This is a genomic window from Geomonas oryzae, assembly GCF_004117875.1.
Lineage (GTDB): Bacteria > Desulfobacterota > Desulfuromonadia > Geobacterales > Geobacteraceae > Geomonas > Geomonas oryzae.
The window spans coordinates 1-115343 of sequence record NZ_RAHW01000010.1; the positions used below are offsets into that span (position 1 = coordinate 1).

At 62.2% G+C, this 115343-nt stretch carries 102 protein-coding genes and 5 tRNA genes (1 of these 107 running past the window's edge); 17 read left to right on the plus strand and 90 right to left on the minus strand.

From position 1 onward, the window contains the following. The 19 genes from tuf (D6Z24_RS19755) to D6Z24_RS19845 form a co-directional block, all read right to left on the minus strand. The coding region (gene tuf / locus D6Z24_RS19755; RefSeq protein ID WP_129128340.1) for an elongation factor Tu at window positions 1-1133 on the minus strand (1133 nt) is incomplete at its 3' end. Window positions 1134-1168: 35 nt separating this feature from the next. Beyond that, the gene (gene fusA, locus D6Z24_RS19760; protein WP_129128341.1) at window positions 1169-3247 is read right to left on the minus strand and encodes an elongation factor G; all 2079 of its coding nucleotides are present in this window, start codon (window positions 3245-3247) and stop codon (window positions 1169-1171) included. Window positions 3248-3297: 50 nt separating this feature from the next. Further along, window positions 3298-3768 carry a 30S ribosomal protein S7 gene (gene rpsG, locus D6Z24_RS19765; RefSeq protein WP_129128342.1) on the minus strand — a complete coding sequence of 157 codons (471 nt, stop codon included), beginning with the start codon at window positions 3766-3768 and terminating at the stop codon, window positions 3298-3300. Between the two features lie 52 nt (window positions 3769-3820). After that, on the minus strand, window positions 3821-4192 hold the full coding sequence (gene rpsL / locus D6Z24_RS19770; RefSeq protein WP_015719175.1) for a 30S ribosomal protein S12: 372 nt from the start codon (window positions 4190-4192) through the stop codon (window positions 3821-3823). 158 nt (window positions 4193-4350) lie between these two features. Then, window positions 4351-8496 (minus strand): DNA-directed RNA polymerase subunit beta', encoded by a 4146-nt coding sequence (rpoC, locus tag D6Z24_RS19775; protein ID WP_129128343.1) that lies wholly within the window; start codon window positions 8494-8496, stop codon window positions 4351-4353. Window positions 8497-8606: 110 nt separating this feature from the next. Then, a complete protein-coding gene (gene rpoB / locus D6Z24_RS19780) occupies window positions 8607-12722 on the minus strand; it encodes a DNA-directed RNA polymerase subunit beta (protein WP_129128344.1) in 4116 nt (1371 codons plus the stop codon). Window positions 12723-12884: 162 nt separating this feature from the next. Then, a complete protein-coding gene (gene rplL / locus D6Z24_RS19785) occupies window positions 12885-13265 on the minus strand; it encodes a 50S ribosomal protein L7/L12 (protein WP_129128345.1) in 381 nt (126 codons plus the stop codon). A gap of 60 nt (window positions 13266-13325) precedes the next feature. Then, the gene (gene rplJ, locus D6Z24_RS19790; RefSeq protein ID WP_129128346.1) at window positions 13326-13847 is read right to left on the minus strand and encodes a 50S ribosomal protein L10; all 522 of its coding nucleotides are present in this window, start codon (window positions 13845-13847) and stop codon (window positions 13326-13328) included. A gap of 182 nt (window positions 13848-14029) precedes the next feature. Beyond that, window positions 14030-14731 carry a 50S ribosomal protein L1 gene (gene rplA / locus D6Z24_RS19795; RefSeq protein WP_129128347.1) on the minus strand — a complete coding sequence of 234 codons (702 nt, stop codon included), beginning with the start codon at window positions 14729-14731 and terminating at the stop codon, window positions 14030-14032. Window positions 14732-14753: 22 nt separating this feature from the next. Continuing rightward, window positions 14754-15176: a 50S ribosomal protein L11 gene (gene rplK / locus D6Z24_RS19800; RefSeq protein ID WP_129128348.1), complete on the minus strand. Its 423-nt coding sequence runs from the start codon at window positions 15174-15176 to the stop codon at window positions 14754-14756. A 64-nt stretch (window positions 15177-15240) separates the two neighbouring features. Next, the gene (gene nusG / locus D6Z24_RS19805; protein WP_129128349.1) at window positions 15241-15768 is read right to left on the minus strand and encodes a transcription termination/antitermination protein NusG; all 528 of its coding nucleotides are present in this window, start codon (window positions 15766-15768) and stop codon (window positions 15241-15243) included. 10 nt (window positions 15769-15778) lie between these two features. After that, window positions 15779-15964: a preprotein translocase subunit SecE gene (gene secE, locus D6Z24_RS19810; RefSeq protein ID WP_129128350.1), complete on the minus strand. Its 186-nt coding sequence runs from the start codon at window positions 15962-15964 to the stop codon at window positions 15779-15781. Between the two features lie 32 nt (window positions 15965-15996). Next, window positions 15997-16073: transfer RNA gene (locus D6Z24_RS19815), tRNA-Trp, on the minus strand. 42 nt (window positions 16074-16115) lie between these two features. Next, window positions 16116-16268 carry a 50S ribosomal protein L33 gene (gene rpmG, locus D6Z24_RS19820; protein WP_012529352.1) on the minus strand — a complete coding sequence of 51 codons (153 nt, stop codon included), beginning with the start codon at window positions 16266-16268 and terminating at the stop codon, window positions 16116-16118. 64 nt (window positions 16269-16332) lie between these two features. Continuing rightward, on the minus strand, window positions 16333-17523 hold the full coding sequence (gene tuf / locus D6Z24_RS19825; RefSeq protein ID WP_129128351.1) for an elongation factor Tu: 1191 nt from the start codon (window positions 17521-17523) through the stop codon (window positions 16333-16335). Between the two features lie 71 nt (window positions 17524-17594). Continuing rightward, window positions 17595-17670, minus strand: a tRNA-Thr gene (locus D6Z24_RS19830). Between the two features lie 11 nt (window positions 17671-17681). Beyond that, window positions 17682-17758, minus strand: a tRNA-Gly gene (locus D6Z24_RS19835). 112 nt (window positions 17759-17870) lie between these two features. Beyond that, a tRNA-Tyr gene (locus tag D6Z24_RS19840) sits at window positions 17871-17955 on the minus strand. A 31-nt stretch (window positions 17956-17986) separates the two neighbouring features. Further along, window positions 17987-18062 (minus strand) — tRNA-Thr (locus D6Z24_RS19845). A gap of 565 nt (window positions 18063-18627) precedes the next feature. Here D6Z24_RS19845 and D6Z24_RS22115 point away from each other — a divergent pair. Further along, entirely contained in the window at window positions 18628-18981 is a 354-nt protein-coding gene (locus D6Z24_RS22115; RefSeq protein WP_129128352.1) for a DUF2917 domain-containing protein, read from the plus strand. Here D6Z24_RS22115 and D6Z24_RS19855 read toward each other — a convergent pair. The 9 genes from D6Z24_RS19855 to leuB all read right to left on the minus strand — a co-directional run bounded on the left by D6Z24_RS19855 (window position 18888) and on the right by leuB (window position 27672). Further along, a complete protein-coding gene (locus tag D6Z24_RS19855) occupies window positions 18888-19190 on the minus strand; it encodes a YciI-like protein (protein WP_129128353.1) in 303 nt (100 codons plus the stop codon). The two genes, D6Z24_RS22115 and D6Z24_RS19855, sit on opposite strands and share 94 nt — an antisense overlap. 2 nt (window positions 19191-19192) lie before the next feature. Beyond that, complete coding sequence (locus D6Z24_RS19860; RefSeq protein ID WP_129128354.1) at window positions 19193-21028, minus strand: YgiQ family radical SAM protein; 1836 nt, start codon at window positions 21026-21028, stop codon at window positions 19193-19195. A 126-nt stretch (window positions 21029-21154) separates the two neighbouring features. After that, on the minus strand, window positions 21155-22195 hold the full coding sequence (gene argC / locus D6Z24_RS19865) for an N-acetyl-gamma-glutamyl-phosphate reductase (RefSeq protein WP_129128355.1): 1041 nt from the start codon (window positions 22193-22195) through the stop codon (window positions 21155-21157). 306 nt (window positions 22196-22501) lie between these two features. Beyond that, a complete protein-coding gene (gene rpsI, locus D6Z24_RS19870) occupies window positions 22502-22891 on the minus strand; it encodes a 30S ribosomal protein S9 (protein WP_129128356.1) in 390 nt (129 codons plus the stop codon). A 22-nt stretch (window positions 22892-22913) separates the two neighbouring features. Then, the gene (gene rplM, locus D6Z24_RS19875; RefSeq protein ID WP_129128357.1) at window positions 22914-23342 is read right to left on the minus strand and encodes a 50S ribosomal protein L13; all 429 of its coding nucleotides are present in this window, start codon (window positions 23340-23342) and stop codon (window positions 22914-22916) included. 123 nt (window positions 23343-23465) lie between these two features. Then, window positions 23466-24218: a tRNA pseudouridine(38-40) synthase TruA gene (gene truA / locus D6Z24_RS19880; RefSeq protein ID WP_129128358.1), complete on the minus strand. Its 753-nt coding sequence runs from the start codon at window positions 24216-24218 to the stop codon at window positions 23466-23468. A 60-nt stretch (window positions 24219-24278) separates the two neighbouring features. Continuing rightward, window positions 24279-25298, minus strand: a complete 1020-nt coding sequence (locus D6Z24_RS19885; RefSeq protein ID WP_129128359.1) for an aspartate-semialdehyde dehydrogenase — start codon at window positions 25296-25298, stop codon at window positions 24279-24281. A gap of 122 nt (window positions 25299-25420) precedes the next feature. Further along, a complete protein-coding gene (gene asd, locus D6Z24_RS19890) occupies window positions 25421-26518 on the minus strand; it encodes an aspartate-semialdehyde dehydrogenase (protein WP_129128360.1) in 1098 nt (365 codons plus the stop codon). A gap of 65 nt (window positions 26519-26583) precedes the next feature. Next, window positions 26584-27672 (minus strand): 3-isopropylmalate dehydrogenase, encoded by a 1089-nt coding sequence (leuB, locus tag D6Z24_RS19895; RefSeq protein ID WP_129128361.1) that lies wholly within the window; start codon window positions 27670-27672, stop codon window positions 26584-26586. A 422-nt stretch (window positions 27673-28094) separates the two neighbouring features. Between leuB and D6Z24_RS19900 the strand changes: the two genes are divergently transcribed. The 3 genes from D6Z24_RS19900 to D6Z24_RS19910 all read left to right on the plus strand — a co-directional run bounded on the left by D6Z24_RS19900 (window position 28095) and on the right by D6Z24_RS19910 (window position 32831). Continuing rightward, window positions 28095-29351, plus strand: coding sequence for a ChaN family lipoprotein (locus D6Z24_RS19900; RefSeq protein ID WP_129128362.1), 1257 nt, complete (start codon window positions 28095-28097; stop codon window positions 29349-29351). A 39-nt stretch (window positions 29352-29390) separates the two neighbouring features. After that, complete coding sequence (glgC, locus tag D6Z24_RS19905; protein ID WP_129128363.1) at window positions 29391-30626, plus strand: glucose-1-phosphate adenylyltransferase; 1236 nt, start codon at window positions 29391-29393, stop codon at window positions 30624-30626. A gap of 66 nt (window positions 30627-30692) precedes the next feature. Then, complete coding sequence (locus tag D6Z24_RS19910) at window positions 30693-32831, plus strand: hybrid sensor histidine kinase/response regulator (RefSeq protein ID WP_129128364.1); 2139 nt, start codon at window positions 30693-30695, stop codon at window positions 32829-32831. Between the two features lie 15 nt (window positions 32832-32846). Here D6Z24_RS19910 and msrA read toward each other — a convergent pair whose 3' ends face one another. Together msrA and D6Z24_RS19920 are read right to left on the minus strand one after the other, a co-directional pair. Then, entirely contained in the window at window positions 32847-33401 is a 555-nt protein-coding gene (gene msrA / locus D6Z24_RS19915) for a peptide-methionine (S)-S-oxide reductase MsrA (RefSeq protein ID WP_129128365.1), read from the minus strand. A gap of 66 nt (window positions 33402-33467) precedes the next feature. Next, window positions 33468-35255, minus strand: coding sequence for a GspE/PulE family protein (locus tag D6Z24_RS19920; protein ID WP_129128366.1), 1788 nt, complete (start codon window positions 35253-35255; stop codon window positions 33468-33470). Window positions 35256-35409: 154 nt separating this feature from the next. Here D6Z24_RS19920 and D6Z24_RS19925 point away from each other — a divergent pair, with 154 nt between their 5' ends. The 6 genes from D6Z24_RS19925 (at window position 35410) to D6Z24_RS19950 (ending at window position 44714) form a co-directional block, all read left to right on the plus strand. After that, window positions 35410-35742 (plus strand): phasin family protein, encoded by a 333-nt coding sequence (locus tag D6Z24_RS19925; protein WP_129128367.1) that lies wholly within the window; start codon window positions 35410-35412, stop codon window positions 35740-35742. Continuing rightward, window positions 35730-37415: an ABC1 kinase family protein gene (locus D6Z24_RS19930; RefSeq protein ID WP_129128368.1), complete on the plus strand. Its 1686-nt coding sequence runs from the start codon at window positions 35730-35732 to the stop codon at window positions 37413-37415. Before D6Z24_RS19925 ends, D6Z24_RS19930 begins: the two co-directional genes overlap by 13 nt. A gap of 192 nt (window positions 37416-37607) precedes the next feature. Beyond that, the gene (lpxC, locus tag D6Z24_RS19935; protein WP_129128369.1) at window positions 37608-38525 is read left to right on the plus strand and encodes a UDP-3-O-acyl-N-acetylglucosamine deacetylase; all 918 of its coding nucleotides are present in this window, start codon (window positions 37608-37610) and stop codon (window positions 38523-38525) included. Window positions 38526-38654: 129 nt separating this feature from the next. Then, window positions 38655-40916: a sensor histidine kinase gene (locus D6Z24_RS19940; RefSeq protein WP_129128370.1), complete on the plus strand. Its 2262-nt coding sequence runs from the start codon at window positions 38655-38657 to the stop codon at window positions 40914-40916. An 85-nt stretch (window positions 40917-41001) separates the two neighbouring features. Continuing rightward, window positions 41002-44184 carry a DUF3971 domain-containing protein gene (locus tag D6Z24_RS19945; RefSeq protein ID WP_129128371.1) on the plus strand — a complete coding sequence of 1061 codons (3183 nt, stop codon included), beginning with the start codon at window positions 41002-41004 and terminating at the stop codon, window positions 44182-44184. Window positions 44185-44297: 113 nt separating this feature from the next. After that, window positions 44298-44714, plus strand: coding sequence for a hypothetical protein (locus tag D6Z24_RS19950; RefSeq protein WP_129128372.1), 417 nt, complete (start codon window positions 44298-44300; stop codon window positions 44712-44714). A gap of 51 nt (window positions 44715-44765) precedes the next feature. Here D6Z24_RS19950 and D6Z24_RS19955 read toward each other — a convergent pair whose 3' ends face one another. From D6Z24_RS19955 to cdaA, 3 genes are all read right to left on the minus strand, one after another. Continuing rightward, a complete protein-coding gene (locus tag D6Z24_RS19955) occupies window positions 44766-46463 on the minus strand; it encodes a B12-binding domain-containing radical SAM protein (RefSeq protein WP_129128373.1) in 1698 nt (565 codons plus the stop codon). Window positions 46464-46526: 63 nt separating this feature from the next. Then, window positions 46527-47546, minus strand: coding sequence for a C40 family peptidase (locus tag D6Z24_RS19960; RefSeq protein WP_129128374.1), 1020 nt, complete (start codon window positions 47544-47546; stop codon window positions 46527-46529). 128 nt (window positions 47547-47674) lie between these two features. Next, window positions 47675-48844, minus strand: coding sequence for a diadenylate cyclase CdaA (cdaA, locus tag D6Z24_RS19965; RefSeq protein ID WP_129128375.1), 1170 nt, complete (start codon window positions 48842-48844; stop codon window positions 47675-47677). Between the two features lie 188 nt (window positions 48845-49032). Here cdaA and ubiE point away from each other — a divergent pair, with 188 nt between their 5' ends. Continuing rightward, window positions 49033-49740 (plus strand): bifunctional demethylmenaquinone methyltransferase/2-methoxy-6-polyprenyl-1,4-benzoquinol methylase UbiE, encoded by a 708-nt coding sequence (gene ubiE / locus D6Z24_RS19970; RefSeq protein ID WP_129128376.1) that lies wholly within the window; start codon window positions 49033-49035, stop codon window positions 49738-49740. 162 nt (window positions 49741-49902) lie between these two features. Here the strand turns inward: ubiE and D6Z24_RS19975 are convergent, their stop codons facing one another. Further along, window positions 49903-50508 carry a class I SAM-dependent methyltransferase gene (locus D6Z24_RS19975; RefSeq protein ID WP_129128377.1) on the minus strand — a complete coding sequence of 202 codons (606 nt, stop codon included), beginning with the start codon at window positions 50506-50508 and terminating at the stop codon, window positions 49903-49905. Between the two features lie 168 nt (window positions 50509-50676). Between D6Z24_RS19975 and D6Z24_RS19980 the strand changes: the two genes are divergently transcribed. The 3 genes from D6Z24_RS19980 (at window position 50677) to D6Z24_RS19990 (ending at window position 53374) form a co-directional block, all read left to right on the plus strand. Further along, window positions 50677-50940: a hypothetical protein gene (locus D6Z24_RS19980; protein ID WP_129128378.1), complete on the plus strand. Its 264-nt coding sequence runs from the start codon at window positions 50677-50679 to the stop codon at window positions 50938-50940. Between the two features lie 73 nt (window positions 50941-51013). Next, window positions 51014-51526 carry a hypothetical protein gene (locus D6Z24_RS19985; RefSeq protein ID WP_129128379.1) on the plus strand — a complete coding sequence of 171 codons (513 nt, stop codon included), beginning with the start codon at window positions 51014-51016 and terminating at the stop codon, window positions 51524-51526. 222 nt (window positions 51527-51748) lie between these two features. Continuing rightward, window positions 51749-53374, plus strand: a complete 1626-nt coding sequence (locus tag D6Z24_RS19990; RefSeq protein ID WP_129128380.1) for a fumarate hydratase — start codon at window positions 51749-51751, stop codon at window positions 53372-53374. A 96-nt stretch (window positions 53375-53470) separates the two neighbouring features. Here D6Z24_RS19990 and D6Z24_RS19995 read toward each other — a convergent pair whose 3' ends face one another. Then, window positions 53471-53974: a chemotaxis protein CheX gene (locus D6Z24_RS19995; protein WP_246014742.1), complete on the minus strand. Its 504-nt coding sequence runs from the start codon at window positions 53972-53974 to the stop codon at window positions 53471-53473. 200 nt (window positions 53975-54174) lie between these two features. Further along, window positions 54175-54357, minus strand: a complete 183-nt coding sequence (locus tag D6Z24_RS20000; protein ID WP_129128381.1) for a helix-turn-helix domain-containing protein — start codon at window positions 54355-54357, stop codon at window positions 54175-54177. Between the two features lie 247 nt (window positions 54358-54604). Here D6Z24_RS20000 and D6Z24_RS20005 point away from each other — a divergent pair, with 247 nt between their 5' ends. After that, entirely contained in the window at window positions 54605-55582 is a 978-nt protein-coding gene (locus tag D6Z24_RS20005; RefSeq protein WP_129128382.1) for an HD domain-containing phosphohydrolase, read from the plus strand. A gap of 585 nt (window positions 55583-56167) precedes the next feature. Here D6Z24_RS20005 and D6Z24_RS20010 read toward each other — a convergent pair. Both D6Z24_RS20010 and D6Z24_RS20015 read right to left on the minus strand, forming a co-directional pair. Then, window positions 56168-56539, minus strand: coding sequence for a glutaredoxin domain-containing protein (locus D6Z24_RS20010; RefSeq protein WP_129128383.1), 372 nt, complete (start codon window positions 56537-56539; stop codon window positions 56168-56170). Window positions 56540-56544: 5 nt separating this feature from the next. Further along, window positions 56545-56922, minus strand: a complete 378-nt coding sequence (locus tag D6Z24_RS20015) for a S41 family peptidase (protein ID WP_129128384.1) — start codon at window positions 56920-56922, stop codon at window positions 56545-56547. A 109-nt stretch (window positions 56923-57031) separates the two neighbouring features. On the opposite strand from D6Z24_RS20015, the gene asnS reads away from it, so the two are divergent. Beyond that, the gene (gene asnS, locus D6Z24_RS20020) at window positions 57032-58417 is read left to right on the plus strand and encodes an asparagine--tRNA ligase (protein ID WP_129128385.1); all 1386 of its coding nucleotides are present in this window, start codon (window positions 57032-57034) and stop codon (window positions 58415-58417) included. Window positions 58418-58503: 86 nt separating this feature from the next. Here asnS and D6Z24_RS20025 read toward each other — a convergent pair whose 3' ends face one another. The 4 genes from D6Z24_RS20025 to hpnJ all read right to left on the minus strand — a co-directional run bounded on the left by D6Z24_RS20025 (window position 58504) and on the right by hpnJ (window position 62161). Beyond that, complete coding sequence (locus tag D6Z24_RS20025) at window positions 58504-59259, minus strand: DUF3108 domain-containing protein (protein WP_129128386.1); 756 nt, start codon at window positions 59257-59259, stop codon at window positions 58504-58506. Between the two features lie 129 nt (window positions 59260-59388). Next, on the minus strand, window positions 59389-59769 hold the full coding sequence (locus D6Z24_RS20030) for an EamA family transporter (RefSeq protein ID WP_129128387.1): 381 nt from the start codon (window positions 59767-59769) through the stop codon (window positions 59389-59391). Further along, a complete protein-coding gene (hpnK, locus tag D6Z24_RS20035) occupies window positions 59762-60628 on the minus strand; it encodes a hopanoid biosynthesis-associated protein HpnK (protein WP_129128388.1) in 867 nt (288 codons plus the stop codon). Before hpnK ends, D6Z24_RS20030 begins: the two co-directional genes overlap by 8 nt. A gap of 111 nt (window positions 60629-60739) precedes the next feature. Continuing rightward, a complete protein-coding gene (gene hpnJ / locus D6Z24_RS20040) occupies window positions 60740-62161 on the minus strand; it encodes a hopanoid biosynthesis associated radical SAM protein HpnJ (protein ID WP_129128389.1) in 1422 nt (473 codons plus the stop codon). Between the two features lie 152 nt (window positions 62162-62313). On the opposite strand from hpnJ, the gene D6Z24_RS20045 reads away from it, so the two are divergent. Next, the gene (locus tag D6Z24_RS20045; RefSeq protein WP_129128390.1) at window positions 62314-63087 is read left to right on the plus strand and encodes a phosphorylase family protein; all 774 of its coding nucleotides are present in this window, start codon (window positions 62314-62316) and stop codon (window positions 63085-63087) included. Between the two features lie 7 nt (window positions 63088-63094). Here the strand turns inward: D6Z24_RS20045 and ptsP are convergent, their stop codons facing one another. From ptsP to D6Z24_RS20285, 48 genes are all read right to left on the minus strand, one after another. Continuing rightward, entirely contained in the window at window positions 63095-64855 is a 1761-nt protein-coding gene (ptsP, locus tag D6Z24_RS20050; RefSeq protein WP_129128391.1) for a phosphoenolpyruvate--protein phosphotransferase, read from the minus strand. Continuing rightward, window positions 64836-65102 carry an HPr family phosphocarrier protein gene (locus D6Z24_RS20055; RefSeq protein ID WP_129128392.1) on the minus strand — a complete coding sequence of 89 codons (267 nt, stop codon included), beginning with the start codon at window positions 65100-65102 and terminating at the stop codon, window positions 64836-64838. Before D6Z24_RS20055 ends, ptsP begins: the two co-directional genes overlap by 20 nt. A gap of 107 nt (window positions 65103-65209) precedes the next feature. Continuing rightward, window positions 65210-65605 (minus strand): PTS sugar transporter subunit IIA, encoded by a 396-nt coding sequence (locus D6Z24_RS20060; protein WP_129128393.1) that lies wholly within the window; start codon window positions 65603-65605, stop codon window positions 65210-65212. Further along, the gene (rapZ, locus tag D6Z24_RS20065) at window positions 65602-66465 is read right to left on the minus strand and encodes an RNase adapter RapZ (RefSeq protein WP_129128394.1); all 864 of its coding nucleotides are present in this window, start codon (window positions 66463-66465) and stop codon (window positions 65602-65604) included. Before rapZ ends, D6Z24_RS20060 begins: the two co-directional genes overlap by 4 nt. After that, entirely contained in the window at window positions 66466-67416 is a 951-nt protein-coding gene (gene hprK / locus D6Z24_RS20070; protein WP_162605201.1) for an HPr(Ser) kinase/phosphatase, read from the minus strand. 148 nt (window positions 67417-67564) lie between these two features. Continuing rightward, on the minus strand, window positions 67565-68113 hold the full coding sequence (hpf, locus tag D6Z24_RS20075; protein ID WP_129128396.1) for a ribosome hibernation-promoting factor, HPF/YfiA family: 549 nt from the start codon (window positions 68111-68113) through the stop codon (window positions 67565-67567). A gap of 66 nt (window positions 68114-68179) precedes the next feature. Next, window positions 68180-69727, minus strand: a complete 1548-nt coding sequence (gene rpoN / locus D6Z24_RS20080; RefSeq protein WP_129128397.1) for an RNA polymerase factor sigma-54 — start codon at window positions 69725-69727, stop codon at window positions 68180-68182. A 219-nt stretch (window positions 69728-69946) separates the two neighbouring features. Then, window positions 69947-70684: an LPS export ABC transporter ATP-binding protein gene (gene lptB / locus D6Z24_RS20085; RefSeq protein ID WP_129128398.1), complete on the minus strand. Its 738-nt coding sequence runs from the start codon at window positions 70682-70684 to the stop codon at window positions 69947-69949. Beyond that, window positions 70665-71165, minus strand: a complete 501-nt coding sequence (gene lptA / locus D6Z24_RS20090) for a lipopolysaccharide transport periplasmic protein LptA (RefSeq protein ID WP_129128399.1) — start codon at window positions 71163-71165, stop codon at window positions 70665-70667. Before lptA ends, lptB begins: the two co-directional genes overlap by 20 nt. Next, entirely contained in the window at window positions 71162-71734 is a 573-nt protein-coding gene (gene lptC, locus D6Z24_RS20095) for an LPS export ABC transporter periplasmic protein LptC (protein ID WP_246014743.1), read from the minus strand. The genes lptA and lptC overlap by 4 nt, the downstream gene beginning before the upstream one ends. Window positions 71735-71939: 205 nt before the next feature. Beyond that, on the minus strand, window positions 71940-72869 hold the full coding sequence (gene fcl / locus D6Z24_RS20100; protein WP_129128401.1) for a GDP-L-fucose synthase: 930 nt from the start codon (window positions 72867-72869) through the stop codon (window positions 71940-71942). Continuing rightward, entirely contained in the window at window positions 72859-73911 is a 1053-nt protein-coding gene (gmd, locus tag D6Z24_RS20105; RefSeq protein ID WP_129128402.1) for a GDP-mannose 4,6-dehydratase, read from the minus strand. Before gmd ends, fcl begins: the two co-directional genes overlap by 11 nt. A gap of 75 nt (window positions 73912-73986) precedes the next feature. Next, on the minus strand, window positions 73987-75450 hold the full coding sequence (gene hldE, locus D6Z24_RS20110; protein ID WP_129128403.1) for a bifunctional D-glycero-beta-D-manno-heptose-7-phosphate kinase/D-glycero-beta-D-manno-heptose 1-phosphate adenylyltransferase HldE: 1464 nt from the start codon (window positions 75448-75450) through the stop codon (window positions 73987-73989). 65 nt (window positions 75451-75515) lie between these two features. Continuing rightward, window positions 75516-75881 carry a four helix bundle protein gene (locus D6Z24_RS20115; RefSeq protein ID WP_129128404.1) on the minus strand — a complete coding sequence of 122 codons (366 nt, stop codon included), beginning with the start codon at window positions 75879-75881 and terminating at the stop codon, window positions 75516-75518. 67 nt (window positions 75882-75948) lie between these two features. Further along, complete coding sequence (locus D6Z24_RS20120) at window positions 75949-76896, minus strand: hypothetical protein (RefSeq protein WP_129128405.1); 948 nt, start codon at window positions 76894-76896, stop codon at window positions 75949-75951. Window positions 76897-76948: 52 nt separating this feature from the next. Then, entirely contained in the window at window positions 76949-78001 is a 1053-nt protein-coding gene (locus D6Z24_RS20125) for an NAD-dependent epimerase/dehydratase family protein (protein ID WP_129128406.1), read from the minus strand. Between the two features lies 1 nt (window position 78002). Further along, entirely contained in the window at window positions 78003-79016 is a 1014-nt protein-coding gene (dmpG, locus tag D6Z24_RS20130) for a 4-hydroxy-2-oxovalerate aldolase (RefSeq protein WP_129128407.1), read from the minus strand. Beyond that, window positions 79013-79894, minus strand: a complete 882-nt coding sequence (locus tag D6Z24_RS20135) for an acetaldehyde dehydrogenase (acetylating) (RefSeq protein ID WP_129128408.1) — start codon at window positions 79892-79894, stop codon at window positions 79013-79015. Before D6Z24_RS20135 ends, dmpG begins: the two co-directional genes overlap by 4 nt. Window positions 79895-79912: 18 nt before the next feature. Further along, entirely contained in the window at window positions 79913-81718 is a 1806-nt protein-coding gene (locus tag D6Z24_RS20140) for a thiamine pyrophosphate-binding protein (protein WP_129128409.1), read from the minus strand. 44 nt (window positions 81719-81762) lie between these two features. After that, on the minus strand, window positions 81763-82542 hold the full coding sequence (locus D6Z24_RS20145) for an HpcH/HpaI aldolase family protein (protein WP_129128410.1): 780 nt from the start codon (window positions 82540-82542) through the stop codon (window positions 81763-81765). Window positions 82543-82594: 52 nt separating this feature from the next. Next, window positions 82595-83941 carry a lipopolysaccharide biosynthesis protein RfbH gene (gene rfbH / locus D6Z24_RS20150; RefSeq protein WP_246014744.1) on the minus strand — a complete coding sequence of 449 codons (1347 nt, stop codon included), beginning with the start codon at window positions 83939-83941 and terminating at the stop codon, window positions 82595-82597. A gap of 139 nt (window positions 83942-84080) precedes the next feature. Then, window positions 84081-85040: an NAD-dependent epimerase/dehydratase family protein gene (locus D6Z24_RS20155; protein WP_129128412.1), complete on the minus strand. Its 960-nt coding sequence runs from the start codon at window positions 85038-85040 to the stop codon at window positions 84081-84083. After that, window positions 85037-86146, minus strand: coding sequence for a CDP-glucose 4,6-dehydratase (gene rfbG / locus D6Z24_RS20160; RefSeq protein ID WP_129128413.1), 1110 nt, complete (start codon window positions 86144-86146; stop codon window positions 85037-85039). Before rfbG ends, D6Z24_RS20155 begins: the two co-directional genes overlap by 4 nt. A 43-nt stretch (window positions 86147-86189) precedes the next feature. Then, on the minus strand, window positions 86190-86963 hold the full coding sequence (rfbF, locus tag D6Z24_RS20165) for a glucose-1-phosphate cytidylyltransferase (protein WP_129128414.1): 774 nt from the start codon (window positions 86961-86963) through the stop codon (window positions 86190-86192). A gap of 108 nt (window positions 86964-87071) precedes the next feature. After that, complete coding sequence (locus D6Z24_RS20170) at window positions 87072-88082, minus strand: NAD-dependent epimerase (RefSeq protein ID WP_129128415.1); 1011 nt, start codon at window positions 88080-88082, stop codon at window positions 87072-87074. 118 nt (window positions 88083-88200) lie between these two features. Then, a complete protein-coding gene (locus D6Z24_RS20175; protein ID WP_129128416.1) occupies window positions 88201-89355 on the minus strand; it encodes a glycosyltransferase family 4 protein in 1155 nt (384 codons plus the stop codon). After that, window positions 89352-90335, minus strand: a complete 984-nt coding sequence (locus tag D6Z24_RS20180; protein ID WP_162605202.1) for a glycosyltransferase family 2 protein — start codon at window positions 90333-90335, stop codon at window positions 89352-89354. Before D6Z24_RS20180 ends, D6Z24_RS20175 begins: the two co-directional genes overlap by 4 nt. Window positions 90336-90351: 16 nt before the next feature. After that, the gene (locus D6Z24_RS20185; protein ID WP_162605203.1) at window positions 90352-92214 is read right to left on the minus strand and encodes a DUF3413 domain-containing protein; all 1863 of its coding nucleotides are present in this window, start codon (window positions 92212-92214) and stop codon (window positions 90352-90354) included. 85 nt (window positions 92215-92299) lie between these two features. Then, a complete protein-coding gene (locus D6Z24_RS20190; protein WP_129128419.1) occupies window positions 92300-93433 on the minus strand; it encodes a glycosyltransferase in 1134 nt (377 codons plus the stop codon). A gap of 73 nt (window positions 93434-93506) precedes the next feature. Then, a complete protein-coding gene (locus tag D6Z24_RS20195; protein WP_129128420.1) occupies window positions 93507-94268 on the minus strand; it encodes a glycosyltransferase family 2 protein in 762 nt (253 codons plus the stop codon). Further along, window positions 94265-95314 (minus strand): lipopolysaccharide heptosyltransferase I, encoded by a 1050-nt coding sequence (waaC, locus tag D6Z24_RS20200; RefSeq protein WP_129128421.1) that lies wholly within the window; start codon window positions 95312-95314, stop codon window positions 94265-94267. The genes D6Z24_RS20195 and waaC overlap by 4 nt, the downstream gene beginning before the upstream one ends. 21 nt (window positions 95315-95335) lie before the next feature. Then, on the minus strand, window positions 95336-96412 hold the full coding sequence (gene lpxK / locus D6Z24_RS20205) for a tetraacyldisaccharide 4'-kinase (RefSeq protein WP_129128422.1): 1077 nt from the start codon (window positions 96410-96412) through the stop codon (window positions 95336-95338). Next, a complete protein-coding gene (waaF, locus tag D6Z24_RS20210; protein WP_129128423.1) occupies window positions 96409-97476 on the minus strand; it encodes a lipopolysaccharide heptosyltransferase II in 1068 nt (355 codons plus the stop codon). The genes lpxK and waaF overlap by 4 nt, the downstream gene beginning before the upstream one ends. Before the next feature lie 154 nt (window positions 97477-97630). Beyond that, window positions 97631-98929 carry a 3-deoxy-D-manno-octulosonic acid transferase gene (locus D6Z24_RS20215; protein ID WP_129128424.1) on the minus strand — a complete coding sequence of 433 codons (1299 nt, stop codon included), beginning with the start codon at window positions 98927-98929 and terminating at the stop codon, window positions 97631-97633. An 85-nt stretch (window positions 98930-99014) separates the two neighbouring features. After that, window positions 99015-100061 (minus strand): glycosyltransferase family 9 protein, encoded by a 1047-nt coding sequence (locus D6Z24_RS20220; protein WP_129128425.1) that lies wholly within the window; start codon window positions 100059-100061, stop codon window positions 99015-99017. Then, the gene (locus tag D6Z24_RS20225; protein WP_129128426.1) at window positions 100061-100831 is read right to left on the minus strand and encodes a lipopolysaccharide kinase InaA family protein; all 771 of its coding nucleotides are present in this window, start codon (window positions 100829-100831) and stop codon (window positions 100061-100063) included. The genes D6Z24_RS20220 and D6Z24_RS20225 overlap by 1 nt, the downstream gene beginning before the upstream one ends. A gap of 95 nt (window positions 100832-100926) precedes the next feature. After that, entirely contained in the window at window positions 100927-101874 is a 948-nt protein-coding gene (locus D6Z24_RS20230) for a lysophospholipid acyltransferase family protein (protein ID WP_246014745.1), read from the minus strand. Then, on the minus strand, window positions 101859-103622 hold the full coding sequence (gene msbA, locus D6Z24_RS20235) for a lipid A export permease/ATP-binding protein MsbA (RefSeq protein WP_407925428.1): 1764 nt from the start codon (window positions 103620-103622) through the stop codon (window positions 101859-101861). The genes D6Z24_RS20230 and msbA overlap by 16 nt, the downstream gene beginning before the upstream one ends. Further along, on the minus strand, window positions 103619-104737 hold the full coding sequence (gene lpxB, locus D6Z24_RS20240; RefSeq protein WP_162605204.1) for a lipid-A-disaccharide synthase: 1119 nt from the start codon (window positions 104735-104737) through the stop codon (window positions 103619-103621). The genes msbA and lpxB overlap by 4 nt, the downstream gene beginning before the upstream one ends. Window positions 104738-104841: 104 nt before the next feature. Next, entirely contained in the window at window positions 104842-105618 is a 777-nt protein-coding gene (gene lpxA / locus D6Z24_RS20245; RefSeq protein ID WP_129128428.1) for an acyl-ACP--UDP-N-acetylglucosamine O-acyltransferase, read from the minus strand. A 15-nt stretch (window positions 105619-105633) separates the two neighbouring features. Then, window positions 105634-106068, minus strand: coding sequence for a 3-hydroxyacyl-ACP dehydratase FabZ (fabZ, locus tag D6Z24_RS20250; protein WP_129128429.1), 435 nt, complete (start codon window positions 106066-106068; stop codon window positions 105634-105636). 223 nt (window positions 106069-106291) lie between these two features. Further along, window positions 106292-107332, minus strand: coding sequence for a UDP-3-O-(3-hydroxymyristoyl)glucosamine N-acyltransferase (lpxD, locus tag D6Z24_RS20255; protein WP_129128430.1), 1041 nt, complete (start codon window positions 107330-107332; stop codon window positions 106292-106294). A 232-nt stretch (window positions 107333-107564) separates the two neighbouring features. Continuing rightward, window positions 107565-108080 carry an OmpH family outer membrane protein gene (locus D6Z24_RS20260; RefSeq protein ID WP_129128431.1) on the minus strand — a complete coding sequence of 172 codons (516 nt, stop codon included), beginning with the start codon at window positions 108078-108080 and terminating at the stop codon, window positions 107565-107567. A gap of 26 nt (window positions 108081-108106) precedes the next feature. Continuing rightward, window positions 108107-110512, minus strand: a complete 2406-nt coding sequence (bamA, locus tag D6Z24_RS20265) for an outer membrane protein assembly factor BamA (RefSeq protein WP_129128432.1) — start codon at window positions 110510-110512, stop codon at window positions 108107-108109. 64 nt (window positions 110513-110576) lie between these two features. Next, window positions 110577-111257 (minus strand): ABC transporter ATP-binding protein, encoded by a 681-nt coding sequence (locus D6Z24_RS20270; protein WP_129128433.1) that lies wholly within the window; start codon window positions 111255-111257, stop codon window positions 110577-110579. Continuing rightward, a complete protein-coding gene (locus D6Z24_RS20275; protein ID WP_129128434.1) occupies window positions 111250-112500 on the minus strand; it encodes a lipoprotein-releasing ABC transporter permease subunit in 1251 nt (416 codons plus the stop codon). The genes D6Z24_RS20270 and D6Z24_RS20275 overlap by 8 nt, the downstream gene beginning before the upstream one ends. Continuing rightward, window positions 112500-113978, minus strand: a complete 1479-nt coding sequence (gene lysS, locus D6Z24_RS20280) for a lysine--tRNA ligase (protein WP_129128435.1) — start codon at window positions 113976-113978, stop codon at window positions 112500-112502. The genes D6Z24_RS20275 and lysS overlap by 1 nt, the downstream gene beginning before the upstream one ends. Before the next feature lie 111 nt (window positions 113979-114089). Continuing rightward, on the minus strand, window positions 114090-115343 hold the 3' portion of the coding sequence (locus D6Z24_RS20285) for an RCC1 domain-containing protein (protein WP_129128436.1). Its footprint extends 48 nt past the window's final position; 1254 of the gene's 1302 nt are visible here — the last part of the coding sequence; its start codon lies off the right edge, out of view; it ends in the stop codon at window positions 114090-114092.

Sequence of the window (115343 nt, forward strand, 5' to 3'; positions counted from 1 at the left end):
GCGAAGCGCAGACCTTCGTCCATTGCGATCGGGGTGATCAGGTTGACGGTAACCGAGACGTTGTCGCCCGGCATAACCATCTCGACGCCGGCTTCGAGGTCAACCACGCCGGTAACGTCGGTGGTCCTGAAGTAGAACTGCGGACGGTAGCCGTTGAAGAACGGGGTGTGACGGCCGCCCTCTTCCTTGGAGAGGATGTACGCCTCTGCCTTGAACTTGGTGTGCGGGGTGATGGAGCCCGGCTTGGCGAGAACCTGGCCACGCTCGATCTCCTCACGCTTGACACCGCGGAGCAGTGCGCCGATGTTGTCGCCTGCACGACCTTCGTCGAGCAGCTTGCGGAACATCTCAACACCGGTAACGGTGGTCTTGGCGGTTGCCTTGATGCCGACGATCTCGACTTCCTCGCCGACCTTCACGATGCCGCGCTCGACACGACCGGTTGCAACGGTACCACGACCGGAGATGGAGAACACGTCCTCGACCGGCATGAGGAACGGCTTGTCGATGGCGCGCTGCGGCTCCGGGATGTAGGCGTCGACTGCGTCCATCAGCTTCATGATGGCCTGCTCGCCGAGTTCGCCCGGGTCACCCTCGAGCCCTTTCAGAGCGGAACCCTTGATGATGGGGATATCGTCGCCCGGGAAGTCGTAGGAGGAGAGGAGTTCGCGAACTTCCAGCTCGACGAGCTCGAGGAGCTCCTCGTCGTCCACCATGTCGGCCTTGTTCAGGAACACGACGATGTAGGGGACGCCGACCTGACGTGCGAGCAGGATGTGCTCACGGGTCTGCGGCATCGGGCCGTCAGCTGCGGAAACAACCAGGATCGCGCCGTCCATCTGCGCAGCACCGGTGATCATGTTCTTTACGTAGTCGGCGTGGCCCGGGCAGTCGACGTGAGCGTAGTGACGCTTCTCGGTCTCGTACTCGACGTGGGCGGTAGCGATGGTGATACCACGCTCACGCTCTTCCGGAGCGTTGTCGATCTGGTCGAACGCCTTGAACTCGGCCTGGCCCTTGCCTGCGAGCACCTTGGTGATCGCTGCGGTCAGGGTGGTCTTGCCGTGGTCGACGTGGCCGATGGTGCCGATGTTTACGTGCGGCTTAGTTCTTTCAAATTTAGCTTTTGCCATTTCGGAATCCTCCTCAGTAGGGAAATTGAATTATCTTAGCCTTTGGCCTTCGCAACTATCTCCTCGGCAACCGACTTCGGTACCGGCTCGTAATGATCGAAGGTCATGGAGTAGGTCGCACGACCCTGGGTCGCGGAGCGCAGGTCGGTGGAGTAACCGAACATCTGTGCCAGCGGCACCATCGAGTTGACCACCTGAGCGCCTGCGCGCCCTTCCATGCCCATGATGCGGCCACGGCGGGAGTTCAGGTCGCCGATGACGTCGCCCATGTACTCTTCCGGAACCACGACCTCTACCGACATGATCGGCTCGAGGATGATCGGGGCGGCCTTGGCGCAGCCCTCTTTGAAGCCCATGGAGCCGGCGATCTTGAACGCCATCTCCGAGGAGTCGACCTCGTGGTAGGAACCGTCGACCAGGGTGACCTTGACGTCGACCACCGGGAAGCCGGCCATGACGCCGTTGTCCAGCGACTCCTTGATGCCTTTGTCGACCGCCGGGATGTACTCGCGGGGAACGACGCCGCCCTTGATGGCGTCGACGAACTCGTAACCCTTGCCCGCCTCCTGCGGCTCGATCTCGAGCCAGACGTGACCGAACTGACCGCGACCGCCGGACTGGCGTACGAACTTCCCTTCCGCCTTGACCTTCTTGGTGATGGTCTCGCGGTAGGCGACCTGCGGCTTGCCGACGTTCGCCTCAACCTTGAACTCGCGGAAGAGACGGTCCACGATGATCTCGAGGTGCAGCTCGCCCATGCCGGAGATGATGGTCTGGCCGGTTTCCTCGTCGGTCTTGACGCGGAAGGACGGGTCCTCGGAAGCGAGCTTGCCAAGCGACAGGCCCAGCTTCTCCTGGTCGGCCTTGGTCTTCGGCTCGATGGCGATGGAGATGACCGGCTCGGGGAACTCGATCGACTCGAGGATGACGGCCGCGTTCTCGTCGCAGAGGGTGTCGCCGGTGGTGGTGTATTTAAGGCCTACCGCTGCGGCGATGTCGCCCGCGTAGACTTCTTTGATCTCTTCACGCTTGTTGGCGTGCATCTTCAGGATACGGCCGATCCTTTCGCGCTTGCCCTTGGTGGCGTTGTACACGTAGGAACCGGACTGGATCACGCCGGAGTAGACGCGGAAGAAGCAGAGCTGCCCAACGAACGGGTCGGTCATGATCTTGAAGCCCAAGGCCGCGAACGGCTCGGCGTCGGACGCATGACGCTCGATGGGAGCCTCAGTGTTGGCATCGACACCCTGGATCGCCGGGATGTCGGTCGGAGCCGGCATGTAGTCGAGGACCGCGTCGAGCAGGTGCTGCACGCCCTTGTTCTTGAAGGCGGAACCGCAGATGACCGGGCAGATCTTGATGTCGAGGGTGGCCTGACGGATCGCGGCCTTCAGCTCGGGGATGGAGATCTCCTCGCCGCCCAGGTATTTCTCCATGAGGGCATCGTCGTGGGAAGCAACTTCCTCGATGAGCGCCTCGCGGTATTCCTGGGCCTGGTCCATCAGGTCGGCCGGGATATCGACGACATCGTACACCGCACCCATGGTCTCGTCGTTGAAGACGATCCCTTTCATCTCGATCAGGTCGACGAGGCCTTTGTAGTTCTCCTCGCTGCCGATCGGGATCTGCAGGGCGACCGGGTTCGCCTTGAGGCGATCCTTGATCATGGCGATGCCGCGGAAGAAGTCAGCACCGATGCGGTCCATCTTGTTGATGAACGCGATACGCGGTACGCGGTACTTGTCCGCCTGACGCCATACGGTCTCGGACTGCGGCTCAACGCCACCGACCGAGCAGAATACGGCGACTGCGCCGTCGAGAACACGCAGGGAGCGCTCTACCTCGATGGTGAAGTCGACGTGACCCGGGGTGTCGATGATGTTGATACGATGGTCCTTCCAGTTGCAGGTGGTTGCTGCGGAGGTGATGGTGATGCCACGCTCCTGCTCCTGCTCCATCCAGTCCATAGTAGCGGCGCCGTCATGGACCTCGCCGATCTTGTGGGAAACACCGGTGTAGTAGAGAATACGCTCCGTGGTGGTGGTCTTCCCTGCATCTATGTGAGCCATGATCCCGATATTACGGGTCATTTCCAACGAAACCTGACGTGCCACTTACTATTCCTCCGAGTTGCTTTCTAAGCCTTAATGGGTGCCGCCGAAGACTACCAGCGGTAATGGGCGAAGGCGCGGTTCGCCTCTGCCATCTTGTGGGTATCCTCGCGCTTCTTCACCGCGGAGCCGCGGTTGTTGTAAGCGTCGAGAATCTCGCCGGCAAGCTTGTCGGTAACGGTCTTCTCGCTGCGGGCGTTGGAGTACTTCACCAGCCAGCGCATGGCCAGAGACATGCGGCGCTCCGGACGAACCTCGACCGGAACCTGGTAGGTGGAACCACCGACCCTGCGGGACTTGACTTCCAGCATCGGCTTGATGTTGTCGAGGCACTTCTTGAGGACCTTGACCGGCTCGTCGCCGGCCTTGCCGGCAGCGATTTCAAGGGCACCGTAGAGGGCTTTCTCGGCGGTGGACTTCTTGCCGTCCAGCATGATTATATTGATCAGCTTGGCAACCACCCTGTCACCGTATTTCGGGTCCGGGAGGATCACCCGCTTTGCTACTTCTCTTCTTCTTGGCATGTCTTAACCTCTCACTTAAAATCGGTTACTTGGGTCTCTTTGAACCGTACGGTTACTTGGGCCTTTTCGCACCGTACTTGGAACGGCTCTTCATGCGACCCTTGACGCCGACAGAGTCGAGCGTACCGCGGACGATGTGGTAACGAACACCCGGAAGGTCCTTCACCCTGCCGCCCCTGATGAGGACAACGGAGTGTTCCTGGAGGTTGTGACCAACACCCGGAATGTAGGAGGTCACCTCGACGCCGTTGGTAAGCCTTACCCTTGCGACTTTACGAAGCGCGGAGTTCGGTTTCTTCGGGGTTGTGGTGTAAACCCTGGTGCAAACGCCCCTCTTCTGCGGGCAGCTCCTGAGTGCCGGAGCAGTGGATTTTTCACCCTTTGACTCCCGACCATGACGAATAAGCTGATTAATAGTTGGCATACATTCCTCTCACGCGATTCTTATCCACGCGCAGACGCACCCCGCGCGCGGAAGCGACGAAAATAGCAACAACGAACGTGCTTGTCAAGTTTTATTTGAAAAAAGTGAGACGCCGGCCAGTGAAGCAGGGAACCCGCTCTCACTGGCCGGATACTGGACTAGGCTTCTTCTTCGTAGATCTCTTCATCTTCCGGTTCAACTGGCTCCGGAATGATTACTGGCTCCTCAGCAACCATGCGCAGGTTGCGGTAAAGAGCCAATCCCGTACCCGCCGGGATCAAGCGGCCCATGATCACGTTCTCTTTCAGACCACGCAGACTGTCGACTTTACCTTCAATGGATGCCTGTGTCAAGACTTTTGTTGTCTCCTGGAAGGAAGCAGCAGAAATAAATGACTCAGTCGAGAGCGATGCCTTGGTTATGCCAAGGAGCAGAGACTCTGCCGTGGCAGGACGCCCGCCCTTATCCATTGCCTTTTCGTTCTCTTCCCCGAAGACCCAACGCTCGATCTGATCGTCGATCAAGAGGTTCGTGTCGCCCACGTCCTTCACCCTGACGCGACGCAGCATCTGACGTACGATGGTCTCGATGTGCTTGTCGTTGATCTTGACGCCCTGGAGACGGTAGACCTCCTGCACCTCGTCGACCAGGTACTTGGCCAGTTCCTTCTGGCCGAGGACGCGGAGGATGTCGTGCGGGTTGGAGGAGCCGTCCATGAGCGCCTCGCCGGCGCGGACATGATCCCCTTCGTGGACGCTGATGTGCTTCCCTTTGGGGATGAGGTATTCCTTCGGCTCGCCGACCTCGGGGGTGACGATGACCTTGCGCTTGCCTTTGGCGTCCTTGCCGAAGGCGACCACGCCGTCGATCTCGGTGATGACCGCGAAGTCTTTGGGCTTCCTCGCCTCGAAGAGCTCGGCGACACGCGGCAGACCACCGGTGATGTCCTTGGTCTTGGTGGTTTCGCGCGGGATCTTGGCGATCACGTCACCCGCGTTCACCACGGTGTCCTCGAGGACGTTGATGTTGGAGCCGACCGGCAGGTAGTAGCGTGCCATGCTCTCGCCGACCTTGGCGGTCTTGCCGGACTCGTCCTTGATGGTGATGCGCGGACGCTTGTCGGAGTCGCGGGTCTCGATGATGACCTTCCTGGAGAGGCCGGTGACTTCGTCGACCTGCTCCTCCATGGTGACGCCCTCGATGACATCCCCGAACTTGATGCGGCCGGAGATCTCGGTGAGGATCGGCATGGTGTACGGGTCCCACTCGGCCAGCGACTGCCCCTGGGTGACCTTCTCTTCCGGGCTCACCTTGATCTTCGCACCGTAGACGATGCCGTACTTCTCGCGCTCACGCCCGGTCTCGTCCACGATGGCCAGCTCACCGTTACGGTTCATAACGATGTGGTGCCCTTCGGAGTTGGTTACGTAATGCAGGTTGATGAACTTGGCGTAGCCCTCGTTCCTCGCATCCATGGAGGTCTGCTCGGCGCGACGGGATGCGGTACCACCGATGTGGAAGGTACGCATGGTCAGCTGGGTGCCCGGCTCGCCGATGGACTGGGCGGCGATGACGCCGACCGCTTCGCCGCGGTTCACCAGGTGGCCGCGTGCCAGGTCGCGGCCGTAGCACTTGGCGCAGATGCCGCGACGGCTCTCGCAGGTGAGCACGGAACGGATCTTGACCTTCTCGAGACCTGCCGCCTCGATCTTCGAGACCAGGGTCTCGTCGATCTCCTGGTTCGCCGCCACCAGCACGTCGCCGGTGACCGGGTCGAGGATGTCGTCCAGGGCCACGCGGCCGAGGATACGGTCGCCGATGTGCTCGATGACCTCGCCACCCTCGGTGAGGGAGGAGACGGTCAGGCCGTCGATGGTGCCGCAATCCTCCTCGGTGATGATGGCGTCCTGGGCGACGTCGACCAGACGACGGGTGAGGTAACCGGAGTTCGCCGTCTTGAGCGCGGTATCGGCCAGACCTTTACGTGCACCGTGGGTCGAGATGAAGTACTGGAGCACGGTGAGGCCTTCGCGGAAGTTCGCGGTGATCGGGGTCTCGATGATCTCGCCCGACGGCTTCGCCATGAGTCCCCTCATCCCCGCCAGCTGGCGGATCTGCTGGGCGCTACCCCTCGCGCCGGAGTCGGCCATCATGTGGATCGCGTTGAAGGACGGCACCTTCACCTCGTTCCCCTGCGGGTCGGTGATGGTGTCGCGGGAGAGGTTGTCCAGCATCTCTTTCGCGATGTCCTCGGTCGATTTCGCCCAGATGTCGATGACCTTGTTGTAACGCTCGCCGTCGGTGATGAGACCCTCGGTGTACTGGTTCTGGATCTCCTGCACCTCTTCGGTGGCGCGGTTGATGATGGCGGACTTCCCTTCCGGGATGACCATGTCGTTGATCGAGATCGAGATACCCGCCTTCGCCGCGTAGCGGAAGCCGATGGACTTCAGCTTGTCGGCGAGGATGACGGTTTCCTTGTTGCCGGCCAGACGGTAGCAGGTGTCGACGAGGTTGGAGAGTTCCTTCTTCGTCATGACCTTGTTGATCGCCGAGAACGGCACCAGGTCCGGAAGGATCTCGCGCAAGAGCACGCGCCCGACCGTTGTCTCTATGATGGACGGCTTCTCGTCGGTGACGAGGTTTTTCATCCTGACCTTGATGCGGGCCTGGAGGTGCACCTCGGCCGCATCCCAGGCGATGGAGACCTCGTCCGGGGAGGCGAATGTTTTGCCGTCGCCGAGCGCGAAGTGCTTCTCGCGGGTCATGTAGTAGATACCGAGAACCATGTCCTGGCTCGGCACGATGATCGGCTTGCCGTGCGCCGGGGACAGGATGTTGTTGGTCGACATCATGAGGACGCGCGCCTCCACCTGGCTCTCAACCGAGAGGGGGAGGTGAACCGCCATCTGGTCGCCGTCGAAGTCCGCGTTGAAGGCGGTGCAGACGAGCGGATGGAGCTGGATCGCCTTGCCCTCGATGAGGACCGGTTCGAAGGCCTGGATGCCGAGACGGTGCAGGGTCGGTGCGCGGTTCAAGAGGACCGGATGCTCCTTGATGACCTCTTCGAGAACGTCCCAGACCTCCGGTTTCTCCTTCTCCACCATCTTCTTGGCGCTCTTGATGGTGGTGACGAAACCGCGCTCCTCGAGCTTGTTGTAGATGAACGGCTTGAAGAGCTCGAGAGCCATCTTCTTCGGCAGACCGCACTGGTGCAGGCGAAGCTCGGGACCGACGACGATAACGGAACGGCCGGAGTAGTCGACACGCTTACCGAGCAGGTTCTGACGGAAGCGGCCCGACTTGCCCTTCAGCATGTCGGAGAGCGACTTGAGGGGGCGCTTGTTGGGGCCTGCGATGGCGCGGCCGCGGCGGCCGTTGTCGAACAGCGCGTCGACCGCCTCCTGCAGCATGCGCTTCTCGTTCCTGATGATGACCTCGGGGGCCTGCAGCTCCATCAGGCGCTTCAAGCGGTTGTTGCGGTTGATGACGCGGCGGTACAGGTCGTTCAGGTCGCTTGTTGCGAAGCGGCCGCCGTCCAGGGGGACGAGCGGACGAAGCTCCGGCGGCAGGACCGGGATGCACTCGAGGATCATCCACTCCGGCTTGTTGCCCGAGTTTTTGAAGGCCTCGATGACCTTAAGACGCTTGGCGGTCTTCTTGCGCTTCGCCTCGCTGGTCGCCTCCTGCATTTCGATCCTGAGCTGCTCGGAGAGCTGGTCGAGGTCCATGGAGGTGAGGCAGGTGCGGATCGCCGCGGCGCCCATGCCGGCCTCGAAGCCGTAGTTGTACTCCTCGAGCGCCTTCTGGTACTGGTCCTCGGAGAGCACGGTGCCGAACGGCATGCCGGTCTCTTTCGGGTCGGTCACCACGTAGGCCTCGAAGTAGAGCACCTTCTCGAGGTCCTTCAGGGTGATGTCCATCAGGTTGCCGATCCTGGACGGCAGGGACTTCAGGAACCAGATGTGCGCCACCGGGGTGGCGAGGTCGATGTGCCCCAGGCGCTCGCGGCGCACCTTGGACGGGATGACCTCGACGCCGCACTTCTCGCAGACGATGCCGCGGTGCTTCATGCGCTTGTACTTGCCGCAGTTGCACTCGTAGTCCTTGGTCGGTCCGAAGATCTTGGCGCAGAAGAGGCCGTCGCGCTCCGGCTTGAAGGTGCGGTAGTTGATGGTCTCCGGCTTCTTCACTTCCCCGAAGGAACGCTCGCGGATCTTGTCCGGCGACGAGATCGAGATCTTGATCGACGAGAAGTGGAGCGGATCTTTCGGCTTATCGAAAAAATTGAAAATATCTTCCAAAGTATTTTCCTCCTTAGCGGTAGGAGTTACGTTATCTGTTCCAAGCAGCTTGTCGGACTGTCTGACGTCTGACCGGTCGGACTAATCGGACCGGTCAGACAAACAGTGTCCTAGTCCTCGTCGCTTTCCAAGAGTTCCACGTCGAGCCCCAAGGACTGGAGTTCCTTGATGAGGACGTTGAACGACTCCGGCAGACCCGGCTCAAGGGTGTGCTTCCCTTTGACGATCGCCTCGTACATCCTGGTGCGGCCCGCCACGTCGTCGGACTTGACGGTGAGGAACTCCTGCAGCGCGTATGCGGCGCCGTAGGCCTCCATCGCCCAGACCTCCATCTCCCCGAGTCGCTGACCACCGAACTGCGCCTTGCCCCCCAGCGGTTGCTGGGTGACCAGGGAGTAGGGACCGATGCTCCTCGCGTGGATCTTGTCGTCGACCAGGTGGTGCAGCTTCAGGAAGTACATGATCCCGACGGTGACCTGGTGCATGAACTTGTCGCCGCTCTTGCCGTCGTAGAGGGTGACCTGACCGGTGGTGCTGAAGCCTGCGTGGGTCAGCATCGACTGGATCGACTCCTCGCTCGCCCCCTCGAAGACCGGCGACGACATCGGGATGCCGCGCTTCAGGCGCCTTGCCACGTTGAGGAGTTCCTCACCCTCGAGGGTGTCTAAGAAGCGGTCCATTTCCGGGTTGCCGTAGACACCCTTCAGGAACTTCTTGATCTCGTCGTGCGGGGTGTTCTTCTCGAGGAATTCCTCGATCTTCCACCCAAGGCCCTTGGCGCCCCAGCCTAAGTGCATCTCGAGGATCTGCCCCACGTTCATACGGGACGGAACGCCCAGCGGGTTCAGCACGATCTCGACCGGACGGCCGTCTTCCATGTACGGCATGTCTTCTTCCGGAAGGATCCTGGAGACGACACCCTTGTTACCGTGACGGCCTGCCATCTTGTCGCCCACCTGGAGCTTACGCTTGATGGCGATGTAGACCTTGACCATCTTGATGACGCCCGGCGGCAGGTCGTCGCCGCGACGCAGCTTCTGCACCTTGTCGTCGAAGACGTACTTGATGATGTCGATCTGCTGGTTCAGCGTGGAAAGGGTCTGCGCCACTTTCTCGTCGATGGTGTCGTCGTCGGCGATGGAGATCTCGTCCCAGCGGTCCATGGTGAAGGAGTTCAGCATCTCCTCGGTGATGGCCGACCCTTTCGGGATGAGCACCTTGCCGTCGATCCCTTCGATCTTGACCGCCGCGGTCTTGCCGATGAGAAGCTTCTTCAGCTTCCCGCGGGCGGAGTCGCGGATGATGCGGATCTCGTCCTGCTCGTCCTTGCGCAGGCGCTGCTCCTCGGCCTTTTCGATGATCTCGGTACGGGCGTCCTTGTCGGCACCCTTCCTGGAGAAGATCTTGGCGCCGATGACGGTTCCTTCGACCCCCGGCGGAACCCTGAGCGAGGTGTCGCGCACGTCGCCCGCCTTCTCGCCGAAGATCGCCCTTAAGAGCTTCTCTTCCGGGGAGAGCTGGGTCTCGCCTTTCGGGGTGATCTTGCCGACCAGGATGTCGCCCGGACGAACCTCGGCGCCGATCCTGATGATGCCCGACTCGTCGAGATCCTTGAGGGTCTCTTCGCCTAGGTTCGGGATGTCGGAGGTGATCTCTTCCTTGCCGAGCTTCGTGTCGCGGGCCACGGCCTCGAACTCCTCGATGTGGATCGAGGTGTAGCGGTCGTCCTTGACGAGACGCTCGGAGATGAGGATGGAGTCCTCGTAGTTGTAACCGCCCCACGGCATGAACGCGATGAGCACGTTCTGGCCGAGAGCCAGCTCGCCCATGTCGGTGGAAGGACCGTCGGCGATGATGTCGCCCGCCTTCACGTGGTCGCCCACCTTCACCACCGGCCTCTGGTTGATGCAGGTGTTCTGGTTGGAACGGGCGAACTTGATCAGGTTGTAGATGTCGACACCGGTGCCGGTTGCATCGTACTGGTCCTCGTCGATCTTCACGACGATGCGGGAAGCGTCGACGCTCTCTACGACGCCGTTGTGGCGGGCGACCGAGGAAACCCCGGAGTCCCTGGCCACGACGCGCTCCATGCCGGTACCGACGAGCGGTGAGTCGGCACGCAGAAGCGGCACGGCCTGGCGCTGCATGTTCGAACCCATGAGTGCGCGGTTCGCGTCGTCGTTCTCGAGGAACGGGATGAGCGAAGCAGCGACGGAAACGAGCTGCATCGGCGCCACGTCCATGAGCTCGAGCTCGTCGCGACCGACCAGCACGAATTCGCCGGACTTCCTGGCGGAGATGTAGTCGGCGACGAAGCGGCCGGTCTCGTCGACGTCGGCGTTGGCCTGGGCGATGGCGTGACCTTCCTCCTCCAGTGCTGAGAAGAAGCGGACCTCGTCGGTCACCTTACCCTCTTTGACCACGCGGTACGGCGTCTCGACGAAGCCGTGCTCGTTGATGCGCGCGTAGGTGGAGAGCGACGCGATGAGACCGATGTTCGGACCCTCAGGAGTCTCGATCGGGCAGACGCGGCCGTAGTGGGTCGGGTGTACGTCGCGGACCTCGAAGCCCGCGCGCTCGCGGGTAAGACCGCCCGGTCCGAGAGCCGAGAGACGACGCTTGTGCGTGACCTCGGAGAGCGGGTTCGTCTGGTCCATGAACTGGGAGAGCTGCGAGGAACCGAAGAACTCCTTCACTACCGCGGAAACCGGCTTGGAGTTGATCAGGTCGTGCGGCATCAGGTTCTCGACTTCCTGGAGGCTCATGCGCTCCTTGATGGCGCGCTCCATCCTCACCAGGCCGATACGGTACTGGTTTTCGAGGAGCTCACCCACGGCGCGCACGCGGCGGTTGCCCAGGTGGTCGATGTCGTCGATGTTGCCCTTGCCGTTTTTGAGCTCGATCAGGTAACGCACCACCTCGAGGATGTCCTCGCGGGTGAGCGTCATGCAGTCAAGCGGCACGTCCACGCCGAGCTTGTAGTTGAGCTTCAGGCGGCCGACGGCGGAGAGGTCGTAGCGTTCCGCGTTGAAGAACAGGTTCTCGAAGAGAACCAGCGCGCTCTTCAAAGTCGGCGGATCGCCCGGACGCAGACGGCGGTAGATCTCGATGAGCGCCTCGTCGGTGGAGCCGATCTTGTCGATCAGGATGGTGTCGCGGAAGCTGGAGGTGACGTGCAGGTTGTCGATGAAGAGCACCTGGAAGGAGGTGATCCCCTTCTGGACCATCTCCTCGAGCTTCGCCTGGGTGATCTCCTCGTTGCACTCGACCAGGATCTCGCCGGTGGCGGGATCGTAGATGTCGTGCGAAGCGACCTTGCCGACCACTTCCTCCTCGGCGATCGGGATCTCCTTGATGCCGTGCTCGGCCATCTTCCGGAGCGCTGCCTTGGTGAACTTGCGGTTCGCCTTGAGGATCACCTCGGCGGTAGCCGGGTCCACGATGTCCGCGGTCGCCTTCTGGTTGGAGAGGAGCTCCGCGTCCACGAGTTTCGTCATGGCGCCGTTCTCACCGACCTTCACTTCCTCGGACTTGTAGAAGTAATTGATGAGCGCGTCGTTGGAGTAGCCAAGGGCCTTGAGAAGCACGGTGGCCGGCATCTTGCGACGCCTGTCTATGCGAACATAAAGGATGTCTTTATGGTCAAATTCAAAGTCAAGCCACGAACCGCGGTACGGAATCACGCGGGCCGAGTAGAGCACCTTGCCGCTGGAGTGGGTCTTCCCCTTGTCGTGGTCGTAGAACACACCGGGGGAGCGATGCAGCTGGCTGACGATAACACGCTCGGTGCCGTTTATGATAAAGGTCCCGTTGTCGGTCATCAGCGGGATTTCGCCGAAATAAACCTCCTGCTCCTTGATGTCGCGGATCGACCTGGTGCCCGGATCCTTCGCCACGTCCCAGACAACCAGCCTTACTTTCACCTTCATGGGGGCGGCAAAGGTCATGCCCCTCTGGTGGCACTCCTCCACGTCGTACTTCGGCGCGCCGAGCGAATACGAAACGTACTCAAGCGATGCGGTGTCGCTGAAGTCCCTGATCGGGAAAACGCTGCGGAAAACGGCCTCGAGGCCGGAGTTCTTGCGTGCGTCTACGGGAGTGTCGAGCTGGAGGAATCTCTTGTAGGAGTTTTTCTGGATGTCGATGAGGTTCGGTATGTCGATGATCTTGTTGATCTTGGCGAAGTTCTTGCGCAACAGGGGGTTATTCGCGATTGAATAAGCCATATCTTCTCCTTGTGGTGAACGCCTTGGAAGACCTCCACCCCCTTGAATTTCCTGCTGTTTTGGTCGGGCGGGGCTGCGGGGTGAAGCGGCCTCAAACTAAAATAGAACAGCCAAGGCCGCAAAAAGCGACCTTGGCTTTGGTAAAGATCGGTGCGGAAATGACTACTTGACTTCCACTTCTGCGCCGGCTTCGACCAGCTGCTTCTGTGCGTCGGCAGCTTCTTCCTTGGAGATACCGGTTTTGACCGGCTGCGGAGCGCCGTCGACCAGGTCCTTGGCTTCTTTGAGGCCGAGGGACGTAAGGCCACGAACGACCTTGATGACAGCGATCTTGTTAGCGCCAGCGTTTTTGAGGATGACGTCGAACTCGGTCTTCTCTTCAGCAGCTTCAGCGGCAGCAGCCGGAGCGCCGGCAGCAGCAACGGCAACCGGAGCGGCTGCGGAAACGCCGAACTTCTCCTCGAGCTCTTTCACGAGGCCGGCAAGTTCGAGGACGGACATGTTCTCAATGAAGCTGATTACTTCTTCTTTGGTGATAGCCATTTCTTTCTCCTCCAGAGAATATTGTTAGATGTTTAAAGCGAAAATTGTCGGTGACTGCGACTAGGCAGCCTTCTGGATCCTGATCTGTTCCAGCGCGCGTACGAACCCGCCCGGGACAGCCGCGAGAACGCGTACGAAGTTGCTTGCCGGTGCCTGCATGCTGCCCAGCATCTTGGCGATAAGCACTTCGCGGCTCGGCAGATCGGCGAGAGCCTGGATCTCGGCCACGTTGATGGTCTTGCCGGTAAGCACGCCAGCCTTCAGAGTGAACGGGTTGGTGGCTTCCTTGTTGAAACGCGACAGCACCTTGGCCGCTGCGACGGGATCGTCATAGCAAAGGGCAATGGCGGTCGGGCCAGCGTAGTACTGGCTCAGACCTTCCTTGTCGGTCCCTTTGGAAGCGATCTCGAGCAGGGTGTTCTTGACGACCTTGTACTCGGCGTTTGCCTTCCTGAGCTCGTTTCTGAGCTCGGTCGCCTGGCCGACGTTCATCCCGCGGAAATCCGCGAGGAACACTGCCTGGGCCTTCAGGAGCTTGTCGTGCATCTCGGTAACAAGTTCTTGTTTGGTTTCCTTATTCAAGCGCCTTCCTCCTTTCTTTTGGTATACGGGTACGGAACCCCGCCAAAGTCAGGAAGTTGCGGAACATGCTTTTTCACGCAACATCTTGCAAGTCTCGGTTGGCCGCCCAAGGCGATTAAGCACCGACGATGCAACTGGCGCACCCACTGTCTTTGACTTTGGCTTTACTGCGGATACTGCCTTTATTTCAAGATCGCGCTGATGTCAGCGAGATCGATGTTCACGCCCGGGCCCATGGTGGAAGATACGCTGATCTTCTTCATGTAGGTGCCCTTGGCGGCAGCCGGCTTGGCCTTCTGAAGCGCTTCGACCAGGGCTGCAACGTTCTGCTTCAGGGTCTCGGCGGTGAAGGAGACCTTGCCCACCGGGGCATGGATGATACCGGCCTTCTCGACGCGGAACTCGACCTTACCGGACTTGGACTCCTTCACGGCGCGGGCCACGTCGAAGGTGACGGTGCCGACTTTCGGGTTCGGCATCAGGCCGCGGGGACCGAGGAGCTTACCGATCTTGCCGACCACACCCATCATGTCCGGGGTCGCGATGGCGGTGTCGAATTCGAACCACCCTTCCTGGATCTTGGTGACCAGGTCGTCGGCGCCGACGAAATCGGCACCGGCCTCGCGGGCCTCTTTCTCTTTCTCGCCCTTGGCGAAGACGAGGACGCGCACGTCCTTGCCGAGGCCGTTGGGGAGCACGACGGCGCCGCGCACCATCTGGTCGGCGTGACGGGGATCGACACCCAGCTTGACCACCAGGTCGACGGTCTCGTCGAACTTGGCGTAAGCTGCGCCTTTAACGAGCTCAAGACCCTCGGACAGGGGATAGGTTTTGGTCCTGTCGACCTTGGCGCGAGCCTCTTTGGCTTTTTTAGTCATAGACATTTCTGATAACCCTCTCTTTATCTTAAGCTATTTCAACGCCCATGCTGCGCGCGGTACCTTCAATGGTCCTCATGGCAGCCTCAAGGCTCGCGGCATTGAGGTCGGGCATCTTCTTAGTTGCGATCTCGCGCACCTGCTCCTTGGTCAGCTTGCCGACCTTGGTCTTGTTGGGGACCGCGGAGCCGCTCTGGAGGCCGAGAGCTTTCTTGATGAGAACCGGAGCCGGCGGAGTCTTGGTGATGAAGGTGAAGGACCTGTCGGCGTAGACAGTGATGACGACCGGAGTGATGGTCCCTTCGTCCGCCTGGGTCTTCGCGTTGAAAGCCTTGCAGAACTCCATGATGTTGACGCCGTGCTGACCGAGTGCCGGACCGATCGGAGGAGACGGGTTAGCCTTCCCTGCGGGTACCTGCAGCTTTATGTAACCGGTAATTTTTTTCGCCATTTTCCTACTCCTTTATCTTTCCTTCGAACTGCCTGATTCTTCTATCACTAACAGCGGGGTGACCCTACTGCTTTTCTACCTGCATGAATTCGAGCTCGACCGGGGTGGCGCGCCCGAAGATGCTTACCATGACCTTCAGTTTCCCCTTGTCCGGCTTCACGTCCTCGACCACGCCGGAGAAGTTGAGGAACGGACCGTCGATGACCCTGACCGTCTCGCCAACTTCGAAGAGGACCTTCGGACGGGGCTTCTCGGCACCCTCTTCCATCCTCTTGGTGATCTTGTTGACTTCGTCGTCCGGAATCGGGAAGGGGTTGTTGCCGCCGACGAACCCGGTCACCTTCGCGGTCTCTTTGACCACGTGCCAGGTATCGTCGTTCAATTCCATGTTGACCAGGATGTATCCGGGGAAGAACTTCCTGGACGAAGTCTTCTTCTCCCCCTTCTTAAGTTCGACGACGGTTTCGCACGGGATCAGGATCTCGCCGAAGAACTCCTCCATGCCGAGGTTCTTGATGCGCTCAGCAAGCGTGAGCCGCACCTTGTTCTCAAAGCCGGAGTAGGTATGTACGCCGTACCATTTGTGTGCCATTTTCAGTCCTCTAGCGGAGTATCGACCTGATGAGCTTAGTAAGGACCACGTCGCAGGCGCCAAGGTAAAGTGAGATGACCACTATGATGACAACAACTACCTGAGCGGTAGAGAAGGTCTCCTTGCGGGTAGGCCAAGTTACCTTGGCGAGCTCCGCCTGAACATCCTCAAAAAAAGTCTTGGCTTTCGCGATCACTTGTCACTCCTCACTTCGTGAAGATAAAAAAATGGCAGGCCAGGAGGGATTCGAACCCCCAACACCCGGTTTTGGAGACCGGTGCTCTAGCCGTTAGAGCTACTGGCCTGCGGCGGAGGTTCCCGGACAGTTCCGGGAACCCCAAGTCAAACTATTTGGTTTCCTTGTGCAGCGTGTGCTTCTGGCAGAAGCGGCAGTACTTGTTGAACTCCAGCTTCTGCGGCGTATTTTTCTTGTTCTTCGTAGTCGTATAGTTACGCTGTTTGCACTCGGTGCAGCCAAGGGTAATGATGTCTCTAGGCATTGTCTTTCATCCTTTTAAAACTATTTTCTCATCCCGAACTTCCGGGACTCAGAGTCCGTCGCTGTTACTCGATGATGGAGGCAACCACGCCTGCGCCGACGGTACGGCCGCCTTCGCGGATTGCGAAGCGCAGACCTTCGTCCATTGCGATCGGGGTGATCAGGTTGACGGTAACCGAGACGTTGTCGCCCGGCATAACCATCTCGACGCCGGCTTCGAGGTCAACCACGCCGGTAACGTCGGTGGTCCTGAAGTAGAACTGCGGACGGTAGCCGTTGAAGAACGGGGTGTGACGGCCGCCCTCTTCCTTGGAGAGGATGTACGCCTCTGCCTTGAACTTGGTGTGCGGGGTGATGGAGCCCGGCTTGGCGAGAACCTGGCCACGCTCGATCTCCTCACGCTTGACACCGCGGAGCAGTGCGCCGATGTTGTCGCCTGCACGACCTTCGTCGAGCAGCTTGCGGAACATCTCAACACCGGTAACGGTGGTCTTGGCGGTTGCCTTGATGCCGACGATCTCGACTTCCTCGCCGACCTTCACGATGCCGCGCTCGACACGACCGGTTGCAACGGTACCACGACCGGAGATGGAGAACACGTCCTCGACCGGCATGAGGAACGGCTTGTCGATGGCGCGCTGCGGCTCCGGGATGTAGGCGTCGACTGCGTCCATCAGCTTCATGATGGCCTGCTCGCCGAGTTCGCCCGGGTCACCCTCGAGCCCTTTCAGAGCGGAACCCTTGATGATGGGGATATCGTCGCCCGGGAAGTCGTAGGAGGAGAGGAGTTCGCGAACTTCCAGCTCGACGAGCTCGAGGAGCTCCTCGTCGTCCACCATGTCGGCCTTGTTCAGGAACACGACGATGTAGGGGACGCCGACCTGACGTGCGAGCAGGATGTGCTCACGGGTCTGCGGCATCGGGCCGTCAGCTGCGGAAACAACCAGGATCGCGCCGTCCATCTGCGCAGCACCGGTGATCATGTTCTTTACGTAGTCGGCGTGGCCCGGGCAGTCGACGTGAGCGTAGTGACGCTTCTCGGTCTCGTACTCGACGTGGGCGGTAGCGATGGTGATACCACGCTCACGCTCTTCCGGTGCGTTGTCGATCTGGTCGAACGCCTTGAACTCGGCCTGGCCCTTGCCGGCGAGCACCTTGGTGATGGCTGCGGTCAGGGTGGTCTTGCCGTGGTCGACGTGACCGATGGTCCCTATGTTTACATGCGGTTTAGTTCTTTCGAATTTAGCTTTAGCCATGAGGAATCCTCCCTGATGTATCTACTACAGCCTTTATGTTTGGATGCTTTTTTGCTTTTTTCTAGAAGGGATGGAGCCCACAACCGGATTCGAACCGGTGACCTCTTCCTTACCAAGGAAGTGCTCTACCTACTGAGCTATGTGGGCGTATTCTGTTTTGGAGCGGGAAACGGGACTCGAACCCGCGACCCTCAGCTTGGAAGGCTGATGCTCTAGCCAACTGAGCTATTCCCGCCAATTCCCTGCTCTGAAGTTTTTTGACTCGAATCACTCTCCACTCAACCAGTACCAGCGATCCGCCAGGATCTCCTGATTTGAGCAGAAGCTCATCTCATCTGAAGTTTATATGGTGGAGGGAGGAGGATTCGAACCTCCGAAGTCGATGACGACAGATTTACAGTCTGTTCCCTTTGGCCGCTCGGGAATCCCTCCAGACAGAAGTGATGCTATTCTTTTTTCAATCTGGAGCTGACGATGGGACTCGAACCCGCAACCTGCTGATTACAAGTCAGCTGCTCTACCAATTGAGCTACGCCAGCCTGATTCGCCATCATCTGCTACCTTTTTTGCTTCAGCGCCTTGTGTTGCGAAGCGAATCCCTGTTCTAAAGCAAAAGGGTCTCACTGTCAACATCTTTTTTCTCGGCGTTCAAAATATTTTTCGCCCCCTGTTGTATACAATCTCCTCGCCAGGCCGCCCCCACTGCGAAGCCGCGAGGTAAACACCGAAGTATCGCGGGGTTCGCCTGCCAGTCCGTTGCAGTAACGGAGGTCTTGCAGGAACTGACTCCGGTAAGAGCCAACATCATTCATTTTCCGCGACAACGAGCGTCTTCGTGGCGACCGCCTTCTTCGTCCCAGCTACCGCACTCTTCGTCCTGTGGACCGCGTGAAGAGTGGACATCGTCTCTCATCGGTCACAGGAGCACAGACGACTCGCTACCCGCACCCTAAAAATGTCAGCAACGGGTACAGTTTCTCCAATTCCTTGCAGAGACAGCACCAGATACCGGCAACTGTCGGGGGGCCTAAACAACCGCCCTGTATCTGTACTCATCTCCAGTGCACAGGTATAGTTGCCTCATCACGCAGGAAGGAGGCGACCATGGACTGCTCGCTTGAAAAAGGGGAGGTTTTGCGGCTTGGCGGGGGGAGCGGTTTGCGGCTGCACTGCACCCAAGGAGCCCTCTGGATAACCATCGGTGACGGGCGGGACTACGTGATCCGTGCGGGTTCCGGCTTCGAGCTCGAAAAAGGGTGCATAGCCCTGGCTGAAGCGCTCGCGTCGGCAAAATTCTGCGTCGACAACATCGAGCATGCAGCGGACAACACTCCCCGGAGATATAAAATACGGCTGAGAAACGGTCAGGAAGGATGCACCGGGGCGTGGGCCTGTGGGCCTACCACGGTATGCCAGCCGCGGACGGTCCACTTGGTAACCAGTCCGTTCAGGACATAAGGATCGGCCTTGGCGAAAGCGGCAGGAACATCGGGCGAATCCGCCGCGAAAAGTAGAACGGCACCGTCGGCCGGGTCGGTGAGGGCACCGCCAAGGAGCAACTCGCCACGCGCCGCCGCTTCCCATGCAAGCGCCAGGTGCTCATCGCGGAACTCGCCGCGGCGCTCCAGGTAATCGGGCGCCACCTCGTACAGCAAAAGATAATGCATGCCTACCTCCTGTTGTTGCCGCCGAACAATTCGGCAGCGGCGTCCTCACGGCCGCATTCCCTAAGCGCCGCCAGGCAGTTTTTCCGTTCTTCCGGCACGTGGTACAGAAGCAGCGCCTTCTGCAGCCCCTTCTCCCTGTCCGTTCGTGCCACGTACACTTTCTGACCGGTGAAAGGATCGACCCCCGTGTGGTAAATGCAGGTGGAGAGCGTTCCGGGCGTGGGGGTGAAGTCCTGGACCTGCTCCACACGCATCCCCCACCTTTTCAGCATGAGCGCCAGATCGACCATGTCGGACAAAGTACATCCGGGGTGTCCGGAGATGAAGTACGGGACGATGTACTGTCTTTTCCCGGCCTTGGCGCTCTCCTTCTGAAAGGAATCCCTGAAGCGCTCAAAGCAGTCGCGCCCCGGCTTGCGCATCACCGAGGTAACCCGGTCGGTGAGGTGCTCCGGCGCGACCTTCAAAAGGCCGCTCACGTGCTGCGAGACCAGTTCGCGCAGGTAGCGCGGCTGTCGCTCCATGAGGTCGTAGCGGACCCCGGACGAAACGGCGACGTGCTTGACGCCCGAGACGCGGCGCGCTTTGGCGAGGAGCCTCGCACTGGCGGCGTCGTCGGTGACCAGGTTTTTGCAGATCTTCGGGAAAAGGCAGCTATCCCGGCGACACTTGTCCCCCGCCTCCTTATCGCCGCAGGAGAGCCCGAACATGTTCGCGGTCGGCCCGCCGAGGTCGCTCACGCTGCCGCGGAACCAGGGAAAGGAGGCCAGTTGCTCCAGCTCTAGCAGGACGCTTTGTTCGCTTCTCGACTGTATGGTCTTTCCCTGGTGATGCGTGATGGCGCAGAAAGCGCACCCGCCGAAGCAGCCACGGTGCGTCGTGATGGAATTGCGGATCTGTTCGTAAGCGGGAATAGGTTCCTTGTAGCTCGGGTGTGGCGCCTTCACGAAAGGAAGCGCGTAGATCGCGTCAAGCTCGGTCTTTGAAAGGGGCCAGGCCGGCGGGTTGCATACCAGGTAACGTGTGGCGTGCTGCTGGATCACGATTTTGGCGCAGCCCGGGTTCTGCTCGCGCGAAAGAAGACGGAATGATTCGCCGTAAGCCGATTTGTCCGCCGCCACCTTCTCGTAGGCAGGCAACTCGACCACCTCGCCGGCAGCCTCAGGGATGGCGGACGCGGCGCAGGCTGTGCCGCGGATGTCGCGGATCGAGGCGAAGGGCTCCCCCTTGCGCAGCCGCTCGACAAGCTCGAGAAGCGGGCTTTCCCCCATGCCGTAGATAAGGAGGTCGGCCTTCGCGTCAAAGAGCGCTGAGCGGCGCACCTTGTCTTCCCAATAATCGTAGTGGGCGAAGCGCCTGAGGCTCGCCTCGATCCCGCCTATCACCACCGGTACGTCGCGGTAGGCCTCCTTCAGCCTCGAGGTGTAGATGATGGTGGCGCGGTTGGGGCGGGCGCCGTGCCGGTTGCCGGGGGTGTAGGCGTCGTCGCGGCGCAGTTTTCTTGCCGGGGTGTAGTGCGCGACCATGGAGTCCATGGCGCCGGCAGCCACGGCGAAGAAAAGGCGCGGACGCCCAAGCGCCATGAAGGGGTCCTTGCTGCGCCAGTCCGGTTGCGGGATGATGCCGACCCGCAACCCCTTCGACTCGAGCAGGCGTGCGAGGAGCGGAACCCCGAAGGAGGGGTGGTCCACGTAGGCGTCGCCGGAGACGAAAATGACGTCGAGTTCGTTCCAGCCGCGTGCCCGGGCTTCGGCTAAGGTGATGGGGAGAAACTGCGCGGTAGACGTTTTGGGAGGATTATGTACTGCCTGCTTCTTTGCGGGTCGTGCCTGTTTCATAAAAACCTTAAAACCATTGGCCACGGAGAAAATCTGAGGACATCTGAGAAAGTCAAAACCAAAAGATTTCCGGTTTTGCTTCTCTCAGATTTTCTCCGAAGTTCTCCGTGGCTAACGGTTTTGCCTTTACGGGAAGATCCCGAGGAAATCGAGACCGAGAGTCTCGGGGAGGCCGCACATCAGGTTCATATTCTGAACCGCCTGACCGGAAGCCCCCTTCACCAGGTTGTCGATCGCCGAAACGACGATGATCCGACCGGTCCTTTCATCCACTACGACACCGATGTCGCAGAAATTCGAACCTCTCACGTGCGCCGTGGACGGAAGAACCCCCTCCGGGAGCACCCTCACGAACGGCTCGCCCTCATAGAAGGTCTCGTACAGCGTGATGAGTTCGGCCGCGCTCACCTTGCCGGTCGGCACACTGTAGATGGTGGAGAGGATGCCGCGGTCCATCGGGACCAGGTGCGGCGTGAAGGAGATGGTCAGCGGGCTCCCCGCGAGCAGGGAAAGTTCCTGCTCGATCTCCGGGATGTGACGGTGCACCCCGCCGACGCCGTAGGCCTTGAAGCCCTCGTTCACCTCGCAGTAGAGGTTGTCGACCTTGGCGCCGCGCCCCGCACCGGAGGTGCCGGATTTGGCGTCGACGATGATGCTCTTCGGGTCGATCACCTTCCCCTTCAGAAGCGGCGCGAGCCCGAGGATGACGCTGGTCGGGTAGCAGCCGGGGTTCGCGATGAGGAATGCCTCCTTGATCTTGTCACGACGCAGTTCGGGGATGCCGTACACGGCCTGCGGGAGGAGCTCTGGGGTGAGGTGCTTTTCGTACCACTTCCCATAGACGTCGGCGTCGTGCAGACGGTAATCGGCGGAGAGGTCGACGACGTCCTTCCCCATCTTGAGGAAGGTAGGCACCACCGCCATGGCCGCCTTGTGCGGCAGCGCGGTGAAGACCACGTCAACCTGCTCGGCGATCCCTACCGGCTCCAGGGGCTCGAGAATGAGATCGCACCTGCCGCGCAGGGTCGGGAACACATCGCTCACCGGGCGCCCGGCGCTTTGTTCGGAAGTAACGCAGGTAACGGCCACCTCGGGGTGGGCGTGCAGAATACGGATCAGTTCGACGCCGGTGTAACCGCTGGCACCGACTATGGCAACCTTGATCATAAAGGCCTCCCTTCTCATAACGGAAAAAATGGAAGCTTGATGTTAACACAGCTCCCAGACAGATTGACACTCAAAACCTTTAAACCGTTTGCCACGGAGAACTTCGGAGAAAATCTGAGAGAAACAAAACTTTTTTGCTTTGGTTTTCTCAGATGTCCTCAGATTTTCTCCGAGCCTTCGCGCTGATGCGCTACGGCCCGCAAGCGTGGCCAACGGTTTTGCTCTTAAGGTTTTTGAAACAGCAAAAGGAGGAACCCTGACGGATTCCTCCTTTGCAATGAAACAGCAATTGTTCCCAGCGAAGAATTAACGCTTGGAGAACTGGAAGCTTGCGCGAGCAGCCTTCTTGCCGTACTTCTTTCTTTCCTTGATGCGCGAGTCGCGGGTGATGAACCCGGCCTTCTTCAGGGTACCGCGCAGGTCGGCATCGGCCTCGATGAGTGCCTTGGTGATGCCGTGCTTGATGGCACCGGCCTGGCCGGAGTCACCACCGCCCTTAACGGTGCAGAAGATGTCGAACTTGCCGACGTTCTCGGTCAGCTCAAGGGGCTGCATGACGACCATCTTGGAGGTCTCGCGGCCGAAGTAGCTGTCAAGAGTCTTGGTATTTACAATGATCTCGCCGTTGCCGGGCTTGAGCCAAACCCTGGCGATGGACGACTTCCTTTTCCCAGTTGCGTAAAAACTCACTGCCATTTTCTATCTCCTGATGAACGAATTAAATGTTCAGATTCTTCGGATTCTGAGCAGCATGCGGATGAGCGCCGCCGCTGTAGATCTTCAGCTTCTTGAGCATGTGGCGGGCGAGCTTGTTCTTGGGAAGCATGCCCTTCACGGCTTTCTTGATCAGCTCTTCCGGCTTCTTGTCGATGAGCTTACCGGCGGAGATCTCTTTCAGGCCGCCCGGGAACGCAGAGTGGCTGTAGTAGGTCTTGTCGGAAAGCTTTTTGCCGGTGAGGGCGATCTTCTCTGCGTTCACGACGATGACGAAGTCGCCGGTGTCCACACTCGGGGTAAAGGTCGGCTTGTTCTTGCCGCGCAGCACGTTGGCGATTTCAGTCGCGACACGGCCGAGCACCTTATTATCCACATCAACCAGGTACCAATCCCTGGTCACTTCTTCTTTTTTGGCAACTTGCGTCTTCATCGAAACCTCACAGCTATCTGGAATTAGCACATAAACTTACAGAAGATTGAGAATTTAATCGAATCGTCCGCCCATGTCAAGACAAAAAACCGGGCAGAAAATTAAAGGACTGTTAAAAGCCCGTCATTCCCCGTCCTGTCCGGGGTAAAAAACCTGCATAAGACAGAGCCCTTGGGGCGGAACCGTCATCCCTGCGTGCTGACGATTTCCCCCTTTGAGAAGGCGCGCCACATCGGCAACAGAGAGCCTTCCCTGCCCCACCTCTATGAGTGTGCCGGTGATGATGCGCACCATGTTTTTGAGAAAGCCGCTGCCGTTGATGTCCAAGTGAAGCAGGCGGCCATCCTGTACGAGCTCCATGCTGTAGATGCGGCGCACGGTGGTTTTCGCGGCGCAGTTCGAGCCCCGGAAGGCGGCGAAGTCGTGCTCGCCCACGAAGACCTTGCAGGCCGCGCGCATCGCTTCGACGTCGAGCTTTCCCTTCACGCGCCAGGCGGTGTGGCGGGCAAGCGGCGAACGGAGGTCGTCCAGGAGCATGGTGTAGCGGTAGTGCTTCGCCTGCGCATCGAAGCGCGGGTGGAAGTCGAGCGGCACCTCGGCCGCCTCGCGCACCGCGATGTCGCTTGGGAGGAGCGAGTTCAGCCCCTCGCGGAAGGCGCGCAGCGGCATGGTGCGTTCGGTCTTGAAGCAGGCGACCATGCCGCGGGCGTGCACCCCCGCGTCGGTGCGGCCGGAGGCGTGCAGAGTGGTTCGCTCGCCGAGCATCTGCGCGAGCGCCTTTTCCATGACCTCCTGGATGGTGAGCCCGTTGGGCTGCACCTGCCACCCGGCATAGGCGGTGCCGTCGTATTCTATTATCAGCTTGATGTTGCGCATATGTGTTCCGGGGTCAGCAGTCGGACCAGTCGGACAGGTCAGACTGTCTGACTTCAACGGCTACTGCAGATAATCCTCGATCAGCAGCTCGGCGATCTGCACGGCGTTGGTGGCGGCACCTTTTCTCAGGTTGTCGGCAACGATCCAGAGGTTCAGGCCGTTCTTGATGGTGACGTCCTCGCGGATGCGCCCCACCAGGGTGAGGTCCTCTCCGGCCACGTCCATCGCCATCGGGTACTCACCGTTACCCGGGTTATCCACCAGCTCCACCCCCGGCGCATCTTCCAGAATCTCACGCGCCTTGGCGACGGTGATCTTCTTCTCCGTCTCGATGTTCACCGACTCGGAATGCCCGTAGAAAACCGGCACCCTGACACAGGTGGCGGTGGTGGCGATATCCGCCTCCATGATCTTCCTGGTCTCGTTCACCATCTTCATCTCTTCCTTCGTGTAACCGTTGTCGCAGAAGGAGTCGATCTGCGGCAGACAGTTGAAGGCGATGCGGTGCGGGTAAACCTCGACCTTCGGAGGACGGCCGTTCAAGAGCTCGCCGGTCTGGATGCGCAGCTCGTCGATCGCCTTGTTCCCGGTCCCGGAAACCGCCTGATAGGTAGAGACGACGATCCTCTTGATGGTGCCGAAGTCGTGCAAAGGCTTGAGCGCCACCACCATCTGGATGGTGGAGCAGTTGGGGTTCGCGATGATCCCCTTTTTCTTGTAATCGGCAATGGCGTGCGGGTTCACCTCGGGCACCACGAGCGGCACGTCCGGGTTCATGCGCCAGGCGCTCGAATTGTCGATGCAGACGGCGCCCGCCTTTACGGCGGAGGGGCAAAACTCCTCGGAGCGGGCACCTCCCGCCGAGAAGAGGGCGATGTCGATCCCCTCGAAGGAATCGTGGGTCAACTCCTCTACCGTCACCGGCTTGCCGTCGTATTCGAGCACCTGCCCGGCACTTCTCGAGCTCGCCAGGAACTTGATCTTCCCTACCGGGAAGTTCCTCTCCACGAGACACTCGATCATCTGGGTCCCCACGGCGCCGGTCGCGCCCACCACTGCTACGTTCCACGTTTTCTTCATACTCTTTACATCTCCTCCAAAGACAAAAACGGGAGCGCGCCACCCGTGAAAGAAAGGGGCGACGCGCTCCGTTGTGGTTCGACCATTCGGACAATCGTCAATTGCCCAATTGTCCGCTGTTTCTACCGCTCCTTCAGGATCTGCAGCATGCGGCGCAGCGGCTCGGCGGCACCCCAAAGAAGCTGATCACCGCAGGTGAAGGCGGAGAGGTACTGCGGCCCCATCTTCATCTTGCGCACGCGGCCCACCGGTACGGTGAGCGAACCGGAAACGGCTGCCGGGGTAAGCCCCGCCAGGGAGTCGGCCTTGTTGTTGGGAATGAACTTCACCCACTGGTTGTCGTTCTTGATCATCTCCTCGATCTCGCCGATCGGGATGTCCTTGGTGAGCTTCATGGTGATCGCCTGGCTGTGGCAGCGCATGGCGCCCACGCGCACGCAGATGCCGTCCACCGGGATCGGGTTGGTGGCGCCTAGGATCTTGTTGGTCTCGGCGTACCCCTTCCACTCCTCGCGGCTCTGGCCGTCTTCGACCTCGCGGTCGATCCACGGAAGCACGCTGCCGGCGAGCGGGAAACCGAACTCTTTGGTCGGCAGCTCAGCGCTTCTCAGGGTCGCGGTAACCTTCCTGTCGATCTCGAGGATCGCGGAGCCCGGGGTGGCGAGCTGTTCGGCCACGGCGCCGTGCAGCACGCCCATCTGGGAGAGAAGCTCGCGCATGTTCGGAGCGCCTGCGCCGGAAGCCGCCTGATAAGTCATCGAGGAGAGCCATTCCACAACGCCCGCCTTGAAGAGGCCGCCCAGGCCCATGAGCATGAGGCTCACGGTGCAGTTGCCGCCGATGTAGTCCTTGATCCCCTTGGAGAGCGCCGCGTCGATGACGTTGCGGTTGATCGGATCGAGGATGATGACCGCGTCGTCCTCCATGCGCAGGGTGCTCGCCGCGTCGATCCAGTAGCCGTTCCAGCCGGCCTTCTTCAACTCGGGACGGATCGCCTTGGTGTAGTCACCCCCCTGGCAGGTGATGATCACGTCCAGTTTCTTCAGCTCGTTGATGTCCGAGGCATCCTTGAGCGTCCCCGCGTTCATGGGAGCTGCCTGCCCCACCTGCGAGGTTGTGAAGAATACCGGTTCGATTCCAGCAAAATCGTTCTCTTCCTGCATGCGCTGCATGAGAACGGAGCCAACCATGCCACGCCAACCGACCATACCGACTTTCATAGGCGATCTTCCTTTCTGTTGAATTGTTTTATATGCACCGGCAGGCGGACCTGCCTCCACTGTGATTAAAGATTCGCGATGATGGCGTCGCCGATCTCCTTCGTGTTGACCAGCTTCTCGCCCGCCTTCTCCTGGTAGATGTCGCGAGTGCGGTAACCCTCGTCGAGCACCTTGGCGACGGCGTTGTCGATGGCGTCGGCCGCCTCGACCATGCCGAAGGAGTAACGAAGCATCATCCCTGCGGAAAGGATCTGGGCGATCGGGTTCGCGATCCCCTGGCCCGCGATGTCCGGGGCACTGCCGCCGGAGGGCTCGTACATGCCGAAGGTCCCCTCGGCAAGCGAGGCGGAGGGGAGCATCCCGAGCGAGCCGGTGAGCATGGCGGCCTCGTCGGAGAGGATGTCGCCGAACATGTTCTCGCAGAGGATGACGTCAAATTGCTTCGGCCACCTTACCAGCTGCATGGCGGCGTTGTCCACATACATGTGGGAGAGTTCGACGTCCGGGTATTCCTTGGCGATGTTGATCACGATCTCGCGCCAGAGCACCGAGGTGGAAAGCACGTTCGCCTTGTCGATGGAGCAGACCTTCTTGCCGCGTTTCCTAGCCGCCTGGAAGGCGACGTGGGCGATGCGCTCGATCTCCGGGACGCTGTAGCGCATGGTGTCGACGCCGACGCGCTCACGCCCTTCCCCGTCGATACCCTTGGGCTGGGAGAAGTAGATGCCGCCGGTCAGCTCGCGGATCACCAGGATGTCGAAGCCGCCTGCGATCACCTCTTCCTTTAACGAGGAGGCGCTGGTCAGCGACGGGAAGATGATGGCGGGACGCAGGTTCGCGTAGAGGCCGAAGATCTTTCTGAGCGGCAAAAGGGCGCCTCGCTCCGGCTGCTCGTCCGGCGGCAGGGTTTCCCACTTGGGCCCGCCCACGGAACCGAAGAGGATGGCATCGGCAGCCTTGCATATGTTTACGGTGGTCTCGGGAAGGGCGCGCCCCTCGAGATCGATGCCTGCGCCGCCCACGTTCGCGTGCGTCCGCTCGAATTTCACGTCATAGCGTGTCTCGACCGCATCGAGCACCTTGAGTGCCTCTGCCATTACCTCCGGACCTATACCGTCACCCGGCAGCACCGCTACCTTAAAAAGCTGTCCCATTGCACAACCTCCGATATGTATTAAATAGGCGATTCTATTTGCGGGACTGTCATATTGTCAACATAAAAAAGGCCGTCAAACATACGTTTAGCGTCCCAAACCATGACCAGAGTTAAAACGGCAACGTCTCATCCAGTCAAAGTAAGAAAAAGAACAGTGCGACAACGGTTTTATTAGAGAACGGTAAAACTTTTAGTTTATCTCAATGAAGGGTTGTGCTACATTTCTCCGCACCGTTTCAGTGCAGCCGCACTCGCTATGCGGCGCTGCTCGCCCCCTCCTCGTCCCCCGTTCATGACGAGGGGCTGCTGGACAAGTTCATTAGAGAAGGTATCATTACCTGCGCAACCGAACATCCTTTTCCGGAGCCGTGACATCATGCCGGCAAAACCGAAACGACTACATCTGATTCAGGAGACGCAATGCCATTCGCAGCCCGCTTGGGGCGGCTCGCCGCCGTCCTCTCCCTTCTTGCCATGACCGCCTGTTCCACAACCTCCGCCGGAAGCCACGTGCTCGGCAACCCCGAAAACCCGTACCCGCTCTCCGCACCTCCCAAGGTCGGCGACATCATCCATCTTCCGACCGGGATACTGGTGACACCGCAGCAGATGAACGCGGTGGTTACCGACGCACGGGTCGTCTACGTCGGGGAGACCCACGACAACCCGGCGGCGCACCGCCTGGAGCTGGACGTCCTGAAGGCGATGGAGGAGCGCCGACCCGGTAAGGTCGCGCTCGGAATGGAGATGTTCACGCGCTCGCAACAACCGGTGCTGGACCGGTGGGTGGCGGGGGAGTTGGACGAGAAGACCTTCATCAAAGAGTCGCACTGGTTCGACACCTGGAGGATGGACTTCGGCTACTACCGAGATCTGCTCCTTTTCTGCAGGGATAAGCACATCCCGGTGATCGCCCTGAACGCCGAGAAGGAAATCGTGCAGGCGGTGCGCAGCGGCGATCTTTCCGCACTCACCGCGGAGCAGAAGGCCCAGCTCCCCGAAATGGATCTCACCGACCGGTACCAGCGCGCCCAGACTGAAAGCATCTTCGCCGACCACAGCCACGGCAAGATGGCCGTCGAGGGGTTCCTGCGGGTCCAGACCCTGTGGGACGAAACCATGGCCGAGACGGCGGCGCGCTACCTTTTAAGCCCCGCCGGCAAGGAACGCAGCCTCGTCATCATCGCGGGAGGGAACCACATAGGCTACGGCTTCGGCATCCCGCGCCGGGTGTTTCGCCGCGTCCCCACCTCCTACGTCTCAATCGGCGGCCGCGAGGTGGTGGTTACCAGAACAGAAGCGCCGGTGACCATGAACGTCGATCTGCCGGACTTTCCCTCGCCGCCGTACGACTTCCTGGTGCACTACGCCTACGAGGGGCTTCCCCAGCCCGAGGTCCAGTTGGGCGTCATGTTCGAGCCGACCGGCAAGGGCTCCGGCCTTACCGTGAAAATGGTCCTGCCGGATTCCAACGCCTCGCGCGCCGGGCTCCAGGAGGGGGACGTGGTCCTCGAGATGGACGGTGAACCGCTGAAGGAATCCTTCGATCTCGTTTGGGCCATCAAGCAGAAGCACCCGGGGGACAAATCCAGACTGAAGGTGGAACGCAAGGGGGAGACGCTCTCCCTCGAGGTGCTGTTCAAGGAAGGGAAAGCGCATCAGCACGGCAAGCCGTGACCCGGCAGGTAATCGCAAAAGCATCCAGGAGGATATGTCATGTATGCCATGAGTAATGCCGGGAACACCATCGCCATGGTGCTTGCCGGAGGCAAGGGGGAAAGGCTGAGCCCCCTCACCATCAGAAGGGCCAAACCGAGCGTCATGTTCGGTGGCAAATACAAGATCATCGACTTCGTGTTGAGCAACCTCTTCAACTCGGGGATCAAGAAGGTCTACATCCTGACCCAGTACCGCGCCTACTCGCTCAACAAGCACATTCGCGAATCGTGGGGAAAATGGACCGGCCTGGGCGAGTTCTTCGTGGCGATTTCCCCGGAGACGAGCTCGGAGAGCGAGGAGTGGTTCAAGGGGACCGCCGACGCGATCCTGCAGTACCTGCGCTTCGTGGAATCCTCCGACGCCGACTACGTCGCCATCTTCGGCGGTGACCACATCTACAAGATGGACGTGAGCCAGATGATCGATTATCACCGCAGGAACCGGGCCGACCTCACCGTCGCGGCGCTGGAGGTGCCCGTCCAGGAGGCAACCCGCTTCGGGGTCTTCTCCGTCGACGAGGACTACAAGATCACCGACTTCAAGGAGAAACCGAAGCAGCCGGAGAGCATCCCCGGCCGGGACACCTGCTTCGCCTCCATGGGGAACTACATCTTCTCGACCAAGAAACTGATCGAGGTGCTCTTGGAGGGGAAGAAGAGGCACGAGGACCTCGACTTCGGCAAGCACGTCATCCCCATGATGCTGGAAAACCGGGACAAGGTGTTCGCCTACAACTTCAACGACAACATCATCCCGGGGATGAAGGCCGAGGAGAAGGGGTACTGGAAGGACGTGGGGACCATCGAGTCATACTACGAGGCGAACATGGACCTGATCCACGTCTCGCCGCAGCTAAACCTTTACAACTACAAGTGGCCGATCCTCACCAACCAGGGGAACCTGCCGCCCGCGAAGACCGTTTTCGACGAGGAAGGAAGGCGCGGCGTCAACATCGACTCCTACGTCTGCGCCGGGTGCATCACGAGCGGCGCCACGGTGACCCGCACCATCCTGGGACCGCGCTGCAAGGTGAACAGCTACAGCATCGTCGAGGATTCCATCCTCTTCGAGAACGTGACGGTAGGGCGCCACGTGAAGATCAAGCGGGCCATCATCGACAAGAACGTCGTCATCCCCGACGGTTCCGAGATCGGCTTCGATCACGAGCAGGACCGCGCCAAGGGGTACCGGGTGACCGAATCCGGGATCGTGGTGGTATCTCTGGCGTCGTAACGAAGGAAACAGAAAAAAGAAACCTCTTCGGCCACCGCAGCCAGACGCCTTCCGGCGGGAGCACGCATGCGGGGAGCAATCAAGAAGAGCCAGCAACGTGAGATTCACAAGATCGTGGGGGTCTACGCCCTTTTCGGCAGCGCCTGGATCTACCTTTCGGGGTACGCCCTGATCTGGCTGGTCACCGACCGCCACATCGCCGACCAGATCGAGGTCTACAAGGGGCTCCTCTTCATCCTGGTCACCTCGTTCCTGCTCTACCAGTTGATCGGGCGCTTCGCCGGACGCCTCGCCGAATCGATGGTGAAACTGGAGCAGAGCGAGGCGCGCTTCCAGACGATCTACCACAACGTCAACGACGCCCTCTTCATACACGATGCTGCGAGCGGCGCCCTCGTCGACGTGAACCGGACCATGTGCGACATGTTCGGCTACACGCAAGAGGAGGCGATAAACCTCACGCTGCAGCAGTTGAGCCTGGGCGAGCCCCCCTACTCCGAGGAAGAGGCGCGGCGGCGCCTCGAACTGGCGGCCCGGGGGACGGCGCAGACCTTCGAATGGCGCAGCAGGAAAAAGGACGGCACCCTGTTCTGGTCCGAGGTGAGCCTGCGCCGCGCCGAGATCGGCGGCATCGACCGGATCATCGTGCTGGTGCGCGACATCACCGCGCGCAAGGAGATCGAGGAGGCGCTCAGACAGAACGAGGAGATCCTGAAGGTCCTCATGGAGGAGATGCCGGCGGGGGTCGCATGGGCCAACGAGGCGGGGGTCATCGAGTACGTGAACGGTTACGTGAGCGACTGGTTGGGCTTCACCTCCGCCGACCGCCCCACCATGGAGGAGCTCATGCAGCGGGCCCTTCCCGACCCCTCCTACCGCGACGAGATCCTGGGTGCCTGGCGCGCCGGGATCGGCGAGACCCTGGAGAGCGGCGTCATCGCCCCCATCGAAGCGAAGATCACCTGCATCGACGGCACCTTGCGGCACGTCATCCTGAACACCCGCCTGGTTTACCACCGCATCCTGTTCACCTTCACCGACATCTCCAAATGGGAAGCAATGCAAAGCGAGATCCTGAAGGCCCAGAAGCTCGAGTCACTGGGGGTCCTGGCAGGAGGCATCGCGCACGACTTCAACAACATCCTCACCGGGATCCTCGGCAACCTCTCCTTCGCGGAACTGATGCTGGAGGGAAACCACCCGGCCCTGGGTCCGATCAAAAACGCCGAGAAGGCGTCGCAGCGCGCCGCCGAGCTCGCACACCAGCTCCTCACTTTTTCCAAAGGGGGGCAGCCGATCAAGAAGGTGGTATCGGTCGCGAAGCTGGTGCAGGAATCCCTTTCCCTTGCGCTGCACGGCACCAAGGTGCAGACGAAAGTGGACCTTCCCGCCGACCTGCACGCCATCGAGGCGGACGAGGGGCAGATAAACCAGGCCTTCAGCAACGTGATCATCAACGCCTGCCAGGCCATGCCCGGCGGGGGCGCCATCTCGGTCAAGGCGGAAAATCTCCGGCTCCCTGCAGTAAACCCCATGATGCTGCCGGCGGGGGAGTACGTGAAGGTATCCTTCACCGATGCGGGGTGCGGCATCCCGTACCAGGAGCAGAAGCGGATCTTCGATCCCTACTACAGCACGAAGCCCGGGGGTAGCGGTCTCGGGCTCGCCTCGGTCCACTCCATCGTCAGCAGGCACGGCGGCAAGGTGGAGGTCGATTCCGTACCGGGCGAGGGTACCACGCTCACCTTCTACCTCCCCTCGGCGGGGGAAGCCGCACCGGAGCAGGAAGCGCAGAAGGAGCCCGCGGCGCCTCGCGGCGGGGGCGGGGCAAGCGTCCTCGTGATGGACGACGAAGAGCCGATAAGGACCCTGGCGCAGGAGATGCTGCAGTACCTGGGTTATCGCGTGGCGACCTGCGGCACGGGCGAAGAGGCGGTACGGCTCTATCGGGAAGCGTTCGAGGGGGGAGAGGTGTTCGCGGCGGCCATCATGGACCTGACCATACCTGCGGGGATGGGGGGAAAGGAGGCGGCGCAGCGGATCCTGGAATTCGACCCGCAGGCGAAATTGATCGTTTCAAGCGGCTACTCGAACGACCCGGTCATGGCAAGCTACACCGAGTACGGCTTCTGCGCGGCGGTGGTGAAACCGTACCGTTGCAGCGACCTGCAGCAGACGCTTGAAAAGGTGGCCTGCCGCCGGTAGCGCACCGGGAGCCCCCTATCCCTTCTTTTCGCCCCACAATTCCTTCAAGCGCCAGTTGCGACCGCATCCGTCATGGTAGCGCTGGTAGTGATACGGGTTCTTCTTGTAGTACTGCCGGTGGTACTCCTCGGCCGGGTAGAACTCCGACGCCGGGCGTATCTCCGTGAGCACCTGCGCCCCCAGAAGGTTCATCCGTTGCGCCTCGTCGCGCGACTCCTCGGCTTCCCGGCGCTGTTCCTCGTCGAGGTAAAATACCGCGGTCTGGTACTGGGGGCCGTAGTCGCAGAACTGCCTGTTTTTCGTGGTGGGGTCTATGTTGCGCCAGAAGACCAGCAGCAGTTCCCGGTAGCTCACCCGCGACGGGTCGAAGACGATTTCCACCGCCTCGAGGTGCCCCGTTTCACCCTCGCAGACCTGCTGGTAGCTTGGGTCGGGCAGAAAGCCGCCGCTGTAACCGGGCATCACCGAAAGGACGCCGGGGATGCTGTCGAAGACCGGCTCCATGCACCAGAAGCAGCCGCCGGCGAAGATGGCGGTCTGGGTGGCTGGGTTTGTGGAACGGTTTTCCATGGCTTCTCCTTTGGCGCCCTTGGCGCCGCGTCCGACTGGTCCGACTGGTCCGACTGGTCCGACGCCTCACCCGGTCACCGCGATGACCTCTTCGTAGGTGGTTATTCCCTCCAGCATCTTCCTCACCGCGAGCTCCCGCAGGGTCACCAGGCCGTCGTTGCGGGCGGCCGCCTGCAACTCGCCCAGGTCCATCCGCTCGGTGATCACCGCCTTCACCGCCTCGTTCACGTCCAGCACCTCGAAGATCCCGGTCCTTCCCTTGTAGCCGGTGCCGCGACACTCGGGACACCCCTCCCCGGCCCAGACCGCCGGGGAACGCTTGAGCCCGAGGTACTCGGCCTCCTCCGCGCTCAGGTGACGCTCCTTCTTGCAGGCCGGGCAGATCTTGCGCAAAAGCCGCTGCGCGATGATGCCGACCACGGTGGAGGAGATCAAAAAGGAGGGGACGCCGAGATCCAAAAGCCGCGTCACCGAGGACGGGGCATCGTTGGTGTGCAGCGTTGAGAGCACCAGGTGCCCGGTGAGCGCGGCCTGCACCGCGTTTTCCGCCGTTTCCCTGTCCCTTATCTCGCCGATCATGATGATGTCCGGGTCCTGCCTGAGCACGTTTCTCAGCACCTTGTCGAAGGTCACCCCGATCCCCGACTGCACGCCGACCTGGTTGAACTCCTCCATCACCATCTCGATCGGATCCTCGACGGTCACGATGTTCACCTCGGGCGAGGAGAGGGTCCGAAGCGACGAGTAGAGCGTCGTGGTCTTGCCGCTGCCGGTGGGACCGGTGACCAGGATGATGCCGTTCGGGCGGCGCAAAAAGGAGCTGTAGAGCTGGTACTCCCGAGGATAAAAGCCGATGGTGTCCAGTTCCTGCATCAGGACGTCCGGGTCGAAGATCCTTATCACCACCTTCTCCCCGAAGGCGACCGGAAGGGTCGAGACGCGCAGCTCGACTTCGCGACCGTCATGGCTCGTCTTGATCCTGCCGTCCTGCGGGCGCCTTTTCTCGGCCAGATCCATGCGGGAGAGCATCTTGATACGGGAGACGATGGGGGGATGCAACTGTTTGGGGACCGTGTGCACGTTGTGCAGCACCCCGTCCACCCTAAGGCGCACCAGGGACTTCTCCCGCTTGGGCTCGATGTGGATGTCGCTCGCCCTCTGGTCGAAGGCGTACTGCAGCAGGAAATCGACAGCCGAGATGATGTTGCGGTCCGTACCCTCGATCTCGTGCCCGCTTTTCAGGCGCACGAACTGCTCGAGGTTGCCGAGGTCGACGGAGGCGGCGACCTCGCTCTCGGCGGCCAGCACCGACGCCCTGAAACCGAAGAACTCCCTCAGGATCTTCAGGATGTCGTTGCGCGAGGCGAGCACGCGGCGAAACTCGACCCTCTTCAGGCTCCTAAGCTCCTCGATCACCTCGTCGTTGAAGGGGTCCGCGACCGCGAGGGTCACCACGCCGTCGTCACTCCCCACCGGGACGATCATGTGCCGCAAGGCGAAGGGGCGCGAGATGTGCGCGGTAACCACGTCCAGGTCGAGCTTCATCGGGTTGATCTTCATGTACGGCAGGCCGACGGCGGCGGCCAGCACCTCGGTGATGGCGTCCTCGGTGAGAAGCCTGCCGCCGGATCCGGCGATCTCCAGGTTGAGCGACGCGATGACCTCGGCGGGAGAAGGCTTCTCCGGCCCCTGCTGCAGCCTGCGCGAATAACCCGCCTGCTGCGCCCCGGCCAGCCGGTGGGCCTGCGCCTCCCCCTTCTGCATGAGTTCCTCGAACTGCTCGCGGCCGATCAGCTCGCGCTGCAGGAGGATGAGCGCGACGTTTCTTATGGTCACCGCCTTCTTTTTCTGCATGGCTCCACCTTTAATGGGAATAAACCTGCGAGTATCCGCGAGAAACTTAGTGATGTCAAGGAGGTGCAAGTTTGACAAAGAAGCCTCCGCCGATATCATTAGATTGCGCCTATGAGGCGAGGCGATCCACTAAAGATGCCAGAGGAGGGGTACCATGTTTGAACTTTTCGAGAAGGCAGTGCTGACGGCTCTCGGTGCGGCGGCGATCACCCAGAAAAAGGGCGAGGAGATGGTCCAGGAGATGAAGTCGCGCTACAAGATCAGCGAGGAGGAAGGACGGGCCTTCCTTGAGCGGATCCAGGAGATGGCGCGCACCGGGCAGCAAAAGAGCGCCGAGATGGCCGAGACCGAAGTGAAAAAGGCGCTGGACCGGATGGGGATGGTGTCGCGCGAGGAGTTCGAAAAGCTGGAACGGCGCGTGAAGACACTCGAGGCGCTGCAGGCCCAGAGCGCCACCTCGCAGCCGGAGGATGAGTGTTTAGGATAGTAAACATAAACCGCAACGTCAGGAGCATCAGGCGCTACCGCCAGATCATCACCGTCATCGGGGGGTACGGGCTCGGGCATCTGCTCGAGTACCTGAACCTCGGGCAGGTGCTGGACTTCTCGCGCCGGGTCCTGAGGCGTCGCCCCCCGAAGGCCGCCCACCTGTCGGCGCCGGAGCGCCTGCGTCTGGCCCTCGAGGAGCTCGGCACCACTTTCATCAAGTTGGGGCAGCTCCTCTCCACCCGCGCCGACATCATCCCGGCCTCCTTCGTCCAGGAGCTCACCCACCTGCAGGACAAGATCCCGTGCCTCCCCTTCGAGGAGATCAAAGAGCAGATCGAGCACGAGCTCGGCGTCCCCTTGGAGCAGCGCTTCCTGTACGTGGAGCCCGAGGCGATCGCGGGGGCCTCCATCGCGCAGGTGCACCGCGCCACGCTGGTTACCGGCGAGGACGTGGTGGTGAAGGTGAGGCGCCCGGGGGTGGTCGAGGCGGTGGAAACCGACATCGACATCCTCATGGGGGTGGCGCTTCTTTTGGAGCGCCACATGGCCCGCAGCGACATCTACGATCCGGTCGGGGTGGTGCGCGAGTTCTCCTACACCATCAGGCGGGAGCTGGACCTCACCCGCGAAGGGCACGCCATCGAGAAGATCCGGGACAACTTCAAGGGGGACGCCACCCTCTACTTCCCGAAGGTCTACTGGGAGGCGACTTCGAAAGGGGTGCTCACCACCGAGTACGTGGAAGGGATCAAGGTGAGCGACACCGTGGCCATCGAGAAGGCTGGACTCGACGGCCGCGAGATCGCCGCACGCGGTGCCAGGGTCTTTCTGAAGATGGTGCTCGACCACGGCTTCTTCCACGGCGACCCCCATCCCGGCAACGTCCTGATCCTGAAGGACAACGTGATCTGCCTCCTCGATTTCGGCATGGTGGGAAGGCTCGACCCCTCGGTGAAACGCTACCTGACCGACGTCCTCGTGGCGGTGATCAACCGCGACGTCGAGGGGCTCGCCTACGTCATCGTGGAGGCGGGCGACGCCGCCGAGACGGTCAACATGCAGGCGCTCAAGAAGGCGCTCGCCGAATTCATCGACAGCTACTTCGAGATCCCGCTCAAGGAGATCGAGGTAGGGCGCATGCTCATGGAGTTCATCGACCTGATCTCCACGCACCGCATCAAGGTGCATCCGGACCTCACCATGCTGGTGAAGGTGCTGGTGGTGGTCGAGGGGATGGGGCGCCGGCTCGACCCGGACTTCGACATGGTCGGGCACCTGCGTCCCTTCCTGGAGCGCGAGTTCCGCCGGCAACGCTCCCCGGGACGCCTTTTCCACGAGGTGGAGCAGGGGGTCGAGGGTTACCTGACCCTCGCCCGCAACCTGCCGCGCGACGTGAAGGAGATCCTCAACAAGGTAAACCGCAACAAGTTCCGCATCGACCTGGAGCACCGCGGCCTGGACCGCTTCTCCAAGGAGCTGGACCGCTCGGCGAACCGGCTCTGCCTCTCCCTCATCATCGCCGCCCTGCTGATCGGCTCATCCATCGCCATGCAGGGAAACCGCGGCCCGATGCTCTGGGGGCTCCCCGCCTTCGCCTTCTTCGGTTACACCTGCGCGGGCCTCGTCGGCATCTGGTGGATGATCGCCATCCTCCGCTCCGGCAGACTGTAGCAAAAACGCAACACTCCTCGTTGCACTGACACCACAGGCGCATTTTTACCACACCCGTTTTTCCTCCCTCTCCAGTAAACCACCCCGTCTACAAGACCGTAGCAGCGTGCTTTTTTCCAATGAGAAGCACGGCGGCCGATTTGGCGCACAACTTGCTTGATGGTAAGCATACTGATTATCAGGAGCAAGCAGATGATATTCCAACAGACTTTGGGGAACAAGGTAACCTTCAGCGGCATCGGCCTGCACACCGGCAAGACGATCACCATTACGCTGCGCCCGGCGGATCCCGGCACCGGCGTCGTCTTCCACAGGGTTGACCTCACCCCGGCGGTTTCCATAGAAGCACACGCAACGAACGTCGTGAACACGAAGCTGAACACCACCATCGGCAACGGCGAGGCAACCGTCTCCACCATCGAGCACCTGATGGCGGCCCTCTACGGCTGCGGCATCGACAACGCCCACATCGACATCAACGGCCCGGAAGTCCCCATCATGGACGGCTCCGCCGCCCCCTTCATCGCGGCCATTGCCAAGGCCGGCGTGAAGGAGTCGAAAAAGGCACGCAAGTACCTGGTGGTGAAGAAGCCGGTTACCGTCACCGAGGGGGACAAGAAGGCGTCCATCATCCCCTCGCGTCACTACAAGATCTCATTCGACCTGAACTTCCCGCACCCGGCGGTGAAGAGCCAGTCCCGTTCGCTCGAGTTCAGCCAGAGCACCTTCGCCGACGAGTTCGCCTCCGCGCGCACCTTCTGCTTCCTGGCCGAGGTCGAGATGATGAAGGCGCACGGCCTGGCGCTCGGCGGCTCGCTCGACAACGCCATCGTCATCGGCGATCAGGGTGTGCTGAACCCGGAGGGGCTCAGGTTCCAGGACGAGTTCGTGCGTCACAAGATCCTCGATTCCGTAGGGGACATGTCGCTCGCCGGCCACCGCCTGATCGGCCACGTGAAGGCGTCCAAGTCCGGACATGACCTGAACCACAAGCTGGTCATGGAGCTTTTGAAACGTCCGGACTGCTACACCCTGATCGAGTTCACCCCGCAGGCCTTCAACGCCCCCTTCAACATCGCCCTGCCGGAGCTTTCCTGGCTGGAGGCATAGAGGCAGACCGAGGGTCGGATCGAGATCGAGATAAAAAAGAAAGCAGCTCCTTACGGGGGCTGCTTTTCTCGTTTCCAGGACCGTGTCGAAGTGCTTGAAATCCCTAGCCCGTTCGTATAGAGTGGCCTGATGCCAATGTCTGCCAAAAAAGGAGAGCTTCCCCCGCACGGCCAGGGAAGCGATCTTTCCCCCAGCGAGATCAGAAAGAGAAAGCGCGAGGCGGTCATCGTCGTCGTTTCGCTCATCTCGATCGTCCTGCTCACCTACTTCGAGATCCACCTGTCGCGCCTCTCCTCCGAGGTGCCGATGGTAAGCAACATCGTCATCTTCGGCATCATCAACGTCATCATCCTCCTCATCATCCTCCTCGTTTATCTCGTGTTCAGGAACATCACCAAGCTGTTCCTCGAGCGACGCAAGAACACCCCGGGGGCCAAGCTGCGTACGAAGCTCGTACTCGCCTTCGTCACCCTCTCGCTCGTGCCGACCATGCTCCTTTTCTTCGTGTCGGCCGGTTTCATCACCAACAGCATCCAGAACTGGTTCAACAAACAGGTGGAGACCTCGCTGAACGAGTCGATGGAGGTGGCACAGGTCTACTACAAGACCTCCGCGGCCAACTCCCTCTACTACGGTCAGCAGATAAGCGACACCATCAAGGAGAGAAAGCTCCTAAACGACGAGAACCTCCCCCAGTTGAAGGCCCTGGTGCGCCAGAAGCAGGAGGAGTACAACCTGGGCGTCGTCGAGGTCTTCTCGGCGCAGCGCGAGGAGCTCTTCCGCGCCGGGAACCCGAAACTCCCCCTGGGCGAGTTCACCAATCCCTCCTCCGAGGACATAAACGTCGGGCTCGCGGGACAGAAGCTCACCCGGGTGAACGCGATCGGCAAGGCGGACCTGATCCGCGGCATCGTGCCGATCAGGAGCAATTTCAACGACAAGGACGTCGTCGGCGTCATCGTCGTAAACTACTACGTCCCCTACTCCCTCGTCTCGAAGATGCGCGAGATCTCCGCCTCCTACCACGAGTTCCGGCAGCTGAAGATCCTCAAGCACCCGATCGCCACCGGCTACATCCTCACCCTTTTCCTGATCACCATGGTGATCGTGTTCCTCGCGGTCTGGTTCGGGGTGTACCTCGCCCGCAGCCTCACCATCCCGATCCAGGAACTGGCCGAGGCGACCCGGCAGGTTGCGGAGGGGAACCTGGACGTGCACTTAGGCGAGGGAAGCGGCGACGAGATCGGCATGCTCATCGCCTCCTTCAACCGGATGACCGAGGACCTGCGCGCGAACCAGCTCGCCCTGCAGCACACCAACGAGGAGCTGCAAAAGAGCAACATGGAGCTCGAGCAGCGGCGCCGCTACATGGAGGCGGTCCTTGCCAACGTGACCGCCGGCATCATCTCGGTGGACAAGGACGGGCTCCTCACCACGGTGAACAAGTCGGCCGAAAAGCTCCTGCTCATCAACAGCGAGAAGGTGAACGGCAAGAACTTCCGCGAGGTGCTGCAGCCCGAGCACCTGGACATCGTGAAGGGGCTTTTGCGCGACATGGTGCTCCAGAAACACGACTCCATCGTGCGCCAGGTGACCATCCCGATGCGCGACGGCGAGCTCACCCTGCTCACCAACCTGACCGTCCTGAAGGACGAGAACGACGCCTTCATGGGGATGGTGGTCGTGCTCGACGACCTGACCTCCCTGATCAAGGCGCAGAGGATGGCGGCCTGGCGCGAGGTGGCGAGAAGGATCGCCCACGAGATCAAGAACCCGCTCACCCCGATCCAGCTCTCGGCGCAGCGGCTCAGAAAACGCTACCTCTCACGCTTCGAGGGGGAGGAGGAGGTCTTCGACCAGTGCACCGCCATGATCATCAAGTCGGTGGACGAATTGAAGGGGCTCGTGAACGAGTTCTCCAACTTCGCCCGGATGCCGGCCTCGGTCCCGAAGCTAAACGACCTGAACGACATCCTGAAGGAGGCGCTCACCCTCTACGAGGAGGGGCACCGCCACATACGTTTCTCGCTCGACGCCGACGAGAAGATGCCGCCGATCATGCTGGACCGGGACCAGATAAAGCGCGTGGTGATCAACCTCCTGGACAACGCGGTCGCCGCCATCGAGGGTGAGGGAGAGGTCGAACTCGCCACCTGCTACGACAGCACGCTCAAGATGGCCACCTTCACCGTATCCGACACCGGCCACGGCATCCCCGCCGAGGACCGGCCGCGCCTGTTCGAGCCGTACTTCTCCAGGAAAAAAAGCGGCACCGGCCTGGGACTTGCCATCGTGAACACCATCATCTCCGACCACCACGGTTTCATCCGCGCCAAGGAGAACTACCCGAAGGGAAGCCGCTTCATCATCGAGCTGCCTGCCGACGCCTAGCGGCAGGGCACCGGATCGGCCATCACCATTTGCCCCCAAGGACGGCGGGAGGATTGCCGCCGCTTCCCGTTACAGAGATATCGACATGAAACTTAAACGTGTGCGCGCGTGGCTCTTGCCGCTCATCGCAACGATAGTCACCATCGCGGTACTTGCGTCGAGTCTTCTCCCGCGGCTGCTGGACCTCGACACCTACAAGGCCGACATCCTGGCACAGGTGAAGAGCGCCCTGAAACGCGACCTGCAGTACCAGTCCGGCGCCTTCACCGTCCGCCTCACCCCGGCCTTCACCTTCACCGGCGTCACCATCAAGGAGAAGGACGGCAGCTCCGACTTCGCGAGCGCCGACCGGCTCACCGTGCGCATCGCCATCCTCCCTCTTTTAAGCGGCAAGCTCGTGCTCTCCCGCATCCAGCTGGAGCGCCCCGTCGTCCATCTATGGCGCGACCGTCAGGGTGTTTTCAACATCTCCGACATGCTCACCCCAAGCGGCGGCGAGGCCCCGGGCATCAGGCGCGTCGAGCTGAAAAAGGCCAAGATCCGCTTCGCCGATTACGCCTTTTCCGAACAGCCGGTGGTGACCGAACTCTCCGACACCGACCTGCAGCTAAGCCGCATCATCCGCGGCAAGGACTGCGACTTCAAACTCTCCGGGCAGCTCGCCTCGGGAAGGTCCTTGGTCCCCATCGAGCTTTCCGGGGTCGCCGAGATCCCCGCTGCCGGCGCCTCCCTCGGGGCGATGCCGATCCACGGCAAGATCAAGACCGGCCCGGTCGACGTCGGGCACTTCTGGCCCTATTACAGCCGCTTCGTCCCCTTCAAGAGCATGGCCGGCGAACTGGCGCTCGAGGCGAGCATAAAGGGGCGCCTGAACGCCTTCACCGCGAAAAATGAATACCGCTTCACCAGGCTGAACCTCGACTACCCGCAGGTGTTCCACGCCCGGCTCGCCCCGAAGCTCTTCAAAGGTTCCTGTTCCCTGGAACTCAGCAACCGCGACCTCGCCATCGACCACGTGAAGGTCGACCTGGACGGCTTCAAGGTGAGCGGCAAGGTGAAGCTCTCCGACCTTCATTCGGGGGACATCCGCATCACCGCCGAAGCCACCACGAACAGCTTCAACCTGCGCAACTACCGGCAGTACATCCCCTACGGCATCATCGTCGACGACACGTCGCACTTCATCGAGCAGAAGATCACCGGCGGCGTCTACCGCCTGGACCAGGGACGCCTGGACGGCCGGGTGAGCCAGATCCTGCACATGGAGAGGGGACAGAACTACAACGTCCTCTACATAAAGGCGCACGTCGAGGACGGCGTGGTGAACTACGGCTCGGGGATCCCGGTTTTCACCGGCGTCAAGGGGCAGCTCGAACTCTCCGGCAAGGATTTCCTCCTGAAGGGGATGACCGGCCGTTTCGGCACCTCCCCCATGTCGCTCGAAGGGCGCATCACCGACTACCCCCTCGACCACCCGTGCCAGTACCCGTTCACCGCCAAGGTGCAGCCCAGACAGCCGGAGGTGGTATGGCTTTTGGGGAAAGGGATCGCCTCGTTCACGACGAACGGCATCGTGAACCTCAAGGGGGAAGGGACCACCGCGCTTTACCGTCTCTCGGGTGACAGCGACCTCACCACCGCCTCCTACGTCTTCAAGGACCTGGTCGCCAAGCCGGCGGGACGTCCCAACAGCGTCTCCTTCAGCATGGACTTCGACAAGGAAAAGTTCCGCATCACCGCCCTCAACTACCAGCTCTACCCCGCCGCCCTCTCCGCCACCGCGGTGAGCCGCTACGACGGCCCGGTGAGCTTCGACATCCGGACCAACCAGTTCCAAGGCAACGAAGTGGGACAGCTCGTCCCCATGGTGAAGAAATACCACCCGACCGGCCAGGTGCAGCTTGCCCTCCACGCCGCCGGCCCCGACATGGACCGGCTATTCTGGACCGGCAACGTGGGGCTCGCCGGGGTGACCCTGAAGCCCTGGGACAAGGGGAAGCTTTTGACCGGGGTGAACGGGACGGTGAAGATCAACGGCGAGAGCTTCGAGACCTCCCAACTCCAGGTGCGGCTCGGCAGCACGCTCTTTTCCGGGCGCGGCGTCGTTACCGGGATGCAGAACCCGATCTGGCAGATCACCTTCAGCTCCCCGTCGGTCGACCCGGCCGACCTCGGTTACGCCGGCGGTGCTCCGACGCTCCGCGTGGAGCGGGTGCACGGCAGCATCACCCTACACAACGACAGCCTGCAGATCGCCTCGCTTGCCGCCAACCTGGGCAAAAGCTCGCTGCAGTTGAAGGGGAGCGTGAAGGACCTGCAGCACCCGGCAATCGAGCTCCAGGTGAACGCAGGCTATCTCGACCCGGACGACCTCCTGCCGCTTTTCGGCGGCAACCAGGGGGGCGACAGCCGCGTGACGGTGCGCGCCCACGTCACCGCCGCGGAAGGCGCCCTGAACGACTTCCCTTTCCAGCACCTGCGCACCAGCGTCTTCTACGAAAACCGCGTGCTGCAGCTGCTCCCCTTCGAATTCGCCTCCTTCGAGGGAGAGGTGACCGGCAGGCTGCGCACCGAGTTCAACGGCGGGCAGCCGCGGCACGCCCTGTCCTGCAGCGCGCAGAAGGTCTCCGCGGACCGCCTGCTGCACGCGCTCGGGGTGAAGAAACAGCAGGTGACGGGATCGCTGTCGCTGCAGGCCGAGCTGACCGCACGCGGCGAGAGCGGTGCGGAACTGAAAAGGAGCGTCCAGGGGAGTGCCAAGGCCCGCATCGAGCGCGGCACGATCCGCAAGTTCTCGACGCTCTCCAAGGTCTTCTCGATCCTGAACGTCTCGCAGCTCTTCAAGGGGGAGCTCCCGGACATGGTCTCCGGGGGGATGCCCTTCAACAGGATCACCGGCGACATCGCCTTCAACAACGGCATCGCCTCGACGCAGAACCTGTTTCTGGACAGCAACGCCATGAACATCTCGGCGGTGGGAAAGATGGACCTCGTGAAAAACGAGGTGGACCTGAACATAGGGGTCCAGCCGCTGCAGACCGTGGACAAGGTGGTGAGCAAGATCCCCATCGTCGGCTGGATCCTTACCGGCAAGGACAAGAGCCTCATCACCACCTATTTCGAGGCGAAAGGGCGCATCGACGATCCCCAGGTCACCGCGGTCCCGGTGAAGTCGCTGGCGAAGGGGGTTTTCAACATCTTCAAGCGGGTGTTCGAGCTTCCCGCCCGCCTCATCACCGACACGGGAGAGGTTGTCATCGGCCGCTAGCCGGGAAAAGAGGGGCGGTATACCAGACTTTTTTTAGTTGTAAAGTCCGAGACGGTTATGCTAAATTTTGCAGCGCTGTCCATTTCTTAAATCCATCCAACTTGGAGGAAACTGTGAAGAAGACTTTGGTTGTAATGTTGGCAATCGTTGCTGTGGCAGCTGCCGGCTGCAAGAAAAAAGAAGAAGCACCGCAGGCCCCTGCACAGGCACCGGCTGCAGCTCCCGCAACCCAGATGCCCGCAGTCGCTCCGGGCACCGACCCGCATGCCGGCCTGAAACCCCAGGAAGTCAAACCGGGCGCAGGCCACAAGGGCAAAGTCCTTGAGACCATGGACTCCGGCGGGTACACCTACGCACAGATCGAAGAGAAAGGCGAGAAAATCTGGGTTGCTTCCATGCAGACCCCGGTCAAAGTCGGCGACACCATCGAGTTCCAGGACTCCCCGCCGATGATCAACTTCCAGAGCAAGACTCTGAAGCGCACCTTCGACAAGATCATCTTCGCTCCGGGCCTTGCCGTCAACAAGTAGGCCCTCGGCAGAGCAGATTGAAAAAGGCGCCCCCGCAAGGAGGCGCCTTTTTTATTGTTTCCGTTTTCCGCGTTTTCCGCCGCGCCCGCGTGCCGCGAGCGCCGCCCCCTCCAGCGCGGCCTCGTCCTCCGGTGCAAGCTCAAGGGCCCGGGCGTAGTGCCTGGCGGCAGCCTCCCTGTCGCCCGCCGCGAGCGCCAGCTCCCCCAGGGCGAGCCAGGCGGGGAGATGCCCGGGCACCAGTTGCGCGAGCTTTCCGTAACAGCGCAGCGCCCCGGAAAGATCCCCGTCCCGTCCCTGCATGGCACCCATCTGCAGCCATCCCCACGGGTTGTCCGGCTCCTTGCGCACCATGCCGCGGTATATCCCGAGTGCAGCGTCCCAGTCCCCCTCCTGCTCCAACGCCTCCGCCTCCAGCATCTCGGTAACGAAGGAGTATCCGACCACCTTGCGCTGCGCCGCGAATTCAGCACGGGTAAAGGGAGCCTTTTCGCCGGCCTTTTCCAGCGCCTTCAGCATCGCCTGCCGGGAGCGTTCGACGAAGGGGTCCCGGCGCACCAGGAACCCTTCCCCTTCCGGCTCCTCGAAGAGGTGCTCGGGGACCTCGCGCTGCCGCACGGCGCGCATGAGAAGCTCCGTCCCGGGGTAGTAGACGAGCGGGGAGACCTGCCCGTCCTGGGGCTTGATCCGCTCGATGAGCCGCACCGTCTCCTTCAGGTCGGCGTCCCCTTCGCCCGGTATCCCGGTGATGAGGTAGACCGAGAGGTTGATCCCCGCCCGGCGCACCGCCGCCGCGGCACGTTCCACGTCGGCCGGCAGGATCCTTTTCCCGAGCGCCTTCAGCATCTCCGGCGACCCGGACTCGACCCCGAACTGGATGCATTCGCAGCCGGCGCGCTTCATGGCGACGAGCATCTCCTCGTCCACCGCGTTGACCCGCGACTGGCAGTTCCAGAGGATGTGCAGGCGCTCCTCTTCGATGAGCCGGCAGATCTCCATGACGCGCGAGCGGTTGGCGGTGAAGGTGTCGTCACGGAAGGAGAAGTAGATGAGGCCGTAACGCTCCTTGACCAGGCGCAGCTCGCGCACCACCGACTCGGGGGAGCGAAAGCGCACGCCGCGCCCCCAGAAAAGGGGCGAGGAGCAGAACAGGCAGCTGGCCGGACAGCCGCGCGAGGTGATGATGAACTCGAGCTGGCGCCTCAGGTCGACGCCGACCGTTGCACCGAGCTCTTCCGCGGCAAGAGGGAGCGCGTCCAGGGCGGTGATCGCCCCGCGCGGCGCGGTGCGGACCGGCTTCCCCTCTGCGCGCCAGGCGAGGCCGGGGACCGAGGCGAGACATCTTCCCTCCCGGCGGGCCTCCACGAGCTCGAGCAGGGTCTCCTCCCCTTCTCCGAGCACGACGGCATCGATCTCGGGGTACCGCTCCAGCTGTTCCTGCCAGGCATGCGTCGCATGCGGTCCGCCGAGCAGGGTGAAACACCCGGGGGCGATCTCCTTCGCCAGCCGCGCAAGCTCCACGGACTCGCTTCTGTTGTGGGTGAACTGGGAGATGCCGACCAGCTCCGGGGCCGTCCGGCGTACCAAGGCACGGATCGCTTCGGTGGAGAAGGAGGAGAGGTTGGCGAGGGTGACCTCGTGTCCGGCACGCTTCAAGACGGCGCTAAGCGAGAGAAGCCCCACCGGCAGAAGCGAGGTGTACGGGTCGGCGGCCCCTTCCGGATGGCATTTATAGGCGAGGAGTATCTTCATGCTGCGTCCATAAAAAAATCCGGCCCGAGGGCCGGATTCGTTGAATGTTTGTCTGGGACGGGGCTAGTTGCTGGAGAGGCCGTCCTCTTCCATGGCGTTGTCGGAGTTGTCCTCTTCGACACCGAGGATCAGGTCGTCGAGCCTGAAGACTTCCGGGTTCACCTTGGCGATGCGTTTGGCCCCCAGGAACCGGGAGCGGTAGTAGGAGGTATTGAGGGAGGAGATCACCACTTTGCGGTCGCGCGAGGAGGCATGGATCATCTTGTTGTTGCCTAGGTAGATACCGACATGGGAGGGATAAGAAGCGTAGGTGGCGAAGAAGATCAGGTCACCCCTCTGCAGGTCCCCCGGCGCGACGGCGTTGCCCACCTCGAACTGCTCGCGCGCGGTGCGCGGCAGCGATACTTCCAGTTCCTTGAAGACGTGCTGCACGAAGCTGGAACAGTCGATGCCGGAGCGGGAGCTGCCGCCGAAGCGGTAGCGGGTACCGAGGAAGCCGTAGGCGGACTTCTTCAGCTCCTTGATGCTGTCCACCTTCAACTCGGCGTTCTTGGCGAGGTCGACCTGCTGCTCGGGTTCGAGCGTGGCCAGCTCCTGCAGGCTCTGCTCGTAATCCTTCTCGTTGAAGAGGTCCGGATGACGCAGCTGGAGCTTCTTTGCTACCTTGACCTTCGGCTCGTCCGCAGGTGCACTCTCCCTGAGTACCAGCATCTTCCCGGGCTTCACCTTCACGCTGCTGAGGCCGTTCAGCCTCTTCAGTTCGGCAACGGAAACCCCGGTCTTCTTGGCAATGCGGGTAAGGGTCTCGCCTTTTTTCACCTTGTACGTCTTGGCATCGCCGGCGGATGCGCTCTTGCCTTCAGAGACGGAGCGCGGCGGGATGACCAGGAGCACGCGCGGCTTGACGCTGTTGCCCACCAGGTTGTTGGCGGCCTTCAGTTCTTCCACGGTGACGTTGTATTTTTTGGCGAGCGAATATAGGGTTTCGTGCTTTTTTACGCGATGGGTCTTTGCGGCGAAGGCGAGCGAAGGTAGGGAGAGCATGATGATGCACACGGTCAAGAGCTTCAGGCTTCTTATCATGAGTCCTCCTTCATTGTTTTAGAAAAAACAGCGGGTGCGTCAATTTATATAACAAACGGCGCACCCTGTCAACTTTTATGACAACCCTTTACCTCCGTATCGGACGGATGACCAAAACATTTAGGGAGTTATCGCTTGCGCCCCGACGCTTTCGGCTGTTTCTTTTCGGCCGTCACACGCACCAGGGAGCGGTCCAGGTTCACCACCACGACCCCCGGCGGCAGCTTTATCTGGTCCTTGCTGATCTGCACCGTGTTGGTCCCCTCGTGCACCTTGGCCAGGTCGAGATCGACGACGATATCGAGGTTCTTCGGAGAGCCGACCAGGTTAGAGAAGGTCTTCAGTTGCAGGTCGATCTCGTCGGGATAACTGCGGGTTAAAGTCAGGTTCTCCGGGAGGTTGTGGAAGGTGACCGGCGCGGTGACGCTCAGGATCTCTCCCTGCCGGTAGGTGATCAGAAGCCAGCTTGCCACCACGACGCAGAAGATGGCGACCTTGGGCCAGAAGTTGGCGAAGAGCCGCCGGATGATCCCCACCCGCTCCGCCTCGCGCGACAGCGGCTGCAAAAGCGAGGTAAGCCTCTCGTGCAGTTGCGCCTGCGACGCGATCGCCTCGAGCTTTCCGTCCACGGCAAGCGATACCAGCCCGCGCTCCTCGGAAACGACCACTACCGCCGCGTCCGAGCGCTCCGACAGCCCCAGCGCGGCGCGGTGCCGCGTCCCCAGGTGCTGCGGCACCTCCGCACTCACCGAAAGCGGCAGATGGCACGAGGCAAGGGCCACCCTGCCGTCTTTAACGAGGACCGCACCGTCGTGCAGCGGCGCTCCCGGTATGAAGATGCTCGCGATGAGGGAGCCGCTCACCAGGGAGTCCATGGGGACGCCGTGCAGGATGAGATCGTCGAGGAGTTCCTCGCGCTGGAAGACGACCAGGGCGCCGGTGCGCTGGGAGGCCAATGTGAAGATGGTGGCGGAGAACTCCAGAAGGTCCAGGCGGACCGTGCTCTCCTGGTGTTCGAAGAGGTTGCGCAAAAGGCTCAGGCGGTAAAGGGCCTGCCGGATCTCGGCCTGAAAAACTACGATCAGCAGGACGAGGAGCACGGTCCCCAACTCCTGCAGGATCCAGCTGGTCATAAAAAGGCCGAGGCTCTTGGTGACGAAATAGATCACGCCGAGGAACATGAGCCCCATCACGACCTGAAGCGCTTTCGAATTCTTGAACCAGCTGTAGAGCTGATAGACCAGGAAGGTCATGATCAGGATGTCAGCGATGTCCTGGGGCCTGATTTGCGGGAACAACAGGTGCCTCCTTGGGCGGCGCGGACGGATGGGCGTGCGGCGGCGGGGCGCGGGCGGTGAGGCGATAGCGGCCGCTTTTTGCTGGCATGCCGGTGCGCTTTGTGTTAAGAATCAAGCCTTGCGCTGGGCTCTCCCACAGGGAAGAGGCTAGATTTTATAGCATTTCACGGACGAAAAAGGTAGGGAAAATGTACGCATTGTCGGAGAAGGGTGAACGAATTCGCGCCATGTTCGGGAGCATCGCCCCGCGCTACGATCTGTTGAACAGACTGCTGTCGCTCGGGATCGACCGGCGCTGGCGTCGTTTCGCGGTAGGCAAGATCGGTGTGAAGGGTCCGGGCAAGGTTCTCGACGTCGCCACCGGCACCGGCGATGTCGCCCTCGAGATCGCCTCGCAGACCCCCGCCTCCGTTGAAATCGTCGGCATCGACTTCACCCCGGAGATGATCGAGCTCGGGCGCGTCAAGGTGCAGCAGTCGCGCCACGCGCAGCGTATCCAGCTCCAGGTCGCCCCCTGCGAGGACATCCCGTACGAGGACGGCACCTTCGACGCCGCCACCATCTCTTTCGGGATCCGCAACGTCGTGGACCGCATCAAGGGGCTCACCGAGATGCACCGCGCCCTCAAGGCGGGGGGCAGGATCGTCATCCTCGAGTTCTCCACGCCGACCATGCCCGTCTTCAAGGATCTGTACCATTTCTACTTCCTGAAGGTGCTCCCGAGGATCGGCGGCGCCTTCTCCCGCTTCAGCGCCTACCAGTACCTCCCCGACTCCGTGCTGGAGTTCCCCTCCCGCGACGAGTTCAAGGGGATGATGAGCCAGGTGGGGTTCAAGGACGTGCACCACTTCGACCTGACCGGCGGCATCGCCACGGTCTACGTGGGAACCAAATAGAGACAGGCTGAGGTTGAGGTTAAGGTTGAGAAAAAGGCTGTGGTCAGTGACCGCGGCCTTTTCTTTTGTCCACGAAGTGCGGCATGAGATGCCGCGTCCCCCTTTGCGAGGGGGGGCCTGCCCCCGTAGCCTCGGCGAAGGGGGGACAGGGGGAATTTGCCTTCATCCGCCGTTCTTAACCTTTATTTCAAGCTCAACCTGCTTCTGAAACATGACCCGCGCCACCGGCATCTCCGGGGCGTCCACATCCTCCTCAAGCAGCAGCACCTTCCCCGGATAGGCCCCGAAGATCCGCCCCAGCTCTCCCGGCTGCAACAAGAAATCCTTCCGGTGCTCTCCCGGCATCCCGGGTGCGTCGAGGATGGTCTCCATCAACAGGATGCCCCCCGGCGCAAGCGCCGCCATCAGGCTCGGAATCAGTTCCCGCATCAGAAAATTGAAGTTGAGGATCAGGTCGTAGCTCCCGCTCGGACGCCACAGGTCCAGGTCCGCCTCGACAAACTCCACGGCAACCCCGACCTCGGCCGCACGGCGTCCAGCCCGCTCCAGCCCCCTGGGAGAGATGTCCACGCCGCAGGCCTTAAAACCGTGCTGGGCAAGAAAGATGGCGTTACGCCCTTCTCCGCAGGCAAGGTCGAGGGCGCGCCTCCCCGGCACCAGGGCAAGGATCTGCTCAAGGCTCTTCGCCAGAAGCCGTGAGGGACCGAAAGAAAAGAAATGCTCCGTCCCGCTGTAACGCTCGTCCCACTTGATACGGTCTGACTCCATCGCGCCCCCCTGTCCCGAAGATGGCCCATATGTGGCATTTCCCGCCGGATTGTCAAGCTTTTCGGCGCCGCGCCGCGCCGCTTTCCACTCCGTCCGAAGCGCCGCCCGCAGATTGCGACATATTTCGTCGCACACCCGTGGTTTCCTGTAAAAAACAGGAGGTGCACCATGATCTATCTGACCAATGACGCGCTGGACCAGGTCGTTTATTTCGAAATGCGGAGCAAGGAAGCGCTCAGAAGCGGGAGGAGCGTCCAGCAGGTCTACCACGGGCTGCTCGGCAACGGCGTGCACGAGGTGGACGTCACCATGAAAAAGAGAAGAGGCTCCGTCGAGATCGCCTTCGGCTCCAGCGCACTGTTCTGCTTCGTCGAGGAGGATGCCCTGCGCCGCATGCTGGAAGGGATGGTGCGGGAAAAGACGGTGCACTGAGCACATCCCCCCCCACCGGTCCCGCACTCCGGGCACGGCAGATCCTGTCGCCTGTCTCTCCGGACGCGTCCTGATGCAGGAGGCGACCACCACGAGCTTCGCCGACGGGCGCCCACTGAACGGCGACCTGGTGATCCCGAACTCGGCGACCCGCTACCTGGGTGACGCCCTCGGCGGACGCGGCGTCCTCGGCACCCCGGCGGCGCTCGCCGTGGCGCCCGGCTTCGACCAGTTGAGCTACCTCTCGGGGCGGGTCCCGGCGCCGTTCATGATGACGCTCGCCGACGGCGCACCGGTCTTCAAAATAGCCCCCGCGGCGGGGAGTGCCGCGGCGACCGCACCGCGCGAGGGGTATTTCCAGTTCGACCAACCCGACGCGACGCACGGCATGCTCATCGACCAGGCATCCTCCCCGGTCACCTTCCAGCTCGCCCAGCGCCAGATGGTGTACTTCGTCCGCAACGGGATCGCCGTCGACCCGACGGTAACCTCGGCGGCACTTCCGCGCGTCGAGGCGGCGGGAACAACGCCCCGTTACCGGGTGCTTGCGCCGCGGGTGATGAAAGTTTTGACGCCGCGCTACTGACCGCGCCCATCCCTTCCATCCTCCCCCTGAACGACAGAAGGTCCGTCCGGCATTTCCGGGCGGACCTTTCTTTCGCCGTGATTTCGTTCAACTTACCTCTCGACAAAGCGGGCCATTTGCAATATATTCCGGCGGTACTGTATACATTTTCCCTGCCGCACTCCCGGCAGGCCCCATTACCAGCCGATCACCATCAATCCCACGCAAAGGAGAACAGAACCGATGGCAACTCCAGAGTTCAAGTACCAGGAAGCTTTCCCGCTCGGGCCGGACACCACCAAGTACCGCCTGATCCCGGACTCCAAGCAGTACGTTTCGGTCGCCAACTTCGATGGCCAGGAGATCTTGAAGGTCGCTCCCGAGGCCCTCACCGTGGTGGCCAACACCGCTATGAGGGATCTCTCCTTCCTGCTTCGCCCCGAGCACAACGAGATGGTCGCGAAGATCCTGACCGATCCGGAAGCTTCCCAGAACGACAAGGGGGTCGCCCTCGCCTTCCTGAGAAACGCCGAGGTCGCCGCCAACTTCGAACTCCCCATCTGCCAGGACACCGGCACCGCCATCGTCATGGGCAAGAAGGGGCAGCAGGTCTGGACCGGCGCCAACGACGAGGAGTACCTCTCCAAGGGGGTTTACAGGACCTACACCGAGGAGAACCTGCGCTACTCCCAGACCGTCGCGCTCGACATGTACAAAGAGACCAACACCGGGACGAACCTCCCGGCCCAGATCGACCTCTACGCCACCAAGGGGGCCGAGTACAAGTTCCTCTTCATGGCCAAGGGTGGCGGCTCCGCCAACAAGACTTACCTCTACCAGGAGACCAAGGCGCTCCTCAACCCGGAAAGCCTCGTGAAGTTCCTGGTCGCCAAGATGAAGACGCTCGGCACCGCGGCATGCCCGCCGTACCACTTGGCCTTCGCCATCGGCGGCACCAGCGCCGAGGCCAACCTGAAGACCGTGAAGCTTGCCAGCGCCAAGTACCTCGACGCGCTCCCCACCAGCGGCAACGAGCACGGCCAGGCCTTCCGCGACATCGAGCTTGAAAAACTCATCCTCGAAGAAGCGCAGAAAAGCGGTATCGGCGCCCAGTTCGGCGGCAAGTACTTCGCCCACGACGTGCGCATCATCCGTCTGCCGCGCCACGGCGCCTCCTGCCCGGTCGGCATGGGCGTATCCTGCTCCGCGGACCGCAACATCAAGGCGAAGATCAACAAGGAAGGGATCTGGGTCGAGCAGATGGACGACAACCCGGGCCGCCTGATCCCCGAGCGTTTCCGCGGCAAGCACGAGCACGGCGTCAGGATCAACCTGAACCAGCCGATGAAAGAGATCCTCGCCGAGCTTTCCAAGCACCCGGTCTCCACTCCGCTCTTGCTCTCCGGGACCATCGTGGTCGGCCGCGACATCGCGCATGCGAAGTTCAAGGAGATCCTCGACTCCGGCAAGCCGCTTCCCGAGTACCTGAAGAACCACCCGATCTACTACGCCGGCCCGGCGAAGACCCCGAAAGGGAAGCCCTCCGGCTCCTTCGGCCCGACCACCGCGGGGCGCATGGACTCCTACGTCGACCTCCTGCAGGCCAACGGCGGCTCCATGGTGATGATCGCCAAGGGTAACCGCTCGCAGCAGGTTACCGACGCGTGCAAGAAGCACGGCGGCTTCTACTTAGGCTCCATCGGCGGCCCGGCCGCCATCCTCGCCGAGGAGAACATCAAGAAGGTCGAGTGCATCGACTTCCCCGAGCTCGGCATGGAGGCGGTCTGGAAGATCGAGGTGGAGGACTTCCCGGCGTTCATCCTCGTGGATGACAAGGGGAACGACTTCTTCAAGCAGCTCGGGATCTAACAGGTAAGACAGACCGCAGGACGAAAAAAGCCCCCGTTGCCGTAATGGCAGCGGGGGCTTTTCTGTTCGGTCCCTTGAGGCCTCCACAAGAACCTTTTACATATACACCATCACCCTGAAATGGAGCCTCCCGTCCATGGTGGTAAACGGGATGGTAACCCCTTTACACTGCACGCTCATGCTCCCGTCCGTGGTGCAGGCCTCGGGGGGGTCTGTCATGGGGCGCAGCCGCCCCGACAGCACCAGGGGAAGGCCCAGGGCGACGCTGCCGTACTGTTCGTGGTACTTGGTCTTGAACACGCCGGCGATGTTGTTCGCCACCTCGCCGACCGCATCCGAGATGGCTTCGTCATCGGCCTCCTCGATCATCAGCAGGTCCTTGGCGATCTGCTCCGCGGGCCCTTTCTCCGTGGCGAAGATGATGTAGCCGACACGGTCGCCGGCAACCCCCACGATCCCGACCACGTCGGAGTGCAGCGGGTTGATCTTCTTCTCTACCTTGCCGGCAAAGATGTCCGTGTTCATGTAGCTCTTGAAGGTGTCCTGGGTGGCCGACATGATGGTGAACATGATCTCTTCGAACGTTATGCTGTTGCTCAAGGCAACCCCCTTTACAACAATTGATGATTGACGATGGACAATTGACAATGAAAAACAGTGAGGGCAATTGCGTCGCTACCCTTGCTATTCGTCATTCACCGCAAAAGCTTTAGCGATGCGTATACATGACACAAATTGCGCGTCATCTGCCTGCCGTGCGGCAAACGTTGTCAATCGTCGAGCGTCGATTGTCAATTGGTTCAGATTCCCGTCAACTCCGCCACTTTAAGCTCGATGTCGTCCCCGTTTACCCTCACCACCTTCCCGTTTTCTTCCTCGGTGCGGATCACCCCTTCGTCGATCCATACCTGCAGGCGCTCCTCTTCCACGCCGAAGTGCTCGCAGGCTTGCGCCACCGTGAACCAGGTCTTCGATGCCAGCATGATATCCCCCTTTAACCGGCTCCGGCCGCAGCTTGGATGCGTTCCAATAAAAGGGCGCGGGCTCGGTTTTAATTACAGATTCCACCGTTGGATGGTACCGCTCTTGCCTGCCATGTCAAGCAGCGCGGGGAGCTAGCACCGCAAAAACATTACAAGTTTGCCGCATGTGCTTTTTTTGCTTTTCCAATGAGCTTTCCTGCCGATAAGTACAAGGCGGCTGCTTAATGAGCCATCGGAGACCTTGAAGATGCCGACCAGAGAGCTACAACGCGAGACGGTCCTGTTCGTCGACGACGAGAAGAGCTACCTTGCCTATACAAGCGAACTCTTCGAGAACCGGGGCCTCAACATCCTCACCGCCGGCTCGGCCGTGGAGGCCCTGGAGATCGTGGAGCATCACTCGGTCGCCGTTGTGGTCTCGGATAACGAGATGCCGGGTATGCGGGGGATCGAGCTGCTGTCGCGGATCAAGGAGATCTCGCCGCACACGGTGAAGATCATGATGACCGGCAGCGCCGATCTTGCGACCACCCTTGCCGCGATCAACAGCGGAGAGGTCTTCCGCTTCGTGCTGAAGCCCTGGAAAAAGGCGGAGATGCTGCGCGCGGTGAAGGACGGCATCCGCCGCTACCGCGTTTTGCAGGCGATCAAGCGGGAGGACGAGTTCATCCTGCACTCCCTCGCGCAGACCATCGAGCTGAAGGACGCCTCGACGAAGGGGCATTGCGACCGCGTGGCGACACTTGCGCTGCGCCTGGCGGAGCGTCTGGGGATCTCGGAGGAGATCCAGCAGGAGATAAGGTACGGCAGCTGGCTGCACGACTGCGGCAAGATCGGCGTACCGGAAGCGATCCTCAACGCGGAACGCGCCCTCACCGAGGAGGAGTTCTCCATCGTGATGAAGCACCCGGAATGGGGGCGAGAGGTGGTGCGCAAGGCGAACCTCTCGAAGACGGTCCAGGAGATCGTCCTGTACCACCACGAGCGCTACGACGGCAAGGGATACCCGTACGGTCTTGCCGGCGACAAGATCCCGCTGGAGGCGCAGATCGTCGCCACCGCCGACATCTGCGACGCGCTCACCATGGACCGTCCCTACCGCAAGGGTTTCGACCGGGACGAGCTTCTCTGGACCATGAAGGGGATGAGCGGGTCGAACCTCGATCCGAAGCTGGTCGAAGTGCTCTTCGAGCTGCTTGCCGAGGAGGAACCGAGCGAGGTGTGACGAGGGGCAATGAGGATTCAGGGCGCCGCCGGATGCAACCTGTAGTCAGGTGGATCGGCAAAGCCGCTACATTGCTTGGTAGATCAATCATCCGTCGCGGTGCACGACTTATCCATCGCGTTGGATAAATCATCCATCGCGGTGCACGACTTATCCATCGCGTTAGATTAATCATCCATCACGGTGCACGACTTATCCATCGCGTTGGATTAATCATCCATCGCGGTGCACGACTTATCCATCGCGTTGGATTAATCATCCATCGGGGTGTGCAACTTATCCATCGCGTTAGATTAATCATCCATCGCGGTGCACAACTTATCCATCGCGTTAGATTAATCATCCATCGCGGTGTACGACTTATCCACCGCGTTGGATTAATCATCCATAGTCCTGTACAACTTATCCATCGCGTTAGATTAATTATCCATCGCGGTGTACAACTTATCCATCGCGTTAGATTAATCATCCATCGCGGTGTACAACTTATCCATCGCGTTAGATTAATCGTCCATCGTGCCCGGGCAAACAAAAAGAGGGGGGAGCATGTCATGCTCCCCCCTCTTCGTTTCCGTGCGACCGACGCTATTTCTTCTTGCGCGCCTGTTCGACCGCCTTTTCGAAGCGTGCCGCCTCGAACCCCTTGAGGATCTTGGCGTCGTCACCGATGACGATGACCGGAACGCCCTGGCTCTTGTACTTGCCGGTCACAAGCGCCATCGCGTCGGGGTCCACCTCGACGTCACGATTTATGAACGGGATGTTGTTCCTGGTGAAATACTCCTTGGCCGCCCTGCAGTGCGGGCACCAGGAGGTGGAGAAGAGGACGATCTTCGGATACTTCACTTCCTGCGCGCGCCCCCCCAGCGGACTCTGGGGAAGCTGCTGTTCGGCACCGAAGCCGGCAAGCGGGAGCAGCAGGGATGCAGCCAGGATGGCGGTCAGCACAATACGCATGTCTATCAGTCTCCCTTGTTTTTTGTTTTGTTGCCGCCGACGGTGAGCTGCCGCCGGATCATCTTGAAACTTAACGTTTTAGGGTTGCCGGGACGGCGCACGAGGATCAGGACCGGAGTCCCGGCGCGCCCCCTCAGGCGCCGATCCACGATGAACTTGAAGTCGCTTCCCGCGGTCGGCGTGCCGTCCACCTGAACGATGATGTCTCCCGCCTTGATGCCGGCCAGATGCGCGGGGCCTCCCGCCACCAGCTGCCGCACCGCTATGGTGCCGTCGGCCCTTGGGACGCCGTCGATGCCGACCCCGCCGAAAGCGGACCCCTCGCCGGACACAGGCAGGGCGAGCAGGAGCAAAAGTTGTAATAGACACATTATTCTGATCATGGGGCGTCAACTTATACGAAGGGCGCCCCGGCTGTCAACTATGCTTTTGCCGAGCTTTTCCCTCTGTGTTATAAATGATGCGTCCAAATCCACCAACGGAGCTACCCATATGACTCTTCGAACCAAGGTGAAAGAAGCCCTCTCCCAAGGACGCCCCGGCAGCACCATCCTCGTGAAGGGGTGGGTGCGCACGATACGGAACAGCAAGGAGGTCACCTTCATCTCCTTGAACGACGGTTCCTGCCTGTCCGGGATTCAGGTGGTGGTCGAGCCGGAGCTTGTCAACTACCGCGAGATCACCGGAATCGGAACCGGCAGTGCCCTGGCGGTCACCGGTGTGCTGCAGGAGTCTCCCGCCGCCGGGCAGGCGCTCGAGCTCAAAGCGGGCGTCATTGAGGTGGTGGGGGGCGCCGACCAGGATTATCCGATGCAGAAGAAGCGGCACACCTTCGAGTACCTGCGCACCATCGCCCATCTGCGGCTGCGCAGCAACACCTTCGGAGCCGTCTTCCGCGTCCGTTCCGCCCTGGCCCAGGAGGTGCACCGCTTCTTCGCCGAACGCGGCTTTCTCTACGTACACACCCCGATCATCACCTCGAACGACTGCGAGGGGGCTGGGGAGCTCTTCCGGGTGACCACCCTCGACATGGCCCACCCCCCGCTGGAAAACGGCGCGGTCGACTTCTCCGGCGACTTCTTCGGCAGGGCCACCGGTCTCACCGTGAGCGGCCAGTTGGAGGGCGAGCTTTTCGCCCAGGCCTTCTCCGACATCTACACCTTCGGCCCGACCTTCCGGGCCGAAAACTCCAACACGGCGCGCCACGCCGCCGAGTTCTGGATGATCGAGCCGGAGATGGCCTTCGCCGACCTCTCCGACGATGCCGATCTCGCCGAAGCCTTCCTGAAAAGGCTCTGCCGCTTCTCCCTCGACAACTGCCAGGAAGACATGAGCTTCTTCAACGCGCAGATCGACAAGGGGCTCCTCGAGCGCATCGAAGGGGTCGCGGAAGCCTCGTTTGCCCGCATGGATTACGGTGAGGCGATCGAGCGGCTGAAAAAGGCGCCGGTATCGTTCCAGTTCCCGGTGGAGTGGGGGCTAGACCTGCAGTCGGAGCACGAGCGCTACCTGACCGAACAGGTGGTGGGGGGGCCGGTCTTCATCATGAACTACCCGAAGGAGATCAAGGCGTTCTACATGAGGCAGAACGACGACGGCAAGACCGTCGCGGCCATGGACCTCCTGGTCCCGAAAGTCGGGGAGATCATCGGCGGGAGCCAGCGCGAGGAGCGGCTGGAACTTCTGGAGCGGCGCATGCTGGAGACGGGGATCGAGCCGGAGTCGCTTTCGTGGTACCTGGATACCCGGCGCTGGGGCTCCACGCCGCACGCCGGTTTCGGGCTCGGCTTCGAGCGGCTGATCATGTACCTGACCGGGATGGAGAACATAAGGGACGTCATCCCGTTCCCGAGGACACCGAGGCACGCGGAGTTCTAGGGACGCTTCGCTTCCAGAGCGGGCAATAAAAAGAGGCAAGGGCCGCGCGGCCTTTGCCTCTTTTGTTTCACTAAGAGAGCAGCTTCCTAGCGCTGCGCACTCTGCGGCCAGTAACTCCCCCCGACCAGCATCGCCTTGATCTTGCCGATCTTCACCTTGGTGGTGACCATGACCGGGATCTTGAGCGCGTCGTCGGTGAGCCACACCTTGATCTCGCCGGAACGGTTGAAGAAACCGTCCGCTTTCATGACCGGCTGCACCACTATGGTCTTGAAGCGCCCGACCGGCGTGTCGATTTCCTCGCGGTTCAGCACCTTCACCTCGGTGTTCCAGAGTTTCTTGCAGTCGTAGATATCGACATGCAGCGACTTGCCCGGGGTGAGTTGCAGACTGCGCACGTAATAGACGATGGAGAGGGGATCGAAGGTGTTGGGTCCTATGTCGTCGACGCGCTGGGTCTTATGCAGGAGGTCCCGTGATTCGACCTTCAGTTTCTGCTGGTCGAAATGCGCCTCCTTGAGCTTTCGATGGTTCCCTTCGCTGATCTTGTTGCGGAAATAGGTGGGGACACCGAACCGGTCGCCGCTGCCGCGCTGCACGACGGATTCGGCGCGGTCGTCCACCTTGAAGAAGGTATCCAGCCACGGCATCGAGCGGGTGGTGGTGACGATGTGGATCTCCCCCCCCTTGGTGACCGCCTCCTGCACAGTAGTACCCGCCTTGACGCCGGTCCAGCTGACGTCGTAGATCAACTTCTCGTTGGGACTCATGGCACCGGCCGGAGCGGCGGACAGGGAAAGGACGAGAACTGCGACAAGGGACAATAATGCTGAAAGTTTCATGTCCACAGATTAGCCCCTCGCCGCTCATTTTTTCAAGGGAAAAAACGTAGGGATTACCTAATGTTAGAACACTCACACGAAGCCGACGGACTGGCTGCGCCGTCATCGCACCGGGACAGGCGGGAAGCTCTACGCGCCGCTGCTCTTGGTGATCATGATGACACCGATGGCGACCAGCACCGTGCCGGCCCAGCGCATGGGACTCACCACCTCGTGCAGGAGGTACTGGGAAAGGAAGGCGACCAGGATGTAGTTGAGCGCCTGCATGGGGAGGGCGACGGAGAGGTCTTCCCATGAGAGGACGGCGAGCCAGAGGAAGAAGAAGACGGCGAGCATCGCCGTGCCGAAGACGAGCTTCGGCGTGGTGAGTGCCTGCACGGCGACCCGGAGGATGCCCTTCAGGTTCATGGTCGAGATGTCGCCCAGTTCCTTCATGCCGCTGGCCAGGAGCAGGTCGCCGATGGTACCGGCGGTAACCGCGGCCAGCATGACCACTACCGTCTTAAACATACGTCTTTTCCTCTCCCCGGTAATTTCTCAGCCTTAGGCCGAGCCGGGCCATTTTCTCTCGCACGCGCGGGCTGGTGAGCGCCGCCAGTTCCGCCTCGTGCTGATAATCGGGCATGCGCCGTTTCAGGGTGGAACAGGGATGGCAGCCGGGATGGAAGTAGATCTCGGTGACCCCCTCCCCCACCCCGTCAAGAGCCGAGAGCAGGTATTCCTCGGTCATGTGCCCGGAGTTCAAAAGCCCCTTCACCTCGGCGGCATAGCGGATGCCGAGCCGGTCCAGGCGCGGACGGCAGCGGTCGGCGAGTCGGGCGAAGATGAAGGCGTCGGCGCACTTGCCTACGATGCGCCTCCTGTCCAGCGCGAGGTTTGCGGGGAGGTTTTCCCTGGTGAGCCGGAAGCTCTTGATGCCGTAGGCGGGGATCAGCTCGCAGAGGATGTCGAACACCACCGGGTGCATGTGGATGTTCAGGTGACCGTCCACGTGGGTGAGCTCGACTCCTGCGTCCCGGCACTTCGCGAGCTGCGCGTCGATCTCCTGGCGGAGCTTCTTCCTGAGCCCCTTGAGGAAGAAATAGCGCATCCCGGCAAGCACCGGGTCGTCGGTGAACGCGCCCCCGGCGTCGGTCAGGGCGGGAAGCCCCTGCTGCCTTAGCACCGCGCTCCCTTGCACCAGGGTGAGGTGCAGCCCCACCTGCAGCGCGGGGTTCGCACGTGCGAAGGCCGCCGCCTCCTCGAAGGCGTCCCCTCCCACCATGAGGGAGGTGCCGGTCAGCATCCCCTCCTGCCATGCTCTTACGATGCCGCGGTTCGCGCCGGTGCTCAGCCCGAAGTCGTCGGCGTTCAGGATCACTTCTTTCATAAAGACCTATCATCTCCTCCCCCTGGAGGGGGGAGGTCGGGAGGGGGGGAATACGCAACAGGCAGCGCTTCCCCCTCCCCGCCCCTCCCCCTCCAGGGGAGGGAGTAACTGCTAGCAGGCGGCCTTCTTGCGCTTTTTCATGTAGCTTAGGTACTGCGCCCCTTCCTTCAGGAGCTTTCTGCGTACCTTCGCATCGACCAGCATGCTGTAGATGCTGCGCGCGATATAGCGGGGGCGGAAGTAGAACTTGTTGTAGAAGAGCTCCACGGCGTCGAAGATCTCCTGGTTGGTGAGGTCCGGGTAGTTGATGACGCACTTCTGGTGCCCGGTGGCGTCCAGGAAGCTGTCGGAGGCGATCCAGCCGTTTTCCTTCGCCATCTGGTAGAACTCGGTGCCGGGGTACGGCGAGGCCAGGGAGACCTGGATCGAGGTGAGGTCGAGGTCGATGGCGTAGGCGATGGTCTCCTTGATGGTTTCCCGCGTCTCGCCGGGGAGCCCGAGCACGAAGGCGCCGTGCACCGTGATGCCGAGCTTCTTGCAGTTCTTGGTGAACTCGATCGCCTGCGCCTTGGTGACCCCCTTCTTGATGTTCTTGAGGATCTGCTCGTTGCCCGACTCGTAGCCGACCACGACGTGGTGCATGCCGGCGTCGGAGAGCTCCTTCAGGGTCTCGTAGTCGCAGTTGGCGCGCGCGTTGATCACCCAGGAGACGTTCAACGGCTTGATGGCCCGGGCGATGGCGATGGCGTGCTGCTTGTCGGCGGTGAAGGTGTCGTCGTCAAAGGAGATGTCCTTCACCTGGGGGAGGTTCTCCTTGATCCACTTCACCTCCTCGTAGACGTTCTCGGGACTTCTCTTTCTGAGGGTTCTCCCGGAGAAGGTCTGCGGCCAGAGGCAGTAGATGCAGCGCGACGGGCAGCCGCGGCTTGCGTAGATGGAAACGTAGGGATGCTTGAAGTGCGGGATGACGTACTCCTCGATGGGGAGGTCCCGCTTGTACACCTGGCTCGCGAAGGGGAGTGCGTCGAGGTCCTGAATCGGGGGACGGTCCTTGGTGTGCTGCACCTTGCCGTCCTTCATGAAGCTGATGCCGTCGACCTCCTCCCAGGGTTTCCCCGCGCACAGCTCCGCGGTGGAGTAGTCGAACTCACCGCGGCAGACGATGTCGACCGCGCCGTCGGCGAAGCGCAGGCTCTCCTCGGGGAGCACGCTCACGTGCGGGCCGGTGAGCACGGTCACCGTCTCCGGACGCTGCGCCTTGACCCGGCGCGCCGTTTCCACGTCGATGGCGAGGGTCGGGGTGGAGGTGTACATCACCACCATGTCGAAATCCTTGGCGATCTTCAGGCAGGCGTCGAGATCAAGCCGCTGCACCGGTGCGTCAACGACGCGCGCCCCCGGGATCATCCCCGCGGGGTAGGTTAGCCAGCCGGGAAACCAGAAAGAGGTTACCTCCCGGGAGGCCTGGTAACGCGCTCCGGCGCCTCCGTCGAAATCCTCGAAGGTGGGCGGGTTCAAAAACAGCGGCTTCATGTCCCCTCCAGATTAATGAAGTCAAACAAAAAAGAACCCTGACTATAAGACGGCAGGGGCGGTTTGTCAAGGCGAACCCTGGCCGGGTTCGGAAAGCGTTGCGGCCGTGCCTCCCCTCTGTTAAAGTGGCCGGTCGAGAGGAACGAACCGCTATGACTACGGAAAAAAGAAGTCTGGGGGTGGTGGCCGCCATGCCCCAGGAGATCGCGCCGGTTCTCGCGCGCATAAAGGGTTTCCGCCAAGACACGCTCGCCGGCCGGAACCTGTACCGCTTCCCGGTGGACGGCAGGCCGGTCTTTCTGATCGAGTCCGGCATGGGACCCAAGCACGCCGCGGCGGCGACGCGTGCACTCATCGCTCACGCAGCCCCCGAGGCGCTCGTGAACTTCGGGTTCGGAGGCGCCGTGCTTCCGGGGCTGGAGGTCGCGGAACTGGTGCTGGCCGAGCGGGTTTTCCACCTGGAAGGCGATCTCCTCCGCGAACTCCCCCCGCCTGACCCGCTCCTTGCCACCCTCGCCTCGGAGCACTGCTGCAAAGTCGGGGTGCAGTTGCGGCGCGGCGGCTTCGTGACCTCGAGCGCCATCAAGAACAAGCGGGAGATGGCAAGCCGCATCGGCGCGGCCACCCCCTTGCCGCTTCTCGAGATGGAAACGGCAGCCGTCCTCCAAGAAGCTCAGGAGGCGGGGATACCGCTTTTCGCGCTTAGGAGCGTGAGCGACGCGGCCGACGAGGAGTTGGGGTTTGCCATCGAGGATTTCTGCGACGCGGAGCTGAACCTGAGTCCCTGGCGCGTGGCGCTCGCCATCGCGAAGCGCCCCTTGCTGGTGCCGCAGTTGATCAGGCTTTCCGGGAATACGCGCAAGGCGGGAAGAACGCTTGCCCTGGCGGTGGAGCTCACCCTGCAGGCGCTCGCCAGGGAGTCCTGAGCCGGCTCTAGTCGAAGCTCTCCGAGAAGCGTGCCGCGATCTCCCCCTTCAGGTAGGCGTCCGCCTCGGCCGCGGTGGCGAAGTTCAGCGCCTTCTGCGCCACGGCGCGCGCTTCCTCGAGGGTGCAGCGGCGCAGGATCTTCTTCACCCGCGGGATGGAGACCGCGTTCATCGAGAGTTCGTCGTAGCCGAGCCCAAGCAGGATGGGGAGGTACTCCGGGTCACCCGCCATCTCGCCGCAGATGCAGGCCTCGATCCCGGCGGCATGGGCCGCGTCGACGATGGTCTTTAGCGATCTGAGCACCGCGGGGTGCAGCGGCTGGAACAGCGAGGAGAGGTGTTCGTTGGTGCGGTCGATGGCGAGGGTGTACTGGATGAGGTCGTTGGTGCCGACGCTGAAGAAGTCGACCTCGGCCGCCAAGAGATCGGCGATCACCACCGCGGACGGGATCTCGATCATGATCCCGACCTGCACCTTCTCGTCGAAGGGGTGCCTGCCGCGCAGCTCCTCCTTCACCTCCTCCAAAAGCGCCTTGGCGGCGCGCACCTCGGCCACCCCCGACACCATCGGGAAGAAGAGCTTCACCTCGCCGAAGGCGCTCGCCCTGAGGATCGCCCTCAACTGGGCCTTGAACGCCTCGGGCTGGCGCAAGGAAAGCCGTATCGCGCGCAGCCCCAGGGCCGGGTTCATCTCGTCTGAGAGGTCGAGATCGGTGAGGCACTTGTCGCCGCCTATGTCCAGGGTGCGGATGGTGACCGGCAGCGGCGCCATCTTCTTCACCAGGGCCGCGTAGGCCTCGAACTGCTCCTCCTCGGTCGGCAGCGTACTGCGGTTGAAGAAGAGCATCTCGGTGCGATACAGGCCGATCCCGTCGCTGCCGTGCTTCTCCAGCGAGGCGACCTCCTCAATGACCTCCACGTTCCCCTTTAGAAGCATGCGGTGCCCGTCGAGGGTCTCCGCCGGGAGGTCGCGCAGCTTCAAAAGCTCGCGTTCCACGTACTCGTAGCGCTGCTTTTTCTGCAGGTATTCCTTGAATTCTTCCTGGCTCGGGTTGACGATGACGACGCCGGTAGCGCCGTCGATGATCAGGGTGTCGCCGTCCTGCACCTCCGTCGTGATCCGCTCAAGGCCGACCACGCCGGGGATCTCGAAGGCGCGCGCGAGTATGGAGGAGTGCGAGGTCTTGCCCCCCAGGTCGGTGATGAACCCCATCACCTTCTCCTTGTCGATCTGCAGGATGTCGGCCGGGGAGAGGTCGTGGGCCACCACGATCGCCTTGCCGTCGATCCTCGTGAGCGGCTCCTGCTTTTCCCCCACCATGTTCCTGAGCACCCGCTCGACGACCGTTTCCACGTCATTGCCGCGCTCGCGCAGGTAGTCGTCCTCCACCCCCTCGAAGAACGCCTTGAAGCGCCCGAGGGTCCGTTTCAGCGCCCCTTCCGCGTTGATGCCGAGCCGCTCGATGTACTGGGTGGTCTCCCCGACCAGCATGGTGTCGTCGAGGAGCATGAGGTGCGCGTCGATGACGCAGAGGTGCTCGGGGCCGTGGGTGCTGGCGAGCTGGTCCTTCAGGGCGTAAAGCTCCCCCTTCGCCCGCTCGAGGGCGCACGTGAAGCGCTCCACCTCGCAGGGGATCTCTTCGCGGGCCACCACCACCTCGGTCACCGCCACGCGGCGGCGGTCGGTGATGCGCACCTCGCCGATGGCGATGCCGGCGGAGGCGCCGATCCCCTTCAGTTGTCTCGACTCACTCCTCTCCGAATCCATTGCGGATCAGTTCCCCCAGAGCGGCGTAGGCCTCCACCTCGTCCGCTCCTTCGCACTTGAGCGTGACGGTGCTCCCCTTTGCCGCCGCAAGCATCATGATCCCCATGATGCTCTTGCCGTTCACCTCGATCCCCTCGCGCTCGATCCTGATCTCGGAGGAGAAACCGCTGGCCGTTTTCACCAAAAGCGCCGAGGCCCTCGCATGCAGCCCCAGCTTGTTGGGTATGACGTATTCGCCTTCTATCATATCTGCCCTCACCCACCTGCGCCGAGGCTACGGTGGGCAAACCCTCCTAAATAATTGCTTTTCCAAAGGTCTACGCCGAGGCTACGGCGGGTAAACCCTCTTTATAATTACTTCTTCAGGAAATCGCCGGCTACGGTGATCCCTTCCTGGGCGCTCTCCTTCAGCTTCAGTGCGAGCTCGGCGACGCTAGAGCGCCCGCGCTCCTGGGTGAAGCGGATCAGCATGGGGAGATTCACCCCGGTCAATACCTCGACCTTCCCTTCCTGCAGGAAGGAGATGCTCATGTTGGAGGGGGTGCCGCCGAACATGTCGGTCATGATGATCGCCCCGTCGCCGGAAACACGCCCAACCGCCTCCTTTATCGAGGCCATGACGTCGGTGGCCGACGCGTCGGGCGCGATCCCCACCGCCTCGGCTAATTCCAGCTTTCCTACTATCATCTCCGCCGCGGCGAGAAGCTCCCCTGCCACGCCGGCGTGTGCTACCAAAAGCAGTCCTATCATCCCTGTCCCTTCTCTATATCCCGGTGGGATACGTTTATGTTCACGTTCCGTTGCCGGAAGTAGTGGTACAACTCTTCTGCTATGGCCACCGAGCGGTGCCTGCCGCCGGTGCAGCCGATGGAAACCGAGAGGTACGATTTCCCCTCGCGCCGGTACCCCGGCAGCAAAAACTCAAGCATGTCCCGGAAGCGCTCCAGGAAGACCTCGGTCTCCTTCTGCCCCAGGACGTAGTCGCGCACCGCGGGTTCGAGGCCCGAGTAGGGACGCAGCGCCGCCACGAAATAGGGGTTCGGGAGGAAACGGACGTCCATGACCAGGTCGCTCTCCAGCGGCAGCCCGTAACGGAAGCCGAACGACTGCAGGTTGACCTGCATCTCGAGCGCCCCCTCGCTCCCCTTCACGAGGCCGATCACCACCTCGCGCAGGCGGTGCACGTTCATCTCCGAGGTGTCGATGATGGCCGTGGCGATGCGCCTTAAGCCCGCGAGCTGGTCGCGCTCGAAGCGGATCCCCTCGGGAACGCTCGCCCCCTCCAGCGCAGGGTGGCGGCGCCGGGTCTCGGAGAAGCGGCGGATGAGCACCTGGTCGGTGGCATCGAAGTAGAGGATCTTGACGCTGTGACCGGCCGAGGCGATGGCCTGGAATACCTGGTCGTACCCCTTGATGAAGTCCCGGCTCCTGATGTCCATCACCAGGGCGACGTCCTTGATGTCCTCACGGGAATGCTCGACGAGCTCTATGAAGGTGGCGACGAGCGAAACCGGGAGGTTGTCCAGGCAGAAGAACCCCTCGTCCTCGAGCGCCTTCACCGCCGTCGATTTTCCCGAGCCGGAGAGGCCGGTTATGATGACGATGCGCATCTACTCCACCTCGTTGCCCAGGGGGCGGAACTCCAGGCGTGCCAGGAGCTTTTCGTGGAACTCCCGGGCCGAGTGGTATCCCATCCCCTTCAGGAGGAAGTTCCTGGCGGCGACCTCGATGATCGAGGTCAGGTTGCGCCCCGGTCGGACCGGGATCTTCACGTGCGGCAGGTCGACACCCAAGATGGTCTTCATCGGTTCGTCGATGCCGAGCCGCTCGTACTCCTGGTTCGCGTCCCACTCAACCAGTTCCAGCACCATGTCGATGATCTTCTTCTCGCGGATCGAGGAGACCCCGTAGAGGTCCTTGATGTTGATGATGCCGAGGCCGCGGATCTCCATGTGGTACTGGATGGTCTCCCCCGCCTGCCCTACGAGCGCCGCCGGCATCTTCTTCTTGATGTGGATCACGTCGTCGGCGACCAGCCGGTGGCCGCGGATCACGAGGTCCAGGGCGCACTCGCTCTTGCCGATGCCGCTTTTGCCGAGCAAAAGCACCCCAACGCCCAAGACGTCCACGAGAACGCCGTGGATGTGGGTCGAGGGGAGCAGGCTCTCCTCCAGGAACTTGGTGATGAGGCTTATGAAGGTGGAGGACTGGTGATGGGTGACCAGAAGCGGGATCCCCGCCCCTTGCGCCGAGCGCTTCAGGAATTCGGGGGGATCAAGCCCCTTGGTGACGATGAAGCAGGCGATGGGGTAGGTGCAGAGCTTCTCGATATGGCGCGAGCCGACCTCCTCGGGGATCTGGCTCAGGTACGAGATCTCGGTGTTGCCCAGCACCTGGACCCGGTCCGGATGCAGATGCTCGGTGTAGCCGGTGAGGGCCAAGCCGGGTTTCTGGATGCGCGAGCTGTAAAGCCGGTTGACGAGCCCCGCGTCGCCGCACAAAAGCTGCAGGTCGAGGCCGTACGCCTTGTCTTCCAGGAGGTCCTTGATGCTGAGGCTCATGCTTGTCAATGCTGCGACCCTTCCCCCGTGCAAGCGAAAAGCCCCGCGAGGGGCCGTTATCGCAACGGGAGGCGCCACGGGGACGCCTCCCCTCGCTTCCTTGTCCCCGGGGAAATCCCCGGGGAGCTATCGAGTTGTCAGGAAGTAACTACGGGTTCTCCGGAGAGATGAGGCCGTAGTTGCCGTCCTTTCTGCGGTAAACCACGTTGATGGTTTCGGTGGAGGACTCGGTGTAAACCAGGAAGTCCTTGTGCAGAAGTTCCATCTGCATCACCGCCTCCTCGACGGACATGGGCTTCATGGTGAAACTCTTGGTCTTGATGATGACCGGGGCCTGGGTCCCTTCCTCGATACCCTGGGCCTGAACGATAGCCTTCTGCACCTGGCGCTCGCGGGCGTCGGCGGCCGGCTTGTGCGCCTTGATGCGCTCCTTGAAGCGGCGCAGCTGACGCTCGATCTTGTCGGATACCGCGTCGATGGAGGCGTACATGTCGTTGGTCTCTTCCGCTGCCTTGATGGTGATCCCTTTGGCGGTAATGGTCACCTCGGCCAGGTGGCGGATCTTTTCCACGGTCAAAAAGACCTGGACGACGATCGGGTCGTCGATATATTTCTTAACCCTCTCCAGCTTCTCCTCAGCGTAGCTTTTCAGGGCTTCGCTCGGTTCCATGTGCCTGAATGTCGTGGTTATCTGCATACGAAGTACCTCCCTTTATTGTCAATACACGCGATCCGCCCGCCGCCGCCGACGGCGGTGTCCGCGTTAGAAATGCTTCTTGCGCTCCGAGGAGGAGCCGATACGGAGCATCTCGCGGTACTTGGTGACGGTGCGCCGCGCGATGACGATGTTGTGGTCGGAGAGGAGCTCGGCCAGGCGCTGGTCCGAATAGGGGCGCTTGGGGTCCTCGTTGTCGACGAGTTCCTTGATCTTGCTCTTGACGCTCTCCGAGGCGATGAAATCCCCCTCGCCGGTGGAGATCCCCGAGTTGAAGAAGTACTTGAGTTCGAAGAGCCCCTGGGGGGTCTGCATGTATTTGTTGGTGGTGACGCGGCTGATGGTGGACTCGTGCATGCCGATGTCCTCGGCGATGTCGCGCAGAACCAGCGGGCGCAGGTGCTCGATGCCGCGGTCCAGGAAGTCGCGCTGGAACTTCACGATGCTCTTCGCCACCTTGAAGATGGTGCGCTGGCGCTGCTGGATGCTCTTTATGAGCCAGATGGCGGAGCGCATCTTCTCGCCGATGTAGTCCTCGGCCACCTTGTCCACCGGACGGCTCGCCTTGGCGTCCGGCGCGTAGAGCGGGTTGATCCTCAGGTTCGGCATCCCCTCGTCGTTCAGCATCACCACGTACTCGTCGCCCACCTTGTGCACGAAGATGTCGGCCGAGATGTACTGCACGTCGTCGCTGCCGAAGACGCGCCCGGGCTTCGGGTCGAGCTCGGCGATGATGCGGGTGGCGGCCAGGATGTCGTTCACGTCCACCCCGAGCACCTTGGCGGCCTGCTTGTACTTGTGGCTCTCCAGGTCCTTTAGGTGGTCGCGCAGAAGCGCTTCGACGAGGCTTCCCCCCATGCCGAGGCTTGCCACCTGCAACAGCAGGCACTCGCGCAGGTCGCGGGCGCCGACGCCTACCGGATCGAACTCCTGGACCCTTTTGAGCACGGCATCGACGAGCGGCACGAGGACGCTCCCGGCGTAGCCGTCAAAGGTGTCGTTGACCTGCTCTTCCGGTGCGTCACCGGCGACCCCGCCCCACTCGAGCGCCTCCTCGCGGAAGGGGGTGGCCTGCACGCAGGCCTGCGCCACGTCGTCGAGCCCGGCACGCAGGTAGCCGTCCTCGTCGATGTTCCCGATGATCTCCGCCCCTATCGCCATCTCGCGGTCGGTGAGGCGGGTGAGGCTCAACTGCCAGATGAGGTGGTCGAAAAGGGTCGATTTCTTGGTGAGGAGGTTCTCGAAAGAGGGACGGTCCTCGTCGTCGTAGTACTGTTCGCCGGAGCTGTAGTTGTAGCCGTCGATGTAGGAGTCCCAGTCCGCCTCGCGGGTCTCCTCGCCGGCGCGCACCTCCTGGAAGTCGCTCGCGGCGGCCTCCGGTTCGGCCTCCTTCTCGCGCAGTTCGAGCTGCTCGGGCTCGCGCACCTCCTCCTGCTCGATCACCTCGTCGAGGATCGGGTTCTCTTCCAGCTCCTGCCGCACCACGTCCTGGAGTTCCAGCCGGGAGAGCTGGAGCAGCTTGATGGCCTGCTGCAACTGGGGGGTCATCACCAGTTGCTGACTCATCTTCATCTGCTGGCGCATCTCAATTGCCATAAATCCTCACTGACACCTTGGAACCCGTTCAACGTTCAACGTTCAACGTTTGTTGCAAGTTCTTCGTTTACTCAAGGCTTGCCGCCGCAGTTCTTCGCATGCAATTCATGAATAGCGGGAACCTTTGATCTCATTATAGCGTACTCCGCTGCAATAGAAACCGCTATTCGTCTTTTCTTATTAGAACGTTGAACGCTGAACGTTGAACGTCTTCTCGTTTTACAGCTTGAACTTGTCCCCGAGATAGATCTCGCGCGCCTTCTTGCTTTGGGAAATCTGCACCGGATCGCCCACTTCGAGCACCTCGCCCGCGTTCATGATGTAGGCCTTGTCGCAAACACCCAAGGTCTCGCGGACGTTGTGGTCGGAAATGAGGACACCGAGCCCCTTCTCCTTCAACGCGGTGATGATGCTCTGGATGTCGATCACCGCGATCGGATCGATCCCCGCGAACGGCTCATCAAGGAGGATGAAGGCGGGATCGGTGGCAAGCGCCCGGGCGATCTCGACGCGGCGCCTCTCTCCACCGGAGAGGGCGTAGCCGCGGCTCCCCGCGATGTGACCGATGCGAAACTCGGCGAGGAGCTCCTCGACGCGCTCGCGACGCCTTACCGGGGTGAGGTCCATGGTCTCCAAAACGGCCAGAAGGTTGTCCCTCACCGTCAGGCGCCGAAACACGGACGGCTCCTGCGGCAGGTAGCTGATGCCGCGCCGCGCCCGCTGGTACATGGGGAGCCCGGTGATCGGGTCGCCGTCGAGGAAAACCTCCCCCTCGTCCGGTCTGGTGAGCCCCACCACCATGTAGAAGGTGGTGGTCTTGCCGGCGCCGTTGGGACCCAAAAGCCCCACGACCTCTCCGGCGTGGAGTTCGAGGTCGACCCCCTTCACCACCATCCGCTTGTTGAAACCCTTGGCGAGCCCCTTGGTGTAGAGGGTGCTACCGCTTCTGCCCGGCATCTTTACCCCCCGGATGGATGACCGCTTCCACCCGCTCCTTCGGACCGCTGGTGACGACGCTTTTCTGCTCGTTCACGTAATATACGATGACCTTTCCGGTGACGACGTCTTCGCCGGATACCACCCTCGGGTTGCCGTCCAGTGTGATGCGCGCCGTCTTCGGGTCGTAGACGCCGTGGGCGCCGGTCGCCTGCCGCTCCAGTTGCACGATGCGTACGTTTCCGAAGGCCTCGACCTGGCTCACCTCATTGCCGGGGCCGCTGTAGGAGACGACGAGACGGTCCGCGTAGAGCGTCATGTCCCCCTGGCGCGCGACCACTTTCCCTTCGAAGGTGGCGGTCTTCTTCTCGTTATCGGTGGTAAGCGTGTCGGACTTTACTTTTAAAGGCTCTTTGCTGCTGCCCGTCCCCTGGGCGCCGAAGGCCGCCGCCGCGAAGAGCGAAAGAGCTAGAACCGAGCCGAAGAGGATACGTCTCATCATTTCCCCTCCTGCCGGTACGTTGCGGTTACGTCTTTCATCAACTTGAACTTCCTCGTCTGCGTCTGATACTCCATTCCCGTTCCTTCCAACTGGCTCCCGACATCGGTGAGCCTTACCCGCTCCGCGGTCGTCAACAGGGTGCGCGCCGCGATGTAGTTGACGCGGGGAGCAAAAAAGCCGTACCCCTTGTCGCTTTTCCCACGCACGTCTCCGATGAGGGCGACATCCCTGGTGCCGTTATGGTACTCGGCATGCTGCGCGGTGATCTCGAGATCGCCCACGCCGCCCGCACCATGCACCAGCATCCGCACCCCCGTCAGATAGGAGATGTCGGATTTCTTGTTATACTCGGCCCGGTCCGCGGCGAGTTCCCACCGTTTAACCCCCTGTTTGGTTTCCGTGTAATGGAACTTCTGCAGGGAGACATCCACCTGCACGGGAAGCTTGCGCACCGCGAGTCTCGGCGCAGCTTCCTGCTGCATTCGGAAAACTATGGTGGCTATCACCAACAGGGAGGCAACTACTGCCAGGAAGCCGAGGAATCGCTTGAAATTATTGAAGTTATGCATGATTTCGAGGCAAAGTATAGCATCTAAAAAATTCACTGTAAAGCGCATTTTGCTGCGCCGTGAAAGTTTTGGCACAAAGATTGAAAAAGGCAAAAAAACGGCAGTTCACGGGGCTTAGGATGCGGGGCTGCGGTCCAGATGAGAGACGACCGCCCCGGCAAAACCGGGGCGATCAGTACGGCAGGATGTCGGGAAAGTTGACGGTTCAGGCGCGGTTTTCCAGGTACCACCGGTAGGTACCCGCGAGCCCCTCGTCGAGCTCGATCTCGTGGCGCCAGCCGAGTTCGTGAATCCGGCTCACGTCGCAGAGTTTTCTGGGGGTGCCGTCTGGCTTGGAGCTGTCGAAGAGGATCTTTCCCGTGAAGCCGACGACGGCGGCGATCTTCTGCGCCAGATCCGCTATGGTGATCTCCTCCCCGCTCCCCACGTTCACCGGGTCCCACCCCTCGTAGCGCTCCATGAGAAAGAGCGAGGCGCGCGCCACGTCGTCCACGTGCACGAACTCGCGGTACGGGGTGCCGGTCCCCCAGATGGTGACATCGGCGGCGCCCGACGCCTTCGCCTCGTGGAACCTGCGGATGAGGGCGGGGAGCACGTGCGAGGTGGTGAGGTCGAAGTTGTCGTTCGGGCCGTAAAGGTTCGTCGGCATGGCGCAGATGAACCTGGTGCCGTACTGGCGGTTGTAGGACTGGCACATCTTGATGCCGGCGATCTTCGCGATGGCGTACGGCTCGTTGGTCGGCTCGAGCGGACCGGTGAGCAGGGACTCCTCCCGGATCGGCTGCGGCGCGAGCCTCGGATAGATGCAGGTGGAGCCGAGCATGAGGAGCTTCTTTACGCCGACGAGGTAGCTCGAGTGGATCACGTTGTTCTGGATCATCAGGTTGTCGTAGATGAAGTCGGCCGGGAAGCTGTTGTTGGCGACGATTCCCCCCACCTTGGCGGCGGCCAGGAGAACGTAATCGGGGCGCTCCGCCTCGAAGAAGGCGCGCGCCGCCGCCTGGTCGCGCAGGTCGACCTCGGAGCTTTTGCGCAGCACGAGGTTCTCGAAGCCGCGACGCTCCAGTTCCCGCACCAGGGCGGACCCCACCAGGCCGCGATGGCCGGCGACGAAGATCTTCGCGTTATTTTCCATCCGCCCGTTGCTCCCGTTCGGCGTAGGCCAGGTCGGCCTGCGTCATCATCCGCACCAGCTCGGCGAAAGACGTCTTCGGCTCCCACCCGAGCTCGCGCTTGGCCTTGCCCGCGTCGCCCAGGAGAAGGTCCACCTCGGCGGGGCGGAAGTAGCGCGGGTCGATCTCGATGACGGTCTTGCCGGTGGCCCGGTTGATGCCGACTTCCTTTTCCCCAGTTCCTTCCCAGGCAAGCGGCATGTCGAGGCTGCCGAAGACGATCTCGGCGAACTCGCGCACGCTGTGGGTCTCGCCCGTCGCCACCACGTAATCGGCAGGCTGGTCCGCCTGCAGCATGCGCCACATCGCCTCCACGTAATCGCCGGCAAAGCCCCAGTCCCTCTTCGCCTCCAGGTTCCCCAGGTAGAGACGCTCCTGCAGCCCGAGTTTTATGCGCGCCGCGGCGCGAGTGATCTTCCTCGTGACGAAGGTCTCGCCGCGGCGCGGCGACTCGTGGTTGAAGAGGATGCCGTTGCAGGCGAACATGCCGTAGCTCTCGCGGTAGTTCATGGTGATGTAGAAGGCGTATGCCTTGGCGCAGGCGTACGGGGAGCGGGGGTAGAAGGGAGTCGTCTCGCGCTGCGGCGTCTCGACCACCTTGCCGTAGAGCTCCGAGGAGGAGGCCTGGTAGAAGCGGGTGTTGAGCCCCGCCTCCCGGATCCCCTCCAGGATGCGCACCGCGCCGAGCGCGTCGACCTCGCCGGTGTACTCCGGGACGTCGAAGGAGACGCGGACGTGGCTCTGGGCGCCCAGGTTGTAGATCTCGTCGGGGTGGACTTCGCGCAAGAGGCGGTTGATGGAACTCGCGTCGTTCAGGTCGCCGTAGTGGAGAAAGAGGCGGGTATCCTCCTCATGCGGGTCGCGGTAGATGTGATCGATCCTGCCGGTGTTGAAGGAGGAGGAGCGGCGGATCATGCCGTGCACCTCGTACCCCTTGGAGAGCAGCAGTTCCGCCAGATACGAGCCGTCCTGTCCGGTGATCCCCGTGATGAACGCTTTTTTCATGACCCCTCCGGGAAAATAAAGAACTCAAAATGAATAACATAGAAGCGGCGCACCTCAAGCCCTGGCGGCGCACTTTTACCCCGAAGCAAGGATCTTTTCGATAATCCTGGTCGTGGAGCGGCCGTCGACGAACTCGATGAGGGCGACCCTGCCGCCGTTGGCCTCGACCACCTCGCGCCCGACCACGTTCTCGATGCTGTAGTCTCCCCCCTTGACCAGGATGGCCGGGCGCAGCGCCTCGATCACCTTGAGCGGGGTGTCCTCGTCGAAGAGCACGACGTAGTCGATGCAGCCGAGCGCCGCGAGGATGTGCGCCCGCTCCGACTCCTGGATGAGCGGTCTCCCCTCCCCTTTAAGGCGGCGCACCGAGGCGTCCGTGTTGAGCCCCACGACGAGGATGTCGCCCAACTCGCGCGCCTTCTGCAGATACTTCACGTGCCCCACGTGCAATAGATCGAAGCAGCCGTTGGTGAAGACCACCTTCTTGCCGCGCTCGTGCGCCTTGGCGATCAGGTGGGTGAGGACGTCGAGGTTCTTGATCTTGGCGTCGCTGTCGCTCAGGCCGTGCGCCGCCTCGGCGACGATCTCCTCCGGGGAGACGGTGGAGGTGCCGAGCTTACCCACGGCGATGCCGGCGGCGACGTTGGCCACCCAGGCGGCGTCGGCTATGGTGAGGCCGCAGGCGATCCCCAGGGAGAGGACCGAGATGACGGTATCGCCCGCCCCGGTCACGTCGAAGACCTCGCGGGCCACGGTCGGGATGTGCACAGCCTCCCCGCGGACCGGGAAGAGCGACATCCCCGCTTCGCTGCGGGTGATGAGGAGCGCATCGAGCTCGAGGTCGGAGAGGATGGTGTCGGCCGCCTTTTCCAGCGAAGTCATGTCGGTGATGGCGGTCCCCGAGGCGATCTCCGCCTCCTTGCGGTTCGGGGTGAGCAGCGTTGCGCCGCGGTACTTGCCGAAGTCGTTCCCCTTCGGGTCGACGACCACCGGCACGCCGAGTGCGCGCCCCTTTTTGCAGATGGCGGAGAGGACCGCCGGGGTGAGCACCCCCTTCATGTAGTCCGAGACCACGACGACGTCGAAGCCCGACAGGTGCGCCTCCACGTAGTCAAGGAGCACCCTTTCGGTCGCAAGACCAAGCACCGACTTCGTTTCCCGGTCGATGCGCACGATCTGCTGGTGCGCGGCGAGCACGCGGGTCTTCTTGCTCGTTTTTCTTTCGGGGTCCTGGAAGAGCCCCGCGAGGTCCACGCCTTTTTCCTCCATGGCGCCTCGCAGCAGTTCTCCGTCCTCGTCGCCGCCGATCACCGAGCAGACCGCCACCTGGCATCCCAGGGCGATCAGGTTGTTTACCACGTTGCCCGCGCCGCCGAGACGCAGGTCCTCATGGGACACCTCGACCACCTGGACCGGTGCCTCCGGCGAGATGCGCTCGGCCTTGCCCCACAGGTACTCGTCCAGCATGAGATCGCCTATGACCAAAACCCGTATCGATCCGGCGCGCTCGAAAAGTGATTCTATTTCTCTTCTATCCATAACTCTCTCCAAAAAACGTTCAGCGTTCAACGTTCAACGTTCGTCGACAACTTCTTCCAGGCCGGCTATCCCTTACGTTCGGACGTCTTCAAGAACCTGATGAATCCATTTAGTGTGTTGCTAATCCGGTTACAGCGCATGATGACTTCTTCAAATGATGCATGGCTGAAATAACCGATGTCCAAGCCGGCATAGGCAAGACTTTTGACCTCGGAAAGGGACCCACGGGAAACGATGAGGTACTGAATCAATTCCCTGTTGCTGCCTCTGTCAAAGCCTTCCGCGATATTGGACATAACCGATACGGCTGCTCGCTGTATCTGATCCTTGAATCCATAATCCTTGCATTCACCAAGGAGTTTATAGATATCCGCCACAAGTAAACGAGCTTGTTTCCATGAATCAACATCTTCAAAGCGCTCTATTCTCAAGACGTCACCTCCTATTCGGCTAACAGGCAAGTTTTCTTGAACGTCGAACGTTGAACGTTGAACGGGTTTAGGCCATCCTGTCCAAGATGCCCGCCGCGAGGAGGGGGATCATGATCTCGTGGTGCCCGGTCACGGTGTAGCCGTGGCTCTTGCCGGAAGTCGGCCGCTTCACGACGTTGGTAAGCGGACGGTAGTGCTGCTGCATGTCGAAGTTCGCCGTGGTGAAGTGATCGACGTGGTGCCCGAGGTTCTGCGCGATGGAGAGGGCCTTCAGGAACACCTCGGGCAGAAGCACGGCGCTGCCGATGTTGAGATAAACGCCGCCGTCACCCAACTGCGAGACCACGGAGGTGAAGATCTGGAAATCGGTGTAGCTCGCCGCGCCGATGACCGCGCCGTCGGCGGAGGGGTGCTGGTGGGTGATGTCGGTACCGACCGCGACATGGACGGTGATCGGGATCCCCTTCTTCACGCAGGTGGCAAGAAGGCTCTGCTCGCGAAACGGGAGCTCGCGCTCCAGTATCATCCTGCCGAGCGACTCGCCGTGCCCGAGCCCCTTGGCGACCCCTTCCTTGAGCGCGGCGTTGATCTGCGCCCCGGTCTCCTCGGCCATGCCGAAGTTGCCCGCGTGCAGCACGACGCCCACATCCTCGCTGGTGGCGCCGATGAGCGCGATCTCGAAATCGTGGATGGAACCGGCGCCGTTAAGGGCGACCGCGGTGATCACGTCGGCCTCGATCAGCGCCTTCAAGACCGGCTGCAGCCCGCACTTGATGACGTGCCCCCCCATCGCCATGACGACCGGCTTCCCTTTTTTCCTGGCGGCGACGACGGCATCGATGATCCGGTTCAGGGCCTGCGCCCCCAACTGGTTCGGCATGGCGGCGAGCAGATCGGATACGGTCATGCCGGAACGCACCGGCTCCCCGAAGTCGTCCTTCACGTTCATCTTGTTCTTGCGCGTAGCGATGGGATAGGTGGTGACACCGGAGAAATCCATTGGTTGGTAGCTCATATCTTCCTTTTACCTTGCATATGTGATCTGCCGGCCTCTGCGGAGACCGGGCTCAACGCTTCACCGTCTCGCGGAACCATCGCAGCGAGCGTTTCAGCGTCTGGTCTATATCAACCTTCACCTCGAGCTTGAGGCTTGCGGACACCAGCCCCGGGTCCGGGACGAAGACCGAGTTGTCCTCGTGCATCCCCCTCACCAAGACCTCAGAGGCCATGCCAGAGAATTCCTTCACCTTCTCCGCCACCTCCCTCAGACTGATCCCGTAGGGGCTCCCCAGGTTGTAGGCCATCCCCGAGCCTCCGTCTACCAGCATACGCAGCAGCCAGTACGCCATGTCACTCGGGTACATGTAACTTCGGACCGCCTTCCCGTCGCTCAGGATGCGGATGGCGTTGTCGGTAAGGGCGTCACGGATGAAGTTGTTGATGGCCCAAGGCTTGTCCAGCGACTGGTAAGGCCCCATGAAGGCGAAAGGGCGCGCCGTGACGATGGGAAGTTTGCGAGAACTCCAGTAGGCGCTGCAGAGCGTCTCGGCGTAGCGCTTGGCGCCGGGGTAGACCGAGGTGATGGAGTTGACCGGTATCTCGCCTACGGTGTCCTCGGTTATGGCCGTACCGGCCAGGGACTGGCGCCCGTAGACCTGGCCGGAGCTCACGTTCAGGATCTTTGCGAGGTGCGGGAGGTTCGCCGCCGCGTCGAGTATGGTGGCCGTCCCCCTGGTGATGGTGTCCATGACGCTGATCGGGTTCGTCATGTGCTGCCTGTTGTCCGGGGTGGCGGCCGCATGGATGACGTAGTCGACTTCGGACGGCAGGTCGATCACGTCGCGCACGTCCGAACCGACTAGCCGGATCTCTGGGCATCGCACCAGGTGCGGGGCCTTCTTCCTGAAGGTATCGAGGTCGCGCGCCAGCAGGATCAATCCGGTACCGAAACCGTGCACCTGGTTCAGGTAGCAGACCATTTCAGCGATCCAGGTGCCGACGAAGCCGGTGCCTCCGGTAACGTACAAAAGCCGGTTGCGCAGCTTATCCAGCGCTTCCGGCGAGGAGCCGACCACTTCCTGACAGTCGGCTGCGATCATTTCCCTCAGCAGTTTTTCCATGTCAGCCTCGCTCTCTCCTGTCCTTGAGTTCCATCGCCACCTCGACGATCTTGTCCTCCTGCCCGCCGACCACCTTGCGCGCTCCCAGTTCGAAGAAGATGTCCCTTGGATCCACGCCGTATTCGATCGCCGCGAGGGTCACGTGCTTTGAAAAACCGGAGAAGACGCCGGAGAGCCCGCTCACGAGGCTCACGCTGCTGATGTACGGGATGCTGGCCATGATGCTCTTTTCCACGATATCGGCCGCGTCCAGTGCCTTGTAAAGGTCGATCCCCGTCTTGATCTGCAGACGCTCGAACACGGCCACGACGACCTCCATCTGGGCGTTGCCGGCGCCGGCGCCAAGTCCCCTGGAAGCCCCGTCTATGATGCGAGCGCCGGCCTCCACTGCCGCCACCGAATTCGCCACGGCCATACCGAGGTTGTTGTGGGCATGGAAGCCGACGGGGATCTTCAAAGAGCGCGCAAGATGCCCAACCCGATCCATCACGTCCGTCGGGAGATATGCGCCGGCGGAGTCCATGATGATGACAGCCTCGGCGCCATAGGACTGCATCTTGAGCGCCTCGTCCAGCAGCACCTCCTTGGGAGCCATGTGGCTCATCATCAGGACACCGTACGCCTCCTTGCCCTGTTCGCGGGTGAAGCTTATGTGGCGCTCGGTGATGTCGGCCTCGGTGCAGTGGCTCGCCACCCGCACCACGTCTACGCCGTAATCGAAGGCGAAGCGGAGGTCGTTATTGATGGTGGCGAATCCGGGGATGACGTGGATCCCCAGGCGCGAACGGGAGAGGTTTTCACGGGCCGTCTGCAGCATCTCCCGGTCGTCGAGCAGGCTGAGCCCCACCTGCAGTGAGGACGCCCCGAGCCCGTTGCCGTGCCCGACTTCCACAATCGGCACCCCGGCGGCGTCGGCGGCTTGGGCATACGCGGCGATCTGCCCCTTGGTAAGTTGGTGGGACAGCGCGTGGGAACCGTCTCTCAACGTTGCGTCGCTGATGATGACATTCCTCATATCACCCCCTGTTCACTGCGTTTTTTTGCGAATTCCTCGGCGACGGCGATGGCGGCGCAGTTGATGATGTCAAGGTTCCCGGCGTAGCTAGGCAGGAAGTCCCCGATTCCCTTCACCCTTACCGACATGATGACCCGGTTGTTCTCGTAGGTCGGGGGGATCACCAGTTTGTAGCTCGGCACGTACTGCTGAATCTTCTCGACCATGTCCCGGACTCCCTGCTGCAGAGCCGGGAGGTCAACTTCGGGGAGCTTCGCGTAGACGGTGGTCTGCATGTCGATGCACGGCTCCGCCGGGTTCAGGTTCAGAATTGCCTTGGCCCGGCCGCAACCGGAGAACATCTTCACCCCCTTCTCGGTGGTCTCTATGTACTCGTCCAGATTCAGACGCGTCGCGGGTCCGGCGCTCTTGGAGGCAATGGTGGAGACAACCTCGATGTAATCCACGTTCTTCTGCGTCTGGCCGATGACCCAAGCCAGTGGAATCGAGGCCTGTCCGCCGCAGGTGATCATGTTGATGTTGACGTCGTTCAGGCAGGCGTCGAGGTTGATCGCTGGTATGCAGAACGGCCCGAGTTTCGCCGGGGTGAGGTCTATGGCGATGATGCCGAGCTGGGCCAGTAGCGGCGCGTGTAGGTTGTGGCTCATGGCCGAGGTGCAATCGAAGACTATATCGCAGCACTCCGGGTTCTCCCTGATGCACTCGATCCCCTTGTCTGAGACCGGGACCCCGAGGCTCAGAGCACGCGACATCCCCTTTGAGGAAAGGTTGCGGCCTATAAACATAGAACACTCGAGCCACGATGAACGCAGCACCTTGTACAAGAGATCGGTGCCGATGTTGCCGCTGCCGAGTATGGCGACCTTTAGCTTTTCCATATTCACCTCTATCCGTCTTCAGTTCTTCATGTTTCCCGCTATCTCCACGTCGTCCAGGAAGGGGAACATGTGATGCAGCGGCATCGATTTCATGCTCCCGTCCGGCATCACCTTCGAGGAGACCGACGGGATGATCTTCTGGTCGTACTGGGCCCGAATATCCACCAACACCGGCCCTTGCACGGCAAGCGCCCGGGCCAGAACCTCGTCCAGCCGGTCCCTGCCGGAGCAGTCGAGGTAGGGGAGCCCGTAGGCCTGTGCCAGCTTGTCCAGGGGTGGAATGGAGACGCCGGAGTCGTCGCTCGCTCCAACAAGGTTCCCGTTGAAGAAGGAGTTCTGAGTGTTCCTGATCGAGACGTAACCGCCGTTGTTCACCACGAACAGCTTTAAGTTCAGGTTGTGGTGTCGCACCACCTGCAACTCGTGGCAGTTCAAATGCAGAGAACCGTCCCCGGTGACGCAGACAACCGTCCGCTCCGGGTCGGCGACGCTGGCACCGATACTAGCCGGAAGGGCGTACCCCATAGCGCCCAGGGCACCCGAGACGATGTAACGCTGCCCCTTCTTGGCCTTGAAGGCCTGCCCCATCACGTAGAATGCTGAACCCGCATCGGTCACCACGGTTGCGTCTTCAGAGACGGCGTCGCTCAAGCGGTCAGCGAACTCGTAGTAGTTGATATCCCCTTCCAGGAGGTGTGGCTCCGCCGTTACGGCGTACGTCCTCTTCCATGCCACACAGCGCTCCAGCCACGCCGCCCGCGCAGTTGCCGTTTCACGGCCGCCATCCGCCAGAGCTCCGGGGAGGGAAACTCCCTTTCCCAGGAAGGTCTGCACACTGCAGTTCACCTTCAGGTCGACCCCCACGTGCTCGCGTTGCAATACGGCGCGGTCCATCTCCACCTGAATCTTATAGGCGTCAGGGGCGAAGCCGTCCGCCTCGTAGCCCGTGGTCTGCTCGTGCAGGCTCGACCCGAGCGAGAGAATCAGGTCGGCGTTTTGCACCGCGAAATTCCCCGCCCGGTCCCCTTTCACGCCGGGATGTCCGACGAAAATCGGGGAATCGTAGGGAAGGAGATCCTTCGCCAGCTGCGTGGTGACCACAGGGACGTTCAGTGCCGAGGCGAAAGTGCGAAACTGCTCCGCGCGACCCGCGCAGTTGATGCCGTGTCCGGCGAGGATCAACGGACGTTTCGCCTCCTTGAGTTTCACGAGAATCCGTTCCAGCAAGGCCCCTTCCAGCTCCTCCGTATCGGCAGGCTCCGGGGTGAAGCCGACCAGTTCGTCCACCTTCACCCTCGCCCCCTGGATGTCCAGCGGCACGTCGAGAAGCACGGGCCCAGGACGACCGCCGGTGGCGAGGTGGATCGCCTTTTCCAGGTGGTACCGGACCAGCTTCGGGTCGTCCAGCAGCACCGAGTACTTGGTGATCGAACTGACGATGGGGACGATGTTGACCTCGAAGGTGCCATACTGGCGCAGCCCCGAGATGCCGGAGCCGTGGATGGTGCAAGGGAGCTTGCTCTGCCCCGTCAGGAATAGGATCGGTGAGGAGTCGAGCCAGGCGCCGGCAATCCCCGTCACGAGATTGGTCCCTCCCGGGCCGCTGGTACCGTAGCAGACGGCCAGTTTCCCGGTCTGACGGGCGTACCCCTCTGCGGCCATGGCGGAAGCCTGCTCGTGGTGGTTGCAGTAGTAACGGATCCTTTCTTCGCGCCCAACCGCGTCGATCAAGTGCATCATTCCACCACCCGAAAGCATGAAAGCGGTCCGGGCGCCGTAATCGGCCAGATGCTTGGCTATGTAATCAGAGACTCGCATTTCCATTGGTGAAAACTCTCCTAAAGGTAGGCGTCACAGAAGTACGAACATTAATTCTGCCCCGTGATCCTCGCCAACGATTCCACCACGTCACTGGCAGCGCGGTGAATGAAGTAACTGTCGACCGAATAGACCAGGAAGTTCGCGCCAAGCGAAAGGGCCGCACCGATCTCCGCCTCGGAACGGACCATCATGCCCGCAGCCTTCCCCGCAGCGCGGCATTTCTTCACGGCCGTTTCCAGAAAAGAGGTGACCCTGGGATGCTGCGTATCACCCTGGCACCCCATCGCCACCGACAAGTCGTAGACGCCGATGTACACCATGTCCAGATCTTCTATCTCCAGTATGGCGTCGATCGAGTCGCAGGCAGACTGGTTCTCGACGATGATCGATTTGAACGAGAAGCCATTGTTCAACTTCCCTGCCTGGTTGGTCGCAGCGCCGGCGTAGCCTGCGGCGCGGGTGAACGGGTTGTAGCCCCGGATGCCTTCGGGGGCGTACTTCATGCAGCGAAGCGCCTCCCGTACCGAGGCCGCGTCCTGCACCTGGGGAACGATCAAGCCATGGATCCCAAGGTCCATCACCGACTGGATCGTGAACTGGCTTGGCCCCGGCACACGGACCAGCGGCGAGCACCCCGCCCCCTCGCAGGCACGCACGCAGGCGTCGAGTTCCTTCAGTCCGAAAGGACCGTGCTCCATGTCGAGGATCAGGAAATCGAGCCCGGCGCGTCCGAAAATCTCGGACAGGGTCTGGGACGGCAGTATGGACCACATCCCGAGAACGGGCTTCCCCTCGGCCAGCTTTTTCTTCAGTGGATTTTGATGCATAGCGTCACCTTGTTCTGCGGGATACCCCCCATAGGGGCATCCGCCCAGGAGCCTAGCGGCAGGCGCCTTTGATGGTATCGACCATGAAGGAGAGCATCTCTTCAGTCATGCCGGGGTAGACCCCGACCCAGAAGGTATCGTTCATGATCCGGTCCGTGGTTGCCAGGTCGCCGACCACCCGGTAGCCGGTGCCGGTCTTTCTCATCTCGTCGAAGCAGGGGTGCTTGATCAGGTTGCCGGCAAAGAGCATGCGGGTCTGGATGCCATTGTTCTCCAACCGGTCCACGATCTTGCCGCGTCCAAGGCCCGTCCCCTGGCGCACGGTAAGGAGAAAGCCGAACCAGGAGGGGTCCGAGTGTTCGGTCGGCTCCGGCAAGATCAGGCGATCCGCGACCTCCTCCAGACCATCGCGTAGCGTCCGCCAGTTATTCTTCCGTGCATCGATGAAATCCGGAAGTTTCTCCAACTGCGCGCAGCCGATGGCCGCCTGCATTTCGGTGACCTTGAGGTTGTAGCCGAAGTGCGAGTAGACGTACTTGTGGTCGTAACCGTAGGGAAGTTCGCCGAACTGCTGGCCGAAGCGGTTGCTGCAGGTGTTGTCCTTGCCGGAGGGGCACCAGCAGTCGCGCCCCCAGTCACGGAAGGACTCCACAAGGCGCTTTAGCACGGTGTCGTCGGTGTAGACAGCCCCCCCCTCCCCCATTGTCATGTGGTGTGGCGGATAAAAGCTGGAGGTACCGATGTCGCCTATGGTACCGGTGTAGCGCCATTCGCCCTGATGGAGATACCTGGAGCCGAGGGCATCGCAGTTGTCCTCGATGAGCCAGAGATTGTTGCGGTCGCAAAACTCTTTCACGGCCGCGAGGTCGAAGGGATTGCCCAGCGTGTGCGCCACCATTACTGCCCTTGTCTTGTCAGAGAGGGCGTTTTCCAGCTGTGAGCAGTCGATGTTGTAGGTAGGGAAGGAGACGTCGACGAACACCGGCACCGCCCCGAACTGGATGATCGGCGCGATGGTGGTCGGGAACCCGGCGGCCACCGTGATGACCTCGTCCCCCTTTTTGATCCGTTTTTCGCCGAGCTTTGGGGAGGTGAGCGCCATGAAGGCGAGGAGGTTCGCCGAGGACCCCGAATTGGTGAGGGAGCAGTGCTGCACCCCGATGAACCGGGCGAATTCGGACTCGAAACGATCCGCGTAGCGCCCAGTGGTGAGCCAAAAGTCGAGCGACGAGTCGATGAGAGAGGCGATCTCCCTGCCGTCGAAGACCCTGCCGGCGTAAGAGATGCGGTCCCCAGGGGAAAAAACCCGATCCTTCTTGTGCTTGAATTCGTAATACCTTACGGCGGCGTCTATGGCTTGCTGTCGTAAAAGCTTCTCCTGTCCGTCGCTATCTACCAAATGACCGCTCCTTCCTCTGATCGTAGTAATCGCCGCGTCCCTGGCGCAGGAATGTCCTATATGCCACGATGCCGGCATATCTGGCAAGATATTCCAAAGATCACGCCGGGGTTCCTGGAAAACCGGTGCATCCTTGCCGCTAGCTCGCGCCCCGTGTCCCCGACAGTATCGCCTCGGTCTCCCGCAGTATGCAATCAAGCGAGGTGAACCGAGGTCGGTAGCCGAATGCCGCCGCTCTGCGGTTTTCTGAGAAATAGTTGCTCTTGACGCCGGTGGCTGTCACTGCGGCATGCTGTTCCGCGACGCGGTAGGCAAGCGCCCCGGATGCGGTGAACGCCGCGATGATCTCGAATTTCCCTACCGGCCCCGCGCTGTAAACGTCTAAGACGTCGTTGATGCGCTTCTGCCGCATCAGGCAGCGTACCAGCTCCGTTAAGTCTTCCGGGTGGACGAAATCCCGAACCAGGTCGTGTGCGCCTGTGACGAACTCCCGGCCGTGCTTGATGCAGCTGACCAACTCGCTCAGAAGGAATTTCTCATCCAGGTCTATGAACCGACTGAAGTAGCCGAAGACCCGTAAGTCGACGATGTTGAGTTCCTTCCGGGCACGGTGTTTCGCTTCGGAGCAGAGTTTCGCGACGCCGTAGTACTCTGTGGGCTGCAGAGCATTGGCGTTGAACCGCGCCTCGCTACTTTCAGTTGGTGGTTTGGAGAAGTCGGTCCCGTAGGCGGCCCCACTGCTGAGGCTCACGAAGAGAGTTTCCGGCTCCCTTTCCAGGTAGCGCAGGACCAAGTCGTCGAACCTTTCGGTGATATCGAAGACGGCGTACGGTTCTTGGACAAGTTTGCCGGGGCTGCCGATCCCGACGCAGTTTATCACGGTGTCATAGCGGTGGATCGGGAACTCATCGAATGGGAGCACACGGACCTGCTGCGTCGCTCCGATTGAGACAAGGAAGCTACGCAGCCGCTGGGCGTTGCGGGCAAACAGGTAAAGCTCCGCATCCTGTGCCAGGCAGAACTGGTGAATGAGCCCCTTAGCAATGTGGCTCGTGGCGCCAAGAATGGCGATCCGCTTGGTCGAGGGGAAGGGCGTCACTGCCGGCTCTCGCTATCCGCAGCGGTGTAAGCTGAGATCTGCTCAAGGCAGATCTCGCGCAGATCGTCCCCCCTCTGGTAGGCGAGGGTCCAGTCGACGATCTTGTCCAGCGTCGTCTCCAGGCTCCATCTGGGCCTCCAGCCGAGCTTCGCCTTGGCCTTGGAACAGTCCAGCTTCAGGTAGTGCGCCTCGTGCGGGTGCTCGCCCTGGTCCACCACGTAATGAGCATCACCCTGCCAGCGGCTGCACATCCTCTGCACAATCCATTCGACCTCGCGGGCGTCGTCGTCTCCAGGACCGAAGTTCCAGGCGCCGACGAATCGCGGCCCATCCTGGTACAGCCTCTGGGCAAGGGCAAGGTAGCCGGACAGCGGCTCCAGCACATGCTGCCAGGGGCGTATGGCGTGCGGGTTCCTGATCCGCACCGGCTGGTTCTTCAGGAGTGCGGCGACGCAGTCGGGGATGAGACGGTCCGCCGCCCAGTCGCCGCCGCCGATGACGTTTCCTGCACGGGCCGAGGCCAGCGCCACTCCGTGGTCTGCATAACGGGCCTCATTGAAGTAGGAGTTGCGGTAAGCGGCGGTAACCAGCTCCGAACACCCCTTGCTGCTGGAGTAGGGGTCGTACCCGCCCATCGGCTCGTTCTCGCGGTACCCCCAGGGCCACTCCCGGTTCTCGTAGCACTTGTCGGTGGTGACATTCAGCACCGCCTTGACGCCCTGGCTCTTTCTCACCGCTTCCAAGATGTGGACCGTTCCCATCACGTTGGTCGAATAGGTGTCGACCGGGTTCAGGTACGACTCACGCACCAGTGGCTGCGCCGCCATATGGATCACTATTTCTGGGGCCGCTGCCTTCACGGCGGCCGAAAGCGCCGCCTGGTCGCGCACGTCGCCGGTCACCGAATGCACCAGCCCCGCCACGCCGGCCAAGTCGAAGAGACTCGGATTAGTCGGGGGGGATAGTGCGTACCCCGTCACCTGTGCACCGAGCATGTGCAGCCAAAGCGAAAGCCAGCTTCCCTTGAAGCCGGTGTGGCCGGTGACCAGAATTCGCCTGCCCCGGAAGAATTCCGGATCGAAATGGTGCTGCTTTTTGTGGCTCATCGAGATTGTTCCTTCTGCCCCCTCCCATCTGCGGGAGGAGTTATCACCATTGTTTCCACGGGGCCTGTCCCGACTTCCAGAGATCTTCCAAGTAGTTCTTGTCGCGCAAAGTGTCCATGGGCTGCCAGAAGCCGTCGTGTTTGAAGGCTACCAACTGGTCGCTTTTCGCCAGCGACTCCATAGGCCCTTTTTCCAGAATGGTAGAGTCCCCTTCGATCAGGTCGAGCACCGCGGGCTCCATGACGAAGAACCCGGCGTTGATCCAGGACCCATCCCCCTTTGGCTTTTCCTGAAAACCTCGAACCTGGTTATCGCCGGTGAGATCCAGGGCGCCGAAGCGCCCGGATGGCTGCGTCGAGGTCACCGTCGCCAGCTTGCCGTGCTTTCGGTGATATTCCAGGAGCTTGTCGATGGGGACGTCGGAGACGCCGTCGCCGTAGGTCAGCATGAAGGTCTCGCCGTCGAGATAGTCGCGTACCCTCTTCACGCGGCCGCCGGTCATGGTCTCCAGCCCGGTGTTGACCAAGGTCACCGACCATGGTTCGGCGGAATGATTATGGACTACACGCTCGTTGGAGTTCCTGAAGTCGAAGGTGACGTCGGACTCGTGCAGGAAGTAATGCGCGAAGTACTCCTTGATGCAGTACCCCTTGTAGCCAAGGCAGACCACGAAGTCGTTGAAACCGTAGTTGGAGTACATCTTCATGATGTGCCAGAGGATGGGACGTTCGCCGATCTCGATCATCGGCTTCGGTTTTAGGTGGGACTCCTCGCTGATTCTGGTGCCGAAACCGCCGGCCAGTATCACTACCTTCATGCGCTCTCCTGAGATGTTCGTTATTGCATGACAAATCGCCGCCGGTGCGACCGTGGCGCCGGAGCCCCCCTCGGCAGGCAGCGGGAACTCCGGGACACCCGGCCGGGGCTAGACGCGGTAAAACTCCCGGTACCACTTGACGAAGCGCCCGATCCCCTCCTCGATGGAGGTGGCGGGCTTGAAACCCACGTCCGCCATCAGGTCGTCCACGTCGGCGTAGGTCGCCGGCACGTCGCCCGGCTGGATGGGGAGGAGGTTCTTCTCCGCCTTTTTCCCGAGCGTTTCCTCAAGCACCTCGATGAACCGGAGCAGCTCCACCGGGGAGTTGTTGCCGATGTTGTAGATCTTGTACGGGGCGTAGCTCGTGCCCGGGTCCGGGGCGTCGCCGCTCCAGGCGGGATTCCCCTGCGGCACCTTGTCGCTCACCCGGATCACCCCCTCGACGATGTCGTCGACGAAGGTGAAGTCGCGGCGCATCTTGCCGTAGTTGAAGATGTCGATGGGACGCCCCTCGAGGATCGCCTTGGTGAAGAGAAAGAGCGCCATGTCCGGCCGTCCCCACGGTCCGTAGACGGTGAAGAAGCGCAACCCCGTGGTGGGGATGCCGTACAGGCTCGAATAGGTGTGGGCCATGAGCTCGTTCGCCTTCTTCGTGGCGGCGTAGAGGGAGACCGGGTGGTCGACGTTGTGATGCACGGAGAACGGCATGGTGGTGTTGGCGCCGTAGACCGAGCTGGAGGAGGCGTAGACCAGGTGCTTCACGCCGTGGTGCCGGCACCCCTCGAGGATGTTGACGAACCCCTGGATGTTGCTGTCGATGTAGGCGTAGGGGTTGACGAGCGAGTAGCGCACCCCCGCCTGCGCCGCGAGGTTCACCACGACGTCGAAACGCTCCTCCTCGAACAGGCGGTGCAGCGGTTCCCGCTCCTCGAGCCCCATCTTCAGGAAGCGGAAGCCGTCGCGCTCCTTGAGCAGATCGAGCCTCCCGAGCTTCAGGTTCACGTCGTAGTAGTCGTTTAGGTTGTCGATCCCCACCACCTGATCGCCGCGTGCCAAAAGCCGCTGCGACAGGTGAAAGCCGATGAAACCGGCTGCGCCGGTAACCAGTATCTTCTTCATGTTTACCTCCCAATGGGTCCGGTGCAGCGGCGGGGGGCGCTGCCGCGGAAAGCCCTGGCCGCACCGGATACGGAAACGGATTATATGCCACCTTAGCGGAGCACAAGTAAATCTTTTTTTACGTTTTCCGCAACACCGTCCCTGACCTTTTCTCCAGAACCTCCCCGATCACCTCCAGGGTTTCCCTGCTGTTACGCTGCATGGTAAGGGGTGCCGCCGCTTCGGCGGCCGCCGCCCCCATCCTTTGGCGGCGCTGCGGGTCGGCGAACTGCACCACGGCCGCCGCGATCTCTCCCGCATCGAGAGGATCGCGCAACACGATCCCCTGCTCCCCGTCGCGAACCAGCTCCGCTACACCGTTGTAGCGCGAGGTGATTACGGGAAGCCCGCAGGCCATCGCCTCGAGCGTGGCGTTGCTGAAGGGGTCGTAGAGGGTCGGGAAGGCGAAGATGTCGCACCCCAGGTAGAAGCGCTCCACGTCGCGCACCGGCCCGGTGAACACCACCTTTTCCGCCACCCCGAGGCGCTGCGCCCGGCCCATAAGTGCCCCGGTGCGCCCTTTCCCCACGATGAAGAGCTTGAAGGGAACGGTGATTTTCGCCGCGGCCTCGATCAGGGCGGGTACCCCCTTGCGCTTGAAGCCGCTCCCCACGTAGAGGATGCGCAGCTCTTCCCCGAGCCCGTACGTTTCGGCTAACCGCGCCCGGTACTCCTCGCGCCTTTGCAGCGGGAAGTGGGCGGCATCAACCCCGTTGTACACCACCCTTATCTTATCCTCGGGGACTCCGTAGAGCTCCACGATCTCGCGCTTGCCCATCTCGGAGTTGGCGATCACCGCGCTGAGGGCGGGGTCGGTGTAGAGCCGTCGCTCCAGGGCCATGTAGGCGAGCTGGAAGGGGCTCAGGTAAGTGGCAAGCCGCGCGAGCCACCCCCGCCCCAGGTTCTTGCGCCTGAGCCAGATCCGGTGGCAGCCGTCGCCGGCGCGGTAGATGTCCTGCCTGAGCGTCCGCTCCAGGCTGAAGACCACGTCGAAGCGCTCGCTTTCGATGATGCGCTTGCATCCGAGCGAGAAGGTGAGCGACTTGAGCCACCCCGGCTTTCTGGCCGCGGAGACCGGGTGCAACCGGATCTTCTCCCCACCCTCCGCGTCCCAGCTCGACGCGAGGACGTGCACCTCGTGCCCCAGGGCGACAAGCTCCTCGATGAGCCGCACCATGTAGCGCTCCGCCCCCCCGAAGGGGGTGTATTTCTGACGGATCAGGGCGACTTTCACGGCATGCCCAGCCGGAAGGCGAGCTGCGGGAAGCGCTGCACCAGCCCCCGCTTGGTCAGGAGCGGAAGGCGGAAGGACTGCACCGAGCGTTCCACGTACTCGCGGTAGTTCGCCGCATCCCCCATCTCCCGGTAGGCCCCGGCAACCTTGAGCATGATCTTCGCCTTCCGCTTGCGGTAGGCCCGCAGGTGATGCGCGGGGGCCGCCGTCGGGTTCTCCCCGATGAAGTCGTCCATGAGCCGGAAGTGGTTGTCGCGCTGGAAGCCGGGGGAGATGGCCCTGAGCGAGGCGGTTCCGGAGGCGCTGTGCTTTCTGTAATAGATGAGGTAGTCGGTGATCACGGCGAGCGGGAGGCCGTTTTTAAGGTAACGCAGCCACAGGTTCAGATCCTCCGGGCCGACGTACGCGTCGCTCCAGAGCCCGGCCCGCTCCAGCGCACCCCTCCTGGTCATGAAGCTGGAGCAGACGATGAAGTTCCCTTCCCTGAGGAAGATGGGCAAAAAGGCGTCCATCCCCCCCCAGAGGTACCCGTCCCCCTGCTTCATGGCGCCCCCCGGCTTCAGGAAGCGCTGCTTGCAGCGGCGCGCCTGCTCCAGGTCGTCGCAGAAGTTCTTCGCCTTGCAGAAGACGGCGCCTACTTCCGCGTTCCCCTCGAGGATCTCCACCTCTTTTTGCACCAGCGCGGGGTGGTACACGTCGTCGGCATGGTAGAAGGCGACGTACTCCCCCTTGGCCATGGCGAAAAGGGTGTTCAGGTTCCCTACGTACCCCAGGTTTTTCTCGTGCCGTACGTGGACTACCCGCGGGTCGCGTGCGCTGAAGCTGTCGACGATCTCGCCGGTGGCGTCGGTGGAGCAGTTGTTCCCCACCAGGATCTCGACGTTTCGGTAGCTCTGCGCGATCACCGATTCGAGGGTCTCTCCTATGAACGCCGCGCCGTTGTACGCGGGGATGCAGATGGAAACCAGCGGCTTTGTCATAACTCCTCCTGATGCCCTATCGGGCGAAGAACTTCCCCATGCCGCGCATGGCTTCCACGGATATTCCGGGACGCGGCGTCGCCCCCTTGATCGGGCGGTAGGCGGCATCGAGCACCTCGATATCGCCTGAGGGGTGGGTCACCGTGATGCGGTCGGGCTCGTTGACGCTGAAGGTGTCCCAGGAGCTGATCACGGTGAAAGGGCGCGCCCCGGCATCCAGCAGGGAGCGGCCGTTGCTGAAGGCCCCGGGTTCGCTCTGGCAGCCGAAGAGCTCCTTCATCAGCATGGGGGCCAGGTCCAGGTGAGTGGTGGCGTGGCTGTAGACGTGCGCCCCCTTGCCCGGCCACCGGATCACCATCGGGGTCCGCGTCTGGTACTTCGAGAAGTTGCCCCCGTGCCCCCAGTAGTTGAGCCTCAGGTCGTTGAACTCCTCACCGTGGTCCCCGGTGATCACCACCACGGTCTCTTCCATGAGCCCCTTTTTCTCCAGGGCCGCGAGCACCTCTCCCACCAGGGTGTCCGCGTAGTACACCGAGTTGCGGTACCTGTTGTAGAAGGGGCGCGGGTCGTACTCGTTGTTCAGCTTGAGGTAATCGACCTCTTTAAGCTCCGGCTGAAACGGTGCGACCCCGGGGGGGTGACCTGCCGTGTGCGGCGCGTCGTAAAAGAGAAAGCCGAAGAACGGGGCGTCCGCGGACTGGGCTCCGATGAACTTGAGCATCTTGTCCGTGATGGCCCGGTCCTTCGTGACTGGGGAGTCCCCCTCGGTGTGCAGGTCGATCCTGCCGCGTATATCGGCGAAGACGGTGCGGTCGAATTCGGGGCTCACGAGCGGGGCGCTGGCGTAGATCCCCATCCGGTAGCCGCGGCGCAAAAGCTCCCGCATCAGCACGGGGCTCCGCTCCTCGGCGAGCACCGCGTGCCAGTAGGTGCCGTAGAGGCCGTAAAACAGGCCGAAGATCCCGAAGCGCGTCGCGTTGCCGGAGCTTAGGTGGTTGTCGAAGCGCCACGCTTTTTGCGACAGGCGCCAGATGTTGGGGGTCTCCTCGGCGGTCAGGTTGTCGAAGCGCCAGCTGTCGATGGCGATGACCAGGAGGTTCAGCCGTCGCGTCGGCTCCCGGAAGGAGAGCTGCTCCAGGGGATAGCGCAGGCCGCTGTGCCGGTCGGGCATGGCGAGCCCCCCCCCTTCCCGCTTGCCGGCAAGCCCGAGCTTTGCGAGCAGACGCTTCGCGGTGAGGGGCATGAAGGCGGGGAGGTAGCGCGCCTGGCTCGTGATGGAGGTGACGTAGTTGGCGTCGGCCCAGGCGTACACGGCGTGGGTGGAGAGGATGAGGAGCGCCACGGCAAGGGCGACACCTCCCCCCACGCTGCGTCTTCTTTTCTCGACCCAGCGCCAGCAAACCCAGGCGATGGCACACTCGGCGAGTGCCGCGACCAGCACGGCGAGAGCCAGAAGGAACCAGAGCTTTCCGGTCATCGGGAGCACCTCACCGGCGGCGCCGCTGGCGAGCAGGTTCAACACCATCCCGTTCAGGTGAAAACGGTACTGGGCGAACACCAGGGTGTCGATGACGACGCCAAGCACCAGGGCAAGCTGCAGCGCGATGGAGAGCCCGGAAACCGCCCAGCGGCGCGGGTAGAGGGCGATCAAGAGCGCGCTTGCCGGGAACAGGTAAAAGGCCAGGGAGAAGAAATGCCCGAGGTAGGAGATGCCCAGAGTAGCGGTCGCGAGCGCCGTGTCCGGCGGCGGCATAAGCTTCAGGTACTGCACGGATATCAGCATGAGCACCACCGCGTTGGCCGCGGTGAACCACGCCGTCCAGCGCAATAGGGTGCTGCGGGGACCGGTCCTTTTAAAGGTAACCGCCTTGTTGATCAACAGGAACCACTCCTTTGCCACGACGCCGGCCGGCCGCGTCCTGCCGTGACCGCGCCGGGTCCGGCCTGCCGTGCCCTACAGGCGCTCACCGTCCCTTCTTCCTCGCGTCCAGAATCCGGTGGTAGAAATCCAGCGTCCTGCGCGCCATCATCTCTTCGGTGTACCCCTGGAGCACGAGGTTGCGCGCGGCGGTGCCGAGCGTTCTGCGCAGCGCCTCGTCGCGCAGCAGCGTCGCGATGGCCGTGGCGTAGGACGCCGGGTCGCCGCTTTGCGCGCGAAAGCCGGTTTTGCCGTCCAGGACCAGTTCGGCGAGCCCCCCCACCGGGGCAGCCACCACGGGGAGCCCCATGGCCATCGACTGCGTGATTCCCTGCGGCACCCCTTCCAGCTCCGAGGTGAGCACCGCCACGTCCGAAATGGCGAGCAGCTCCGGGATGTCGCTGCGGTAGCCGGTCAGAATCACCTGGTGCTCGACGCCCGCCTCGCGGACCAGTCCCTCGATCGTGGCACGCCCCGCACCGTCGCCGACGAACAGGTAGCGCGCCTGCGGGAACTCATCCTTCAGCAGTTGCGCCGCAGCCACCATGACGTCGTAGCGCTTCCCCCTTCTCAGCATGGCGATCATGGTGATCACGGGGGCGTCCTCCGGTATCCCCAGCTCCTCCCTGAGCCCGGGGTTGACCGGTCGGCTCGGGTCGAAGCGCTCCAGGGAAACGCCGGTGGCGATGGAGACTATCCGCTCCGGCGCCATGCCGTTGTCCTTGATCATCGCCTCCCGGACCGCTTCGCCCGTAGTGACGATGCCGTCGGGCATGCGGTAGACGAAATTGAACGGGCTCTGCGAGATCGGGTTCGCCATGTGGCGGGTCCTGATCAACAGCTCGACCCCGGCCAGCTTGGCCGCCAGGCCTCCTGACCAGCTGTCCTTGCTGCTGTGCGTGCTCACGACGTTGATGCGGTGCTTTTTGATGGCGCGGTAGATCTTCCATACCGCGGCGGGGTCGAGGACCCTGCGCATCGGCACCTCTTCCACCGGGATGCCGACGCGCTTCGCGTTCTCGAGCACCGCGCTCCCCGGCTGGCAGGCGATCACCACGTTGTGCCCCATCTCGCGCACCCTGAGGCACTCCTGGATGACGCGCCTCTCCTGCCCGCCCCAGCCGTCCGGGGACCACTCGGTGTGGAGGATGTTGAAGGTGCGGCTTTTCTTTTCCTGCATGCTTGCTTTTTCTGTCACTCTTTGAACCTGTATCCTTCCCGCGGCACCGTCGGCCGCGGCATCGCCCCCGGCCCTAGCCGCGACGAAGCTCCCTTTCCGCGCGGTTCAGCTCGATCGCCTTGCCGTACTTGTAGAAGGTGTAATGGGCGTAAATGGTGCTCAGCACGAACCCCATCCCCCCTTCCAGGAAACCGAGCTTCAAAACGTACATCTTGAAGAAGGTGAAGAGGGGTTTGAAAAGAAGATGGAGAAGCCCGGGGCGCTTCCCCTTTTTGACCAGTTCCCGGGCCGCCAGGGTGGAATAGCGCTCCATCCGGGTGACGTAGTCGGAGAGACCGGAATAGGTTTTGTGCACCAGGTTCCCGTCGAGCTCCCCCACCTTCCCCCGGCACTCCAGCGCCTCGTGGACCTCTTTCTCGCTGAAGGTGCATTCCCTGCGGTCGTAGAGCCGCTTGTTGAAATCGGGGTACCAGCCGCAACGCCTGATCCAGCGGTCGCCGAAGTAGTTCTCGCGCGCCACCCGGTAGCAGGGAGCCCCCCCCTCGGAAACCTTCAGGATCGACTCCTTGAGCCGGGGCGAGACCCGCTCGTCCGCGTCGATGTTGAAGATCCAGTCGTTTTGCGCAAGCTCCGCCGCGGCGTTTTTCTGCCTGCCGAAGCCGGGCCATGCCCGGTACTCGAAGCGGACCTTCGGGTTTTCGCGGCAGATCGCCTCGGTGCGGTCGGTGCTCCCGGAGTCGACCACCACGATCTCGTCGGCAAAGTCGAGGCTCTTCAAACAGTCGCCGATGAACTTCTCTTCGTTCAGGGTGATGATGGTGGCGCTTATCTTCATGAATGATCCGTCAACAGTTTCTCGACGCAGGCGAGCACCGCCTCCGCCTTGATGGTTTCGCGGCAGGCGAGGTCTTTGTCGCATTGTTTGCGCAGGCAGCGGGCGCAGTGCATGGGGGACTGGATGACGGCGTGCTGCTCTCCGCGCGGGCCGACGCTGCGGGCATCGGTGGAGCGGTAGAGGGAGACCGTTGGGGTGCCGAGTGCGGCCGCCAGGTGCAGCGGTCCGGAGTCGACCCCCACCACGAGGTCCGCCTTTTTCATCACCGCCGCGAGCCCCTTCAGACGGTACGCCTCGAGCACGCGTGCACCGCGCCCGATACCCGCGGCGATGCGGGTCACCGTCCCTTTCTCACCGGCGTCTCCCCAGGGAAGCAGCATGGTCGCATCCGGGAAACGCTCCAAAAGCGCGGCGCCCAGGGCGATCCACCCCGCCTCGCTCCAGAGCTTGGTCGGCAGCGCGCTGCCGCACTGGAAGAGGAAGACGAGCCCGTCGGAAAGGGTCGCAAAGAGCGCCGCCGCATCGGCGTCGTCGTCGGGAGAGACGCCGACCGTGGCGCAAAGCGGCATCTGCCTGAAATCCTTGCCGAAGGGGATGCTCACCAGGCGCAGGTACTTGTCGGCCAGGTGCTGGTCCTGGCGCCGCATCGGGATCCGGCGCGTGGTGAAATAGACGTTCACCCCCTCCTTCAGATCCTCCTTCTCGAAACCGATGCGGTTCGGGCAGCCGGTCAGCTTGCAGATGAGGCCGCTTTTCAGGTCCCCCTGCAGGTCGAAGACGATGTCGTACTCGCGCTCGCCGAGCGCACCCTTGAGCGCCGCCACCTCGTTTCGGGTCGAGGCGGCGAACAGCTGCCGGCGCCAGGCGTCGGGGCGGACCGTGTGCAGCAGGCTCAGGTCCGGATGTCCTTCCAGCACCTGCCGCAGCGACTCGTCGACCACCCAGTCGATCTCGATGCCGGGCGACGCCTTTTTCAGGTAGTCGAGCACCGAGAGTGCGATGGCCAGCTCGCCCAGGGGCGAGGTCTTGATGATTAGTACGCGCATAGAGCCTTCTGCGAGCAAGGGTTATCGAAACAGCTTGTCCAGCTTATCCAGAAGTAGGCCGCTCTCCTCGAAGTCGATCTCGAGCAGCGTCACGAAACAGTTGCCGAGCCTCTCCCGGTACGGCGCGAGCTTCACGGCATCCTTCTCGGTGGTGATGAGAACGGTGCTGCGCGAGGCGTCCCGCAGCCGGCAGATGGCGGCGATCTCGTCCTCGCCGTAGCTTGCGTGGTCCGGAAAGGCCAGGGTCGCGGTGAGCCTCACCCCGCCCGCCTCCAAAAGGTCGAAGAAACCGGCGGGGTCGGCGATGCCGGAAAAGGCGGTCACCCGCGCCCCAGCGGCGCTGTCGAGACCGACGCGGTCGCCCCCGCCGAGCGGTACCAGGCCGGTGAGCCGGTGGCTGCTGCGGCAGGCGGGCTTTCCCGCGACCGGCTCGGGTGCGAGCCCCGGGGCGCAGCGGGTATAGACGATGAGATCGGCACGCTGCACCGCTTTTGCAGGCTCCCTCAGAAAGCCCGCGGGAAGGGTCCGGCCGCCTGCAAACGGACGCTTTGCGTCAAGGAGCAGGATGTCGAGATCGCGCTTCAAGCGCAGGTGCTGGAACCCGTCGTCCAGGATGAAGACGTCCGGCTGCAATTCGTTCAGTGCGAAGAGCCCGGCGCGGTAGCGGTTCGCTCCGATGACGGTCATGAGTCCCGGGACCTTCTGCGCCAAGAGGTACGGCTCATCCCCGGATGCTTCGGGGGGAATAAGCATGTTCTTGCCGTCGCAGACGATGCGGAGCTCCCCTTCGGCGGAACCGCCGTACCCGCGGGAAAGAACGGCGACCCGCTTGCCGCGCTCGATGAGGTGCCGCGCAAGCCATGCGACCACCGGCGTCTTGCCGGTGCCGCCGAGAGCGATGTTCCCGACCGAGATGACCGGGACCGGGAGGCGGTGCGACGGCAGCAGGCCGATCCGGTAGGCAGCCGCCCTGAGGCTCAGCACCCCCGCGTAGGGTATGGCCAGAGCCCGCAGCAGCGCGAGGAGGAGCCGGTCCCGCACCCCCTCACGCTTTCCTTCCACGAGATCGCGGTAGTAGTGCTCCGAGGGAAGCTTCACCGCCCCCCCTTGCCCAGACCCAGCCGATGGTAGAGCCCGTCCGCTGCCTCGATCACGTCGCCCGCGGTCACCGCGGTCATGCAGCGGTGATCGATGGGGCACTCCCGCTTCATGCAGGGAGCGCAGTCGGCCCCCCGGCGCACGATGGCGCCGCGCTCGAAGAAGGCGCTGGTGGTGCGGTGGTCGGTGGGACCGAAGATGGCGACAAGCGGGACGTCGAAGGCCGCGGCGATGTGCATCGGGCCCGAGTCGTTGGTGATGAAGAAGTTGCAGCGCTTGATGAGCGCCATGAGCTGCCTCACCGAGGTCTTTCCGGCGAAGTCGGCGCAGTCTCCTTCCAGCAACTCGGCTATCTTTCCCGCCATCTCGGTTTCTCCGGGGCCTCCGGTGATGATGACCCGGGCGCCCCAGCGCTTGGCCAACTCGCGCGCGGTCTCGGCGAAACGCTCGGGGTACCAGCGCTTGGCGGAGCCGTAGGTGGCGCCGGGGTTCACGCCGAGCACGAACTCCCCGGGTGCGATCCCACGCGCCGCGAGGAGCGCATCCATCTCGGCATCTTCGGCGGCCGAGGTCTGCAGCCTGAGCTGTGCCGGCGACGGCTTCAAGCCGAAATACTCCAGCATGGTCAGGTAGTTCAGCACCTGATGCGTGTCCGGCTTAAGCAGTACGCGGGGAAACCGGTGCGTGAGGATGATGCTGCGGGCGTCGCTGTCCTTGCCGACGCGCTGCGGGATCCCGGCAAGCCAGGGGACGAGGGCGGCATCGAAGGAGTTCGGAAGCATGACGGCCAGGTCGAAGCGGCTGCGGCGCAGTTCGGCGGCGAGCCGCAGACGCCCGAGGGCGCCCTTGTGACGGCCGTTTCGGTGGAAGGTGATCACCCGGTCCACGCCGTCATAGACGCGAAAGACCTCGGAGACGGCCTCGTTGGCAAGCACGGTGATTTCGGCTTCGGGGAAATTGGCGCGAACGGTGTCGACGGCCGGGGTGGTCATCACGGCATCGCCGATCCAGTTGACGGCGCGGATGAGGATTTTGCGGACGCGGCTGCGGTCTATAGTCTTCATCGGGCACCCGTGACGCCGCTGGGGCTTGACCCAGCGCAGGACGGACCGGCGGGACGAGCGGAGTTATCAAAACGTGAAACTGGTTGCATTATTGGCTTTCTCGGGCGTTGAAATCGGGCAATGATGCCATAACCACGCCGATATGGGAAGTAAATTAAGGGAGTTTGTCCAGGAACCGGTCCATGAGCGCCATGTGTTTCGCGGTCGCCCCGCCGCTCTCCCGCATCATGGAGAGGGCGTTATGTCCCAGTTCACGGCGCCGCTCCGGATCGGCTATCAGTTCGCGCCAGACCTGGGTCAACTGCTCCGGCGACGGCACCTGCACCCCGCCGCGGTAGCGCTTGACGAGCGCCGCGATGTCGCGGAAGTTGTTCATGTATGGCCCGAAGGTGGAAGGGATGCCGCACGAGGCGGGCTCCAGCAGGTTGTGCCCGCCGAGCTCCACGAGACTTCCCCCGACGAAGCAGAGGTCGGAGAGGGCGTAGAGCCGCATCAACTGTCCCACCCCGTCCACCAGGAGCACCTCGCCCGGCGCAAAGGAACCGCTCCACCCTTCGAGCACGCTGCAGCGCCGGTAGGTAAAGCCCTCCCGCTCCAGAAGTGCCGCGATCTCCGCGGTGCGCTCCGGGTGGCGCGGCGCGAGGACGAGGAACAGGTCGTCGCGCTCCCGCTTGAGCTCCCGGTAGGAGGCGAGCAGGTACGCCTCCTCCCCGGGCCTCGTGCTCCCCGCGCAGATGACGGTGGCGGCGGCCGGGACGCGGTAGTCTTCCCGGAGTTGCGCCCTTTCCGCGGCCGGCACTTCGCGATACGGGACGTCGTATTTCAGGTTTCCGGTCACCACGCTCCGCTCCGGCGGGGCGCCGATCGCGAGCACCCGCTCAAGGTCCCCCTCGGCCTGCATGCAAAGCAGGGAAAACAGGCGCAGCGTCGGGCGGAAGAACCAGTCGAACTTGCGGTAACGCGGGAAGGAGCGCTCCGAGATCCTGCCGTTGGCAAGGACCACCGGGATGTCGCGGCGCGCCGCCTCGCGGGTGAAGTTGGGCCAGATCTCCGTTTCCATGATCACCACGAGCTCTGGCGCGACGGCCGTGAGGGCGTGCCGCACCGAGGGGAGAAAATCGAAGGGGAAGCAGACGACGGCGTCGATTTCGGGGATCCCGGCCGAGACGGCCCGGCCGGTGGCGGTGGTGTTGGAGACCACGAGGGCCCAGTCGGGGCGGCGCTCCTTCAGGGCCTTCAGGAGGGGGCGCGCCGCCAGGGTCTCGCCGACCGAGACCGCGTGGACCCAGATCACCTTCCGCCCGCGGATCTTTTGCATCTGCTCGGCCGAGACCGCACCCAGGCGCTCGGCAAGTGCCGGCGGGTTTTTCCCGGCCAGGAGCTGGAAAAGATGAAACGCCAGCAGCGCGGGGGAAAGGATGAGGGCGGCCAGGTTGTAGAAAAGAAGGAACATGCAGCTCTCTCTCCCGTCCCGGGTGTCCGGCTGGGGACGGGGGGTCGCGCCTGACGGCGGGACCGTGGTCGGGGCGCCTCAAGCGCTAGGCGCCCGCCTCGCTTTGGCGGTAACGGCTGCGCCACACCTCGACCTTGTCGAGGACGTCTTGCACCGTGATGCGCGCCATCCGGTCGGGATGGTTCTCCATGGTGATCGGGTAATCCTCGCCCGGCTCGCCGTAGGCGTCGATGGCCAGGTCGCCGAACTTGCGGTACGGGCCGACGCGCTTCGGGTTCGAGTACCCCATGAGGGCGATCACGGGACGATCCAGGGCGACGGTCATGTGCAGCGGGCCGGTGTCGAGCGACAGCACGAGCGCCGCCTTGTCGAGCACCCCTACGAGCCCCCGCAGGCCGCCGTTGCCCAGGTTGTTGAAGGGCTTGATGCGCGCCTTCTCCATGATGATCCGTTCCGCGTTCTCCTCGCGCGGGGAGCGTCCCCCCACAAGGACCGGCTGCAGGCCGAAGTCGCCGGCGAGCGCGTCGCACACCTCCGCCCAGCGCTCGGGAATCCAGTCCTTCTGGGCCTTGCTGGTGGCGACCACGATGGGCACCACCGGACGGTCGAACTGCGCGTAGAAATCGCGCTGCCACGCGCGCTCCTGGTCGTTCCAGGGCCCAAGGTTCCATTCCACCGGGGAGGTCGGCGCACCGAGGTACTCGCAGAATTCCAGGTACTGGTCCTGGACGTGCTGCATGGCATGCGGCGGGATGCGGTGCGTGGTGAAGAGCCAGTTGAGGTCGCGGGCACGGGCGAAGTCGAAGCCGAGCTTCACCGGCGCGTTCACGAAAGAGCAGATGATGTTGGCCTTGAAGTAGACCTGCAGGTCGAGCACGAGGTCGAAGCGGCGCGACTTCAGCTGCTCCCGTACCTCCAGGTAGCCGCGCCACCCCTTGCTGCGGTCGAACAGGATGATCTCGTCAACCAGCGCGTGCCCGCGCACCAGCATCGCCGGCCCGGGCTGCAGGATCCAGGTCACCTTCATGGCCGGATTGGCGCGCTTTAGCGAGTGAAGCACCGGCAGCACGTGCACGGTGTCCCCTACTGCGCTCATCATGACGATACAGACCCTATCTGTGGCAAAACGCATCAATTTTTCTCCATAGCGAGGGATGCCAGCCGCGCCAGCGCCTCCTCGTCGATTTGCAATCCCCACCGGTCGCGCCACTTGCGCGCCGAGCGGGCGAGCCGCTCATAGTTGCGCCGGGCGACCTCCGCTTCCGGAGGAAACAGCACACGGTCCACGTCGAGGAGGTAGGCGGTGGGGACCGGGGCGAGGGTCACGTAGATGTTTTTCATGTTGAGGTCGGGGTGCCAGGCACCGCACCCTTCCAGCCGGCGCAAAAGGAGCGCCACCGCCTGCAGCAGCGCCTCGCGCTCCGCCGCGTCGCTCGCCTGCCAGCGCTCCGGCAGGTCCCCCCCGGCAGGGAGGCGCCGGGTCATCACGTCGCAGCGCACGAAGGGAAACGCCGCGGGGTAGAGCGCGTAGGCGATCACCTCGGGGGTCGGGACCCCGGCCTCGGCAAGCCGGACCGCGTTGGCGAGTTCCAGCGGCGCGCGGGTGGGGGGTAGAAAGCGCTCACCGGTTAAGTAGCGCAAGAGGCCGCCGTGCCGGTTGCGGCGCACCACGACGGGTACCGGCTCCGCCCCCGGGAGGGTGACGCCGTAGCAGGCGCCGCGGCCGTGCATCACGTCGCGCTCCGTCCGGGCCGCCGCCCAGTCGTGCAGAGTCGGCGCGGTCAAAGCCTCGCGCACGGCGTCTGCAGCCCAGGCGCGCGCCACCACCCGCCTGCCGGCGACGACAAACTGAAGGTACGAATCGGGGTTGACGATACGGGTTGCTGCGGGGTCTGCCGTCATCCGGCCTCCAAAATAATCCGGGAACCATTAGTGGGGGAAGCCGCCGGCACCGATGCGATCAAACGCAGGGAGGGCGGTCGGCGGAGCGTGAGGGTTTACGGCTTCGTCCCGTCCGCCTGCCCCGCCGGCTGCGGGGCGCGCTTCCAGCGCTGATGGACCCAATACCACTCGGTCGGGTGCCGCACCACGTAATCCTCGAGGCAGCGGGTCATCTGCACCGTGTCCTGCACCTCGATATCCCCGTGCGCCGCCCCGAGTTCCAGTTCCGGATGGAACTCGACCACCTGACGGTCCCCTTCACGGTGGATGAAGGCGGGCACCAGCGGCACCTGGTTTTTGCGCGCCAAAAGGGCGAGCATGTTGGTGGTCCAGGCCGGTCGGCCGAGGAAATCCACCAGCACGCCGTTGCGGGTCCAGGTGGCCTGGTCGATCAGGAGCCCCACCACGCCGTTTCTGCGGAACTGGACCATCATGTTGCGCAGGGCCCCGTCGGCGTAGATGACCGAGTTCCCGTGACGGCCGCGCACCTTCTCCAGCACGGCGTTCAGCGACTGGTTGTCCTGGCGTTTCGCCACCACGCTGATGTTTTGCACCCGGCTGCCGAAGGAGAGCGCCATGAGCTCCCAGTTGCCGCAGTGGCCGGTGAGAAGCGCCACCCCCCGCCCCCGCTCGCGCGCCTTTTCGAAGTGCTCCAGTCCCCGGAACTCCACTGCGTCGATCATCGCCTGCCCCTTGTCGTGGTACAGGCGGCAGACCTCGACCGCGGTGCGACCGAGGTTCTCGAAGGTCTCGCGGGCAAGCTCGACGGCACTCCTCCGCTCCCACCCCGGTTGGGCTTCCAGGAAGGGAAGCGAGCGCTCGATGTTTTGCACCGCGACGTCGCGACGCCGCTTCAACAGACGGAACAAGAGCCTTCCGAGAGCCGGTCCCGCCGCGTTGGCGGCACCAAGCGGAAGGCGCGCCACCAGGTTGGAGACCGCCATGAACAGCAGCGACTCCAGTCTCCAGCGCAGCTTTCTCGTCGCAGTTACCCTGCGGGCCACGATTTGGTCTCCTTGAACTGCATGCCGTGCAGACGGCTGTAGGTCCCTTCATGCCGCAGCAGTTCTTCGTGGGTCCCCATCTCCGCGACGACACCCTTTTCCAGCACCACGATGCGGTCGGCATGGGTGATGGTGGAGAGGCGGTGCGCGATGACGAAGGTGGTGCGGTTCTTCATGAGGTTGTTGAGCGCCTTTTGCACCATCTGCTCGCTCTCGGTGTCGAGCGCGCTGGTCGCCTCGTCGAGGATGAGGATGGGGGCGTCCTTCAGGATGGCCCGGGCGATGCAGAGCCTCTGGCGCTGTCCGCCGGAGAGGCGTACGCCGCGGTCGCCGATGTTGGTCCGGTACCCCTCCGGGAGCTCCAGGATGAAGTCGTGGGCGAAGGCGGCCCGCGCCGCGGCCTCGACCTCGGCGTCGGTCGCCTGCGAGCGTCCGTAGCGGATGTTGTTGGCGATGGTGTCGTTGAAGAGGATCGTCTCCTGGTCGACCAGGGCGATCTGCTGCAAGAGGTTCTGCATGGTCCGCTTGCGGATGTCGACGCCGTCCATGAGCACCGCGCCGCCGGTCGGATCGTAGAAGCGGGTGATGAGGGAGACGAGGGTGGTCTTGCCGCCGCCGGAGGGGCCGACCAGGGCGATCACCTCCCCCTTTTTCGCCTTCAGGTTCACCCCCTGCAGCACGTAGTCGTCCTCGTACTTGAAGCGGACGTCGCGGAACTCCACCTCGCCGTTCACCTTGCCGAGGTCCCGGGCGTCCGGCGCATCCACGATTTCGGGTTTCTCGTCCATCACCTCGAAGACGCGTTCCGCCGCGCCCACGGAGCGCTGCAGGTTGTTGTAGGAGGAGAGAAGCCTCTTGATCGGGTTGAAGACGAGCACCATGCCGGTGATGAAGGAGAAGAACTCCGAGGCGCTCTTCGTGCCGTGCATGACGCTGCTGCCGCCGACCCAGATGACAGCCGCCACGCCGAAGGAGGTGATGAACTCCATGATCGGGGTCGAGAGGCCGTCGTACTTTATGTTCTTCCTGGTGAAGTGGTAGAAGTCGCTGTTGCGCGCCTTGAAGCGCTCGATTTCGCGGTCCTCGAGGCCGAAGGCCTTCACCACCTTGATGCCGGAGTAGGTCTCCTGGAGTATGCTCGCGAGGTCCCCCATCTTCTCCTGCCCCTGGCGCGCCACCCGCTTGATCCTCTTGCCGATCTTCGTCGCCGGGATCACGGTGAGCGGGATCACCACGAAGGAGATCAGGGCGAGCTGCCAGTCGCGGTAGAAGATGACGCCCAAAAGGGCGACGGCAGAGAGCCCGTCGCGGAACAGGCCGCTGATGACGTTCGCCACCCCCTCCTGCATCATCCCTACGTCGGCCAGAACGCGCGACATGAGCGTGCCGGTCTCGTTGCGGTGGAAGTACCCGACGCTCAGGCGCATGTTCTTCGCGTACAGGTCGTTTCTCACGTCCTGGACCGCGAGCTGCCCGGCGCTCTTGATGAAGTAGTCGTTCGTGTAGCGGCAGACGCCGCGCAGGGCGTAGAGCAGCACGATGCCTACCGGCAGCAGCATGAAGATGGCGGTGTCCTTGCCGGAAAACATCTTCCTGAGGACCGGCTCGACGAGGTAGGCCATGGCGCCGTCCATCCCGCCCACCCCGAGCGAGCCCACGGCGGCAAGCGCGATGCGCCACCAGTGAGGACGGCTGTAGCCGACCAGCCGCATGAAAACGTTCATTTTCTTCGGGGGTGTTGCACTCATTTCATCATCTCCATGGCGAGCCGGGCCACGCGGCCCAAGGCGCCGCCGCTGCCCAGCTTAACTCTCATCGCGGCGAAATCGTCCCGCATCGCGGCCGCGTAACCGGGGTTGTTCAGGAGCGCGTCGATCTCGTTCGCGATCGGCAGCGGCTCCGCTTCGTCTTGCAACAGTTCCTGCACCATCCGCTTTTCGGCGACGATGTTGCTGATCCCTATGTGCGGCACGTTGATGACCCGCTTCCCCACCTCGTAGGTGAACCTGGACATCTTGTAGATGATCACGTGGGGCACGCCGACCAGGGCGAGTTCCATGACCACGGTACCGGACGCCGCGATCACCGCGTCGCAGGCGGTCATCACGTCGTGGTTTCTCCCGGCGATCACGGCGACCTCGAGCCCCGCCCCGGAAAGGTAGGGGGCGAGATCCTCCTCTTTCAACGAGGAGGCGCGCGGCAGCACGAACTGCAGGTCCGGCATGCGCTCTTTCAGGATGCGCGCCGCGTCGAGGATGACGGGAAGGAGCTTCTTCACTTCCGCGTGGCGGCTGCCGGGGAAAAGTCCCACGCAGCGCCTTTGCGGGTCGAGCCCCAGCGAGGCGAGCGCCTCGTCGCGCCGCATGGTCGGTTTCACCAGGTCGAGCAGCGGGTGCCCGACGAAGGTGACCGGAACCCCGGCCTTCTGGTAGAAGGGGACCTCGAAGGGGAAGAGCACCGCCATCATGTCGACGACGCGGCCGATGCCGTGCACGCGGTGGCTTCTCCAGGCCCAGACCTGCGGGGAGATGAAGTAGAGCACCTTGATGCCCGCCTTCTTCGCCACCTTGGCGAGCCTCAGGTTGAAATCCGGGTAGTCGATCAGGATCAGGAGGTCGGGAGGATCGGTGTGGAGTTTGTTTTTCAGCGTGTTGAAGCCGTTTATGATGGTCGGCAGGTGCGCCACCACTTCCACGAGCCCCATCACCGCCATCACGTTGGCGTCGACCAGGGTTTCCACCCCGGCCTCGCGCATGCAGTTTCCCCCCATCCCGAAAAAGCGGGTATCGGGGGAGAGGGTGCGTATCGCGGAGGCGATCTGCGCGCCGTACATCTCGCCGGAAGCCTCCCCGGCGACGATCATCACTGACTGTTGCTTTTCTTGCAAATAGAACCTCTAAAAGAGATCAAGGTCGAGGCACGGGCCGGAGAAAAGTCCGTCCCGCTCCCGACCTTGACGCTCCTTTTTTACCTCGTGACGCCGCGCTTCGCGCTTTCGATGAACTCGATGAAGTGGTCCACCTCGGGGCACTTCGGCACCTCGGCCTTCATCTTCTCGACCGCCTCGGCAAGTTTCAGTCCCGACATGGAGAGAAGCTTGTAGGCCTTTTTCAGGCTGGAGATGGTCTCGTCGGAGAAACCGCGCCGCTTCAGCCCGACCAGGTTCAGACCGCGCAGGCGGCTTTCGGAACGGTCGCCGGTGATGATCGTGTACGGCGGAACGTCGAGCGGCACCGAGGTCATCCCACCCACCATGACGTGGGCGCCGATGCGCATGAACTGCAGCACCGCGCAGAGCCCGCCGAGGATCGCGTAGTCCTCGACGACGACGTGCCCCGCCAGGGTGGCCGAGTTGGCCATGATGACGTTGTTGCCGATGTGGCAGTCGTGCGCGACGTGGGAGTAGGCCATGAACAGGTTGTTGTCGCCGACCGTCGTCTCGCCGTCGCCGGTCACGGTCCCGAGGTGCAGGCTTGCGAACTCGCGGATGGTGTTGCCGTTGCCGATCTTGAGCCAGGTCTTCTCGCCGCGGTATTTGAGGTCCTGCGGGATCGCCCCGACCGACGCCATGTGGAAGATGGTGTTGTTCTCGCCGATCTCGGTCCAGCCGTCGATGACGGCATGCGGCCCCACCTTGGTCCCCTTGCCGATGCTCACGTTCTCGCCGATCACGGCGTACGGGCCGATCTCGACCCCTTCGGCGATCTTGGCTCCGGGATGGATGATTGCGGTGCTGTGGATCATAGATGTTCTCCGTGCCTACTTGTCGGCGAGCGTTGCCTTCAGTTCCGCTTCGGTCATAAGCGTCTCACCGACGTAAGCCTTGGCGGCGCAGCTCCAGATGCCGCGCTTGTTGAAGAGGGTCTCCACCTCGATTCTCAGGGTGTCACCGGGCTTTACCGGCTTCCTGAAACGCGCGTTGTCGATGGCCATGAAGTAGCTCACCTTGTCCTTCCCGCCGTCCTCCAAGCTGAGGTACGCCATGGTTGCGGCGGCCTGGGCCATCGCCTCGATGATCAGCACACCCGGCATGACCGGGAAACCGGGGAAGTGCCCCTGGAAGAAGGGCTCGTTCATGGTCACGTTCTTGATGGCCACGATCCGCTTTCCCGGATCCAGGTCGGTGACCTTGTCGATGAGCAGAAACGGGTAACGGTGCGGCAGAATTTCCATTATCTGGACGATATCAAGCATTGCCTGTCCTCTCCTTGCATCGGCTTCCAAGCCTGAGGGCTTGAGCCGAAGTAATCGCATTGTTTAACTCCCCCGCGGGTGCGTCCGTCCCCCTCTCCCCCCGGGAGAGGGTGGCCGAAGGCCGGGTGAGGGAGATGCAAAAGGGAAAGGACCCGCCAATGGCAGCGCCCTCACCCCGTCCCTCTCCCGGGGGGAGAGGGGGTGTTACAGCCGGGTTGTGTGGTTATTCCCCTTTTTCCGCGAGCTTCGCCTCCAGCTCGGCCACGCGCTTCTCCAGGGCGTTCATGGTCTTTCTGAACTCGGGAAGCTTCGGGAGCAGGTTGGAGGATTTGAGCCACTCGCGGTGCGGCATGACCGGGATCCCGGAAAGGACCTGGTTCGGCTCCAGGTTCCCCGCCACGCCGGACTTCGCGCCGACCATGACGTTGTCGCCGATCTTGATGTGTCCGGCGACGCCTACCTGCCCTCCCAGGATGACGTGGTTGCCGAGCTGGGTGCTGCCGGAGATCCCGACCTGCGAGACGATCATGCAGTCCTCGCCGATCACGCAGTTGTGGCCGATCTGCACGAGGTTGTCGATCTTGGTGCCGCGCCTGATGCGGGTCACCTCGAGCGCGGCGCGGTCGATGACCGCGTTGGAGCCTATCTCGACGTCGTCCTCGACCACCACGATGCCGATCTGCGGGATCTTGTACCAGGAGCTGCCGTCCGGTGCGTAGCCGAAGCCGTCCGAGCCGATCACCGTTCCGTCGTGGATGATGACGCGGTTGCCGATGCGGCAGCGCTCGCGGACGCTCACGTTGGCGTAGAGGGTGACGTCGTCGCCGACGCTCGCGCCGGGGTAGAGGACCACGCCGGGGTAGAGGGTCACGCGGTCGCCGACGGTGACGCCGGGGCCGACGGTCGCACCCGGGTAGATGGTGACTTCCTGGCCTATTTTCGCACCCGGCGCCACGAAGGCGCCCGGGAGCACGCCGAGGCGGGGTGCCGGCTGGGTGTAGAACAGGGTCAAAAGCTTGGCGAAGGCCAAGTAGGGGTTCGCGTGGAAGATGGCGTTTTTGCCGTGGGTGTTCCCCCCCGTCCCCATGAGCACCGCCGAGGCGCCCGTGGTGGCCACCTTGCTTGCGTACTTCGGGTTGGCGAGGAAGGTGAGCTGCCCTTCGCCCGCGTCGTCGAGGGTCCCCAGTCCGCCGATCAGCACCTCGCCGTCGCCCGAAACCGTCCCCCCGAGATACTCGGCTATTTCTCGAAGCGTCTTTTTCATGTAGACCTCAAAAAACGTTCAACGTTCAGCGTTCAACGTTCCTGAAAAGTTTGCGCCATTAAAGACGCGTAACACTGACTTGTCCCCTCTCAAAAACGACAATTCCCCCCCCGGCCTTCAGGAGCAGTCAGGCGACTGCCACCCGCACTCGACACGGTGTCAGCCCCAGCCTGCCCCTCCGGGCAGGAGGGGGGAGTGGTCGTAACGTAGAACGTTGAACGTTGAACGGGGTTTATTTCTTCCTGTTCTCGTTGAACGCCTTCAGCACCGCGTCGGTGACGTCGGCGGAGGGATCGAGGAAGATCATGGTTTCGTTCTTCACGAAGATGGCGGTGAAGCCGTTCTTCTTCCCGAACTCCTGCGCCACCTTCACGATCTCGTCCACGATCTTGCCGGTGAACTCGTCGTTCTTCGCCTGCAGGTCGTCCTGGGCGTCCTTGAGGAAACGCTGGTACTCTTTCAGGCGCTGCTGGTAGTCACGCTCCTTCGCACCACGGGCCGAGTCGTTCAACAGCGCCCCCTGGCTCTCCAGCTCGCCTTTGAGCTTCTTCAGCTCACCTTCCTTGCTCGCCTTTTCCGCCTCGTACTTGCTGGCCTTCTGGGCGAGCTGTTCCTTCGCTTCCTTCCCTGCATCGGAGGTCAGCAGCACCTTCTGCACATCGACCGAACCGATCTTTGAACCATCGGCGGCCATCACGGACAGCGGAAGTGCCAGAACCAGCGATAATGCGATGATGAAACGTTTCATGACTTGCTCCTTGCAGTGCATCGATTTTAGAAAATGCTCCCTATGGAGAACTCCAACTTGCCGCCTTTGCTGTCTATCCCTTCCCTCGGGTTGATCGGAATGCCGTACTCGAGCCTCAGCGGTCCGATCGGGGAGAACCACCTGATGCCGCCGCCGTAACTGGTGAGTACGTTCGAGAAGGTGGACTTGAAGTTGTTTTCGCAGTTGCCCGCGTCGAAGAAGAGTACCGCCTTGAGCCCCGCCTCCTTCAACAGCGGGAAGGTGTACTCGGCGTTGGCCACCGCCTCGACCGCACCGCCCAAGTAGACACGGTTGTCGCTTTTGCCGTCGGCGCCGCCGACACCGATCTTCGGTACCAGGCTCGTTTTGTAGGGGCTCACCGTTCTCGAGGAGAAGCCGCGCAGCGAGCTGATGCCGCCCAGGTAGAATTTCTCGTCGATCGGGACGTCCTTGCCGCCGTAGGACTGCACGTACCCCACGGTGCCGCGCAGCGACCCCACACCCCACAGCACCGGGTGGAACAGGGTGTGCTCGGTCAGGTACTTGATGTACCTGTTGCTGCCGCCAAGACCGGCGAACTCTATGGAGAGCGTGTTGATCATGCCGTTGGACGGATCGGGACGGTAATCGGTGGTGTTGCTGGTGAGGCTGGCGACGATGGCGCTCGTCGTGGAGGTCGCCTCCGGCGCGATCACCGATCCGTTGTGGATGTTCTGCAGGAGGTCCTCGGACTCGTCGAAGATCTCCTTCTGCTCGTACTTGTAAAGCCAGAAAGTGCCCAGCGTGTCGGAGAGGGAGTACCCCGCCTTGATGTCACCGCCGGTCGCCCTGCGGGTGTAGTCGAGGTACTTCCGCTCGGTGCGGTAGATGTCGCCCCCCACGGTCCACTTGGTGTCCATGAAGTACGGGTCGGTGAGCCCCAGGTTGTAGGTCTGCGACTTGCTGCCGAGGCTGGCGGCCGCGGTCATCTTGAGCCCGAGCCCCAGGAAGTTCGCCTGCTGGACCGACCCCTGCCCGATGATGCCGTCGAGCGAGCTGTAGCCGGCGCCGATGCTGAAGGTGCCGGTCGGCTTCTCCTTCACCTCGACGTTCATGTCGAGCTTGTCCGGGGCGCTTCCCTTCACGGTGGCGATGTTCGCCTCCTCGAAGTAGCCGGTGTTCATCAGGTTCTGCTTGCTGCGCTTCAGCCCGGTGGAGCTGTACTGGTCTCCCTCGTCGAGCCTCAGTTCACGGCGCACGACCTTGTCGCGCGTCTTCGTGTTGCCGGAGATGTTGATCCGGTCGATGGTCACCTTCTGTCCCTTTTCCATGTCGAAGGTGATGTCGATGGTGCGGCTCTCCGCGTTCAGCTTGGTGAGCGGCGACGCGTTGGCGAAGGCGTACCCCTTGTCGGCGTAGAGGTCGGTGAGGGCGAAGACGTCGGTGCGCAGGTCGGCGCGGCTGAAGAGCTGGCCGCTCTTCTCCTTGAGCTTTCCGGCGAGCACGCTCTCGTTCTCGAGGAGGTCCCCCTTGAAGGCGAGCTTGCCGAGGCGGTACTGCTCCCCCTCGGTGATCCCGATGCTGACCTTGAGGCCGGTGCGGTCGGTGAGGAGCTCGACCTTAGGCTCGCCCACCTTCACGTTGACGTAGCCGTTGTTCATGTAGAGCTCGGTAAGGAGGTTGACGTCGTTTTTGAGCACCTCCTCCTTGTAAGTACCGGCCCCGGTGAGCCAGGAGAGGAACCACTTCTCGTCGGTCTCCATCGCCTTTTTGAGCTTCTTGTCGGTGAAGGCGTGGTTGCCGTCGAACTCGATCTTCTGGATGAGGACCTTGTCCCCTTCCTTGATGCGGAAGATGACGTGGATATCGGTGTCGGAGCGCTGGCTTATGTCGCCGGAGACCTCGGCTAGGTAATACCCCTCGTCCGCGTACAGCTTCTTCACCTTCTTGACGCTCTTTTGCAGCGCCTTGGCGGAAAAGACGGAATTGGGCTTGATCTCGACGGCCTCGCGCACCTTGTCCGCGCTGATCTCCTTGGCCCCCTCGACCTTTATCTCACGGACGATCGGCTTCTCGGTCACGACGTATTCGAGGACGAGCGCCCCGTCCTTCACCTCGGTCTGCGCCTTCACGTCGGTGAAGTGCCCGAGCTTATAGATGGCGCGGATGTCGGCATCCACCTTGTCCGGATCGAGGACGTCCCCCGCCTTGAGCCGGACCGCCTGCAGGACGGCGGCGCTCTCGATGCGGTGGTTGCCGCTTATCCTGACCGCGGCTATCTTGTCGCTTGCCGGCTTCTCCTCGACGGGCTTTGCGGCGCCCTTGTCAGCCGCGCTCTTCCCCGTGGAGGTGGCGTCCGGTGCGGCCTTTCCGGCAGCGGGCGGTTCGGCCAGGGCGTAGGAAGCCCCGATAAGCTGAACGACAAGCAGAGCTGATAACGATTTACGCAGCAAAGGGTCCCCCCGAAAAAGCCAAAAGAAAATATGCGGCTACAAAAGAGCCGTCGCCGAAGCGGCCTTACGCCGACTCGACGACCTTGCCGTCCACCATCCTGATGGTGCGGGCCATACCCGCGGCCAGTTGTTCGTTGTGCGTCACGATGACCAGGGCGATGCCGGTCTGCCGCTGGATCTCGTACAAAAGCGCGTGCACCTCTTCGCTGGTCTTCATGTCCAGGTTGCCGGTCGGCTCGTCGGCCAAAAGCAGCTTCGGCTCGCGCACGAGCGCCCGCGCGATCGCGACGCGCTGCTGTTCCCCCCCGGATAGTTCCCCCGGCCGGTGCGTCACCCGGTGCGAGAGACCCACACCCTTCAGGAGTTCGAGCGCGCGCCCTTCGGCGCGGGAGCGCCTCTCGCCGCCGATGAGCAGCGGCATCATCACGTTTTCCAGCGCCGAGAACTCCGGCAGGAGGTGATGAAACTGGAAGACGAAACCTATGGAGCGGTTGCGGAAGGCGGCAAGCGGCTGGTCCGAGAGGTTGAAGATCCTCTCCCCTTCGAAGAGCACCTCCCCGGAGGTGGGACGGTCGATGGTCCCCATCACGTGCAAGAGCGTGCTCTTGCCGGCGCCCGAGGGGCCGACGAGCGCGATGGTGTCGCCCGCCGCGACGTCGAGGTCGATCCCCTTCAGCACCTCGACCGTGGCGCCGTTGCCGCCGTAGGACTTGAAGAGTCCCCTTACCTCGAGGAGGTTACTCATAGCGCAGAGCCTCCGCCGGGGCCATGCGCGAGGCGGCCCAGGAAGGGTAGAGCGTCGCGGCGAAGGAGATGATCACGGCGGTCACGCTGATCAGCACGACGTCGGACGGGATCACCTGGGACGGAAAATGGTCCAGGTAGTAGATGTCCTTGCTGAAGAGCTCGAAGCCGGTCACCTTCTGGATGGCGCCGACGATCGGCTCGAGGTTCAGCGCGACCAGGAGACCGCCCAGCACGCCGATGATGGTGCCGAAGACCCCGATGATGACCCCTTCGAAGACGAAGATGCGCATGATGCTACGGCTCGTCGCCCCCATCGACTTCAGGATGGCGATGTCGCGCGTTTTCTCCATGACCACCATGAAGAGCGTCGAGGCGATGCCGAAGGCGGCCACGAGCACGATCAGGGTCAGGATGATGAACATGACGCTCTTCTCGGTCTTCAGCGCGAAGAGGATGTTCTTGTTCATCTGCATCCAGTCGCGGGCGTGGTACGGGGGACCTAGTTCCTTGTCGATCGCCTGGGCGAGCTCGCCCGTCTTGTACACGTCGCGCACCTTGAGCTGGATCCCGGTCACCACGTCGCCAAGCCCCAGGAACTGCTGGGCCTCTTTCAGCGAGACGTAGGCGAGCGTCGAGTCGTACTCGAACATGCCGGTGTTGAAGATGCCGGTGATGCGGAAGCGGTTCAGCTTGGGCATCATGCCGAGCGGGGTGATGTTGCCCATCGGCGAGATGACGTCCACCGTGTCGCCCAGGATGAGCCCCAGGTTCTTGGCGAGCTCCTTGCCGATCACCACCCCAGGCGTCTTTCCGACCTCCGCGTCGAGCGAGGCGAGGCTCCCCTCCACCATGGACTTGTGCAGGTTGGTCACCTTGGCGTCTGTCTGCACCTCGATGCCGCGCAGCACGACCCCGGAGACGGTCCTGCCGGTGGAGAGCATCACCTGGTTGTAGATGAACGGGGTGGCAGCGACCACGCCGTCCATACCCTCGAGCTTCTTCACGACCTGCGGGTAGTCCTGCACCGCGCCGAGGCCGTTTAAGACGACGATGTGCGCGTTGGTCCCGAGGATCTTGTCCTTCAAGTCCTCCTCGAAGCCGGTCATCACCGCCAGCACGATGATGAGGGCCATGACGCCGAGCGCCACGCCGGCTACGGAGATCAGGGTGATCAGCGAGATGAAGGTCGATTTGCGCTTCGCCTTCAGGTAGCGCAGCCCTATGAGGAGCTCAAAGGGCATTACTTGCCCTCTTTACGCAGTTGCGGGAAGAGGATGACGTCGCGGATCGACGGGGAATCGGTGAGCAGCATGACCAGGCGGTCGATGCCGATCCCCTCCCCCGCGGTCGGAGGCAGACCGTACTCCAGGGCGCGGATGTAGTCCTCGTCCATGTAGTGCGCCTCTTCGTCCCCTTTGGCCTTGGCGGCGACCTGCGCCAGGAAGCGCTCCTTCTGGTCGCGCGGGTCGTTCAGCTCGGAGAAGGCGTTGGCCATCTCGCGCCCGGCGCAGAAGAATTCGAAGCGGTCGACGTAGTCGGGGTCGTGGTCGTTCTTCCTGGAAAGGGGGGAGACCTCGGTCGGGTAGTTGGTGATGAAGGTCGGCTGGATCAGCTTGGTCTCGGCGACCTCCTCGAAGATCTCGGTGATGAGCTTGCCGTAGCCTACGTCCTCGGGGAGTTCCAGGCCGATTTTCTGGGCATAGGCGTAGGCCAAGTCGCGGTCCTCGAGGCTCTTCGCATCGATGTCGCCGTACTCGAGGATGGCTTCCTTCACGGTGAAGCGTTTCCAGGGGCGCTGGAAGCTGATCGGCTCGCCGCCGTAGGTGAAGTCGAGCGTCCCGAGGAGTTCCTGGGTCACGTGGCACAAGAGCTCTTCGGTGAAATTCATCAGGTCCTCGAAGGTGGCGTAGGCCTGGTAGAACTCCATCATGGTGAACTCGGGGTTGTGACGCACCGAGATCCCTTCGTTTCTGAAGTTGCGGTTGATCTCGAAGACGCGATCGAAGCCGCCGACCACGAGGCGCTTCAGGTAGAGCTCCGGGGCGATGCGCAAAAAGAGCTCCATGTCGAGCGCGTTATGGTGCGTGACGAACGGCTTCGCGGTGGCGCCGCCGGGGATCGGCTGCATCATCGGGGTCTCGACCTCGAGGAAGTCGTTCTTCGTCATGAACTCGCGGATGAGATGCACGATGCGGGAGCGCTTGTGGAACACCTCACGCACCTCGGGGGAGACGATCAGGTCGACGTAGCGCTGGCGGTAGCGGGTCTCCACGTCGGTCAGGCCGTGGAACTTCTCGGGAAGCGGCAGAAGCGACTTGGTCAAGAGGCGCACCGCGGAGACGGCCAGGGAGAGCTCGCCGGTCTTGGTGCGGAACGGGGTCCCGGTGGCGCCGATGATGTCGCCGATATCGTAGTTCTCGAACTCGGCGAAGAGCTCCTCGCCAAGGGTGTCCTTCTTCATGTAAAGCTGCATGCGTCCCTTGCGGTCCTGCACCTGCACGAAGGCGGCCTTGCCGAAGGAACGGCGCATGATGATGCGGCCGGCGACCACGAAGGTCTGCGGGTCCTCCTCGATGACCTCCTTGTCACCGTAGGCGGCGCGCACGTCGGCCGAGGTATGCTGAGGCTTGTAATCGTTCGGGTACGGGTTGATCCCCGCCTCCCACAATGCATCTACCTTACGTCTTCTCTGCAGCAGCAGTTCGCTCAACTCTTCCATGTTATCTGCAACCTTTCTTTACCGCTTTGGGCTGTGAAACAATCCGTCAAACTAAACTATTTGCGTCAATCAAGTCAAGGCTTAAAACCCCACGCGCGCGGGCGATTATCCCTACTTGAACTTCACCGTCACCGGCGTCTCGAAAAACGCCACGGTATCCTTCACCACGGGGTTGCCGAGCTGTCCGAGATCGTTGTTGCCCCAGCCGTACCAGACGCCGTTCACGAGGGCGAAGGAAGCGGTGCCGAAGGCGGCGATGTCGGAAACGCCGGCGCTCCACTCGGGGTTGAGCGCGGTGTAGACCGCGACCAGACTGCTGGTGTCGGTGGTCGTGTTGTTGCCGAGCTGGCCGTAGAAGTTAAGCCCCAGCCCCTGCACGAACCAGGAACCGTCGTTTACGAGGGTGTCGCGCGGCCCCATGAGGAGCAGCACGTGATTGATCCCGGTGACGATCTTCTTTATGACGAAGGTCTGCCCGCCCGTGACGGCGATGGTCGGGATGACCTTGACCGGCACGGCGCTGAATGATAGCAGCGGGATCAGCGAGCCGAGCTCGCCGGAGTCGTTGTAGCCCCATCCCCACAGGGTCTGGCTGGTGATGTTGTCCTGAGCGTCACGCTGCACCTCGAGTGCGAGGCTCCCCCTGGAGAGCGCGGCGATCTGCTCGATCTTTCCGGTCGCCTCCGGGATGGTCACCTTTTTCGGGCGCGAGCTGGTGCTCGAGTACGTGCTGAAGGCGAGCTGCCCCTTCGCGTTGCTCCCCCAGGCGTACAGGTCACCGTTGGAGAAAAGGGCCATGGAGTGCAGCCACCCCGCCGTCACGTTGTTTGCGGTCAGTTGGGTCAGGTCCTCACCGTCATGCCCGGTGGAGAGCGGAGCAGGGGTCTTCGACTCGATGCTTGAGTCGTTGCCGACCTGGCGATAGCCGTTGGAGCCCCAGCCGTAAAGTTTTCCTCCGGCGATGGCGAGGGAGTGGTACCCGCCCGCGGCGATGTCGGTCACCGTGTCGGAGAAGGTAACCGTCACCGGGGAGCTGCTGTACGCGTCGGGATAGCTCGTCGAAACGGCGCTGCTCCCCAACTGGCCGTAGAGGTTGTAACCCCAGGTATGAATCTCTTTGGTACCGTTCATGACCATGCTGTGCTCGGCGCCTACGGCCCCCTTGGTCATGCCGGTCATCCCCGGCACCGGTGTGGCGCTCTCGCGCCGATCGAGGGTTCCGTCCCCGAGTTGCCCGAAACCGTTGTACCCCATGGTGAAGGTGGTGTGGTTTCTGAAGATGAGGCTGTGCTCGTAGAAGATGGAGACCGTGGAAGGGATTGTGTCTTTGGAGGATGAGCCGCCGCAGCCGTGGAGGGCGGCAGA

Coding starts and splice junctions, on each gene's coding strand:
- rpsG (WP_129128342.1), bottom strand. CDS start 3,768: ATGCCAAGAAGAAGAGAAGTAGCAAAGCGGGTGATCCTCCCGGACCCG.
- rpsL (WP_015719175.1), bottom strand. CDS start 4,192: ATGCCAACTATTAATCAGCTTATTCGTCATGGTCGGGAGTCAAAGGGT.
- rpoB (WP_129128344.1), bottom strand. CDS start 12,722: ATGGCTTATTCAATCGCGAATAACCCCCTGTTGCGCAAGAACTTCGCC.
- rplL (WP_129128345.1), bottom strand. CDS start 13,265: ATGGCTATCACCAAAGAAGAAGTAATCAGCTTCATTGAGAACATGTCC.
- rplA (WP_129128347.1), bottom strand. CDS start 14,731: ATGTCTATGACTAAAAAAGCCAAAGAGGCTCGCGCCAAGGTCGACAGG.
- rplK (WP_129128348.1), bottom strand. CDS start 15,176: ATGGCGAAAAAAATTACCGGTTACATAAAGCTGCAGGTACCCGCAGGG.
- nusG (WP_129128349.1), bottom strand. CDS start 15,768: ATGGCACACAAATGGTACGGCGTACATACCTACTCCGGCTTTGAGAAC.
- rpmG (WP_012529352.1), bottom strand. CDS start 16,268: ATGCCTAGAGACATCATTACCCTTGGCTGCACCGAGTGCAAACAGCGT.
- tuf (WP_129128351.1), bottom strand. CDS start 17,523: ATGGCTAAAGCTAAATTCGAAAGAACTAAACCGCATGTAAACATAGGG.
- D6Z24_RS22115 (WP_129128352.1), top strand. CDS start 18,628: ATGGACTGCTCGCTTGAAAAAGGGGAGGTTTTGCGGCTTGGCGGGGGG.
- D6Z24_RS19855 (WP_129128353.1), bottom strand. CDS start 19,190: ATGCATTATCTTTTGCTGTACGAGGTGGCGCCCGATTACCTGGAGCGC.
- D6Z24_RS19860 (WP_129128354.1), bottom strand. CDS start 21,028: ATGAAACAGGCACGACCCGCAAAGAAGCAGGCAGTACATAATCCTCCC.
- argC (WP_129128355.1), bottom strand. CDS start 22,195: ATGATCAAGGTTGCCATAGTCGGTGCCAGCGGTTACACCGGCGTCGAA.
- rpsI (WP_129128356.1), bottom strand. CDS start 22,891: ATGGCAGTGAGTTTTTACGCAACTGGGAAAAGGAAGTCGTCCATCGCC.
- rplM (WP_129128357.1), bottom strand. CDS start 23,342: ATGAAGACGCAAGTTGCCAAAAAAGAAGAAGTGACCAGGGATTGGTAC.
- truA (WP_129128358.1), bottom strand. CDS start 24,218: ATGCGCAACATCAAGCTGATAATAGAATACGACGGCACCGCCTATGCC.
- D6Z24_RS19885 (WP_129128359.1), bottom strand. CDS start 25,298: ATGAAGAAAACGTGGAACGTAGCAGTGGTGGGCGCGACCGGCGCCGTG.
- asd (WP_129128360.1), bottom strand. CDS start 26,518: ATGAAAGTCGGTATGGTCGGTTGGCGTGGCATGGTTGGCTCCGTTCTC.
- leuB (WP_129128361.1), bottom strand. CDS start 27,672: ATGGGACAGCTTTTTAAGGTAGCGGTGCTGCCGGGTGACGGTATAGGT.
- D6Z24_RS19900 (WP_129128362.1), top strand. CDS start 28,095: ATGCCATTCGCAGCCCGCTTGGGGCGGCTCGCCGCCGTCCTCTCCCTT.
- glgC (WP_129128363.1), top strand. CDS start 29,391: ATGTATGCCATGAGTAATGCCGGGAACACCATCGCCATGGTGCTTGCC.
- D6Z24_RS19910 (WP_129128364.1), top strand. CDS start 30,693: ATGCGGGGAGCAATCAAGAAGAGCCAGCAACGTGAGATTCACAAGATC.
- msrA (WP_129128365.1), bottom strand. CDS start 33,401: ATGGAAAACCGTTCCACAAACCCAGCCACCCAGACCGCCATCTTCGCC.
- D6Z24_RS19920 (WP_129128366.1), bottom strand. CDS start 35,255: ATGCAGAAAAAGAAGGCGGTGACCATAAGAAACGTCGCGCTCATCCTC.
- D6Z24_RS19925 (WP_129128367.1), top strand. CDS start 35,410: ATGTTTGAACTTTTCGAGAAGGCAGTGCTGACGGCTCTCGGTGCGGCG.
- lpxC (WP_129128369.1), top strand. CDS start 37,608: ATGATATTCCAACAGACTTTGGGGAACAAGGTAACCTTCAGCGGCATC.
- D6Z24_RS19940 (WP_129128370.1), top strand. CDS start 38,655: ATGCCAATGTCTGCCAAAAAAGGAGAGCTTCCCCCGCACGGCCAGGGA.
- D6Z24_RS19945 (WP_129128371.1), top strand. CDS start 41,002: ATGAAACTTAAACGTGTGCGCGCGTGGCTCTTGCCGCTCATCGCAACG.
- D6Z24_RS19955 (WP_129128373.1), bottom strand. CDS start 46,463: ATGAAGATACTCCTCGCCTATAAATGCCATCCGGAAGGGGCCGCCGAC.
- D6Z24_RS19960 (WP_129128374.1), bottom strand. CDS start 47,546: ATGATAAGAAGCCTGAAGCTCTTGACCGTGTGCATCATCATGCTCTCC.
- ubiE (WP_129128376.1), top strand. CDS start 49,033: ATGTACGCATTGTCGGAGAAGGGTGAACGAATTCGCGCCATGTTCGGG.
- D6Z24_RS19975 (WP_129128377.1), bottom strand. CDS start 50,508: ATGGAGTCAGACCGTATCAAGTGGGACGAGCGTTACAGCGGGACGGAG.
- D6Z24_RS19980 (WP_129128378.1), top strand. CDS start 50,677: ATGATCTATCTGACCAATGACGCGCTGGACCAGGTCGTTTATTTCGAA.
- D6Z24_RS19985 (WP_129128379.1), top strand. CDS start 51,014: ATGCAGGAGGCGACCACCACGAGCTTCGCCGACGGGCGCCCACTGAAC.
- D6Z24_RS19990 (WP_129128380.1), top strand. CDS start 51,749: ATGGCAACTCCAGAGTTCAAGTACCAGGAAGCTTTCCCGCTCGGGCCG.
- D6Z24_RS20000 (WP_129128381.1), bottom strand. CDS start 54,357: ATGCTGGCATCGAAGACCTGGTTCACGGTGGCGCAAGCCTGCGAGCAC.
- D6Z24_RS20005 (WP_129128382.1), top strand. CDS start 54,605: ATGCCGACCAGAGAGCTACAACGCGAGACGGTCCTGTTCGTCGACGAC.
- D6Z24_RS20010 (WP_129128383.1), bottom strand. CDS start 56,539: ATGCGTATTGTGCTGACCGCCATCCTGGCTGCATCCCTGCTGCTCCCG.
- D6Z24_RS20015 (WP_129128384.1), bottom strand. CDS start 56,922: ATGATCAGAATAATGTGTCTATTACAACTTTTGCTCCTGCTCGCCCTG.
- asnS (WP_129128385.1), top strand. CDS start 57,032: ATGACTCTTCGAACCAAGGTGAAAGAAGCCCTCTCCCAAGGACGCCCC.
- D6Z24_RS20025 (WP_129128386.1), bottom strand. CDS start 59,259: ATGAAACTTTCAGCATTATTGTCCCTTGTCGCAGTTCTCGTCCTTTCC.
- D6Z24_RS20030 (WP_129128387.1), bottom strand. CDS start 59,769: ATGTTTAAGACGGTAGTGGTCATGCTGGCCGCGGTTACCGCCGGTACC.
- hpnK (WP_129128388.1), bottom strand. CDS start 60,628: ATGAAAGAAGTGATCCTGAACGCCGACGACTTCGGGCTGAGCACCGGC.
- hpnJ (WP_129128389.1), bottom strand. CDS start 62,161: ATGAAGCCGCTGTTTTTGAACCCGCCCACCTTCGAGGATTTCGACGGA.
- D6Z24_RS20045 (WP_129128390.1), top strand. CDS start 62,314: ATGACTACGGAAAAAAGAAGTCTGGGGGTGGTGGCCGCCATGCCCCAG.
- ptsP (WP_129128391.1), bottom strand. CDS start 64,855: ATGGATTCGGAGAGGAGTGAGTCGAGACAACTGAAGGGGATCGGCGCC.
- D6Z24_RS20055 (WP_129128392.1), bottom strand. CDS start 65,102: ATGATAGAAGGCGAATACGTCATACCCAACAAGCTGGGGCTGCATGCG.
- D6Z24_RS20060 (WP_129128393.1), bottom strand. CDS start 65,605: ATGATAGGACTGCTTTTGGTAGCACACGCCGGCGTGGCAGGGGAGCTT.
- rapZ (WP_129128394.1), bottom strand. CDS start 66,465: ATGCGCATCGTCATCATAACCGGCCTCTCCGGCTCGGGAAAATCGACG.
- hprK (WP_162605201.1), bottom strand. CDS start 67,416: ATGAGCCTCAGCATCAAGGACCTCCTGGAAGACAAGGCGTACGGCCTC.
- hpf (WP_129128396.1), bottom strand. CDS start 68,113: ATGCAGATAACCACGACATTCAGGCACATGGAACCGAGCGAAGCCCTG.
- rpoN (WP_129128397.1), bottom strand. CDS start 69,727: ATGGCAATTGAGATGCGCCAGCAGATGAAGATGAGTCAGCAACTGGTG.
- lptB (WP_129128398.1), bottom strand. CDS start 70,684: ATGCCGGGCAGAAGCGGTAGCACCCTCTACACCAAGGGGCTCGCCAAG.
- lptA (WP_129128399.1), bottom strand. CDS start 71,165: ATGATGAGACGTATCCTCTTCGGCTCGGTTCTAGCTCTTTCGCTCTTC.
- lptC (WP_246014743.1), bottom strand. CDS start 71,734: ATGCATAACTTCAATAATTTCAAGCGATTCCTCGGCTTCCTGGCAGTA.
- fcl (WP_129128401.1), bottom strand. CDS start 72,869: ATGGAAAATAACGCGAAGATCTTCGTCGCCGGCCATCGCGGCCTGGTG.
- gmd (WP_129128402.1), bottom strand. CDS start 73,911: ATGAAAAAAGCGTTCATCACGGGGATCACCGGACAGGACGGCTCGTAT.
- hldE (WP_129128403.1), bottom strand. CDS start 75,450: ATGGATAGAAGAGAAATAGAATCACTTTTCGAGCGCGCCGGATCGATA.
- D6Z24_RS20120 (WP_129128405.1), bottom strand. CDS start 76,896: ATGAGCTACCAACCAATGGATTTCTCCGGTGTCACCACCTATCCCATC.
- D6Z24_RS20125 (WP_129128406.1), bottom strand. CDS start 78,001: ATGGAAAAACTGCTGAGGGAAATGATCGCAGCCGACTGTCAGGAAGTG.
- dmpG (WP_129128407.1), bottom strand. CDS start 79,016: ATGAGGAATGTCATCATCAGCGACGCAACGTTGAGAGACGGTTCCCAC.
- D6Z24_RS20135 (WP_129128408.1), bottom strand. CDS start 79,894: ATGGAAAAGCTAAAGGTCGCCATACTCGGCAGCGGCAACATCGGCACC.
- D6Z24_RS20140 (WP_129128409.1), bottom strand. CDS start 81,718: ATGGAAATGCGAGTCTCTGATTACATAGCCAAGCATCTGGCCGATTAC.
- D6Z24_RS20145 (WP_129128410.1), bottom strand. CDS start 82,542: ATGCATCAAAATCCACTGAAGAAAAAGCTGGCCGAGGGGAAGCCCGTT.
- rfbG (WP_129128413.1), bottom strand. CDS start 86,146: ATGAGCCACAAAAAGCAGCACCATTTCGATCCGGAATTCTTCCGGGGC.
- rfbF (WP_129128414.1), bottom strand. CDS start 86,963: ATGAAGGTAGTGATACTGGCCGGCGGTTTCGGCACCAGAATCAGCGAG.
- D6Z24_RS20170 (WP_129128415.1), bottom strand. CDS start 88,082: ATGAAGAAGATACTGGTTACCGGCGCAGCCGGTTTCATCGGCTTTCAC.
- D6Z24_RS20180 (WP_162605202.1), bottom strand. CDS start 90,335: ATGACAAAGCCGCTGGTTTCCATCTGCATCCCCGCGTACAACGGCGCG.
- D6Z24_RS20190 (WP_129128419.1), bottom strand. CDS start 93,433: ATGCAGGAAAAGAAAAGCCGCACCTTCAACATCCTCCACACCGAGTGG.
- D6Z24_RS20195 (WP_129128420.1), bottom strand. CDS start 94,268: ATGAAGATAAGCGCCACCATCATCACCCTGAACGAAGAGAAGTTCATC.
- waaC (WP_129128421.1), bottom strand. CDS start 95,314: ATGCGCGTACTAATCATCAAGACCTCGCCCCTGGGCGAGCTGGCCATC.
- waaF (WP_129128423.1), bottom strand. CDS start 97,476: ATGAAGACTATAGACCGCAGCCGCGTCCGCAAAATCCTCATCCGCGCC.
- D6Z24_RS20215 (WP_129128424.1), bottom strand. CDS start 98,929: ATGTTCCTTCTTTTCTACAACCTGGCCGCCCTCATCCTTTCCCCCGCG.
- D6Z24_RS20220 (WP_129128425.1), bottom strand. CDS start 100,061: ATGCGTTTTGCCACAGATAGGGTCTGTATCGTCATGATGAGCGCAGTA.
- D6Z24_RS20225 (WP_129128426.1), bottom strand. CDS start 100,831: ATGACGGCAGACCCCGCAGCAACCCGTATCGTCAACCCCGATTCGTAC.
- msbA (WP_407925428.1), bottom strand. CDS start 103,622: ATGAGTGCAACACCCCCGAAGAAAATGAACGTTTTCATGCGGCTGGTC.
- lpxB (WP_162605204.1), bottom strand. CDS start 104,737: ATGATCGTCGCCGGGGAGGCTTCCGGCGAGATGTACGGCGCGCAGATC.
- lpxA (WP_129128428.1), bottom strand. CDS start 105,618: ATGATCCACAGCACCGCAATCATCCATCCCGGAGCCAAGATCGCCGAA.
- fabZ (WP_129128429.1), bottom strand. CDS start 106,068: ATGCTTGATATCGTCCAGATAATGGAAATTCTGCCGCACCGTTACCCG.
- lpxD (WP_129128430.1), bottom strand. CDS start 107,332: ATGAAAAAGACGCTTCGAGAAATAGCCGAGTATCTCGGGGGGACGGTT.
- D6Z24_RS20260 (WP_129128431.1), bottom strand. CDS start 108,080: ATGAAACGTTTCATCATCGCATTATCGCTGGTTCTGGCACTTCCGCTG.
- D6Z24_RS20270 (WP_129128433.1), bottom strand. CDS start 111,257: ATGAGTAACCTCCTCGAGGTAAGGGGACTCTTCAAGTCCTACGGCGGC.
- D6Z24_RS20275 (WP_129128434.1), bottom strand. CDS start 112,500: ATGCCCTTTGAGCTCCTCATAGGGCTGCGCTACCTGAAGGCGAAGCGC.
- lysS (WP_129128435.1), bottom strand. CDS start 113,978: ATGGAAGAGTTGAGCGAACTGCTGCTGCAGAGAAGACGTAAGGTAGAT.